109 protein-coding genes and 1 tRNA gene (2 of these 110 cut by a window edge) are annotated in these 111,242 nt (G+C 64.9%); 62 read left to right on the plus strand and 48 right to left on the minus strand.

The genetic code is table 11. The annotated features are described in order from the left end of the window. Positions 1 to 298, plus strand: partial view of a hypothetical protein gene (locus tag CIT37_RS06370; protein WP_095425161.1) — the end only. The gene continues 311 nt to the left of window position 1, outside the view; 298 of the gene's 609 nt are visible here — the last part of the coding sequence; its start codon lies beyond the left edge, outside the window; its stop codon occupies positions 296 to 298. A gap of 215 nt (positions 299 to 513) precedes the next feature. Here CIT37_RS06370 and CIT37_RS06375 read toward each other — a convergent pair whose 3' ends face one another. From CIT37_RS06375 to CIT37_RS06395, 5 genes are all read right to left on the minus strand, one after another. Then, entirely contained in the window at positions 514 to 1,602 is a 1,089-nt protein-coding gene (locus tag CIT37_RS06375) for a TRAP transporter substrate-binding protein (RefSeq protein ID WP_028139955.1), read from the minus strand. Positions 1,603 to 1,785: 183 nt separating this feature from the next. Beyond that, on the minus strand, positions 1,786 to 3,099 hold the full coding sequence (locus CIT37_RS06380) for an NAD(P)H-dependent oxidoreductase (protein ID WP_161966338.1): 1,314 nt from the start codon (positions 3,097 to 3,099) through the stop codon (positions 1,786 to 1,788). 162 nt (positions 3,100 to 3,261) lie between these two features. Further along, entirely contained in the window at positions 3,262 to 4,062 is an 801-nt protein-coding gene (locus CIT37_RS06385; protein WP_038950644.1) for a phytanoyl-CoA dioxygenase family protein, read from the minus strand. Positions 4,063 to 4,205: 143 nt separating this feature from the next. Continuing rightward, positions 4,206 to 4,883, minus strand: a complete 678-nt coding sequence (locus tag CIT37_RS06390) for a GntR family transcriptional regulator (RefSeq protein WP_038974671.1) — start codon at positions 4,881 to 4,883, stop codon at positions 4,206 to 4,208. Between the two features lie 179 nt (positions 4,884 to 5,062). Next, the gene (locus CIT37_RS06395; RefSeq protein ID WP_095425163.1) at positions 5,063 to 5,932 is read right to left on the minus strand and encodes a sigma-70 family RNA polymerase sigma factor; all 870 of its coding nucleotides are present in this window, start codon (positions 5,930 to 5,932) and stop codon (positions 5,063 to 5,065) included. 99 nt (positions 5,933 to 6,031) lie between these two features. On the opposite strand from CIT37_RS06395, the gene CIT37_RS06400 reads away from it, so the two are divergent. Next, positions 6,032 to 6,487: a carboxymuconolactone decarboxylase family protein gene (locus CIT37_RS06400; protein ID WP_038950641.1), complete on the plus strand. Its 456-nt coding sequence runs from the start codon at positions 6,032 to 6,034 to the stop codon at positions 6,485 to 6,487. Between the two features lie 40 nt (positions 6,488 to 6,527). On the opposite strand, the gene CIT37_RS06405 is transcribed toward CIT37_RS06400, so the two are convergent. Both CIT37_RS06405 and CIT37_RS06410 read right to left on the minus strand, forming a co-directional pair. Continuing rightward, positions 6,528 to 7,340, minus strand: a complete 813-nt coding sequence (locus CIT37_RS06405) for an alpha/beta fold hydrolase (protein ID WP_095425164.1) — start codon at positions 7,338 to 7,340, stop codon at positions 6,528 to 6,530. Between the two features lie 2 nt (positions 7,341 to 7,342). Then, the gene (locus CIT37_RS06410) at positions 7,343 to 8,161 is read right to left on the minus strand and encodes an alpha/beta fold hydrolase (protein ID WP_095425165.1); all 819 of its coding nucleotides are present in this window, start codon (positions 8,159 to 8,161) and stop codon (positions 7,343 to 7,345) included. Positions 8,162 to 8,296: 135 nt separating this feature from the next. Between CIT37_RS06410 and CIT37_RS06415 the strand changes: the two genes are divergently transcribed. After that, positions 8,297 to 8,839 carry a methylated-DNA--[protein]-cysteine S-methyltransferase gene (locus tag CIT37_RS06415; protein WP_038950638.1) on the plus strand — a complete coding sequence of 181 codons (543 nt, stop codon included), beginning with the start codon at positions 8,297 to 8,299 and terminating at the stop codon, positions 8,837 to 8,839. A gap of 110 nt (positions 8,840 to 8,949) precedes the next feature. On the opposite strand, the gene CIT37_RS06420 is transcribed toward CIT37_RS06415, so the two are convergent. Next, positions 8,950 to 10,494 carry an acyl-CoA synthetase gene (locus CIT37_RS06420; RefSeq protein WP_038950637.1) on the minus strand — a complete coding sequence of 515 codons (1,545 nt, stop codon included), beginning with the start codon at positions 10,492 to 10,494 and terminating at the stop codon, positions 8,950 to 8,952. A gap of 178 nt (positions 10,495 to 10,672) precedes the next feature. Further along, positions 10,673 to 11,845, minus strand: coding sequence for an acetyl-CoA C-acetyltransferase (locus CIT37_RS06425; RefSeq protein ID WP_038950636.1), 1,173 nt, complete (start codon positions 11,843 to 11,845; stop codon positions 10,673 to 10,675). A gap of 231 nt (positions 11,846 to 12,076) precedes the next feature. Between CIT37_RS06425 and CIT37_RS06430 the strand changes: the two genes are divergently transcribed. From CIT37_RS06430 to CIT37_RS06465, 8 genes are all read left to right on the plus strand, one after another. Then, complete coding sequence (locus CIT37_RS06430; protein ID WP_244429208.1) at positions 12,077 to 12,655, plus strand: TetR family transcriptional regulator; 579 nt, start codon at positions 12,077 to 12,079, stop codon at positions 12,653 to 12,655. Between the two features lie 55 nt (positions 12,656 to 12,710). Next, positions 12,711 to 13,469, plus strand: coding sequence for an SDR family NAD(P)-dependent oxidoreductase (locus CIT37_RS06435; RefSeq protein WP_028139958.1), 759 nt, complete (start codon positions 12,711 to 12,713; stop codon positions 13,467 to 13,469). A 161-nt stretch (positions 13,470 to 13,630) separates the two neighbouring features. Continuing rightward, positions 13,631 to 14,437: an enoyl-CoA hydratase/isomerase family protein gene (locus CIT37_RS06440; protein ID WP_038950634.1), complete on the plus strand. Its 807-nt coding sequence runs from the start codon at positions 13,631 to 13,633 to the stop codon at positions 14,435 to 14,437. Positions 14,438 to 14,480: 43 nt separating this feature from the next. Then, on the plus strand, positions 14,481 to 16,352 hold the full coding sequence (locus tag CIT37_RS06445; protein WP_095425166.1) for an AMP-binding protein: 1,872 nt from the start codon (positions 14,481 to 14,483) through the stop codon (positions 16,350 to 16,352). Positions 16,353 to 16,526: 174 nt separating this feature from the next. Beyond that, positions 16,527 to 17,654, plus strand: a complete 1,128-nt coding sequence (locus CIT37_RS06450; RefSeq protein WP_095425167.1) for an acyl-CoA dehydrogenase family protein — start codon at positions 16,527 to 16,529, stop codon at positions 17,652 to 17,654. A gap of 142 nt (positions 17,655 to 17,796) precedes the next feature. Continuing rightward, positions 17,797 to 19,038: an acyl-CoA dehydrogenase gene (locus CIT37_RS06455; protein ID WP_095425168.1), complete on the plus strand. Its 1,242-nt coding sequence runs from the start codon at positions 17,797 to 17,799 to the stop codon at positions 19,036 to 19,038. A gap of 127 nt (positions 19,039 to 19,165) precedes the next feature. Continuing rightward, entirely contained in the window at positions 19,166 to 20,410 is a 1,245-nt protein-coding gene (locus CIT37_RS06460) for an acyl-CoA dehydrogenase (protein ID WP_095425204.1), read from the plus strand. A 137-nt stretch (positions 20,411 to 20,547) separates the two neighbouring features. Beyond that, entirely contained in the window at positions 20,548 to 21,246 is a 699-nt protein-coding gene (locus tag CIT37_RS06465) for a nitroreductase (RefSeq protein WP_038973622.1), read from the plus strand. A gap of 100 nt (positions 21,247 to 21,346) precedes the next feature. Here CIT37_RS06465 and CIT37_RS06470 read toward each other — a convergent pair whose 3' ends face one another. Both CIT37_RS06470 and CIT37_RS06475 read right to left on the minus strand, forming a co-directional pair. Further along, entirely contained in the window at positions 21,347 to 21,895 is a 549-nt protein-coding gene (locus CIT37_RS06470; RefSeq protein WP_018316216.1) for a sigma-70 family RNA polymerase sigma factor, read from the minus strand. Next, positions 21,895 to 22,125 carry a NepR family anti-sigma factor gene (locus CIT37_RS06475; protein ID WP_028139965.1) on the minus strand — a complete coding sequence of 77 codons (231 nt, stop codon included), beginning with the start codon at positions 22,123 to 22,125 and terminating at the stop codon, positions 21,895 to 21,897. Before CIT37_RS06475 ends, CIT37_RS06470 begins: the two co-directional genes overlap by 1 nt. Positions 22,126 to 22,344: 219 nt before the next feature. Between CIT37_RS06475 and CIT37_RS06480 the strand changes: the two genes are divergently transcribed. The 11 genes from CIT37_RS06480 (at position 22,345) to CIT37_RS06530 (ending at position 32,104) form a co-directional block, all read left to right on the plus strand. After that, complete coding sequence (locus tag CIT37_RS06480) at positions 22,345 to 23,151, plus strand: response regulator (RefSeq protein WP_026201627.1); 807 nt, start codon at positions 22,345 to 22,347, stop codon at positions 23,149 to 23,151. A gap of 139 nt (positions 23,152 to 23,290) precedes the next feature. Then, complete coding sequence (locus CIT37_RS06485; protein ID WP_095425169.1) at positions 23,291 to 23,884, plus strand: nuclear transport factor 2 family protein; 594 nt, start codon at positions 23,291 to 23,293, stop codon at positions 23,882 to 23,884. Between the two features lie 251 nt (positions 23,885 to 24,135). Beyond that, on the plus strand, positions 24,136 to 24,543 hold the full coding sequence (locus CIT37_RS06490; RefSeq protein WP_028139967.1) for a hypothetical protein: 408 nt from the start codon (positions 24,136 to 24,138) through the stop codon (positions 24,541 to 24,543). Positions 24,544 to 24,666: 123 nt separating this feature from the next. Next, the gene (gene htpG, locus CIT37_RS06495) at positions 24,667 to 26,544 is read left to right on the plus strand and encodes a molecular chaperone HtpG (RefSeq protein ID WP_095425170.1); all 1,878 of its coding nucleotides are present in this window, start codon (positions 24,667 to 24,669) and stop codon (positions 26,542 to 26,544) included. Between the two features lie 128 nt (positions 26,545 to 26,672). Then, on the plus strand, positions 26,673 to 26,951 hold the full coding sequence (locus CIT37_RS06500) for a DUF3551 domain-containing protein (protein WP_028139969.1): 279 nt from the start codon (positions 26,673 to 26,675) through the stop codon (positions 26,949 to 26,951). Between the two features lie 33 nt (positions 26,952 to 26,984). Beyond that, positions 26,985 to 27,254, plus strand: coding sequence for a DUF3551 domain-containing protein (locus CIT37_RS06505; protein ID WP_095425171.1), 270 nt, complete (start codon positions 26,985 to 26,987; stop codon positions 27,252 to 27,254). Positions 27,255 to 27,482: 228 nt separating this feature from the next. Next, positions 27,483 to 29,297, plus strand: a complete 1,815-nt coding sequence (locus CIT37_RS06510; protein WP_095425205.1) for a long-chain-acyl-CoA synthetase — start codon at positions 27,483 to 27,485, stop codon at positions 29,295 to 29,297. A 141-nt stretch (positions 29,298 to 29,438) separates the two neighbouring features. Continuing rightward, on the plus strand, positions 29,439 to 29,684 hold the full coding sequence (locus CIT37_RS06515; RefSeq protein ID WP_008543699.1) for an acyl carrier protein: 246 nt from the start codon (positions 29,439 to 29,441) through the stop codon (positions 29,682 to 29,684). After that, complete coding sequence (locus CIT37_RS06520) at positions 29,671 to 31,053, plus strand: class I adenylate-forming enzyme family protein (protein ID WP_161966339.1); 1,383 nt, start codon at positions 29,671 to 29,673, stop codon at positions 31,051 to 31,053. The genes CIT37_RS06515 and CIT37_RS06520 overlap by 14 nt, the downstream gene beginning before the upstream one ends. After that, positions 31,046 to 31,768 (plus strand): SDR family NAD(P)-dependent oxidoreductase, encoded by a 723-nt coding sequence (locus tag CIT37_RS06525; protein WP_095425172.1) that lies wholly within the window; start codon positions 31,046 to 31,048, stop codon positions 31,766 to 31,768. The genes CIT37_RS06520 and CIT37_RS06525 overlap by 8 nt, the downstream gene beginning before the upstream one ends. Before the next feature lie 126 nt (positions 31,769 to 31,894). Then, on the plus strand, positions 31,895 to 32,104 hold the full coding sequence (locus CIT37_RS06530) for a hypothetical protein (RefSeq protein ID WP_028139975.1): 210 nt from the start codon (positions 31,895 to 31,897) through the stop codon (positions 32,102 to 32,104). A 4-nt stretch (positions 32,105 to 32,108) separates the two neighbouring features. Here CIT37_RS06530 and CIT37_RS06535 read toward each other — a convergent pair whose 3' ends face one another. Next, positions 32,109 to 32,495: a hypothetical protein gene (locus CIT37_RS06535; protein WP_095425207.1), complete on the minus strand. Its 387-nt coding sequence runs from the start codon at positions 32,493 to 32,495 to the stop codon at positions 32,109 to 32,111. A 240-nt stretch (positions 32,496 to 32,735) separates the two neighbouring features. Here CIT37_RS06535 and CIT37_RS06540 point away from each other — a divergent pair, with 240 nt between their 5' ends. Then, entirely contained in the window at positions 32,736 to 33,881 is a 1,146-nt protein-coding gene (locus CIT37_RS06540) for a DUF3095 domain-containing protein (RefSeq protein WP_095425173.1), read from the plus strand. A 149-nt stretch (positions 33,882 to 34,030) separates the two neighbouring features. On the opposite strand, the gene CIT37_RS06545 is transcribed toward CIT37_RS06540, so the two are convergent. The 3 genes from CIT37_RS06545 to CIT37_RS06555 form a co-directional block, all read right to left on the minus strand. Then, the gene (locus CIT37_RS06545) at positions 34,031 to 34,465 is read right to left on the minus strand and encodes a DUF2147 domain-containing protein (protein ID WP_028139978.1); all 435 of its coding nucleotides are present in this window, start codon (positions 34,463 to 34,465) and stop codon (positions 34,031 to 34,033) included. A gap of 107 nt (positions 34,466 to 34,572) precedes the next feature. Then, positions 34,573 to 35,958 carry an MATE family efflux transporter gene (locus CIT37_RS06550; RefSeq protein WP_038950615.1) on the minus strand — a complete coding sequence of 462 codons (1,386 nt, stop codon included), beginning with the start codon at positions 35,956 to 35,958 and terminating at the stop codon, positions 34,573 to 34,575. A gap of 82 nt (positions 35,959 to 36,040) precedes the next feature. Beyond that, positions 36,041 to 36,568, minus strand: a complete 528-nt coding sequence (locus CIT37_RS06555; RefSeq protein WP_038950614.1) for a GNAT family N-acetyltransferase — start codon at positions 36,566 to 36,568, stop codon at positions 36,041 to 36,043. Between the two features lie 241 nt (positions 36,569 to 36,809). Between CIT37_RS06555 and CIT37_RS06560 the strand changes: the two genes are divergently transcribed. The 11 genes from CIT37_RS06560 (at position 36,810) to CIT37_RS06610 (ending at position 44,956) form a co-directional block, all read left to right on the plus strand. Beyond that, positions 36,810 to 37,406 (plus strand): superoxide dismutase, encoded by a 597-nt coding sequence (locus CIT37_RS06560; protein ID WP_028139981.1) that lies wholly within the window; start codon positions 36,810 to 36,812, stop codon positions 37,404 to 37,406. Between the two features lie 231 nt (positions 37,407 to 37,637). Next, on the plus strand, positions 37,638 to 38,249 hold the full coding sequence (locus CIT37_RS06565) for a permease (RefSeq protein ID WP_038950613.1): 612 nt from the start codon (positions 37,638 to 37,640) through the stop codon (positions 38,247 to 38,249). Then, positions 38,246 to 38,746: a hypothetical protein gene (locus tag CIT37_RS06570; RefSeq protein ID WP_018316197.1), complete on the plus strand. Its 501-nt coding sequence runs from the start codon at positions 38,246 to 38,248 to the stop codon at positions 38,744 to 38,746. The genes CIT37_RS06565 and CIT37_RS06570 overlap by 4 nt, the downstream gene beginning before the upstream one ends. 46 nt (positions 38,747 to 38,792) lie before the next feature. After that, the gene (locus CIT37_RS06575; protein ID WP_038950612.1) at positions 38,793 to 39,041 is read left to right on the plus strand and encodes a hypothetical protein; all 249 of its coding nucleotides are present in this window, start codon (positions 38,793 to 38,795) and stop codon (positions 39,039 to 39,041) included. Between the two features lie 2 nt (positions 39,042 to 39,043). Further along, entirely contained in the window at positions 39,044 to 39,799 is a 756-nt protein-coding gene (locus tag CIT37_RS06580; RefSeq protein WP_028139984.1) for a metal ABC transporter ATP-binding protein, read from the plus strand. Between the two features lie 6 nt (positions 39,800 to 39,805). Further along, a complete protein-coding gene (locus CIT37_RS06585) occupies positions 39,806 to 40,675 on the plus strand; it encodes a metal ABC transporter permease (protein ID WP_038950611.1) in 870 nt (289 codons plus the stop codon). Between the two features lie 5 nt (positions 40,676 to 40,680). Further along, positions 40,681 to 41,544, plus strand: coding sequence for a metal ABC transporter solute-binding protein, Zn/Mn family (locus CIT37_RS06590; protein WP_038950610.1), 864 nt, complete (start codon positions 40,681 to 40,683; stop codon positions 41,542 to 41,544). 55 nt (positions 41,545 to 41,599) lie between these two features. Continuing rightward, positions 41,600 to 42,646 (plus strand): CobW family GTP-binding protein, encoded by a 1,047-nt coding sequence (locus tag CIT37_RS06595; protein ID WP_018316192.1) that lies wholly within the window; start codon positions 41,600 to 41,602, stop codon positions 42,644 to 42,646. Next, the gene (locus tag CIT37_RS06600) at positions 42,646 to 43,665 is read left to right on the plus strand and encodes a WD40 repeat domain-containing protein (protein ID WP_161966340.1); all 1,020 of its coding nucleotides are present in this window, start codon (positions 42,646 to 42,648) and stop codon (positions 43,663 to 43,665) included. Before CIT37_RS06595 ends, CIT37_RS06600 begins: the two co-directional genes overlap by 1 nt. 144 nt (positions 43,666 to 43,809) lie before the next feature. Next, positions 43,810 to 44,526, plus strand: a complete 717-nt coding sequence (locus tag CIT37_RS06605; protein ID WP_028139988.1) for an MgtC/SapB family protein — start codon at positions 43,810 to 43,812, stop codon at positions 44,524 to 44,526. A 100-nt stretch (positions 44,527 to 44,626) separates the two neighbouring features. Next, the gene (locus CIT37_RS06610) at positions 44,627 to 44,956 is read left to right on the plus strand and encodes a hypothetical protein (RefSeq protein ID WP_152036325.1); all 330 of its coding nucleotides are present in this window, start codon (positions 44,627 to 44,629) and stop codon (positions 44,954 to 44,956) included. Between the two features lie 124 nt (positions 44,957 to 45,080). Here the strand turns inward: CIT37_RS06610 and CIT37_RS06615 are convergent, their stop codons facing one another. From CIT37_RS06615 to CIT37_RS06635, 5 genes are all read right to left on the minus strand, one after another. After that, positions 45,081 to 46,523: a homospermidine synthase gene (locus tag CIT37_RS06615; protein WP_038950606.1), complete on the minus strand. Its 1,443-nt coding sequence runs from the start codon at positions 46,521 to 46,523 to the stop codon at positions 45,081 to 45,083. A 67-nt stretch (positions 46,524 to 46,590) separates the two neighbouring features. Next, positions 46,591 to 46,980, minus strand: coding sequence for a RidA family protein (locus CIT37_RS06620; protein WP_038950604.1), 390 nt, complete (start codon positions 46,978 to 46,980; stop codon positions 46,591 to 46,593). A 146-nt stretch (positions 46,981 to 47,126) separates the two neighbouring features. After that, a complete protein-coding gene (locus CIT37_RS06625) occupies positions 47,127 to 47,714 on the minus strand; it encodes a GNAT family N-acetyltransferase (protein ID WP_095425176.1) in 588 nt (195 codons plus the stop codon). A gap of 129 nt (positions 47,715 to 47,843) precedes the next feature. Then, a complete protein-coding gene (locus tag CIT37_RS06630; protein ID WP_028139993.1) occupies positions 47,844 to 48,986 on the minus strand; it encodes a type III PLP-dependent enzyme in 1,143 nt (380 codons plus the stop codon). A 687-nt stretch (positions 48,987 to 49,673) separates the two neighbouring features. Then, complete coding sequence (locus CIT37_RS06635; protein ID WP_018316184.1) at positions 49,674 to 49,928, minus strand: hypothetical protein; 255 nt, start codon at positions 49,926 to 49,928, stop codon at positions 49,674 to 49,676. A gap of 138 nt (positions 49,929 to 50,066) precedes the next feature. On the opposite strand from CIT37_RS06635, the gene CIT37_RS06640 reads away from it, so the two are divergent. The 3 genes from CIT37_RS06640 to CIT37_RS06650 are packed head-to-tail and all read left to right on the plus strand — an operon-like array spanning position 50,067 to position 53,913. Beyond that, positions 50,067 to 52,148, plus strand: coding sequence for a M3 family metallopeptidase (locus CIT37_RS06640; protein WP_038973460.1), 2,082 nt, complete (start codon positions 50,067 to 50,069; stop codon positions 52,146 to 52,148). Continuing rightward, positions 52,148 to 52,786 carry a DUF1007 family protein gene (locus CIT37_RS06645; protein ID WP_028139995.1) on the plus strand — a complete coding sequence of 213 codons (639 nt, stop codon included), beginning with the start codon at positions 52,148 to 52,150 and terminating at the stop codon, positions 52,784 to 52,786. Before CIT37_RS06640 ends, CIT37_RS06645 begins: the two co-directional genes overlap by 1 nt. After that, entirely contained in the window at positions 52,777 to 53,913 is a 1,137-nt protein-coding gene (locus CIT37_RS06650) for a nickel/cobalt transporter (protein ID WP_085967885.1), read from the plus strand. Before CIT37_RS06645 ends, CIT37_RS06650 begins: the two co-directional genes overlap by 10 nt. 110 nt (positions 53,914 to 54,023) lie before the next feature. Here CIT37_RS06650 and CIT37_RS06655 read toward each other — a convergent pair whose 3' ends face one another. Then, positions 54,024 to 54,422, minus strand: a complete 399-nt coding sequence (locus CIT37_RS06655) for an MAPEG family protein (RefSeq protein WP_095425177.1) — start codon at positions 54,420 to 54,422, stop codon at positions 54,024 to 54,026. Between the two features lie 83 nt (positions 54,423 to 54,505). Between CIT37_RS06655 and hemH the strand changes: the two genes are divergently transcribed. The 4 genes from hemH (at position 54,506) to CIT37_RS06675 (ending at position 58,256) form a co-directional block, all read left to right on the plus strand. Beyond that, on the plus strand, positions 54,506 to 55,543 hold the full coding sequence (hemH, locus tag CIT37_RS06660) for a ferrochelatase (RefSeq protein ID WP_038973462.1): 1,038 nt from the start codon (positions 54,506 to 54,508) through the stop codon (positions 55,541 to 55,543). A 10-nt stretch (positions 55,544 to 55,553) separates the two neighbouring features. Beyond that, positions 55,554 to 56,531 (plus strand): ABC transporter substrate-binding protein, encoded by a 978-nt coding sequence (locus CIT37_RS06665; RefSeq protein WP_028139998.1) that lies wholly within the window; start codon positions 55,554 to 55,556, stop codon positions 56,529 to 56,531. Positions 56,532 to 56,752: 221 nt separating this feature from the next. Then, the gene (locus CIT37_RS06670; RefSeq protein ID WP_095425178.1) at positions 56,753 to 57,757 is read left to right on the plus strand and encodes an SPFH domain-containing protein; all 1,005 of its coding nucleotides are present in this window, start codon (positions 56,753 to 56,755) and stop codon (positions 57,755 to 57,757) included. A 55-nt stretch (positions 57,758 to 57,812) separates the two neighbouring features. Then, positions 57,813 to 58,256, plus strand: coding sequence for an NfeD family protein (locus CIT37_RS06675; RefSeq protein ID WP_028140000.1), 444 nt, complete (start codon positions 57,813 to 57,815; stop codon positions 58,254 to 58,256). An 89-nt stretch (positions 58,257 to 58,345) separates the two neighbouring features. On the opposite strand, the gene CIT37_RS06680 is transcribed toward CIT37_RS06675, so the two are convergent. After that, entirely contained in the window at positions 58,346 to 58,729 is a 384-nt protein-coding gene (locus tag CIT37_RS06680; protein WP_095425179.1) for a winged helix-turn-helix transcriptional regulator, read from the minus strand. Between the two features lie 72 nt (positions 58,730 to 58,801). Here CIT37_RS06680 and CIT37_RS06685 point away from each other — a divergent pair, with 72 nt between their 5' ends. Next, on the plus strand, positions 58,802 to 59,353 hold the full coding sequence (locus CIT37_RS06685) for a carboxymuconolactone decarboxylase family protein (protein ID WP_095425180.1): 552 nt from the start codon (positions 58,802 to 58,804) through the stop codon (positions 59,351 to 59,353). Between the two features lie 128 nt (positions 59,354 to 59,481). Here CIT37_RS06685 and CIT37_RS06690 read toward each other — a convergent pair whose 3' ends face one another. Continuing rightward, on the minus strand, positions 59,482 to 60,489 hold the full coding sequence (locus CIT37_RS06690) for a KpsF/GutQ family sugar-phosphate isomerase (protein WP_095425181.1): 1,008 nt from the start codon (positions 60,487 to 60,489) through the stop codon (positions 59,482 to 59,484). 193 nt (positions 60,490 to 60,682) lie between these two features. Between CIT37_RS06690 and CIT37_RS06695 the strand changes: the two genes are divergently transcribed. After that, positions 60,683 to 62,440: an outer membrane beta-barrel protein gene (locus tag CIT37_RS06695; RefSeq protein ID WP_095425182.1), complete on the plus strand. Its 1,758-nt coding sequence runs from the start codon at positions 60,683 to 60,685 to the stop codon at positions 62,438 to 62,440. 166 nt (positions 62,441 to 62,606) lie between these two features. Here the strand turns inward: CIT37_RS06695 and CIT37_RS06700 are convergent, their stop codons facing one another. Next, the gene (locus CIT37_RS06700; protein ID WP_095425183.1) at positions 62,607 to 64,058 is read right to left on the minus strand and encodes a glutamate synthase subunit beta; all 1,452 of its coding nucleotides are present in this window, start codon (positions 64,056 to 64,058) and stop codon (positions 62,607 to 62,609) included. Between the two features lie 151 nt (positions 64,059 to 64,209). Further along, complete coding sequence (gene gltB, locus CIT37_RS06705) at positions 64,210 to 68,943, minus strand: glutamate synthase large subunit (RefSeq protein ID WP_095425184.1); 4,734 nt, start codon at positions 68,941 to 68,943, stop codon at positions 64,210 to 64,212. Positions 68,944 to 69,434: 491 nt separating this feature from the next. Here gltB and CIT37_RS06710 point away from each other — a divergent pair, with 491 nt between their 5' ends. Next, positions 69,435 to 70,226 carry a hypothetical protein gene (locus CIT37_RS06710; RefSeq protein WP_095425185.1) on the plus strand — a complete coding sequence of 264 codons (792 nt, stop codon included), beginning with the start codon at positions 69,435 to 69,437 and terminating at the stop codon, positions 70,224 to 70,226. A 232-nt stretch (positions 70,227 to 70,458) separates the two neighbouring features. Here the strand turns inward: CIT37_RS06710 and CIT37_RS06715 are convergent, their stop codons facing one another. Then, a complete protein-coding gene (locus CIT37_RS06715; RefSeq protein WP_038972876.1) occupies positions 70,459 to 71,229 on the minus strand; it encodes an alpha/beta fold hydrolase in 771 nt (256 codons plus the stop codon). Positions 71,230 to 71,577: 348 nt separating this feature from the next. Then, positions 71,578 to 72,039, minus strand: a complete 462-nt coding sequence (locus tag CIT37_RS06720) for an Hsp20 family protein (RefSeq protein WP_038972875.1) — start codon at positions 72,037 to 72,039, stop codon at positions 71,578 to 71,580. A 221-nt stretch (positions 72,040 to 72,260) separates the two neighbouring features. Between CIT37_RS06720 and CIT37_RS06725 the strand changes: the two genes are divergently transcribed. Continuing rightward, positions 72,261 to 73,208, plus strand: coding sequence for an alpha/beta fold hydrolase (locus tag CIT37_RS06725; RefSeq protein ID WP_028140009.1), 948 nt, complete (start codon positions 72,261 to 72,263; stop codon positions 73,206 to 73,208). Positions 73,209 to 73,346: 138 nt separating this feature from the next. On the opposite strand, the gene CIT37_RS06730 is transcribed toward CIT37_RS06725, so the two are convergent. Together CIT37_RS06730 and CIT37_RS06735 are read right to left on the minus strand one after the other, a co-directional pair. Continuing rightward, complete coding sequence (locus tag CIT37_RS06730) at positions 73,347 to 76,109, minus strand: di-heme-cytochrome C peroxidase (RefSeq protein WP_095425186.1); 2,763 nt, start codon at positions 76,107 to 76,109, stop codon at positions 73,347 to 73,349. 196 nt (positions 76,110 to 76,305) lie between these two features. Further along, the gene (locus tag CIT37_RS06735; protein ID WP_095425187.1) at positions 76,306 to 78,102 is read right to left on the minus strand and encodes an adenylate/guanylate cyclase domain-containing protein; all 1,797 of its coding nucleotides are present in this window, start codon (positions 78,100 to 78,102) and stop codon (positions 76,306 to 76,308) included. A gap of 249 nt (positions 78,103 to 78,351) precedes the next feature. Between CIT37_RS06735 and CIT37_RS06740 the strand changes: the two genes are divergently transcribed. Beyond that, on the plus strand, positions 78,352 to 78,984 hold the full coding sequence (locus CIT37_RS06740; protein WP_028140012.1) for a LysE family translocator: 633 nt from the start codon (positions 78,352 to 78,354) through the stop codon (positions 78,982 to 78,984). 44 nt (positions 78,985 to 79,028) lie between these two features. Here CIT37_RS06740 and CIT37_RS06745 read toward each other — a convergent pair whose 3' ends face one another. Continuing rightward, complete coding sequence (locus CIT37_RS06745) at positions 79,029 to 79,781, minus strand: sulfite exporter TauE/SafE family protein (RefSeq protein WP_038972869.1); 753 nt, start codon at positions 79,779 to 79,781, stop codon at positions 79,029 to 79,031. 88 nt (positions 79,782 to 79,869) lie between these two features. Between CIT37_RS06745 and CIT37_RS06750 the strand changes: the two genes are divergently transcribed. Further along, a complete protein-coding gene (locus CIT37_RS06750) occupies positions 79,870 to 80,760 on the plus strand; it encodes a LysR substrate-binding domain-containing protein (protein WP_028140014.1) in 891 nt (296 codons plus the stop codon). Between the two features lie 237 nt (positions 80,761 to 80,997). Here the strand turns inward: CIT37_RS06750 and CIT37_RS06755 are convergent, their stop codons facing one another. From CIT37_RS06755 to CIT37_RS06765, 3 genes are all read right to left on the minus strand, one after another. Beyond that, positions 80,998 to 81,963 (minus strand): Bug family tripartite tricarboxylate transporter substrate binding protein, encoded by a 966-nt coding sequence (locus tag CIT37_RS06755; RefSeq protein WP_038947571.1) that lies wholly within the window; start codon positions 81,961 to 81,963, stop codon positions 80,998 to 81,000. 19 nt (positions 81,964 to 81,982) lie between these two features. Next, the gene (gene hisN, locus CIT37_RS06760) at positions 81,983 to 82,765 is read right to left on the minus strand and encodes a histidinol-phosphatase (protein WP_028140016.1); all 783 of its coding nucleotides are present in this window, start codon (positions 82,763 to 82,765) and stop codon (positions 81,983 to 81,985) included. Positions 82,766 to 83,297: 532 nt separating this feature from the next. Then, positions 83,298 to 84,188: an N-formylglutamate amidohydrolase gene (locus CIT37_RS06765; protein ID WP_018316156.1), complete on the minus strand. Its 891-nt coding sequence runs from the start codon at positions 84,186 to 84,188 to the stop codon at positions 83,298 to 83,300. 326 nt (positions 84,189 to 84,514) lie between these two features. On the opposite strand from CIT37_RS06765, the gene cpdR reads away from it, so the two are divergent. Both cpdR and CIT37_RS06775 read left to right on the plus strand, forming a co-directional pair. After that, positions 84,515 to 84,874, plus strand: coding sequence for a cell cycle two-component system response regulator CpdR (gene cpdR, locus CIT37_RS06770; RefSeq protein ID WP_007597092.1), 360 nt, complete (start codon positions 84,515 to 84,517; stop codon positions 84,872 to 84,874). Positions 84,875 to 84,949: 75 nt separating this feature from the next. Beyond that, positions 84,950 to 85,024, plus strand: a tRNA-Val gene (locus CIT37_RS06775). Between the two features lie 233 nt (positions 85,025 to 85,257). Here CIT37_RS06775 and CIT37_RS06780 read toward each other — a convergent pair. Next, on the minus strand, positions 85,258 to 85,572 hold the full coding sequence (locus CIT37_RS06780; protein WP_244439186.1) for a hypothetical protein: 315 nt from the start codon (positions 85,570 to 85,572) through the stop codon (positions 85,258 to 85,260). 402 nt (positions 85,573 to 85,974) lie between these two features. On the opposite strand from CIT37_RS06780, the gene CIT37_RS06785 reads away from it, so the two are divergent. Beyond that, positions 85,975 to 86,211: a hypervirulence associated TUDOR domain-containing protein gene (locus CIT37_RS06785; protein WP_244611366.1), complete on the plus strand. Its 237-nt coding sequence runs from the start codon at positions 85,975 to 85,977 to the stop codon at positions 86,209 to 86,211. Positions 86,212 to 86,243: 32 nt separating this feature from the next. Continuing rightward, on the plus strand, positions 86,244 to 86,792 hold the full coding sequence (locus tag CIT37_RS06790) for a DUF488 domain-containing protein (RefSeq protein WP_028140018.1): 549 nt from the start codon (positions 86,244 to 86,246) through the stop codon (positions 86,790 to 86,792). A 28-nt stretch (positions 86,793 to 86,820) separates the two neighbouring features. Here CIT37_RS06790 and CIT37_RS06795 read toward each other — a convergent pair whose 3' ends face one another. Further along, a complete protein-coding gene (locus CIT37_RS06795; protein WP_028140019.1) occupies positions 86,821 to 87,288 on the minus strand; it encodes an NUDIX hydrolase in 468 nt (155 codons plus the stop codon). 85 nt (positions 87,289 to 87,373) lie between these two features. On the opposite strand from CIT37_RS06795, the gene CIT37_RS06800 reads away from it, so the two are divergent. Further along, a complete protein-coding gene (locus tag CIT37_RS06800; protein ID WP_244611368.1) occupies positions 87,374 to 87,916 on the plus strand; it encodes a RidA family protein in 543 nt (180 codons plus the stop codon). An 8-nt stretch (positions 87,917 to 87,924) separates the two neighbouring features. On the opposite strand, the gene CIT37_RS06805 is transcribed toward CIT37_RS06800, so the two are convergent. Together CIT37_RS06805 and CIT37_RS06810 are read right to left on the minus strand one after the other, a co-directional pair. Then, entirely contained in the window at positions 87,925 to 89,016 is a 1,092-nt protein-coding gene (locus CIT37_RS06805; RefSeq protein ID WP_028140020.1) for an enolase C-terminal domain-like protein, read from the minus strand. Between the two features lie 31 nt (positions 89,017 to 89,047). Beyond that, positions 89,048 to 89,674 (minus strand): LysE family translocator, encoded by a 627-nt coding sequence (locus CIT37_RS06810; protein ID WP_028140021.1) that lies wholly within the window; start codon positions 89,672 to 89,674, stop codon positions 89,048 to 89,050. A gap of 186 nt (positions 89,675 to 89,860) precedes the next feature. Here CIT37_RS06810 and CIT37_RS40345 point away from each other — a divergent pair, with 186 nt between their 5' ends. Beyond that, positions 89,861 to 90,247, plus strand: a complete 387-nt coding sequence (locus tag CIT37_RS40345; protein ID WP_488226037.1) for a hypothetical protein — start codon at positions 89,861 to 89,863, stop codon at positions 90,245 to 90,247. Here the strand turns inward: CIT37_RS40345 and CIT37_RS06815 are convergent. The 4 genes from CIT37_RS06815 to CIT37_RS06830 form a co-directional block, all read right to left on the minus strand. Continuing rightward, positions 90,142 to 91,365, minus strand: coding sequence for an ABC transporter substrate-binding protein (locus tag CIT37_RS06815; protein WP_038972873.1), 1,224 nt, complete (start codon positions 91,363 to 91,365; stop codon positions 90,142 to 90,144). The two genes, CIT37_RS40345 and CIT37_RS06815, sit on opposite strands and share 106 nt — an antisense overlap. 152 nt (positions 91,366 to 91,517) lie before the next feature. Beyond that, positions 91,518 to 92,447: an alpha/beta hydrolase gene (locus CIT37_RS06820; RefSeq protein ID WP_095425189.1), complete on the minus strand. Its 930-nt coding sequence runs from the start codon at positions 92,445 to 92,447 to the stop codon at positions 91,518 to 91,520. Positions 92,448 to 92,706: 259 nt separating this feature from the next. Continuing rightward, the gene (locus CIT37_RS06825; RefSeq protein WP_028140025.1) at positions 92,707 to 93,123 is read right to left on the minus strand and encodes a DUF3606 domain-containing protein; all 417 of its coding nucleotides are present in this window, start codon (positions 93,121 to 93,123) and stop codon (positions 92,707 to 92,709) included. Positions 93,124 to 93,327: 204 nt separating this feature from the next. Further along, positions 93,328 to 93,897, minus strand: a complete 570-nt coding sequence (locus tag CIT37_RS06830; protein ID WP_038972863.1) for an alpha-ketoglutarate-dependent dioxygenase AlkB — start codon at positions 93,895 to 93,897, stop codon at positions 93,328 to 93,330. Between the two features lie 79 nt (positions 93,898 to 93,976). On the opposite strand from CIT37_RS06830, the gene CIT37_RS06835 reads away from it, so the two are divergent. After that, positions 93,977 to 94,117 carry a hypothetical protein gene (locus tag CIT37_RS06835; RefSeq protein ID WP_018321489.1) on the plus strand — a complete coding sequence of 47 codons (141 nt, stop codon included), beginning with the start codon at positions 93,977 to 93,979 and terminating at the stop codon, positions 94,115 to 94,117. On the opposite strand, the gene CIT37_RS06840 is transcribed toward CIT37_RS06835, so the two are convergent. From CIT37_RS06840 to CIT37_RS06850, 3 genes are read right to left on the minus strand one after another with little or no spacing between them, the layout of a single operon-like run. After that, positions 94,114 to 95,700 carry an ATP-binding protein gene (locus CIT37_RS06840; RefSeq protein WP_095425190.1) on the minus strand — a complete coding sequence of 529 codons (1,587 nt, stop codon included), beginning with the start codon at positions 95,698 to 95,700 and terminating at the stop codon, positions 94,114 to 94,116. The two genes, CIT37_RS06835 and CIT37_RS06840, sit on opposite strands and share 4 nt — an antisense overlap. Then, positions 95,697 to 96,401, minus strand: coding sequence for a response regulator transcription factor (locus tag CIT37_RS06845; RefSeq protein WP_038947561.1), 705 nt, complete (start codon positions 96,399 to 96,401; stop codon positions 95,697 to 95,699). Before CIT37_RS06845 ends, CIT37_RS06840 begins: the two co-directional genes overlap by 4 nt. A 12-nt stretch (positions 96,402 to 96,413) precedes the next feature. Beyond that, positions 96,414 to 97,943, minus strand: a complete 1,530-nt coding sequence (locus CIT37_RS06850) for a DUF4153 domain-containing protein (protein WP_161966341.1) — start codon at positions 97,941 to 97,943, stop codon at positions 96,414 to 96,416. Positions 97,944 to 98,131: 188 nt separating this feature from the next. On the opposite strand from CIT37_RS06850, the gene CIT37_RS06855 reads away from it, so the two are divergent. Next, positions 98,132 to 99,475: a glycoside hydrolase family 3 N-terminal domain-containing protein gene (locus tag CIT37_RS06855; RefSeq protein ID WP_095425192.1), complete on the plus strand. Its 1,344-nt coding sequence runs from the start codon at positions 98,132 to 98,134 to the stop codon at positions 99,473 to 99,475. Positions 99,476 to 99,572: 97 nt separating this feature from the next. Here CIT37_RS06855 and CIT37_RS06860 read toward each other — a convergent pair whose 3' ends face one another. The 3 genes from CIT37_RS06860 to CIT37_RS06870 all read right to left on the minus strand — a co-directional run bounded on the left by CIT37_RS06860 (position 99,573) and on the right by CIT37_RS06870 (position 103,393). After that, positions 99,573 to 101,195 (minus strand): ABC transporter substrate-binding protein, encoded by a 1,623-nt coding sequence (locus CIT37_RS06860; protein ID WP_095425193.1) that lies wholly within the window; start codon positions 101,193 to 101,195, stop codon positions 99,573 to 99,575. A gap of 147 nt (positions 101,196 to 101,342) precedes the next feature. Then, positions 101,343 to 102,614, minus strand: coding sequence for a DUF892 family protein (locus CIT37_RS06865; protein ID WP_095425194.1), 1,272 nt, complete (start codon positions 102,612 to 102,614; stop codon positions 101,343 to 101,345). Positions 102,615 to 102,784: 170 nt separating this feature from the next. Then, positions 102,785 to 103,393, minus strand: coding sequence for a TetR/AcrR family transcriptional regulator (locus CIT37_RS06870; RefSeq protein WP_028140033.1), 609 nt, complete (start codon positions 103,391 to 103,393; stop codon positions 102,785 to 102,787). Positions 103,394 to 103,496: 103 nt separating this feature from the next. On the opposite strand from CIT37_RS06870, the gene CIT37_RS06875 reads away from it, so the two are divergent. The 3 genes from CIT37_RS06875 (at position 103,497) to CIT37_RS06885 (ending at position 104,897) form a co-directional block, all read left to right on the plus strand. Continuing rightward, positions 103,497 to 104,192 carry a PspA/IM30 family protein gene (locus CIT37_RS06875; RefSeq protein ID WP_095425195.1) on the plus strand — a complete coding sequence of 232 codons (696 nt, stop codon included), beginning with the start codon at positions 103,497 to 103,499 and terminating at the stop codon, positions 104,190 to 104,192. 40 nt (positions 104,193 to 104,232) lie between these two features. Then, entirely contained in the window at positions 104,233 to 104,508 is a 276-nt protein-coding gene (locus CIT37_RS06880; RefSeq protein WP_014491840.1) for a YiaA/YiaB family inner membrane protein, read from the plus strand. A 182-nt stretch (positions 104,509 to 104,690) separates the two neighbouring features. Then, complete coding sequence (locus CIT37_RS06885) at positions 104,691 to 104,897, plus strand: hypothetical protein (protein ID WP_008145196.1); 207 nt, start codon at positions 104,691 to 104,693, stop codon at positions 104,895 to 104,897. Positions 104,898 to 105,082: 185 nt separating this feature from the next. Here CIT37_RS06885 and CIT37_RS06890 read toward each other — a convergent pair whose 3' ends face one another. After that, the gene (locus CIT37_RS06890) at positions 105,083 to 105,928 is read right to left on the minus strand and encodes an SDR family NAD(P)-dependent oxidoreductase (RefSeq protein WP_038947555.1); all 846 of its coding nucleotides are present in this window, start codon (positions 105,926 to 105,928) and stop codon (positions 105,083 to 105,085) included. A 182-nt stretch (positions 105,929 to 106,110) separates the two neighbouring features. On the opposite strand from CIT37_RS06890, the gene CIT37_RS06895 reads away from it, so the two are divergent. From CIT37_RS06895 to CIT37_RS06910, 4 genes are all read left to right on the plus strand, one after another. Further along, complete coding sequence (locus CIT37_RS06895; RefSeq protein WP_028140036.1) at positions 106,111 to 107,607, plus strand: aldehyde dehydrogenase family protein; 1,497 nt, start codon at positions 106,111 to 106,113, stop codon at positions 107,605 to 107,607. A 119-nt stretch (positions 107,608 to 107,726) separates the two neighbouring features. Further along, positions 107,727 to 108,854 carry an alkene reductase gene (locus CIT37_RS06900; RefSeq protein ID WP_028140037.1) on the plus strand — a complete coding sequence of 376 codons (1,128 nt, stop codon included), beginning with the start codon at positions 107,727 to 107,729 and terminating at the stop codon, positions 108,852 to 108,854. A 149-nt stretch (positions 108,855 to 109,003) separates the two neighbouring features. After that, on the plus strand, positions 109,004 to 109,507 hold the full coding sequence (locus CIT37_RS06905; protein ID WP_038947554.1) for a GFA family protein: 504 nt from the start codon (positions 109,004 to 109,006) through the stop codon (positions 109,505 to 109,507). Positions 109,508 to 109,756: 249 nt separating this feature from the next. Beyond that, on the plus strand, positions 109,757 to 111,242 hold the 5' portion of the coding sequence (locus tag CIT37_RS06910; protein ID WP_095425196.1) for a thiamine pyrophosphate-binding protein. Its footprint extends 176 nt past the window's final position; 1,486 of the gene's 1,662 nt are visible here — the first part of the coding sequence; it begins with the start codon at positions 109,757 to 109,759; its stop codon lies beyond the right edge, outside the window.

A 111,242-nucleotide genomic window follows, 5' to 3' on the forward strand; every position in this document is an offset into this window, starting at 1 on the left:
GCACGGCTTTGCCGGCTATGACGACTACAACAACGTCGTCGACAACATCAGCCTGGTGATCGGCGGCTTCGATCCCGCGACCAAGAAATATGTCGGCCCCGAAGCCGTGATCAAGGCGCAGATCGCGCAGCTCCAGGCCGACAAGAAGATGCCGGCCAAGGACAAGAAGGAAGCGCTCGACGAGCTCAACGAGGCGCTGAAGACGCCGGCGCCTGCGGTCGAGAACAAGGCCAACATCGATCTCGTCGCCAAGTACTACGACAAGCTGGTCGCAGCGCTCGGCGATGACGAGAATTGAGCAAGGTCTGCGGCGCGATTGCTCGCGCCACGCAATCACTGCCGTAGGGTGGGCAAAGCGGAAGCGTGCCCACCATCCCTGTCCACATGCGTGAGATCGTGGGCACGGCGCTGTCGCGCCTCTGCCCACCCTACGATGTCTTCATCGACGCAACAGAAAAGCCCCGGGGACATCTCCGGGGCTTTTGTCGTTTCGCGCCTCGCAGCGCAGTGCGATTACGTCCGCGTCCGCATCCGCATCATGAAGCTGTCGAAGCTGAGCTCGGCGACCTGCATCCAGGCCAGCGAGTCGGCCCGGTAGGCGGTCAGGCTCGCATACATCTTGCCGAAATGCGGATTGCTCTTGGCGAGATCGGCGTAGATCTCGCCCGCCGCGCCATAGCAGGCCTCGAGCACCTCCTGGGGGAATGGCTTGAGGATCGCGCCGGCGGCGAGCAGCCGCTTGAGCGCGGGCGGATTGACCGAGTCGTACTTGCCGGTCACCCAGGTGAAGGTATCGAGCGAGGCCGCCGAAATCGCCGCCTGATAATGTTTCGGCAGCGCATTCCACTTCTCGAGATTCATGATGTTGTGGCCCTGGCCGGTGCCTTCCCACCAGCCCGGATAGTAGTAGTACTTCGCGACCTTCACAAAGCCGAGCTTCTCATCGTCATACGGGCCCACCCACTCGGCCGCGTCGATCGTGCCCTTCTCCAGCGCCGGATAGATGTCGCCGGCCGCGATCTGCTGCGGCACGCCGCCGAGCTTCGAGATGATGGTGCCGGCGAACCCGCCGACGCGGAATTTCAGGCCCTTGAGATCGTCGACGGTCTTGATCTCCTTGCGGAACCAGCCGCCCATCTGGGCACCGGTCGAGCCTGTCGGAACGCCGATCGCATTATGCTCCTTCAGCAGATCGTTGAGCATCTCCTGACCGCCATTCCACAACAGCCAGGAGATGTGCTGGCGGGTGTTGAGACCAAACGGCAGCGACGTGCCGAAGGTGAATGCCGGGTTCTTGCCCCAATAGTAATAGAGCGCAGTGTTGCCGATCTCGACGGTGCCGTTCGAGACGGCGTCGAGCACTTGCAGGCCCGGCACGATTTCGCCGGCGGCAAAGGGCTGGATCTGGAAGCGGTTGTCGGTGATCTCAGCGACGCGTTTGCAGAAATATTCGCAGCCGCCATAGAGCGTATCGAGTGATTTTGGCCAGCTCGCCGCCAGCCGCCATTTCACCTCGGGCATCGATTGTGCAACGGCCGGCGCGGCAACTGCACTCGCGGCCAGGCCCAGCCCGCCTGCCGTCAGAAACTTACGACGTTCCATGCGTCTCCCCTCTTCCTGTGATGTCGTGTCCTCGACGAGGGATCGCGATCTTGCGTCGCTTTATCTTCGCCGCTGGCCGACGTTTCTTGGCGTCCGAGATTTGGATGTCCCGGATCGCGGTCAGGATGACCAAAGGGGGAGCGCAAATCAAGCGCACTTTGGTTGCGCTATCGTCGCTGCCGTTCAATGCTGCGCTGCGAACGCGGCTTCCATGGCCTTTCGAACCTTCACCGTCTCATTGCCCGCGTCGAACTCGACGTCACTCCAGTGCACCACCGCGCCGTGTGCGACGTCGTGTTTCAGCTTCAGGCGATGCGCAAGTCCGATCGGCAAGGCGCCGGCCTTCAGGCTTGCTGCCGCCGGTACCAGCTTGCCCCACACCGTGTAGCCGCCTTCGCCGTCCAGCATCTCGCCCGCGCGCAGATTGCGCTTGGCGACCGCTGCGACGTCGCCCCGGAAGCCGCTGGCCTGACCGGTTGGCTCGCCGCGCAGCGCGGCCGACAGCACCGAGATATTCAGCTCGAGCCCGATCAGATGATAGGGCTTGTACATCGCAGCATAGCGTCCGCTGGCGTCGGTCTTGAGGCCGTATTGCCTGAAGCAGTCGGCGGCGTAGTCGTTCGGCGCCTCCAGCACGACATAGACGCCCCAGCGCAGGTCGCGGAACACCGGCCGTCCGTCGCGCTCGAGCGAGGACACGACCTCCACCAGACCCGCCCGATCCAGCACGCCGCCGCGCGAGCGCGGCCGCATGATGTGCGGGAGGTCGTCGACGCCGCAGGGCGGAAACAGCAGGCCATCCGCGGGCACGTCGAGGGCGCAGGCATTGGCGATCGCAGCCATCTCGATCGCCGATTTGGTGCCGTCGAGGAAGGAGTTGAACATCTGCGGATTCATGCCGGCCGATTGTGCCTCGCCCGCGGTGAGGCCGTAATGGTGCCAGACGCCGTCAGGCGTCACGTCGTGATAGGCCGGCAGGTATTTTGTCCCCTTGCCGGCGGCGACCACGCGGAAACCTGTGGCGCGGGCCCAGTCGACCATCTCCGCGGTCAATGCGGGCTGGTCGCCATAGGCGAGCGAATAGACCACGCCCGCCTTGCGCGCTTCCTCGGCGAGCAGCGGACCTGCCAGCACGTCGGCCTCGACATTCACCATTACGATATGCTTGCCCGCCGCGATCGCGGCGCGCGCATGCCTGATTCCGACGGCGGGATTTCCGGTCGCCTCCACCACCACGTCCATCGCGCCGCCGGCAATGGCGCGCGCGCCGTCATCGGTGAAGACCGTTGCGGCGATCCGCTCAGAGCTCCAGCCGACCGTGCGGCAGGCCTCGCGTGCGCGGTCGCGGTCGATGTCGACGATGATGGGCACTTCCAGCCCCGGCGTGTGGGGCACCTGCGCCAGAAACATCGAGCCGAACTTGCCCGCGCCGATCAGCGCGACACGAACGGGCTTGCCGGCGGAGGCGCGGGCCTGGAGGAGGCGGAAGAGGTTCATGGGAAATGTCCAGGATTGCAGTTGTGATCGGGGGACCACGCGAACTATCAACGTCGTCATTCCGGGGCGCGACGAAGTCGCGAGCCCGGAATCCATACTCCCGATGGTGGTTATGGATTCCGGGCTCGACGCTACGCGTCGCCCCGGAATGACAGTGAGAGACTACTCCGCCGCTTGCCTTGGTGCACGGGCAAGCCGCAGCAGCGCGTCGTCGTCCACCGTCTTGATCGGGGCGAAGTCGCGATGCGCGATGTAGTCCGGCCGCGTGGGATTGCGGATGTAGTTCGAGACGGCGTTCAGCGTCAGGTACACGATCTTGCGTGGGAAGGGCGTGATGTTGCCGGCCGAGCCGTGCACGAGATTGCCGTGGAACATCAGCATGCCCCCCGGCTTGCCGGTCGGCGCCACGATGCCGCCCTCCTTCACCAGCCGCGTCACCGTCGCCTCGTCCAGCGTCCACAGCGGATAGGAGGTGGTGGCGAGATCATGCGAGGCCTGGAGATCGCCGGCATTCTGGCTGCGCGGCACCAGCATCAGGGGGCCGTTGATCGGCATCACCTCGTCGAGGAAGATCGCAATGTTCATGGCGCGCGGCTCCGGCATGCCGTCGTCGCGCTTCCAGGTGCCGTAATCCTGGTGCCATTGCCAGACATCGCCGGTGAAGGCCGATTTCGCGTTGATCTTGAACTGGTGCATGTAGACGGGCTCGCCGAACAGCTGCTCGACCGGATCGATCATGCGCGGATGCGCGCCGAGGAGGCCGAACGCCTCATTGTAGAGATGCGCGGCAAAAGCCGTGCGCGGCGCGCCGCTCTTCTCGCGCCAGACTTCGGGACGGTTTGCGTCGTAGATGCCGACCGCCTCGCGCGCCAGCAGATCGACCTCTTCCTGGCTGAACAGCTCGGGCAGGAACAGCCAGCCCTCGCGGTGGAAGAACTCCAATTGCTCCTGAGACAGTTTCATGGGCCGTTTCCTCCTGTTTTGTTTGTTTTTGTCATTCCGGGGCGCGACGAAGTCGCGAGCCCGGAATCCATTTCTCCGCAGTTTCTGAGGCCCGATGGATTCCGGGTCGCGCTGTCGCGCGCCCGGAATGACGGCGTTTGTCGCTACGCCGCCGCCTCTTCGCTCGCCCTCAATCTTTCCTCAGTCATCCGTCCCGCCGTCTGCGCATGCGCCAGCGCGGCGGCTTCGGCCGCCTTCACGTCGCCCGCGAGAATGTGTCCGGCGATATCGGCATGTTCGGCCCAGGCGCTGCCGCGGTAGTCGAGCTCCGACAGCACCGTCGCCATCGAGCGGCGCATGTGCGGCCATTGCGGCGCAATGGTCTCCTCGATCACGGGGTTGCCGGCGAGCTGATAGATCGCGCGGTGAAAATCCACGTCGAGCACGATCAGTTCAGTGAGTGTCGTGTTGCGGTCGATGCCGCGCCCCGCGGCGAACGCAGCCTCCAGCCGTGCGCGTCCTGCCGCGTCGCTGGCGGCGCGCTTCGCCGCAAGCCGCGCGGCCAGCGCGTCGATCGCGCCGCGCACCTCGTAGAGTTGGCGGATGCGCGCGGGATCGAGCTGGGTGACCTCAAAGCCGCGCCGTCCGCTCTCGGCGACCAGACCCTGGCGGTGCAGCAGGTGCAGCGCATGCGAGACAGGCTGGCGCGACACGCCGAGCCTGTCGGCGAGCTCGTTCTGCCGGATGCGCTGGCCGGGCTGAAGCGTGCGGTCGGAGATCGCCTCCAGGATCCGGGCATAGACTTGGTCGATCAGGTTCGGGAGCGGGTCGAGAGGGATCACGCCGGCGGCTCCTACGAGGGAATACGGAATTCCGTATTCGACGGTATCGCGGGAGGGGAAGGGCGTCAAGACGGGCTCCGCGCCCACGCCATGGCGCCCCGTGCTGCTCCACTAAGTCATTGATATTACTGCGCCCGTCTACTGTGCATGGGGTTGTTTTCGCAAAAAAGGCGCCCGCCTCAGCCCTCCAGGACCTCCACCTCCAGCGCGGCGATCCCTTCCGCATCGGCCAGCGCCTCGATCCCGGCGATACGTTCGCCGTTGAACGTCACACGCAGCGCGATGCGCAGCTGTCCGCCGAGAATGACGGCAACGCCGATCTCGCCGTCGACCAGCGCCGTCCGCGCGGCCTGGGCGCGGCCCTTGTAGAGCTGCGCGACCGCGTCCGCGCCGCGGATCTCCGGCAGCGAGCCGAGCCGCACCGCGGCCATATCGGCGCGGAATACGACGTCGGGATCGAGCACGGCGAGCAGCCCCTCGAAATTGCCCTCGCGCGATGCCTTGAGGAAAGCATCGACGATTCCGCGCTGGCGCGACAGGTCGGTCTCGGGCACCGGTGCCCCCTGCACGCGCCGCCGCGCCCGGCTTGCAAGCTGTCGCGACGCGTCGACCGAGCGGCCGACGATCGGCGCGATCTCCTCGAAGGGCACTGCGAACATGTCGTGCAGCACGAAGGCGAGCCGCTCCGCCGGCTGCAAAGTCTCGAGCACGACGAGCAGCGCCGCGCCGACGGAATCGGCCATCTCCGCTTCGCGCTCCCGCGTTTCGTCGACCGGCTCCGGCACATGCGGGCCCATCGGCTCTTCCTTGCGCGACTTCCGCGCGCGCAGCATGTCGAGGCAGATGCGCGCGACCACGGTCGTCAGCCAGCCGCGCAAATTCGCGACATCGGACATGTCGTAGCGGCTGACCCGGAGCCAGGCCTCCTGCACGGCATCGTCGACCTCTGCGCCGGAGCCCAGCATCCGGTAGGCGACCGCGCGCAGATGGTCCCTGCTGGCCTCGAACTGGTGGCTGAGAAAATTGTCTTCGAAGTTTTTTTCGGTCATCGGTCACATTCCCTCGTCGCGATCCGTCATGCCCATGACGAAGCCAATCCGGCCGATGTGACCGGAACCTTCGCAATTCGAGCGATGGAGACGAAAAAGATGCACGCCCGCATGAATCACCCTGTCATGGTCCTCCCCGAGGCCATGAATGTCCTGCAGTCCCTCGGTAATCTGACCAAGCAGGGTCTGCCGGAAAAGCTCCTGGAACTGGTGCACCTGCGCGCCAGCCAGATCAACGGTTGCAGCGTCTGTGTCGACATGCATCCCAAGATCGCCCGCAAGCTGGGCGAGACCGACGAGCGCCTGTTCGCCGTGTCCGCCTGGCGCGATGCGCCCTATTTCACCGACGCCGAGCGCGCCGCGCTGGCGCTGACCGAGGCCGTCACGCGTCTCGCCGATCGCGAGGATCCGGTGCCCGACGCAATCTGGAACGAGGCCGACAAGCATTTCGACGAGCGCGAGCTCGCAACACTGGTCCTCTCGATTGCCACTATCAACGTCTGGAACCGGCTGAACGCGACGATCAAGATGCCGGTCGGCGTTTGGAAGGTGTGAGGTCTCTTTCCTTGCCTCTCCCCGCTTGCGGGGAGAGCTCCTATTCCGCCAGGAACCTGCTCACCACTTCGCCGAACTCCAGCGGGGCCTGCTCGAACATCCAGTGGCCGGCGTTCGGAATCATCGCCGTCCGGGCACCTGCGATATGCTCGGCAAGCACGCGCCACATCACCGAGAGGCTTCCCGTTGTCGCCCCGCCACCGATCAGCAGCGTGGGCGTCCGGATCGCCTGCGCATCGCTGAGCGTGTAGGGCCTGCGCTGCTCGTTGATCTGGCCGAGGAACGTCAGCGCGTTGTCGCGCAGCTGCTGCTTTGCCGCTGCCGGCACGCGCCGCCACGAGCCGTCACCCTCGATGCCCTCGTAGAAATTCTGCAGCGCGGCCTCGATATCGCCGGCGCGGATCATCTCGACCGATCGCGCGGTGCGCGCGGCCAGCGGCGGATGCGCGGGCGTGCCTTCCGGCACCGGCAGCGATGCGTCGAGATCGCCGCCCGGCTCGGCCAGCACCAGCTTTCGCACCAGATCAGGCCGCGCCTGCGCCACGCGAAACGCGATGTGTCCGCCGCGCGAATGACCCATCAGGTCGACGGGGCCGGGCCTCACTTGCTCGATGAAGGCGATCATATCGGCGACATGCTGCGCCATCTTGTAATCGTCGCCGACGGCGTCCCAATGTTCGGGGAAGAAATGCCGCAGGCTGACCGAGATCACCCGATGCGTCTTCGACAGCGGGCCGAGCACCGAATACCAGGTGCGGAAGTCGCCGAGCGTGCCGTGCACGCAGACCAGTGGATGGCCCTCTCCGACTTCGAGATAGGCCATGTCGTAACCGTTGACGCGAAATGTGTGCATGATCAGCTCGCCAGGAAGTCGAGAACCACTTCGGAGTATTTTTGCGGCGCCTGCTCGAACATCGGATGCGTTGCGCTCGGGATGATCGCGGTCTTCGAATAGGGCACATGCGCCGCGAGCGCATGCAGCACCTTCGGCAGCAGGCCCTTGGTCCGCGCCCCCAGGATGAACAGCGTTGGCATCTTGATCTGCTCCGCATCCGCCTTCGAGAACGGCGGGCGGTTGTCACGGACCTGCCCGATCAGGGTATAGGCATTATCGCGCAAATTCTGCTTCACCATCGCCGGCAGCCGCGGCCAGGTGCCGGCGCCTTCCAGCGTGTCCACGAACACGGCGAGGCCGCCGTCGACATCGCCGGCGGCGATCTTCTCGGCCGAGGCCACGAAGCGCGCCAGGAGCGGCGAGGGCCCGCCGGCATAATCGGGGTCGAGGCTCGCATCGAGTTCGCCGCCGGGCTCGGCCAGGATCAGCCGCCGCAACAGATCTGGCCGCCGCTGCGCCACGCGGAAACAGATGTGCCCGCCGCGGGAATGGCCCATCAGGTCGACTGGGCCGAGATCGAGCTTCTCGATGAAGGCGATGACGTCGTCGACATGCTGGGCGATCGAGTAGGTGTCGCCGATGCCGTCCCATCGCGCCGGGAAGAAGTGCCGCAGGCTGACAGCGATCACCCGGTGCCGTTGGGTCAGTGGGCCGAGCACGCAGCCCCAGGCCCGGAAGTCGTTGAGCGAGCCGTGCACGCAGACCAGCGGCGGCCGGCCGCTGTCCTCGCCCACATCGAGATAGGGCATGTCGTATCCGTTGACGTGGAGGCTCTGCATTCTTAGCTCGCGAAGGGGTTGGAACTCCTGTGCAAGATTCCCGGAAACCGGGTGGATCGCAACTATTTCCAAGCCTAGATTTGGCCCGAGATCACATTGGGGGCATGCGAGGCAACGCAAGCCAGGAACCAAGCCATGACCGACCAGCATTTCGCCCTGTTCGACACCAGGATCGGCCTCTGCGCCATCGCCTGGGGCCCGCGCGGCATCAACGGCACGCAATTGCCGATGGGCGGCGAAGGGAAGGTCCGCACCCGCATCAGCCAGCGGCACGCCGATGCCGTTGAGGCCGAGCCGACCCCTGAGGTGCGGCAGGCGATCGACCGCATGACAAAACTGCTCGCGGGCGAGCCGGATGACCTCACCGATATCGAGCTCGATCTCGACGGGGTGCCCGAGTTCAACCTCGGCGTCTATGCGATCGCCCGTGCCATCCCGCCCGGCAAGACCCTCACCTATGGCGACATCGCCAAGCAGCTCGGCGGCGTCCAGCTGTCGCGCGACGTCGGCCAGGCGCTCGGCCACAATCCGTGCCCGATCGTCGTGCCCTGCCATCGCGTGCTGGCTGCCGGCAACAAGCCCGGCGGCTTCTCGGCGAATGGCGGCGTGGTGACGAAGCTGAAGATGCTCGAGATCGAAGGCGCGCTGGTGAACCACACGCCGAGTTTGTTTGATTGAGACTACGGCAGCGTAGGGTGGGTTAGCCGAAGGCGTAACCCACCACCTTTGTCTCCGCAGAAGCAGAAGAGGTGGGTTACGCTTCGCTAACCCACCCTACGAACCGCGTGCTAAATCTTCGTCGCGGTCTTCGGCCAATATTTGTCGCGCAAATGCCGCTTCACCAGCTTGCCCGTCGGCGTGCGCGGCAGCTCCGCTTCGAAATCGATCGAACGCGGGCACTTGATGGCGGAGAGGCGGCCCTTGCAATAGGCGATCAAATCGGCCTCGAGCGCCTTGCCGGCGCGGCTCATGTCGTGCGGCTGCACCACCGCCTTCACCTCTTCACCCATCTCCTCGTTCGGCACGCCGAACACCGCAACGTCGGCGACGTCGGGGTGGGTGATCAGCACGTCCTCGGTCTCCTGCGGGTAGATGTTCACGCCGCCCGAGATGATCATGTAGGACTTGCGGTCGGTGAGATAGAGGAAGCCCTCCTTGTCGAGATAGCCGACATCGCCGAGCGTCGACCATCCTTTCGCGTTGTAGGCCTTCTTCGTCTTCTCGGGGTCGTTGTGATAGGTGAACGCTGGCGCGTCGGCGAAATAGACCGTGCCGATCTCGCCGAGCGGTTGCTCCTCGTCGTTCTCGTCCAGAATCTTGATCTTGCCGACCACGGCGCGGCCGACGCTGCCGCGATGCTCCAGCCATTGTTGCGAATTGCAGACGGTGACGCCGTTGCCTTCCGAGCCCGCGTAATACTCGATCAGGATCGGCCCCCACCATTCGATCATCTTCGCCTTGACGTCGATCGGGCAGGGAGCGGCGGCGTGGATCGCGCCCTTGAGCGTGGAGACGTTGTATCGGTTGCGAACCTCGTCCGGCAGCTTCAGCATGCGCACGAACATGGTCGGCACCAGCTGTGATTGGGTGACCTTGTATTTCTCGACGAGCTTGAGGAATTCCTCGGCGTCGAAATGCTCCATGATGATGGAGGTGCCGCCGAGCACGACCGCCATCATGTTGAAGCGCAAGGGAGCCGCGTGATAGAGCGGCGCAGGCGAGAGATAGGTGCTCTCTGCGTTCATGCCGCACATGTCGGCGCAGAGCACGCGCAGGAAGGCGTTCGGCACGTCGATCCTGTTGCCTTCGAACGCCTTCTTGATGCCTTTGGGCCGGCCGGTGGTGCCGGACGAATACAGCATGTCGTAGCCGGCGACCTCATCCGTAACAGGCGTGGTCGGCTGCGCCGCGGCCTCCTTGTCGTAGGAGCGAAAGCCGGGCTGTGGCTCGTCCATCATGTAGAAGACCGGCTCGCCGGGGGTGCCCTTGATCAGGCCTTTGATCTGGTCGGCGCATTTCGGCGTGGTGATCACGACCTTGGCGCCGCAATCAGCGATGATGTAGTCGATCTCGTCCTGCTTCAGATAGCGGCTGATCGCGGTGTAATAGAGCCCGCTCCGCTGCGCGGCCCAGCACAGCTCCATGAAGGCGAGGCGGTTCTCCATCAGCAGCGCGATGTGGTCGCCGGCCGTGAGGCCGAGCGAGCGGAACAGATGGGCGCCCTGGTTCGAAAGCTCGTCGAGCTCGCGATAGGTGATCGCCTTGCCGGTGCCGGCCATCCGGTAGGCGATCTTGTCGGGCGTGGTGCGGGCGTGGATGGAGGGGTGAGTCATGAGCGCAGGTCCCAAAGGCACACGAGATGTCGTCCCGGCGAAAGCCGGGACCCATAACCACAGGGCGTCGTTTGGCAGAGGATCGTCGTTCGGTACTGCGACCAACCACTATCGATAGATTTCGCGGTATGGGTCCCGGCTTTCGCCGGGACGACACCGTTAGTGTGGCGGCAGTAGCTTACAGGCGCTCCACGATCGTCACGTTGGCCATGCCGCCGCCTTCGCACATGGTCTGCAGGCCGTAGCGCTTGCCGCGCTGGTGCAGGGCGTGGACCAGCGTTGTCATCAGCTTGGTGCCGGAGCCGCCGAGCGGATGGCCGAGCGCGATGGCGCCGCCGTTGACGTTGAGCCTGTCAGGATCGGCGCCGGTCGTCTTGAGCCAGCCCGTGGGCACCGAGGCGAAGGCCTCGTTGACCTCGAACAGGTCGATGTCGCCGATCTTCATGCCGGCCTTTTCCAGCGCCTTCTTGGTGGCGTGCAGGGGGGCATCGAGCATGATGACGGGATCGCCGCCAGTCATGGTCATATGATGGATGCGAGCCAGCGGCTTCACGCCGAGCTGCTTGAGGCCGCGCTCGTTGACGACCATCACGCCGGAGGCGCCGTCGCAGATCTGGCTGGCGCTGGCCGCGGTCAGCTTGCCGTTCTCGGCGATCAGCTTGACGCCCTTGATGCCGTCGAGGGTGGCATCGAAGCGGATGCCCTCGTCGATGTGGTGGGTGTCCTTGCTGCCGTCGGCGCGGGTGATCTCGAGCGGCACGATCTCCTTCTTGAAGTGGCCGGCTTGCGTTGCCGCGATCGCGCGCTGATGGCTGTTATAGGAATATTCGTCCAGATCATCCTTCGACAGGCCGTACTTCTCGGCCATCATCTCCGCGCCGGTGAACTGGCTGAACACGATGTTGGGATAGCGCTGCTCGATGCCCGGGCTCTTGTAATTGCCAAAGCCATTCTTGGCGGGAAGCTGCGAGGACAGGCCCATCGGCACGCGCGTCATCGATTCCACGCCGGCAGCGATCACGACGTCCATGGTGCCGGACATCACCGCTTGCGCGGCGAAGTGCAGTGCCTGCTGCGAGGAGCCGCACTGGCGGTCGATCGAGGTGCCGGGCACGCTCTCCGGCAGCTTCGAGGCCATGATCGCGTTGCGCGCGACATTGTTGGACTGTTCGCCGACCTGCATGACGCAGCCCATGATCACGTCCTCGACTAGCGCAGGATCGACCTTGGTGCGGTCGACCAGCTCGTTCAGCACTTTTGCCGCGAGATCGGCCGGATGCCAGCCAGCGAGACGGCCCCCCTTGCGCCCGCCCGCGGTACGCGCAGCGGCGACGATGTAAGCCTCGGCCATGTCGGTTTCTCCCTGAATTCTTGATTGGGTCGGTTGTCGGGGCGGATTTAAGGGACGCAAGATGATTTAGTCAATCGATCAATTAATTCTTGTGATGAGGCGCTGCTTGGGCTTATCTGCGTGCCTCTCGAGGTGCATTCAGGGATCTCCGTGGCTACCAGCGTACCGAACAGGCTCCCCAGCGGAAAAAATTCCACGGCAGAGAAATTGCTCGTGGCCGCGAGCGAGTTGATGATCGAACGCTCCTCGATCGAGATCTCGCTCAGCGACATCGCCCAGAAGTCGGGCGCCAACGCCGCGCTGGTCAAATATCACTTCGGCAACAAGGACGGCCTGCTGCTGGCACTGCTCGCGCGGGACGCCGCGACCGAGATGTCCAATCTCGAATATCTGCTGGCGCAGCCGATCACGGCGACGGCGAAGCTCAAGCTGCATATCGGCGGCATCATCCGCGCCTATCACCGGTTCCCCTATATGAACCGGCTGATCCACTATCTCCTGCACGAGAGCGTCGCCGGCTCCGCGGACGAAGTTTCAAAATTCTTCGTGGCGCCGCTGCTCGACTTTCACCGCCGCCTGCTCGCCGAGGGCGTCAGCCAGGGCGAATTTCGCGCCACCGATCCCGTGCTGTTCTACACCAGCCTGATCGGCGCCTGCGATCATCTGTTCTTTGGCCGGCACGCGATGTCCCGCGCGACCGGCGTCGGCCCGGTCACCGACGACGTCTGCCGGCAATATATCAAGCACATGGAAACGCTGATCTGCGGCGGCATCCTCACGCAAGCCGGGGAAGCTGCCGCGGCCGGATGATCCGGCCGCAACTCTCAAGTCTAGAGAAGAAACGTCCAAGGAAAGGTAGCCTGTCATGGAATTGAAAGACGTAGCCGTTCTCATCACCGGCGGTGGTTCGGGCCTCGGCGAGGCGACCGCCCGCGCCATGGCGGCCAAGGGCGCCAGGATCGGCGTGATCGACCAGAACAAGGAGAATGCCGAGAAGGTCGCGGCCGAGGTGAAGGGCGTGGCGCTCCATGCCGACGTCACCAGCGAAGAGCAGATCAAGGCCGCGATCGCCAAGGCGGAAGCCGCGCATGGCGTTGCGCGGGTGCTGATGAACTGCGCCGGCATCGGCGGCTCGCAGCGCATCGTCGGCCGTGACGGCGTCTATCCCCTGGAGAAGTTCGCGCGCATCATCAACGTCAATCTGATCGGCACCTTCAACTGCCTGCGGCTGTTCGCCGAGCGCCTCGTCACGATCGAGCCAGTCGGTGAAGAGCGCGGCGTCATCATCAATACGGCCTCGGTTGCCGCTTACGAAGGACAGATCGGCCAGATCGCCTATTCGGCCTCGAAGGGCGGCGTCGTCGGTTTGACTTTGCCGGCCGCGCGCGATCTCGCCAGCCAGAAGATCCGAGTCAACACCATCGCGCCCGGCCTGTTCTTCACGCCGCTGCTGATGGGGCTGAACGAGGAGGCCCGCAAGAGCCTGGGCGCGCAGGTGCCGCATCCCTCGCGCCTTGGCGACGCCAAGGAATACGGCTCGCTCGCGGTGCATATCGTCGAGAACCCGATGCTGAACGGCGAGACCATCCGTCTCGACGGTGCCATCCGCATGGCGCCGAGGTAGCTGCAAACTCCGCTGTCGTCCCGGCGAAAGCCGGGACCCATACTCCGCGGCGTCTGTGGCGGGCACGCTGGCAGACGCGGTGCGCAAACAACAAACGCCTGTGGTTATGGGTCCCGGCTCGCGCTTCGCTTGGCCGGGACGACAGTGAGGAGGAGCGCCCCATGTCCCAACCGCTGCTGATCGAGCATGATGACGGCGTCGACCGGGTGACGCTCAATCGTCCTGACAGTCTCAACGCGCTCGATCCCGCGCTGATCGATGCGCTCAACGTTTATTTCCAGGGCCTCCAGCGCAACCGCGACACGCGTGTCGTGGTGCTGAAGGGGGCCGGCAAGAACTTTTGCGCGGGCCTCGATCTCAAGGCGGCCGTGGCCCGCCGGGCCGGGCAACAGGAGCCGCCTGGCGTCACGGAGTCGCTGGATTCGCAGCGCCGCATCGCCGACATCGTGATGCTGATGCGGCGCTGTCCGCAGCCAATCATCTCTCTCGTGCAAGGCGCGGCGGCCGGCGGCGGCTTTGCGCTGGCGCTTGCCTCCGACATCCGCATCGCGACGAAATCGGCGCGGATGAACTGCGCCTTCATCAAGCTCGGCCTGGGCGGCTGCGACATCGGCACCAGCTATTTCTTGCCGCGCCTCGTCGGCGTGTCCGTGGCGTCGGAGCTGATCCTCACCGGCCGGTTCATCGGCGCCGAGCGCGCGCTGGCGGTCGGGCTGGTCTCGGAGGTCGTCGAGGAAGACAAGCTCGATGCGGCGGCCGAACCCTATGTCGAGGCGATGATGACGGCGTCGCCCGTGGGCCTGCGTCTCTCCAAGGAATGCCTCAACATGAGCGTCGATGCGGGATCGCTGGAAGCAGTTATCGCTATGGAAGATCGCAACCAGGTCCTGTGCAGCCGTTCCGAGGAATTCTCGGAAGGCATCAGGGCCTTCCTTGAGAAGCGAAAGCCTGTCTATATCAAGCGCTGAACGAGAACGATCCGCAAAGGACGATAATTCCGGGAGACGCAAAATGAGTGGAAGCGCGGCGGCTGTGATGACGAAGCCCGCCTTTCGCAAGATCGAATGGCTCGCGCGCGACATCGACGTCGAGCGCCGCAGCGACGGCACAGTGGTGCTGAAGTCGCGCATTCCGCTGCAAGCTTACGAGAAGCACATTCCGGCATCGCTGGCGAAATGGGCGAAGGAAGCGCCCGAGCGCATCTGGCTGGCGCAGCGCGGCGGTCCGAACCGCGAATGGCGCAAGGTGTCCTATGGCGAAGCCAAGCGCACCGTGGATGCGCTGACGCAAGGGCTGCTCAACCTGGGACTCGATGGTCGGCCCGTTGCGATCCTCTCCGGCAATTCGATCGAGCATGCGCTGATGACGCAGGCCGCGATGCAGGCGCGTTCGCCAGCGGCGCCGGTGTCGCCGGCCTATTCCTTGATGAGCCACGATCACGTCAAGCTGAAGTATCTGTTCGACCTGATCAAGCCGGCCGTGGTGATGGTGCAGGACGGCCCGACCTTCGAGAAGGCACTGAAGGCGATCGATCTCACCGGCGTCACCGTGGTTCACGTCGCGCGGCCATGTGAGGGCATCAAGAGCGTCAGCTTTGCTGAGCTCGCGGCAACTCCGGTGACCAAGGACGTCGAGGAGTCGATCGCCAAGATCACGCCCGACACCGTCGGCAAGCTGCTGTTCACGTCAGGCTCGACCGGCATGCCCAAGGCCGTCATCAACACGCAGAAGATGATGTGCGCCAATGCGGCGATGATGATGCAGGTGCGGCCGCGCTCGCCTGATGGTCCTGTTGCGACCATGCTGGACTGGATGCCCTGGAATCACACCATGGGCGGCAACGCGGCGTTCCACCCGATCCTGGTCGATGGCGGCACGCTCTATATCGACGATGGCCGGCCGATGCCGGGCCAGTTCGAGGAGACGCTGCGAAACCTGCGCGAGATCTCGCCGACCTACTACGCCAATGTACCGGCCGGTTACGCGGCGCTCGCGGCCGCCATGGAAAAGGATGATGCGCTCTGCCGCTCGTTCTTCAAGAACCTGTCGATCATGGCCTATGGCGGCGCGCGGCTGCCTGATGATCTCTACGATCGCATGCAGGCTCTCGCCGTCAAGACCACCGGCGAACGCATCGTGTTCTACACCGGCTGGGGCTCGACCGAGACCGCGCCGACCTCGACCGGCACCTATTGGGACACCGAGCGCGTCGGCCTGATCGGCCTGCCATTCCCCGGCGTCGAGTTGAAGATGGTGCCGTGCGGCTCGAAATACGAATTGCGGCTGCGCGGCGTCAACGTTACGCCGGGCTATTTCGGCCAGTCTGAGCTGACAAAGAAGATGTTCGACGAGGAAGGCTTTTACTGCATCGGCGATGCCGGGATCTTCGTCGACGATGCCGATCCGGTGAAGGGCATCATCTTTGCAGGCCGCGTGGTCGAAGACTTCAAGCTCACCACCGGCACCTTCGTGCATGTCGGCTCGCTGCGGACCGATGCGATCGCGGCGGCCACGCCTGTCGTGCACGACGCGCCGGTCGCGGGGCAGGACCGCCCGTTCATCGGCCTGCTCGCCTGGCCCAATTTGCACGCCTGCCGGCAACTCGTCGGCAATCCCGAGCTGAGCTTCGAGGACGCAGTGAAGCACCCCGAGATCGTCGCCTGCTTCAAGCGCGGGCTGGAGGCGCACAACAGGGAGTGCGAAGGTGCCAGCAGCCGCATCATCGCGCGCGCCATGCTGATGGTCGAGCCGCCCTCGATCGACGGCAACGAACTCACCGACAAGGGCTACATCAACCAGCGCGCCGGCCTCGAACGCCGCGCGGCACTAGTCGAGCGGCTCTATGCCGACAAGCCTGATCAGGATGTGATCGTGCTGAAATGAAGACGACACTCGCTCACCTCGTCATTCCGGGATGGCCCGAAGGGCCAGGCCCGGAATCCATAACCCCGGCTCGTGGTTATGGATTCTCAGATGTGCAATTGCGCATCATAGCTCGCGACTTCGTCGCGCCCGGGAATGACGGTCTCAATGACAACGAATAAGAGGTAGCCCGCCATGAACTTCGATTTCTCCGACGACCAGAAGCAGCTCCGCGATCAGGCGCGCAAATTCCTCACCGAAAAATGCTCGCCGAAGGCGGTGCGTGTGGTGCTCGACGGCAAGGCGCCCTACGACAAGGAACTCTGGAAGGGCCTTGCCGAGATGGGTTTCCTCGGCGTCGCGATCCCCGAGGAGTTCGGTGGCGCGGGCGCCGGCCATCTCGAGCTCTGCGTGATCGCCGAGGAGATGGGCCGCGCGAACGCGCCGGTGCCGTTCTCGTCAACCGTGTATCTCGCCGCCGAAGCGCTGCTGATCGCAGGCAGCGAGGCGCAAAAGAAGAAATGGCTGCCGGCGATTGCCTCGGGCGAGGCGATCGGCACGCTGGCGCTGTTCGAGGGCAAGGGCAATCCGTCGCCGGAGAGCGTCAAGCTCACGGCCGCGAACGGTGTCCTGAACGGCGTGAAGAAGCCTGTCGCCGACGGTGCGGTCGCCGACTTCGCGGTGGTCGCGGCGCGCACAGGAGCGAGCGGGCGCGACGGTGATATCTCGCTGTTTCTCGTTGATCTCAAGGCCGGTGGCGTCGAGGTGAAGAGCCTCGCCAATCTCGATCCGACCCGCGGGCAGGCGGAGATCACCTTCAAGGACGCTAAGGCCGAGCCGCTCGGCGCTACCGGCGAAGGCTGGAGCATTTTGATCCAGGTGCTCGACCGCGCCGCGGTGCTCTGTGCGTTCGAGCAGGTCGGCGGCTCCGACCGTGCGCTGGAGATGGGCCGCGACTACGCACTCGACCGCATCGCCTTCGGCCGCCAGATCGGCTCGTTCCAGGCGGTTAAGCACATGCTGGCCGACATGTATGTCTCGGCCACGCTGGCGCGCTCCAACAGCTATTACGGTGCCTGGGCGCTTTCGACCAACGCGGCTGAATTGCCGGAAGCCGCCGCTGCCGCGCGCATCAGCGCGACGCAGGCGTTCCAGCACTGCGCCAAGAACAACATCCAGGTCCACGGCGGCATGGGCTTCACCTGGGAGTTCGACTGCCACATGTACTACCGCCGCGCCAACGCCATGGCGCTCGGGCTCGGCAGCCTGTCCTATTGGGAAGACCAGTTGATCGACCGCATGCGCAAGAAGAACGCGGCGTAATCCGCCGCTCGTATCCCGGACGCGATGCGGCACGTAATGCCGCTTCGCAGAGCCGGGACCCAGAGGCCGCAATGGACCCCGGCTCTGCAGCGCATCACTTCGTGCTGCGCAGCGTCCGGGGAACGAACCGAGAGATGAGACCATGAATTTCGACGACAACCCGCAGGAAGCCGAGTTCCGCGCCACCGCGCGCACCTGGATCGGTGCGAATGCGCCCAAGCAATACGAGGACGAGCTGCGCAAATCCTCGCTTGGCCGCACGCAGTTGAAAAACGCCAACATTCTCGAGGTCGCAAAAGCCTGGCAGAAAAGGAAAGCCGATGCCGGCTGGGCCTGCCTGCACTGGCCGAAGGAGTATGGCGGCCGCGGCTCATCGCCGATCGAGCGCGTGATCTGGCAGCAGGAGGAAGGGCCGTTCGGACTGCTGTCCCGCATGTTCATCATCGGCCACGGCATGTGCGGGCCGACCATGATGGCGTTCGCGCGCGAGGAGCATAAGCGCACCTATCTGCCGCCGTTGGCCTCCGGTGAAAAGATCTGGTGCCAGCTGTTCTCCGAACCGGCCGGCGGTTCTGACGTCGCGGGCTTGCGCACGCGCGCGGAGAAGGACGGCGACGACTGGATCATCAACGGCCAGAAGATCTGGACCTCGGGCGCGCATTATTCCGACTACGGCATCTTGCTCACGCGCACCGATCCGACCGTGCCCAAGCACAAGGGCCTCACCACGTTCTTCCTGGACATGAAGAGCCCGGGTGTCGAAGTGCGGCCGATCAAGCAGGCGAGCGGCGCTTCCGACTTCAACGAGGTCTATTTCACCAACGTCAGGATTCCTGATCATCAGCGCCTCGGCGAGGTCGGCGACGGCTGGAACGTCTCGCTGACCACGCTGATGAATGAGCGCAGCGCGATCGGCGCGGCCGTCGCGACCGGATTTCCGGAGCTGTTCGAGTACTGCTCCAGCCTGATGCTCGACGACGGCCCCGCGATCGAAGATCGCGCGGTACGCTCGAAGCTGGCGAACTGGGCGGTGAAGGCGAGCGGGCTGAAATACACCAGCATGCGCGCGATCTCGGCGCTGTCGAAAGGCGAACGGCCGGGGCCGGAAAATTCCATCGGCAAGCTGGTGGCGGGCTCGATGATCCAGGACGTTGCGACCTACGCGTTGGACCTGCAGGGTGCGGGCGGCGTCGTCAGCGGCGAGGATGGCGAGCTCGCCGGCCGTTTCCAGGCGATGCTGCTGCGCGCGCCCGGCACCCGCGTCGAAGGCGGCACCGACGAGATCATGCGCAACATCATCGCCGAGCGGGTGCTGGGCCTGCCCGGCGATATCAGGGTCGACAAGGACGTGCCGTTCAACAAGATCCCGACGAAGGGAAGATGAATGCGTGTCCCGGACGCGGCGCAACGCGCCGGCGAGCCGGGATCCAGAAACTACAATGGGCCCCGGCTCTGCAGCGCACCGCTCCGCGCTGCGCCGCGTCCGGGGCACGAGAGAGGAGAGCTCGAAGATGAATTTCGACGACACCCCGCAGGAAGCCGCGTTCCGCGCCTCCGCGCGCCAATGGGTCGACGCCAATGCGCCGAAGGAGTTGCATGCCGAGCTGTCAAAATCATCGCTCGGCCGCATTCGCCTTGCCAGCCACGACATCGTCGAGGTCGGCAAGGCCTGGCAGAAGAAGAAGTTCGAAGGCAATTGGGCCTGCCTGCACTGGCCGAAGGAATATGGCGGCCGTGGCGCGACGCCGATCGAGAAGGTGATCTGGCAGCAGGAAGAGGGTGTCTACGGCAAGCTGACGCAGCCGTTCCAGATCGGCGAGGGCATGTGCGGCCCGACCGTGATGGCCTTCGGCAGCGAGGACGCCAAGCGCCGCTATCTGCCGAAGCTGGCTTCGGGCGAGGAGATCTGGTGCCAGCTGTTCTCGGAGCCGTCCGCAGGTTCGGACGTTGCGGGCCTGCGCACCCGCGCGGAGAAGAAGGGCGATAACTGGATCGTCAACGGCCAGAAGATCTGGACCTCTGGCGCGCATTACTCCGACTACGGCCTTCTGATCGCGCGCACCGATCCGAACGTGCCCAAGCACAAGGGCCTCACCATGTTCTTCCTGGACATGAAGAGCCCCGGCGTCGAGGTGCGTCCGATCAGGCAGGCCAATGGCATGCAGGAGTTCAACGAGGTCTATTTCACCGACGTCGTGATCCCAGACAGCCAGCGGTTAGGGGCTGTCGGCGAGGGCTGGAGCGTCTCGCTGACCACGCTGATGAACGAGCGCATGTCGATCGGCTCGCGCCTTGCGACCGGCGTCCCGGAAATGTTCGAGTTCTGCTCCAATCTGATGCTGGAAGATGGCCTCGCGATCGACGATCCTGCGGTGCGTTCCAGGCTCGCGAGCTGGGCGGCCAAGTCGAGCGGGCTGAAATACACGAGCTACCGCACGATCTCGGCGCTGTCGAAGGGCGAGCGGCCAGGCCCGGAGAATTCGATCGGCAAGCTGGTGTCGGGCATGATGCTGCAGGACATCGCGACCTACGCCATGGACCTGCAAGGCGCGGCCGGTGTTCTCACGGGCAGCGACGAGGAAACCGTGCAGGGCCAGTTCCAGCAGATGCTGCTGTCCTCGCCCTCGATGCGCATCGCCGGCGGCACCGACGAGATCCTGCGCAACATCATCGCCGAGCGCGTGCTGGGACTGCCCGGCGACATCCGCGTCGACAAGGACGTGCCGTACAACAAGATCCCGACCAAGGGGCGGTGATATCACCTCTCGCTGCATCTCGTAGGGTGGGCAAAGCGAAGCGTGCCCACCATATGCAGATGCTCCGGAGCAAGTCTGTCGGTGGGCACGGCGCGATGCGCCTTTGCCCACCCTACGAGGAGAGCGCGAGCTGAACCATGGACGCTACCGTCAAACAAACCGATCGCATCGGCGTACTCGAAGAGCTGCTCAACGAGCGCTACTCCGTCCGGGCCTTCCTTCCCAAAGAGGTTGACCGCGCGACCATCGAGCATGTGCTGACCACCGCGCAGCGCACTGCGTCCTGGTGCAACAGCCAGCCCTGGCAGGTGATCATCGCCAGCGGCGAGGCCAAGGAGCGCTTCCGCAAGGCGATCTACGCGGAAGCCTCGGGCGGTCTCGGCGACGACTACGATTTCACGCCGCCGCGCGAGTATGTCGGTGTTTATCTGGAACGCCGACGCGAAAGCGGCTTTCAGCTCTACAACACGCTCGGCATCATCAGGGGCGACAGAAGCGCCTACGCCAGGCAGGCGCTGGAGAACTACAATTTCTTCGGCGCGCCGCATGTCGCCATCATTCACACCAACGAGCCGCTCGGCATTTACGGTGCGATCGATTGCGGCGCCTATGTCAGCAATTTCATGCTGGCCGCGCAGGCGCTCGGGCTGGGCACGATTCCGCAGGCGGCGCTCGCGCGGCATTCCGGATTCATCCGCCGCCACTTCAATCTGCCCGACGATCGCCGCGTCGTCTGCGGCATTTCGTTCGGCTATGCCGACGACGCCCACAAGGTCAACAGCTACCGCACCTCGCGCGCCAGCGTGGCCGAGACCGTGACCTTCGCGGACGAGTGATCAAGCGGCATAGCTCTGCGCTATCGCTGCCGGACGCACGCGAAGACGGCCGTGAGAACGGCCGTCTTCATCTCATCTGAGCTCGGGTTGACGCCGGCCGTCAGCCGCCGCTGCCGCCGATCACGGCCCGCACGGTCTCGTCCGGGCCAAAGTCCTCGGCGCCGTCGACATAAAGCAGCGCGGCGAGCTTCGACCGCGCGCGGTTGACGCGGCTCTTGATCGTGCCGACCGCGCAGCCGCAGATCGAGGCCGCGTCTTCGTAGGAGAAGCCGGAGGCGCCGACCAGAATCAGCGCTTCACGCTGGTCCTGTGGAAGCTTGTCGAGCGCCGTGCGAAACTCCTCGAACTCGAGATGCGCGTTCTGCGACGGCTGTGTCTTCAGCGTCTTGGCGTAGTTGCCTTCGGCGTCCTCGACCTCGCGCCGCCGCTTGCGATAATCGGAGCGGAAAAGGTTGCGCAGGATCGTGAACAGCCATGCCGGCAGATTGGAGCCGGGCTGGAACGAGTCGATGTTGGCGAGCGCGCGGAGCAGCGTCTCCTGGACCAAATCATCGGCGCGGTCCGCATTGCCGCTGAGCGAAATGGCGAACGCGCGCAGACTGGGCACGGCCGCCAGGATGTCATTACGCAGGGAGTCCGTGAGAGGCATTAATCCCTCCCATTGTTGTCGTTGGATCCGCCCTCATTTCCCACGTGGGGTGTCGCTCCCGGCGCATCAAGCTTCTTGATCAGCTCTGCGAACCGATCTGGAACCCCTTGTCGCACGACATCATCATACATGGCGCGCAACTGGTGCCCGATCCGGGATTGAATCTCCGGAGTGAGGCCTCCCTTGCCGGGGGTCGTGCTTCTGCTGGCTTGAGACTTGAGATCTTTCATGACCTGTTCCACGTTTCCCCGAGTTAAGTGACTGTAAAATCGAGAGGTTTTCTCAACCGGGAGCCGTTCCCTGGATAGGCTCAATTCGAGGTTCGAGAAAAAGTTCCCGCTCAGACGGAACTTTTCTTGGCCTGAGGCGTAATCAGCCCAGCAGGGGAACCCGGGCCCCCCTCGGATTGCCTGGACCTTAAGGTTGGCCCGAAGATGAATGGAGTGGGGATGTCCCGTTCACAGCTTGTTGCTGAACACTTGCCGTTGTTGCGCCGGTACGCACGCGCCCTGACGGGCAGCCAGGCCTCCGGTGACGCCTATGTCGCAGCCATGTTGGAAGCCATGCTGGGGGATCCCTCGGTGCTGGACGAGAGCCATGGGCCGCGCGCGGGCCTGTTCCGGCTGTTCACCCAGATCTGGAATTCGGTCTCCGTCAACGATGATTCCGAGGTGACGACCTTGCCGATGCCGCCGGAGCGGCGGCTGTCGAACATCACGCCGTTGCCGCGCCAGGCCTTCCTGCTGCTCTCGCTGGAGGGATTTTCGGAAGAGGAAGTCGGCTACATCCTCGGCACCGACGTCGCCGAGACGCGGCGGCTTGCGGATGCCGCCGGACGCGAGATGGCCGCCGAGATCGCCACCGACGTGCTGATCATCGAGGACGAGACCTTCATCGCCATGGACCTCGAGAGCCTGGTGAAGAATCTCGGCCACAATGTCGTCGGCGTCGCGCGCACGCATGCCGATGCGGTGGCGCTGGCCAAGAACAAGCGGCCCGGCCTGATCCTCGCCGACATCCAGCTCGCCGACGGCTCGTCTGGCCTCGACGCCGTCAACGAGCTGCTGCGCACGTTCGAGGTGCCCGTGGTGTTCATCACCGCGTATCCCGAGCGCTTCCTGACCGGCGAGCGCCCGGAGCCGGCGTTCCTGATCTCAAAACCGTTCCAGCCCGCGATGGTCTCGGCGGTGGCGAGCCAGGCGCTGTTCTTCCAGCGCAACTCGCGCAACCGCACACCGAAGGCGCCGGCGGCTTAATAGAGCTGGCCATTTGGCCAAACGATCCGATCCGGCGTGCTGCAAGGCACGCCGGATTTTTCGTTTCGCCTGCCGTGCTTGACGTGCGTCGGCTTCGCCGCTCATACCTCCTGCATTGATCCCAGCCGGAGATGTGCCCATGGACCAGCAACTCCTCGATCGCCTCGCCATCCGCGACCTCGTCGAGAACTGGGCGGTGTGGCGCGATGCCGGCGACTGGGAGCGCTTTGCCACGGTCTGGCACGAAGAGGGCTGGATGTCCGCCACCTGGTTTCAGGGGCCGGCGCGGGATTTCATGCGCGTCAGCCAGGAGGGATTTGCCAGGGGCGTTCGCATCCTGCATTTCCTCGGCGGCACCCGCATCGACCTCGCAGGCGAACGGGCCATCGCGCAGACCAAGATGACGATTTCGCAGCGTGCCCCGGTGCACGACGTCGTTTGCGACGTCGTCTGCACCGGGCGCTTCTACGATTTCCTGGAAAAGCGGCAGGGAAAATGGGGCATCGTCCGCCGCCAGCCGATTTATGAAAAGGATCGGATCGACCCGGTCGATCCCGCCGCGACGCTCCGTCTCGATCAGACAGCGCTCGCCGGGCTGCCCGAAGGCTATCGCCACCTCGCCTACATGCAGGAGCTGATCGGCTACAAGGTCAAGCGCGACATGCCGGGGCTGATCGGACCCGAGGTCGAGAAGCTCTATGGCGAAGGGCGGGAGTGGCTGGCGGGGAAGTGAACCCCAGAAAAAAAGTAAGGCGCGACTGGCATCACCACAGTCGCGCCCTACGTCGCCGGCTTATGGGGCAGGGGGGAATAGCCGGCTGTTGAGACGACTCCTGTCTGCGAAAGTCGTTCCACCCCTCGCGGAATATTTTGTGCACGTTGTCGCATTTGTCGCACACGGTTAAGTGATCGTAACCGCTGAGAACCCCTGATCCTTCCCCGGCGTTGTTCCCGTGATCGCCATGGGGCGAGGGACCGACAGCCATGTCACAGATTCATAAGGTATTTTTGAGTGCCGTCGCCGTGGCTGCGACGCTCGGTGCCGTGCAGCTGGCCTCGGGCCATGATCTGGCGGACCGCTGGCAGGCGGTCGCTGACAAGGCCGACAAGCCCGGCCACAACGTCAATCGTACCGGCAAGGCCGACCGGCTCGCCGAGATCAAGCAGGCAGCAGTTCCAACCCGCACCGTCTCGATGCGGCTGAACGACCTCGCCGACACCTCGGTGCTGCTGCGGGTCCCCGCCGTGATCGAAACCGGCAATGCCAAGCCGCCGGCGCTGCTCCAGAACCAGAAGAAGGTGCGCAACCGGCCGACGATCGCCTGCGAGCCGATGGTCAGCTCCCTGACCGAGGTCGCAAAGCTGCTCCAGCCCGGCCGCTGCGTGACCTGATCCGCCTAGGCACTGGACAGATCGTCCTCCCGCCCGGAGGGCGATTCTTCACGTCCACTTGATCCCCTCTACGCTCGCGTTATATCCCGGGTTTCTTCCCCTTCGTATTGACCGGGTAAACGCATGACGACGTCAGACACGGCTGTGCATACGCAGCCCTTCCAGGCCGAGGTTTCCGAGCTTCTGCACCTGATGGTGCACTCCGTCTATTCCGAGACCGATATCTTTCTGCGCGAGCTCGTCTCCAATGCCTCGGACGCTTGCGACAAGCTGCGCTATGAGGCGATCGCAAGTCCTTCGCTGCTCGGCGAGGGCGACGCGCTCAAGATCCGCATCATCCCGAACAAGGCGGCCGGGACGCTCACGATCGCCGACAACGGCATCGGCATGGAGCGGCAGGAGCTGATCGACCATCTCGGCACCATCGCCCGCTCCGGCACCAAGGCGTTCGTGTCGAAGCTGAAGGAGGCCAAGGACGGCCTCGGCCTGATTGGCCAGTTCGGCGTCGGCTTCTATTCCGCCTTCATGGTCGCCGACAAGATCGTCGTGGTCAGCCGCCGCGCCGGCGAGAGCGACGTCTGGACCTGGACGTCCTCCGGCGGCTCCGGTTTCGAGATCGCCCGTGCCGGCGACGAGGAGGCCGCCCGCGTGACGCGCGGCACCGAGATCGTCCTGCACCTGAAGGACGACGCCAAGAAATATCTCGAGAGCTTTGAGATCGAGCGCATCGTCGGTGCCTATTCCGACAACATCCTGTTCCCGATCGAGCTGGTGCCGGAAGAGGGCGAGCCGCGCCAGATCAATTCGGCCAGCGCGCTGTGGCAACGCTCGAAATCCGAGCTGACCGCCGACGACTACAAGAAGGCCTATCAGCAGATCGCCTCGGCTTTCGACGATCCCGCGATGACGCTGCATTACCGCGCCGAGGGCCGCTACTCCTACGCCGTGCTGCTGTTCGCGCCCTCGACCAAGCCGTTCGATTTGTTCGAGCCGAACCGCAAGGGCCGGGTGAAGCTCTACGTCCGCCGTGTCTTCATCACCGACGATGCCGATCTGTTGCCGGGCTATCTGCGCTTCATCCGCGGTGTCGTCGACAGCGAGGATCTCCCGCTCAACATCTCCCGCGAGATGCTGCAGAACAATCCACAGCTGGCGCAGATCCGGAAAGCGGTGGCGACCCGGGTCGTGTCGGAGCTCGAAAGCCTCGCCGAGAAGGATCCGGAGAACTTTGCCAGGATCTGGGACGCCTTCGGTGCGGTGCTCAAGGAAGGCATTTACGAGGATTTCGAGCGGCGCGAAAAGCTGCTGGCACTGTCGCGCTTCACCACGACGTCGGGCGAGAAGCGGTCGCTGAAGCAGGTCATCGCCGATTTCAAGCCGAACCAGACCGAAATCTATTATCTCGTCGGCGACAGCATCGAGCGACTGAAATCCAATCCGCGGCTGGAGGCTGCGACCGCGCGCGGCATCGAGGTGCTGCTGCTGTCCGATCCCGTCGATGCGTTCTGGACCTCGATGCCGTCGGAGTTCGAGGGCAAGCCGCTCAAGTCACTGAGCCAGGGCGATCTCAATCTCGACCTGATTCCGCGCGTCGATGACAAGGACGAGGCAAAGAAGGACGAGCCCGAGGCGGATGAAGCCGCCACCATCGCCGTGATCAAGGCCGCGCTCGGCGAGCGTGTCAGCGACGTCAAGGCCTCGACGCGCCTCACCAGCTCGGCCTCCTGCCTCGTCGCCGACAGCCAGGGCCCGAGCCGCGAGCTCGAGCGCATCCTGTCGCAGCAAAACCGCGGCATGAAGACCAAGCCGATCCTGGAGATCAATCTGCGCCATCCGATGGTGGGCGCGATCGCCAAGGCGCAAGCCGGCTCGAAGGCGGTCGACGATCTCAGCCTGCTCCTGCTCGAGCAGGCGCAGATCCTGGACGGTGAACTGCCGGAGGATCCCGCCGCGTTTGCGGCGAGGCTGAACCGGCTGGTGCTGCAGGGGCTCGGCGCCTAGCGCCGCAGCCCGCGGCGCTCACCTTGCCGTCATCTGTCCCTAGGAACAGTCGCCTCCGGCCTGGTGTTATGCCATACGAGGCCGTCGGCATCGGATCCGACGACGCCGTCGATTCGAGGACTAAGTCCATGCGCCTGTCGATTCTGACCCTCACCGCGATTGCCACGCTGTTCGTCGCGGCGGATGCCAGCGCCCAGACCTATGATCCGCGCTACCCGGTGTGCATGCACGTTTACACGCCCGGCGGCGGCTTCGGCGGTGGCGGCGGCGATTATTTCGACTGCTCTTTCACCTCGCTGCCGCAGTGCCGCGCGACCGCGTCGGGCCGCTCGGCCAGCTGCGACGTCAATCCCTACTACGCCTTCGACCAGCCGCCGCCGCGCCGGCGTCACAAGAAACAGCAATAGCGATCTGCGATGCAACGCACCGGAACACTGTTTATGCGCTTCTCGTTCGGCCTGATCATGACCGCCGGCGCACTGCTCACGCCCGCGTCAGCGAATGCGCAGACCTTTGATCCGCGCTATCCCGTCTGCATGCACGTTTATTCAGGTGCGAACGGGGGAGGCGGGGAGTGGTACGACTGCTCCTTCACCTCGTTGCCGCAGTGCCGCGCCACTGCTTATGGCCGATCCGCGATCTGCGATCTCAATCCGTATTATCCGGTTCACGCGCCGCCGCCGCACTTGCGCTACAGGCGTAGCGGCTAGCGTCGGCAGGTGCTGCGCGCTACTCCTTCCTGCCCCCACAGCTCGACCACCTTGGGCCAGTGCGATCGGTCTCGGCCGTCACCATGCCGCCGAACTCTCCGGCGTTGCCGTGCGGCGGCAAAGGATCACTAGAGTTAACCGCGCCCTAACAGAGTTTTACCTTGTCTCTTAACACCTGGGCAGGGCGCGGGGGCTAGATTGCCTGATGTCAGCAGGCGGCCCGAAAGAATCAACGGCATGACCACCGGTGTCATCGAACGACAAACCGTCGCGCGCGCGCCTTCGGCTTCAAAGATATGGCTGAAGGCCATCGAGCTCACCGCGCGGATCGAGACGCTGCCGGGACGTCTGTTCGCGGACGTCATCGACGATTGGGCGCAACGCCAGCCCGACCGCGTCGCGCTGGTCATGGACGACGCAAGTCTCGACTATGAAGGCCTGTCGAAGCGCATCAAGCGCTACGCGCGCTGGGCGCGCTCGGCCGGTGTGGCCAAGGGTGATAGGGTCGCGTTGATCATGCCGAACGGCATCGATTATGTCGCGGCCTGGCTCGGCATCAGCCGGATCGGCGGTGTGGCGGCGCTGCTCAATACCAAGCTGGTGGGGCAATCGCTCGCGCATTGCCTCGATGTGGCAAAGCCCTCGCATATCATCGTTGCGCATGAGCTGACGGAGATGCTGGAGAGCGCAACGCCGCATCTGAAGACGCAGGCCAAGGTCTGGACGCATGGCGATGCCCGCAGCGAGCGCGCCATCGACGTCGCCCTTGCGGCGCTGGACGATGCTCCTTTGTCGCCGGAGGAGCACGGCGAGGTCACCATCGATGATCGCGCGCTATTGATCTACACCTCAGGCACCACTGGCCTGCCGAAGGCTGCCAGCATCAGCCACCGCCGCATTCTCAATTGGGGCCTTTGGTTCGCCGGCCTCACCGGCGCGAGCCCGCAAGACCGGCTCTACGATTGCCTGCCGCTGTTTCACTCGGTCGGCGGCATCGTCGCGCCCTGCAGCATGCTCGCTGCCGGCGGCTCGGTGGTGATCGCGGAGAAATTCTCGGCCTCGCATTTCTGGTCCGACATCGTGCGCCATGACTGCACGTTGTTTCAATATATCGGCGAGCTCTGCCGTTATCTGCTCAAGGCGGCGCCGTCGGAATATGAGAACCGGCATCGTCTCCGCCTCGTCTGCGGCAACGGCCTGCGCGGTGACATCTGGGAAGACTTTCAGGCGCGCTTCGCCATTCCGCGCATCCTCGAATTCTATGCGGCGACGGAAGGCAATTTCTCGCTGTTCAACGTCGAGGGGCAGCCGGGCGCGATCGGTCGCATCCCGCCGCTGCTGGCGCATCGCTTCCCTGCCAATCTCGTCAAGCTCGATCCCGACAGCGGCGCGCCGCTGCGCAACGAAGAGGGGTTTTGCCTCGCCTGCGCCCGCGGCGAGGCCGGCGAAGCCATCGGCCGCATCGGCACCGCCGATGAAGGCGGCGGCCGGTTCGAGGGCTACACCGACCCCGGCGAGACCGAGAAGAAGGTTCTTCGCGATGTCTTTGCCAGGGGCGATGCCTGGTTCCGCACCGGCGATCTGATGCGGATCGATGACAAGGGCTTCTTCCATTTCGTCGATCGGATCGGGGACACGTTCCGCTGGAAGGGTGAGAACGTCGCGACCTCGGAGGTCAATGACGCAATGCGCGATTTCACCGGCGTGGTCGATGCCACCACCTACGGCGTCAGCGTCCCCGGCGCCGACGGCCGCGCCGGCATGAGCGTGATCGTCGTCAACGAGGGTTTTGACATTGCGGCATTGCCCGCACATCTCGCGCAGCGCCTGCCGGCCTACGCACGGCCCGTCTTCATTCGCGTCTCCAGCGAGATCGATGCGACCGAGACGTTCAAGCAGAAGAAGGGCGATCTGTCGCGGGAGGGCTTCGATCCCGCCGCGATCTCCGATCCGCTGTTCATGGCAGACCCGAAGTCCGGGGCCTATGTGGCGCTCGATACGGAGGCCTATGCGCGAATCGTGGACGGCTCGATCAGGCTGTAAATCGCGCCAAAATCCGCAGATAGGTCCAATTTTATCTGAATTGTCCAAGAAGCCATTTACTTCTGTCGGGTAAACAAGCGGCCATGGGGAGGCGGCCAGCAAGAGCCGCCGCAACGCCAACGATAACAAAGCGAGCCAGCCATGTCGGTAAGGTCTAAGGTCATTGACGCGATCCAGCAGATCGCCAAAGAGCAGCACGTCACGCTTCCCGCGCTCTCGGACGATCTGTCGCTGCACGAGACGGGTTTCGACTCGCTCGCCTTCGCCATCCTGGTCGCGCGCCTCGAGGACGAGACCGGCGTCGACCCCTTCACCATCTCCGAGGACGCAGCGTTTCCCGCCACGGTCGGCGATTTCGTGCGGGCCTACGAAAATGTCCCCGCGTGAGATCTTTGCGCTTCGCGACCATCTCGGCGCGGAGCTGACCGGCCGTACGCTGTCGGACGCGCACACCTGCGTGTCGCTGACCGATATCCTGTCGCAGACGGTCCTGGGCGGCCGCCTGCGCGAATTATCCGGCCGCTCCGTGCTGCTCAAATTGTCCGATCAGCTGCGGTCGGGCCTTGCCATGATCGAGCTCGACGGCATCGCGCGTCGCATGCTTCTGTGCCCGCCCGATCTCAATCCGGCGTATCTCGAGGCGCTGATCGCCGATGCCGGGATCGATGCCGTCGTGACCGACGAATCCGACCGCCGGGCCGGGACTGGCATCCCGCTCATCGTCACTGCGCAATTGCCGCCTGAAGCCACCGCGCCGGTCAAGACCGAACGCGGAACGGAATGGCTGATGCTCACCTCGGGTACCTCGGGCGTGCCGAAGATCGTCGGCCACACGCTGGAGGCGCTGACCGGCGCGATCGTTGCCGAAGGCCCCGCGCGGGGCGCGGCGCCGGTCTGGGCGACCTTCTATGACATTCGCCGCTATGGCGGCCTGCAAATCTTCCTGCGCGCCGTCCTTTCCGGCGGCTCGATGGTGCTGTCCGATCCCCATGAGGCGCTCGGCGATCACGTCGCGCGGCTGAAGGCGCGCGGCGTCTCGCACATCTCCGGCACGCCCTCGCACTGGCGCAAGCTCCTGATGAGCGGTTCGGCCGCGCAATTCGCTCCGGCTTACGTCCGCCTCTCCGGTGAAATCGCCGACCAGGCGGTGCTCGACGGGCTGAAGGCGGCATTCCCCAACTCCTCCGTCGGTCATGCCTATGCCTCGACCGAAGCCGGCGTCGGCTTTGCCGTCAACGACGGCCTGGAAGGCTTTCCGGCCGACTATCTCGGCAATCGCAATGGCGTCGAGATGAAGGTGGTGGACGGCTCGCTCCGTATCCGTTCGACGCGCACCGCGCATGCCTATGTCGGCCGCAATGCCGCCGCGCTCACCGATGACGACGGATTTGTCGACAGCGGCGACATCGTCGAGCTGCGCGGCGAGCGCTATTATTTCGTCGGCCGCCGCGGCGGCATCATCAATATCGGCGGGCTGAAGGTCCACCCCGAAGAGATCGAGGCGGTCATCAACCGCCATCCCGACGTGCGGATGTCGCGGGCCAAATCGCGCAAGAGCCCGATCACCGGCGGCATCGTGGTCTCCGACGTGATCCTCACCGAGGGTACCGATCCCGCGCGCGCGAAAGAGATCCGCGACCAGATCCTGGAGCGGTGCCGCGCGCAGCTCGCGTCCCACAAGGTGCCGGCGGTGATCCGCTTCGTCGAGGCGCTCGACGTCACCCCGGCCGGAAAACTGGCGCGCACCGATGCATAATGTCCTCGTCACCGGCGGCAGCCGCGGCATCGGCCTTGCGATCGGCAAGCGCCTCGCCGGCGCCGGCTACAACGTGGTCGCGGCCGCCCGACGCGAGAGCGAGGAGCTCAAGGCCGCGATTGCGGAGTCCGAAGGGCGCCTTCATTTCCGCGCCTGCGACCTTGCCGTGATCGACGCCATTCCGGCTTTTGCAAAACTCGTGCGCGACGAGTTCGGCCCGACCTACGGCCTCGTCAACAATGCCGGCCTCGGCACCGAAGGCCTGCTCGCCACCATGCATAATTCCGAGATCGAGGCATTGGTGCAGCTCAACGTGCTGTCGCCGATCATCCTCACCAAATATGTGGCACGGCAGATGATGGCCGACGGCGCCGGCCGCATCGTCAACATCTCCTCGATCATCGCGACCACCGGCTACAACGGCCTGTCCGTCTATGGCGCAACCAAGGCGGCCGCCACCGGCTTCACCCGCTCGCTCGCGCGCGAGGTCGGCAAGCTCGGCATCACCGTGAACGCGATCGCGCCGGGTTTCATCGACACCGAGCTCACGCACAACCTGTCCGACGAGGCGCGCAAGCGCATCGCCGGCCGCAGCGCGCTGCGCCGCCTGCCGGAGACGGACGACGTCGCCCGCATGGTGGAGTATCTGCTCGGCGAGGGTGGTCGCAACGTGACAGGTACGGTGTTCACCATCGATGCGGGAAACACGGCATAAGCGGAACTCCGCCGTCACAATTGAATTGATCCGGCACAATGACATGCAGCCGGATTTGGTCGTAAGATGCCCCGCAATCGATTGGGTTACGTCAATCGATCTGCCCTAATCGACAGGGAGCAGTCCATGACCATGCCCAACATGACCGCTTCAAATCAGGGCCGGGCCGAGCAATCCCGCGCGAAGCCGGACGATGCCCGTTGCCCGCCGATGACGCACCAGAATTCCGGCGGTCATGGCCACGAAATGTACCCGCAGCAATTCGTGCGCCTGGTCGGCTGCCACGATGCGTCTCCCGATAGTTTGCGCAAGCGTCAGGACGAGAAGCTGCATTAGCAGCTCAGGTCCGGTCTTTCGGCAGGTCAATTCGTTCGTGTGAAAATTCCGGCGGCCCTTCGGTGAGGCGGCGGATGCGGCGGTCGCGTTCGTCCACGGGCAATGCCGGATCGAGCAGCGTCTCGATCTCGTGGACCGCGATCTCTTCGATCCTGGCGGCGTCCGATGCGATCGGGTGCACCGGGGAGAGGACCGGAGGCGCGACCTTCAGGCCCAGCTCGATCAGCTTGCAGATTGCATCCGAGCGGGTCAGTTGATGGGCTTCAGCCCAGGCATCGACGGCTGCCGTCAGTCTTTCGGGCATCTTCACCGCGCTGATCGGGTCGATGCCCGTGTGCCGGCGGAGCGGAGAGGTGGAATCCTTGCTGCCGAAGTCGGACACCTCGATCATCCCATGCAACCCTTGGAGCTGAAGACGATAGCCGTTCTTCCCGACCGGCCGCTTGATGCCGATCAATGACACGCTGCGGCATTGCAGCGCGGCCTCGTGTTGTTGCTGCCGTATCTTGTTGTCGCCTTATCTTGTTGTCCTGGCCCGTTTCGGCCAAAGATTGAAAGGGGCCGCCGGCCGGCGAACCCGGATCGATCCTGCCACGTATTTGTTTCGCATTCCAACCATCCGGCATTCCCGATGATCTCAGGCGAATCCTTCTATGGCGGCATTCCCGTCTTCCGCGGCTTCACCAGCCTGATGGATCCTGCGCTCTATGCGCCGCTGCCGGACGATTGGAGCATCGGCGTTGCCGATATCGTCGATTCCACCAAGGCGATCGCGGCGCAGCGCTACAAGGCGGTGAACATGGCCGGCGCCGCCGTGATCGCGGCGGTGACGAACGCATTGGGAGGACGCGAATTCCCCTTCGTGTTCGGCGGCGACGGCGCCAGCTTTGCGGTTGCGCCAGGCGATCTCGAATCTGCCCGAGAGGCGCTGGCGGCAACCGCGACCTGGGTGCGGGAGGATCTCGATCTGACGATGAGGGTCGCGCTGGTGCCGGTCGGCGCCATCCGCGCGCAGGGCCTCGACGTGCGCGTCGCGCGGTTCGGTCCGTCGGCCAACCTGTCCTACGCGATGTTCTCGGGCGGCGGGCTCGCCTTCGCCGATGCCGCAATGAAGCGCGGGGAGTTTGCCGTCCCGGCCGCGCCGGCGGGCACGCAGCCCGATCTCTCGGGCCTGTCCTGCCGCTTCGAGGTGATACCGGCCTCACGTGGGCTGATCCTCTCGGTTCTGGTGATGCCGGCGCGCGGCGCCGATCCGCACGCCTTCCGCAAGGTGATCGAGGACATCATCCACCTCGTCGAGCGCAGCCCCGACGGCGCCCGTCCGGTGCCGCCGCAGGGGCCGCCGCTGAAATGGCCGCCACAGGGGCTGGAATACGAAGCCCGTACCAGGCGCGGTGGTCCGCTGCTCGCGCGCCGCGCCACCGTGCTGGCCTATACGCTGTTCGTCTATCTGATCATGCGCTTCGACCTCAACGTCGGCGGCTTCGTGCCAAACGTCTACAGGCGTCAGGTGGTCGAGAACTCGGACTTCAGGAAATTTGACGACGGCCTGCGCATGATCCTCGATTGCACGCCGCAGCTCGAGCGCGCGCTGAGCGACCGACTGGCGATCGCGGCCCGTGACGGCATCGTACGCTACGGCCTCTACCAGCAGGATGCCGCCATGATGACCTGCTTCACGCCGTCGGCGCTACGCAGCGATCACGTGCACTTCATTGATGGCGCGCGAGGCGGCTACGCCTCGGCGGCGACGGCGCTGAAGGCGATGATGGCGTAGGACGATCTCGTGCCCCGGACGCAGCGCAGCACGCAGTGATGCGCTGCTGAGCCGGGGCCCATGTCTCGATCGTACCGTGCTGCTTTCTGGGTCCCGGCTCTGCGAAGCAGCGTTGCACGCTGCATCGCGTCCGGGACACGAGAGCGGGGTTACCGTCCCGCCCGCGTCCAGGTCTCTCCGCCGCAGAGCGCGCCGACGCAGCCTTCGACCCGCAGCGAATCCGCTCCCGTCACGGAGATGCTGCTGGCATAAGTGCTGCCGTCGTCGGCGTTGTAGATCTGGCCGGACCATTTGTTCGGACCGGACGGCTGCATGCCGCTGAACAATGGCAAGCCGATCATCGGGCGCCTGGCGAGCTCGCGATTGGGGTTCTTGCTGTCGGTGGCGGGTTGGCCGGTCGCGGTGTCGTAGGGCTCGCGCAGCCAGGCGACGACGCCGCAGATGCCGCCGCTGCACTTGCTGATCTTGACGCGCGCATCGCCCGCCTGGGTGAGCCATGTCCCATCGGCGCTCTGCGCATGTGCGGCCGTCGCGCCGAGCAGCGCAGCGAGGAGGACGATGAGAGCAGCGAATCTGGAAGTCATGGAAGAGGCCCCGAAAATGGAGCGCCTCCATAGCAGCCCGGCGGGATAGTGCAACGCAGGCTGGAATCACATTCCTGCGTTCATTGCCTTCGTTCATTGTCCTGCGATCATTTGTCCCAGCGCGCGAAGGCGACCGCGGCCGCAGTCGACAGGCCGAACACCGCCATGGCACCGCCGACCAGCGCGAACAAGGTCCAGGCCGGCGCCTGCGTCATCATGAGGCCGACGCCGCCGATCGCGACGATCAACAGCCGCGCGGTGGAGGCGAGCACAGGGCCGCCGACGCGCGTCGCGCCTTGCGAGGAGAAGTAGAGCGACACGCCGATGCCGAAAAACACGAAGGTCGGGCCGGCCCAGTGGAAATAGCTGTGCGCGGCGGCGGTGACGCCGGAATCGCGCGTGAAGAGTGCGACCCACAGCGATGGAGCGAGCGCGACAGCGAGGCCGATCAGGCCGACCGTCAATCCGGAAGCTGCAGCGGCGGTCCAGGCCACACGCCGGGCGCGCTTCACCTGTCCGGCGCCCATCGCCATGCCGACCATCGGCACCGAGGCGATGCCGAAGGCAAACGTGATCGGGATCAACAAGAATTCCAGCCGCGAGCCGATGCCGTAGCCGGCCAGCATCTCGGTGCCGAACGTGGCCAGGATCTTCGTGAAGATCAAAATGGTGAGCACGGTCTGGAGCGGCGACAGGCAGGCCACCGCACCAACCTTGAGGATGTCCAGGAACATCGCGCGCTCGAAATGAAACGCGCGAATATTCAGCGGCAGCCGGCTGCGGCCGGACGCGAGATACCAGAGGAAGAAGATCGCGGCGCAGGTGAACGCGATCAATTGGCCGCTGGCGACGCCCGGCATGCCGAAGGGCTTCACGCCGAACAGGCCGAGCCCCAACGTGCCGCCGAGCGCGATCTGCAACACGCTCGCCCCGATCAGCGTCATCGACGGCAGGCGCATGTCGCCGGTGCCGCGGATCACCGAGGCCAGCGTGTTGACGAGCCAGATCGCGACCGCGCCGGAGAACAGCACCTGCGAATAGCCGCTGGCCTCCTCGAGCACGCGATCGCGCCCGCCGAGCAGCGTGAAGAAGGAACGGCCGAAGACGAGCATCATCACCGTGAAGAACAGCCCGCCGCAGAGGCCGATGATGGCGGCATGCAGCGCCAGCGTCGCGGCGCGGTCACGATCCCCGGCGCCGAGCGCGCGGCTGATCGCGGACGAAACGCCGCCGCCCATCGCGCCCGCGCTCATCATCTGCGTCAGCATCGCGAACGGAAACACCAGCGCGATCGCGGCGAGCGGAATGGTGCCGAGCCGGCCGATATAGGAGGTCTCGGCGATCGCAACCAAAGTGCTGCCGACCATCGCGATCATGTTGGGGATCGCGAGCCGCAGCAGCGTCGGCAGGATCGGGGCCGTCAGCAGGCTGGCGATGGGAGAGGCGACCGGCGCAAGCGGCGGGACGGCGTCTGCAGGGGCGTCGATCGTCATGTTCACCGGGCGGAATTTAGATGATGATCGACATATTATAGGATGGCCGAGCCCCTGCGGCAGCCCTCACGCCACGCAGGGGTCACCACGGCAGGCCGCATAGGTCGATGGTGCCCAGCGTCGGCGCGCGGACGATGTTGAAGACGTAGGGCGCCATCTCGGTGAAGCGGATCCGCCCCTCCGGCTGTTCGCAATAGACCTCGCCCTTGAAGGGCAGCCAGCTCCGGGTCTCGTAGAACGAAAAATTGTGTGGCTCGCAAAACAGCAGCGCGAACCGGACCGCTTCGTTAGCCCTGATGGTGTGCACGGCCGCGTCGATCGCCACGGTCGCGTAGCCGCGACCGCGCCGGTCCTCGCGGGTGCAGACCCCGCCGATTCCGCCGATATGGACCTTCTGTCCGTTCCAGATGACGGTGCGGAAGTAGATCCCGACATGGCAGACGAGGCCATCCTCGGGCGTCTCGATCAGCACGCGCAGGTCCGCATTGGCCCATTTGATGTGAGCCCAGGGCTTGTCCGCGACCAAGTGCGGTCCCCAGACCGCCTGATGCAGCGGCTCCGCGATCGGCCAGGAGGCGTCGCCGTTCAAAATGTCGATCTCGATGCTCATGGCTTTGTCTCTCGCAACACGCTGCGCGGTCCATTCGTTCTGTCATAACCGGTTCAAAGGCAATGATATTTTGCGGCGGACGGCCGCCCCGGATTGGATGTCCCTCGGTGCGGCGAAGTTGTGCAATCCGGCCAAGCCGTGGCATCGCGCCTTTTCGCAAATTGGCGGTATTTAACGGCGGTGGAACCTTCTATAAGAGTCCCCGTTAAGCCAGTTCCCCATCAGTCGCGGACAACATCCCATGACCTTTACGCTGCCCCCACTCCCTTACGCCTATGACGCCCTCGGCCAGTTCATGTCGAAGGAGACGCTGGAATTCCACCACGACAAGCATCATCAGGCCTACGTCACCAACGGCAACAACGCGCTCAAGGGGACCGAATGGGAAGGCAAGTCCCTTGAAGAGATCGTCAAGGGCTCGTTCGGCAAGAACCCCGCGGTGTTCAACAATGCCGGCCAGCACTACAACCACATCCACTTCTGGAGCTGGATGAAGCCCAATGGCGGCGGCACCAAGCTGCCGGGCAAGATCGAGAAGAAGATCAACGAGGACCTCGGCGGCTTCGAGAAGTTCAAGACCGACTTCCAGGCGGCCGGCGTCGGCCAGTTCGGCTCCGGCTGGTGCTGGCTCCAGGTCAAGAACGGCAAGCTCGAGATCTCCAAGACCCCGAACGGCGAGAATCCGCTGGTGCATGGCGCCACCCCGATCCTCGGCTGCGACGTCTGGGAGCACTCCTACTACATCGACTACCGCAATCGCCGCCCCGATTATCTCAAAGCGTTCGTCGAGAACCTCGTGAACTGGGAATACGTCGAGTCCCTGTTCGAGAAGGCCTGAGTTTTACTCCGTCATCCCGGGGCGATGCACAGCATCGAACCCGGGATCTCGAGATTCCGGGTTCGGCTTCGCTGCCCCGGGACGACAAGGGGCGGTCGCTCGCGCGGCCGCCTTTTTGCTGTGCGGAATTGCCCTGCGTGGCGCGCGCACGGGTCTGTCATCCTACTGTTTGCATCGTGTGGAGGCCGCCCTTAATCAGGACGGGCATCACCCTCGAGCCAACCGAGCCCGTTGTCAGAACCTTCCCCGAAAGACCCGGCGCCTGCCGAGGACGTCGAGTCCGAGCCGCGGCCGGGGCGAGTGCGCAAGCCGATCGGCTGGTCGACGATCATCATCGCCGCGCTGGTCGCGGTGAGCGCGGCGCTGGTCTTGCGGCGTGATGGCACCGACGGCGTTCTCGATATTCTCACCCACGATCTCTCGCTGTTCTCAGGCATCCTGCCGCGCGTGCTCGCCGGCTGCCTGCTCGGGGCCTTCATCTCGGAGATCCTGCCGCATGAAAAGGTCTCGCGCTCGCTCGGGCCGAAATCCGGCCTGACGGGCCTTCTGATCGGCACCGCCTTCGGCGCGATCCTGCCCGGCGGTCCCTTCACCGCCTATCCCGTGGCGAGTGCGCTGCTCGCGGTCGGCGCCGATTTCGGCGCAACCATCGCCATGGTCGTGAGCTGGACCCTGATCGGCTATGGCCGGGCAGTGGCCTGGGAAATCCCGATCATGGGCACCGACTTCACGCTGTGGCGGATTCTGATCTCGCTGCCGCTGCCGGTGCTCGCAGGGGCCCTGGGCCGCTTCGTCTATGTCCGGCTCTATCGGAAGCGCGAAAGCGACGAGGACCCGGCATGAGCGCCGCGCTTTTCATCGACATCCTGTTGTGGGGCTCGGTGTTCGGCGTCGGCCTGATCGCGTTTCGCCGCGGCCCTCCGGTGTTCAAGGCCTCGCTGCGCGAAGGCTCGATGGACTTCATCAACATCGTGCCGCGGATCGCGCTCGGGGTGATCGGCTCCGGCTACATCGCCGCCATCATCCCGCAGGAGGTGATCACCGGCTGGCTCGGCCCGGACAGCGGCTGGCTCGGAGTTGCGACCGCCGTGGTCGCCGGCGCCGCCACCCCCGGCGGCCCCGTGATCGGCTTCTCCATCGGCACGGTGGCGCTGAAGTCGGGCGGCGGTGTGCCGCAGGTGGTGGCCTATGTTGTCGCCTGGGCCCTGTTTGCCTTCCAGCGGGTGATCTTGTGGGAAATTCCCTTCATGCCCGCCCGCTTCGTCTGGTTCCGCTGTGCCGTGTCGGTGCCATTTCCATTCGTGGCAGCGGCCATTGCGATGGTGATCGGCAAGCCCTGACACCCCGGTCGTGGACAGGGGTAATGTTATAATATAACGTCTCTGCATGGTTCCCGCCACGTCCCACGCCCATCATCACGATCATGCTCACGGTCATTCCCATGACCATTCGCCTGCTCATGGCCATTCGCACGGGCACGACCACACCCACGCCCATGTCCACGACGCGGCCTCGCCGCATCCGGCCCAGGCCGCGCCCTGGTCGATCCTGCGCATGACCATGGCCGCGCGCCTCGGGGCCGCGCTCGCCGTCTGTGCCGTGCTCTGGGGCGTGGTCTTCCTGGCGATGAGGTGATGATGGCGGCGCTGCACTTTCACAACGTGACGCTCGGCTATGACCGGCATCCCGCGGTGCACCATCTCAACGGCGAGGTCGCGCGTGGCGCGCTGGTCGCCGTGATCGGCCCGAATGGCGCGGGCAAGTCGACCCTGCTGCGTGGCATCGTCGGCATCCTCCGGCCGCTCGACGGCAGCATCCATCTCGGCGGGCTCGACTCTCGCGATATCGCCTATCTGCCGCAGAGCGCGGAGATCGACCGCAGCTTCCCGATCTCGGTGTTCGACTTCGTCGGCACCGGGCTGTGGCGCAACGCCGGCCTGTTCGGCGGGATCGGCAAGGCCGCGCGCGGGAAGATCTTGCGCGCGATCGCCTCCGTCGGCCTCAACGGTTTCGAGAACCGTCCGATCGGCACGCTCTCGGGCGGCCAGATGCAGCGCGTGCTGTTTGCGCGCGTGCTGCTGCAGGACGCTTCGCTCATCGTGCTCGACGAGCCCTTCAACGCCATCGACAGCAAGACCACCGCCGACCTGCTCGCGCTGGTCAAGCACTGGCACGGCGAGGGCCGCACCGTGCTCGCCGCGCTGCACGACATGGAGATGGTGCGCAACCATTTCAGCGAGACGCTGGTGCTGGCGCGCGGCCCCGTGGCGTGGGGACCGACGGCGGAGGTGCTGACGCCGGAAAACCTGCTGGTGGCGATGCGGATGTGTGAGGCCTTTGACGACACCGCCGCGGCCTGCGCGGCCGATGACATCAACTCGCGGGCGGCGTGATCACCGATGCTCTATGACGCGCTGATCGGTCCCTTCACCGAATTCGAGTTCATGCGGCGGGCGCTGGCCGCCGTGATCGCATTGTCGCTGGCCGGCGCGCCGATCGGCGTCTTCCTGATGCTGCGGCGGATGAGCCTCGTCGGCGATGCGATGGCGCATGCGATTCTTCCCGGCGCGGCGGTGGGCTTCCTCCTCTCCGGCCTCAATTTGTTCGCGATGACGGCGGGCGGACTCATCGCCGGCTTTGCCGTCGCCATCCTCGCCGGAGTCGTCGCGCGCTCGACCGGGCTGAAAGAGGACGCCTCGCTCGCGACCTTCTACCTGGCCTCGCTTGCGCTCGGCGTCACCATCGTCTCGATCAAGGGCACCAATATCGACCTGCTCCATGTCCTGTTCGGCAACATCCTCGCGATGGACGACCAGACCCTGCTGGTGGTCGCCTTCAACGCCACGGTGACGCTGCTCGTGCTCGCGGTGATCTACCGGCCGCTGGTGATCGAGAGCGTCGATCCCTTGTTCTTGCGGACAGTCAGTCGCGCCGGCGGTCCCGCGCATCTCGCCTTCCTTGCGCTGGTCGTGATCAACCTCGTCAACGGCTTTCAGGCGCTCGGCACGTTGCTGGCGGTCGGCCTGATGATCCTGCCGGCTGGCATCGCGCGGTTCTGGTCACGCGACCTCACCGTCATGATCTGCATCGCCGTGATCGCCGCCGCGGCTTCCGGCTATGCCGGCCTCGTGCTGTCGTTCCAGACCCGCGTGCCGTCGGGCCCTGCGGTCATTCTCGTGGCGACGGTGCTCTACATCGTCTCCGTGCTGTTCGGCCGCGTCGGCGGCATCGTCCGGCAGCTGTTTCCCGGCCGGCATCTGGAAGCGTGACGGCGATGCGGCTCATCCTGCTTTGTCTGCTGTTGCTGACTGCCTCGCCGCTGCACGCCGCGGAACGGCTCAACGTCGTCGCGAGCTTCTCGATCCTCGGCGACTTCGTCCGTAACGTCGGGGGAGATCGGGTCAACGTGACGACGCTGGTCGGCCCCGATAGCGACGTCCACGTCTATACGCCCGCGCCAAGCGATGCCAAGCGGGTCGCGGAGGCAAGGCTCGTCATCGTCAATGGGCTCGGGCTGGAGGGCTGGCTGCCGCGGCTCGTGCAGTCTGCAGGTAGCAAGGCAGTGGTCGTCACCGCGAGCGCCGGCATCACGCCGCTGAAGCTCGGCTCGGCCGCAGACCCCCATGCCTGGCAGTCCGTCCCCAACGCCAAAGCCTACGCAACCGACATCGCCAATGCGCTGGCCGCGGCCGCCCCGGATGATGCGGACTTCTTCCGGGCCCAGGCAAAAGCCTATCTGGAAAAGCTCGAAACGCTCGACCGCGAGGTCCGCGAGGCCGTGGCGAAAATCCCGCCGGAGCGGCGCAAGGTGATCTCCACCCATGACGCCTTCGGCTATTTTTCCGCCGAATACGGTATCCAGTTCATCGCCCCCCTGGGGGTCTCCACCGAAACCGAGCCGAGCGCCCGGGACATCGCGGCCATCATCGGCCAGATCAAGGCCCAAAAAATACCGGCCGTGTTCCTGGAAAATATCAGCGATGACCGGTTGATCCGGCGGATCGCGGCGGAGACCGGCTCAAAAGTCGGCGGGACCCTGATTTCGGACGGTTTGACCGGCGAAAAGGGGCCTGCACCCACTTACATTGATATGGTCAGGCACAATATAAAGGCCCTGACCAGTGCGCTTGACCACTAGGGCAGGGGCCACCCCGCCTCGCGTCGCGCGAAAAAGCCCTATGTCCGGAGTTGTTATGTCTGAAGCGACCTCCCAGAAAATCCCCGTGACCGTCCTGACCGGCTATCTCGGTGCCGGCAAGACCACGCTCTTGAACCGCATCCTGTCCGAGAACCACGGCAAGAAATACGCCGTCATCGTCAACGAATTCGGCGAGATCGGCATCGACAACGACCTCATCATCGGCGCCGATGAGGAAGTGTTCGAGATGAACAATGGCTGCATCTGCTGCACCGTGCGCGGCGACCTCGTGCGCATCATGGACGGCCTGATGAAGCGCAAGGGCAAGTTCGACGCCATCATCGTCGAGACCACCGGCCTTGCCGATCCGGCGCCGGTCGCGCAGACTTTCTTCGTCGACGAGGACGTGCAGAAGAACGCCCGCCTCGATGCCGTCGTCACGGTGGCCGACGCCAAGTGGCTGTCCGACCGGCTCAAGGACGCGCCCGAGGCCAAGAACCAGATCGCCTTTGCCGACGTCATCGTGCTGAACAAGACCGATCTCGTCAGCAAGGGCGAGCTTGCCGAGGTCGAAGCCCGCATCCGCGGCATCAATCCCTATGCGAAACTCCACCGCACCGAGCGCTGCTCGGTGGCCCTGGCCGACGTGCTCGACCGCGGCGCCTTCGATCTCGACCGCATCCTCGATATCGAGCCGGATTTCCTGGAGGCCGACGATCATGACCACGACCATGATCACCACCATCACGGCCACGATCATCACCACCATGATCACGGCCACGGCCTGAAGCACTATCACGACGAGGACATGCAGTCGCTGTCGCTCAAGACCGACAAGCCGCTCGATCCGAACGTGTTCATGCCCTGGCTCCAGAATTTGGTGCAGGTCGAGGGCGGCAAGATCCTGCGCTCCAAGGGCATCCTCGCCTTCCACGACGACGACGACCGCTACGTCTTCCAGGGCGTCCACATGATGCTGGAGGGCGACCATCAGCGGAAGTGGAAGGAGGGCGAGCCGCGCGAGAGCCGCCTCGTCTTCATCGGCCGCGAATTGCCGGAAGAGGCCATCCGCAAGGGTTTTGAGAGCTGCATCGTCTCGTGATGAAAGAGTTTACGCCGGCCCCCGATACCGCCTCGATCGTCTCCGTCACCGATCGCGTCAAGCCTGTTACGCTCGGCATGGGCGTGACCTCGGTGCATTTCCTTGGCCCCCGCGCCGCCTTCGTCGGCGGCGAAGAGAACGTCGCGTTCGTGGACGCCCAAGGCGAAATCACGACGGTCGCCGTGCATGGCGGCGGCATTCTCTCGACGGCCTCCGACGGCAAGCGCCTCGTCATGGGCGGCGACGACGGCAAGGTCGTCTCGCTCGACGCCAAGGGCGAGGTGACGCTGCTCGCCACCGATCCCAAGCGACGCTGGATCGATGCGGTGGCGCTGCATGCGGACGGCTCCTACGCCTGGTCGGCCGGCAAGACGGCGTTCGTCAAGAGCGGCAAGACTGAGGAGAAGTCGCTCGAGGTGCCCTCGACCGTCGGCGGGCTTGCGTTCGCGCCGAAGGGCCTGCGGCTCGCGATTGCCCATTACAACGGCGCGACGCTGTGGTTTCCGAACATGGCGGGATCAGCCGAATTCCTGCCCTGGGCCGGCTCGCATCTCGGCGTCACCTTCAGCCCGGACAACAAGTTCCTGGTCACCACGATGCACGAGGCGGCGCTGCATGGCTGGCGGCTTGCCGACAACAGGCATATGCGCATGACCGGCTATCCCGGCCGCGTCCGCTCGATGTCCTGGAGCGCGGGCGGCAAGGCGCTGGCGACCTCGGGTGCCGACACCATCATCCTGTGGCCGTTCGCCAGCAAGGACGGCCCGATGGGCAAGGAGCCCGCGATGCTGGCGCCGCTGCAGGCGCGGGTCTCCGTGGTCGCCTGTCACCCCAAGAACGACATCCTCGCCGCCGGCTACAGCGACGGCACCGTGCTGATGGTGCGGCTGGAGGACGGCGCCGAGATCCTGGTTCGCCGCAACGGCACCCCGCCGGTGGCTGCGATCGCCTGGAACGCCAAGGGCACGCTGCTCGCCTTCGCCGATGAAAATGGGGACGGCGGTCTGCTGGAGCTTTAATCCGTCATGGTTCCGGCCGTAGGGTGGGCAAAGGCGCCCTTGCGCCGTGCCCACGATCTCTCCGCGAAACAATAGTGGTGGGCACGTCGCGCGAAGAGCGCGCCTTTGCCCACCCTACCGCATCCTCAATGGCGGCGCGAATAGATGCGATTTCTAACGACCTTCCAGATTGCTGATTTTGCCGACACGCTGGTCAGCCTGTTCACGGCCTTCGTACTGGGCACGCTGATCGGCGCCGAGCGGCAATATCGCCAGCGCACCGCGGGCCTGCGCACCAACGTGCTGGTCGCGGTCGGCGCCGCCGCGTTCGTCGATCTCGCCATGCATCTGACCGGCGCCGACGGCGCGGTGCGCGTGATCTCCTACGTCGTCTCCGGCATCGGCTTCTTGGGCGCCGGCGTCATCATGAAGCAGGGCATGGACGTCCGCGGGCTGAATACCGCGGCGACGCTGTGGGCCTCGGCCGCGGTCGGCTCCTGCGCCGGCGCCGACATGATCGCGCAGGCGGCCGCGCTGACTGTGTTCGTCATCGCCGGCAACACCATGCTGCGCCCGCTGGTCAATGCCATCAACCGCATCCCGCTGAACGAGAAGGCCTCCGAGGCGACCTACTATTTCAAGCTCGCGGTTGCGGCCGACGCCCTGCCCGAGATGCGCGACCGGCTCGTCGACAAGCTCGAAGCCGCGAAATATCCGGTGGCGGGTATCGAGGTCGTCGAGATCGGCGAGGACATGCTCGAGATTGTGGCGAAGCTGGTCGCGAGCGCGGTCGATCCGAACGAGTTGAACACCGTTGCGACCGATCTCCAGCACCTGCCGGGCGTGCGCCACGCGACCTGGGAAGTCAGCACGACGGAGTAAGCGCGGCGTTTTGGCGCGCAGGCGCGCAGTTCCACCTTGCCGGGAACGGAACCCTGGTCGGGCCATTTCGTTGATCCCGCGGACAAAGGCGGTGATCGACATGACGGTCAATGACAAGCGCAGACTGAAACTCGACCTTCTGATCGCCTGTTCGCTGTTCGCAGCAGGTGTCGTGATATCAGGCTTATCGATCGCGCAGATCCGCGCCGAGAGCCGGCTGCAGCTGGCGCAGGCAACGCCGCCGTTGCAGGGCACCCCATCTGACGAGCAGAGCAAGGTGCCCGCGGAAGCCAAGCCCGGCGGCGACCGGCCGACCACGCCCGCCCCCGAGCCTGCACGCCCCGAGCCGCAGACACAAGGCGCGGCGACCAAGCCGGCCCTGCCGCCGGCACCGGCGGAGAAGATCGCGCCGCCGATCGAGAAGAAGTAGGTCTCTTCGTCATTCCGGGGCGCGCATAGCGCGAACCCGGAATCCATTGATCCCTGCCGCCCGATGGATTCCGGGCACGACGCTACGCGCCGCCCCGGAATGACGGGCGGAGAGAGGCGCCGTTTCACCGCACCAGAATATTCCGGAACTGCCAGGGATCGCTGGTGTCGATGTCTTCCGGAAACAGTCCCGGGCGATCCGTCAGCGGCGTCCAGTCGGTGTAGAAACCCTTGACCGGGCCGAGATAGGGCAGCTGGATTTCCAGCAGGCGATCGAAATCCATCTCGTCGGCTTCGACGATGCCTTCGTTCGGGTTTTCCAGCGCCCACACCATGCCGCCGAGCACGGCGGAGGTCACCTGCAGGCCGGTGGCGTTCTGGTAGGGCGCGAGCTTGCGGGTCTCCTCGATCGAGAGCTGCGAGCCGTACCAGTAGGCATTGTTGTCGTGGCCGAACAGCAGCACGCCGAGCTCGTCGATGCCGTCCACGATCTCGTTCTCGTCGAGGATGTGGTGCTTCTCCTGCATCTTCGCGGCGCGGCCGAACATTTCATGCAGCGACAGCACGGCATCGTCGGCCGGATGATAGGCATAGTGGCAGGTCGGCCGATAGACCGCCGTGCCCGATGCGTCGCGCACGGTGAAGTAATCGGCGATCGAGATCGACTCGTTGTGGGTGACGAGGAAGCCATATTGTGCGCCGCGGGTCGGGCACCAGGTGCGAACGCGCGTGTTGGCGCCGGGCTGCATCAGATAGATCGCTGCGCCGCAGCCGGCTTCGTGGGTCCGCGCGTTCTCGGGCATCCATTTTTCATGGGTGCCCCAGCCGAGCTCGGACGGCTGCACGCCCTCCGACAGGAAACCTTCCACCGACCAGGTGTTGACGAAGACGTCGGGCTCTTTCGGCTTCTTGGAGCGCTGGGTGTCGCGCTCTGCGATGTGGATGCCCTTGATGCCGGCCTGCCGCATCAAATCCGCCCATTCGGCCTTGGTCTTGGGCTTGGGGGCATTGAGCTTGAGATCGGCGGCGACGTTGAGCAGCGCCTGCTTGACGAAAAAGGAGACCATGCCGGGATTGGCGCCGCAGCAGGAGACCGCCGTCGTCGATCCCGCCGGGCGCGCGCGCTTGGCGGCCAGCGTGGCTTCGCGCAGGGCGTAGTTGGAGCGCGCTTCCGGGCCCTTCGAGGAATCGAAATAGAAGCCGAGCCAGGGCTCGTTGACGGTGTCGATGTAGAGCGCGCCGAGCTCGTTGCAGAGCTCCATGATGTCGGTGGAGCCGGTATCGACCGAGAGATTGACGCAAAAGCCCTGGCCGCCGCCTTCGGTGAGCAGCGGGGTCAGCAATTCGCGATAATTGTCTTTTGTCACGGCCTTCTGGATGAAGCGCACATTCTGCTTCTCGCAATGCGCCCTGCGGCCCTCGTCCTTGGGATCGATCACGGTGACGCGCGACTTGTCGTAATCGAGATGCCGCTCGATCAGCGGCAGCGTGCCTTTGCCGATGGAGCCGAAGCCGACCATGACGATGGGACCGGTGATCTTCGCGTAGATCTGCGAGGCGGGGCTCATGGGATGGTTTCTCCGGAACGTGCTGGCAAACAAATGGTGAGGGGTGGATCAGGCGCTGCGGCGCTTGTCAGATGCTGCGGCGCTTGGCGGTGACTTCGATCTCGACCTTCATCTCGGGCTTGGCGAGTGCGCTGACGACCAGCAACGTCGCCGCCGGCCTGATGTCACCGAGAACCTCGCCGCAGACGGCGAAGTGGGCATCGATGGTGCTGGCGTCGGTGACGTAATAGGTCGCACGGACGATATCGGCCATCGCGAATCCGCCCTCTTTCAGGGCAGCTTCGATGGTCTTGAAGCAGTTGCGTGACTGGCTCGTGACATCGGCCGGCATCGTCATCGTGGTGTAGTCATAGCCCGTGGTTCCCGCGACGAAGGCGAACTCACCGTCGATCACGGCGCGGCTGTAGCCGACGGTCTTCTCGAGCGGAGAGCCGGTGGAGATGAGGCGACGGGACATGTTTCGGACCTCGACTGAAAGGCGTGTTTCGCGGGGTTAAAGGGCGTTTCTCGGGCCTGCGCAACCCCGAAAGAACAGGCGTCAGGACGGCGCAGCCGAGCGTTGCCGCTTTACGCGGCTTCGGTCGTCACCATCATGGCAATCCCTCAGGCCGCGTGCGCATGGAGGGCGCGAAGGACCCTGCGTTTGGACAGGGGCGCGCCGGTCGGAACGATCATCCCCTCGGCGCCATCGAGCGCACCCGCCTGGAATTCGATCGCGAGCAGCCGGTCGCGTTCGAACGGGCCGGGCAGCGCCAGCGCGCCGGTCTTCTCGCCCGAGAAGCCGAAGCGGGCATAATAGGGGGCATCGCCGAGCAGGATGACGGCTTGATGCCCGCGCGCCCGGGCGGCGGCCAGCGCTTGATGCATCAGCGCGGCGCCGATCCCGAGCTCGCGGCAGGCAGGGTCTACCGCCAGCGGTCCAAGGACCAAAGCGGGCCTGCCTCCGGCGCTGACGTGCCACAGCCGCACGGTTCCCACGAGCTTGCCCTCGCGCACCGCCGACAGGGCAAGGCCTGCGGCAGGCGCGCGTCCGTCGCGCAGGCGCTGGCAGGTGCGGCCGTGGCGGTTTTCGCCAAAGCAGGCATCGAGCAGCGCTTCACGCACCGCGACGTCGGCAGCACGCTCCGCGCGGATCACGAACGGAGCGGCTTTCGAGGTGAGGGCGATTTGTGGCTTCCGAAAAGCGGTCATGGCGCGTCAGTCCCCGCTTGAACCGGCGTGCGCGCAGCACGCCTGTCCAAGACGTCGTCAGATCGAAATGTCAGGGAGGAGCCGGCAAGCCGGCTCCCGGGTTCGTCAGGCCTCAGAGAAAGAGGCGGATCAGATGTGGTACGTCCTCAGCGGCGGGATGCCGTTGAACGCCACCGACGAGTAGGTCGACGTATAGGCCCCGGTGCCTTCGATCAGCACCTTGTCGCCGATCTCCAGCGTGACGGGAAGCGGATACGGGTTCTTCTCGTACAGCACGTCGGCGCTGTCGCAGGTGGGACCCGCGAGCACGCACGGCGTCATGTCCGCGCCGTCATGGGCAGTACGGATGGCGTAGCGGATCGACTCGTCCATCGTCTCGGCGAGACCGCCGAACTTGCCGATGTCCAGGTACACCCAGCGCACCTCGTCCTCGTCGCTCTTCTTCGAGATGAGCACGACCTCGGATTCGATGATGCCGGCGTTGCCCACCATGCCGCGGCCCGGCTCGATGATGGTCTCCGGAATCTGGTTGCCGAAGTGCTTGCGCAGCGCGCGGAAGATCGAGCGGCCGTAGGTCACGACCGGCGGCACGTCCTTCAGATACTTGGTCGGAAAGCCGCCGCCCATGTTGACCATGGACAGGTTGATGCCGCGCTCGGCGCAGTCGCGGAACACCTGCGAGGCCATCGCCAGCGCACGGTCCCACGCCTTCACCTTGCGCTGCTGCGAGCCGACATGGAACGAGATGCCGCACGGCTCCAGGCCCAGGCGCTTGGCAACGTCGAGCACCTCGACGGCCATTTCCGGGTCGCAGCCGAACTTGCGCGACAGCGGCCATTCGGCGCCGGCGCAGTCATAGAGGATGCGGCAGAACACCTTCGCGCCGGGAGCGGCACGGGCGACCTTCTCGACTTCGGCGGCGCAATCCACGGCGAAAAGCCGGATGCCGAGCGCGAAGGCGCGCGCGATGTCGCGCTCCTTCTTGATCGTGTTGCCGAAGGAGATGCGGTCCGGGGTTGCACCCGCGGCCAGCGCCATCTCGATCTCGGCGACCGTGGCGGTGTCGAAGCAGGAGCCCATGGACGCCAGCAGCGCGAGCACTTCCGGCGCCGGGTTCGCCTTGACGGCGTAGAACACGCGGCTGTCGGGCAGCGCCTTGGCAAACGTCTGGTAATTGTCGCGCACGACCTCGAGGTCGACGACGAGGCACGGCTCGGTGTCGAGGCCATCCTTGCGGCGGTTGCGCAGGAATTCCTGAATACGTTCGGTCATAGCACTCTCCCAAACGGCCCAGCGACGGGGATCCGTTCAAAAAATGTCGTCGGATAAGCGCCCCGGCCAGATCACGCGATGGAGGCGTGACGAGCCAAAGACTCAAATCAGACTGTGCTGCCGTGGATTGGTTGGGAATTTCCCGCCCGCACACCTGGCAATGAAGGACAAGCCTTTTCAGTAGCCCGCGCCGGCGTTGGACTGCCGGTAGAGACCAAAAAAGCCCGATCCGTCGTTGCTTTAAGTCGCGTCCCCCGTTGAGAGCGGGGTGCGCCGGTTCGCCTCCGGCTGCCAGTCACGGTTGCAAAGAGCGAAGTCACCTTCGACAAGGCATCTCTTTGAGAGAGATGCTGGACGCTCCGGGTTTGCTTCCTCGTCCGACCTTCAGGCCTTGCGACCTTCAGTCTTCTGACTTCCGCACTTCCGAAGAGCCCCTCGGCTTCTTCACCCCTTGGCGGCTGTCCGGCCTCTTGTCCGGATACCTACCGACTGACACACGACCACAGGCACGTGCGAAATTGGGCAAGAGCGCACATAAGCGTTTTGACTCTGCTTCGCAAGAATTTTTTTAGGCTGAGAACAGAATTGCCTAACATCTGCTTGCGCGGTGTTGCGCGAGCGCCGCGGAAGATGAACGGGCGTTAAGTCTTGAAGCCTCGTGCGCGCGTCTCTCGCGCACGCGAAGCGTCAGCGGCGCTTCGTGAAGGGCTCGACACGCTGGGCCGCGCGGATGAACGCGGTCATCACGAGCACACCGAGCGCGAACAGCACGGCCTGCAGGATGTGCGTGCCCTGGTCGCCGAGCCCGAACAGGATCGCGAGTGCCCAGCCACCGGCGAAGGCCGCGCCGAACACCTCCGCGCCGATCAGGATGGCGGCGCTGATGACGGTGATGACGCTTGGCCAAGCGATCTGACGGGAAGACGAGGAAGGCGCGTTCATGAGCTCAGGGATCCGTGGTCTGTCGAGGGCCGCAATCTCCCCGAAAAGGCGGCCGGGAGCAAGGGCAAATGGCCCAAAAAAGCCCCATCGCGTGCTATAGCTGGCCGCAACAATTGAGCCACGAAATCGGGACTTGTGATGTCAGAACCCCGCCAAATTACGGACTCCGAGACCAACCCGCTGCTGAAGGCCTGGGTGACGCCGTTTGCAACCCCGCCCTTCGACGAGATCAAGCCGGAGCATTTCCTGCCGGCCTTCGAACAGGCCTTCGCCGACCACTCGGCCGAGATCGCGGCGATCACCAACGATCCGGCCGCGCCCGACTTCGCCAACACCATCACCGCGCTGGAGCGCTCGGGCAAGCTGCTGAGCAAGGTGGCGGCCGTATTCTACGACCTCGTTTCGGCGCATTCCAACCCGGCCATCCTGGAGATCGACAAGGAGGTCTCTCTGCGGATGGCGCGGCACTGGAATCCGATCATGATGAACGCCGTGCTGTTCGGCCGCATCGCCCAGCTCCACGAGAACCGTGCCAATCTGGATCTGGCTCCGGAGCAGCTTCGCCTCTTGGAGCGGACCTACACCCGCTTCCACCGCGCCGGCGCCGGCCTCTCCGAGGAGGCCAAGACGCGGATGGCTGAGATCAACGAGCGGCTCGCCCAACTCGGCACCAGCTTCAGCCATCATCTGCTCGGCGACGAGCAGGACTGGGTCATGGAGCTCGGGGAGGCCGACCGCCAGGGCCTGCCGGAGAGCTTCGTCGCCAGCGCCAAGGCTGCGGCAGAAGAGCGCGGCATGGAAGGCAAGGCCATCGTCACGCTGTCGCGATCCTCGGTCGAACAGTTCCTGAAAAGCTCCGCCCGGCGTGATCTGCGCGAGAAGGTCTACAAGGCTTTCACCGCACGGGGCGACAACGGCAATGCCAACGACAACAACGGAACCATCGTCGAGGTCCTCAAGCTGCGCGAAGAGAGCGCCAAGCTGCTGGGCTATCCGACCTTCGCCGCTTACCGGCTGGAGGACTCCATGGCCAAGACGCCTGACGCGGTGCGCAGCCTCTTGGAGCGGGTCTGGAAGCCAGCCCGCGCCCGGGCGCTTGCCGACCGCGACGACATGCAGGCGCTGATCACGGAAGAGGGCGGCAATTTCAAGCTCGCCCCCTGGGACTGGCGCTTCTACGCCGAGAAGCTGCGCCTTCAGCGCGCCAATTTCGACGACGCCGCGATCAAGCCGTATCTTTCGCTCGACCACATGGTCGCCGCCGCCTTCGACTGCGCCACGCGCCTGTTCGGCATCACCTTCGAGGAGCGCAAGGACGTTCCGGTCTGGCACCCCGACGTCCGGGTCTGGGAGGTCAAGGGCCCCGATGGCAAGCACAAGGCGCTGTTCTATGGCGACTACTTCGCCCGGCCGTCGAAGCGCTCCGGCGCCTGGATGACCTCGCTGCGCGACCAGCAGAAGCTCGACGGCGATGTTGCGCCGCTGGTTCTCAATATCTGCAATTTTGCCAAGGGCGCCGGCGGCGAGCCTTCGCTGCTGTCGCCCGACGATGCCCGCACCCTGTTCCACGAGTTCGGCCACGGCCTGCACGGCATGCTCTCCAACGTGACCTATCCGTCGCTGTCGGGCACTTCCGTGTTCACCGATTTCGTCGAGCTTCCGTCGCAGCTCTACGAGCACTGGCAGGAGCGGCCAGAGGTGCTGCAGAAGTTCGCCCGTCACTACCAGACCGGCGAGCCGCTGCCCGACGAGCTGCTGCAACGGTTCCTTGCCGCGCGAAAATTCAACCAGGGCTTTGCCACGGTCGAGTTCGTCTCCTCCGCGCTGGTCGACCTCGAATTCCACACCCAGCCGGCCGAAGCGGCCAGCGACGTGCGCGCCTTCGAGAGACGCGAGCTGGAGAAGATCGGCATGCCCGAGGAGATCGCGCTGCGCCACCGTCCGACCCAGTTCGGTCACATCTTCACCGGCGATCATTATGCCGCCGGCTATTACAGCTATATGTGGTCGGAGGTGATGGACGCCGACGCCTTCGGCGCGTTCGAGGAGGCCGGCGATATCTTCGATCCCGCCGTCGCCAAGCGCCTGCACGACGACATCTACGCCTCGGGCGGATCGGTGGATCCGGAAGCCGCCTACGAGGCCTTCCGCGGCCGTCCTCCGGAACCCGACGCGCTGCTCCGCCGGCGCGGCCTGCTCGACGCCGCGAAGGCCGCCTGATGGGCATGCGCGCCTTGTTCGGATTGCTGCTCGCCGCCGGCCTGTCGCTCTCGGCGGGCACGGCGCGTGCGCATCCGCATGTCTGGATCACTGCGACCAGCGAATTGCTCTACGCCGCCGACGGCTCGATCACCGGCGTTCGCCACGCCTGGACCTTCGACGACATGTTCTCGGCCTATGCGGTGCAGGGGCTCGAGAGCAAGACCAAGGGCGCCTATACGCGCGAGGAGCTCGGGCCGCTGGCGCAGACCAACGTGGAGTCGCTGAAGGAATACGCTTACTTCACCTTTGCGCGAGCCGACGGCAAGAAGGAGCGATTCCAGGAGCCGGTCGACTATTTCCTCGACTACAAGGATACGGTGCTGACCCTGCACTTCACGCTGCCGCTGAAGAACCCGGTCAAGTCCAAGCAGCTGGTGCTCGAAGTGTTCGACCGCTCCTTCTTCATCGACTTCCAGATGGCCAAGGAAAGCCCGGTGAAACTGGTCGGCGCGCCCGCCGGCTGCCAGATGAAGCTGGAGCGCCCGAGCGACGGCACCGCGAGCGCGCAGAAGCTCAACGAGCAGACCTTCATGAACGGCGAGAACTCGAATTTCGGCATGATGTTCGCCAACAAGATCACGGTGGATTGTCCTTGATCGGTCGTCTTCAGTCGCCGATTGCCCGCGGGCTTCTTGTCTGCGCCGCCGTTGTCCTCGTCGTGGGTGTGGCCGATGCCGCGCTTCACGATGTCTTCGCGCAAAACCCCTTTGGCGCGCCGCGGCCGGCGCAGGCGGCCCAGCCCGAGACCGGCGGCCTCATCGGCTGGCTATTGGCCAAACAGTCGGAATTCTATCGGCAGATGTCGGCGACCATCCGCGCCGCCAAGTCCGACGGCTCGGCGGTGTGGACACTGCTCTTCATCTCGTTTGCCTACGGCATCTTCCACGCCGCCGGCCCCGGCCATGGCAAGGCAGTGATCGCCTCCTATCTCGTCGCCAACCACGAGACCGCGCGGCGCGGCATCGCGCTGTCGTTCGCCTCGGCGCTGATGCAGTCGCTGGTCGCGATCCTCATCGTCGGCATCTCGGCCTGGGTGCTGAACGCGACCGCCAAGACCATGTGCAAGGCGGAAGGGGCGATCGAGATCGCGAGTTACGCCCTGATCGCGTTGTTCGGGCTGCGTCTCGTCTGGGTCAAGGGCCGCATTTTCATCCGGGCGCTGCAGGCGGCCCAGCCGCTGCCGGCGATCGCCGGCGTGCCGCACGATCATGATCACGGTCATCACCATCATCATGATGCCCACGATCATCACGATCACGGACATGATCACCATCACCACGATCATGGTCATGCGCACGCCCCGGCCCACCACGGGCATGACCACGTTCATGACGAACATTGCGGCCATTCCCACGGCCCCACGCCGAGCGAGCTCGCCGGCCCCGGTGGCTGGCGGCGCGGCTTTGCGGCGATCCTGACCGTCGGCATCCGCCCCTGCTCGGGCGCGATCCTGGTGCTGGTGTTCGCGCTCGCCCAGGGCCTGTTCTGGGCCGGCATCGCAGCGACCTTCCTGATGGGATTGGGCACCGCGATCACGGTTGCGGCCATCGCGGTCGTCGCCGTCTCCGCCAAGGACATCGCCGCCCGCCTCAGTGCCGGGCGCGACGGCGGCGGCGCGCTGTTCATGCGCGGCATCGAATTCGCCGCCGCCGGCGTCGTGCTGCTGTTTGGCGCTGGCCTCTTGTTCGGCTACATCGCGGCCGAGCGGACGACGTGTTTCTAGGCCGAGTTTCTCGTGCCCCGGACGCAGCGCAGCGTCCCTTTGACGGTGCGCTGCAGAGCCGGGACCCATCTCTCGGTACGCTGCATCGCGTCCGGGACACAGGGTGCACCTCACACCGGCAGAAACCGCTTCAGCGCCGGCATGAAGAAGATCCCGAGATTGATCGCAAAGCCGATGCTCCAGAGGATCGAGCGCAGCGTCGGGCGGTTGCCGAGATAGGTCAGCACATAAGCGAGGCGGACGATGAGGAAGAGGGCCGCGAGCTCGTCGATCAGCCGCTGCGGCGAATCCCTGAATTCGGCGAGGAGCACCGCGAAGGCGAAAAACGGGAAGGTCTCGATGCCGTTCTGGTGCGCGCCGAGCGCGCGCTGCGAGAGCGCGTCCTCGTAGAAGGCGGGGTCGCGCGGCCGGGAATTGTCGAAGCGGCGAAACCTGATCCATTTGATCGAGCCGATCGTCAACAGATAGAGCAGCAGCGCTCCAAAGACGCACCATTCCGCGAGTGTCATCTTTGCCTCCCCCGCCTGGGTGCGACCCTAGCGAAACCCGCCTCATCTTGACAAGTTCGGACCAACGCGCGACCCACAGGGCCATGACCAGTGTCGTCCCCATCGAGGCCGCGAGACCGGCCGCCCAATCCGCCCTGCCGCGCGCTGGCGTGCTCCTGATCAATCTCGGAACGCCCGACACGGCCGATGCGCCGGGCGTGCGGGTGTATCTGAAGGAGTTCCTCTCGGACGCCCGCGTCATCGAGGATCAGGGCCTGGTCTGGAAGTTCGTGTTGAACGGGATCATTCTGCGCAGCCGCCCCCGTACCAAGGCGCTCGACTACCAGAAGATCTGGAACACCGAGCAGAACGAGTCGCCGCTGAAGACCATCACGCGGTCGCAGAGCGACAAGCTGGCCGCCGCCCTGTCGGACCGGACCCACGTCGTGGTGGACTGGGCGATGCGCTACGGCAATCCCTCGATCAAGTCGGGCATCGACGCACTGATCGCGAAAGGCTGCGAGCGCATCCTGGCGGTCCCGCTCTATCCGCAATATTCCGCCTCGACCTCGGCGACCGTCTGCGACGAAGTGTTCCGCGTGCTCGCCCGTTTGCGTAACCAGCCGACGCTGCGGGTAACACCGCCTTATTACGAGGACGCGGCCTATATCGAGGCGCTTGCCGTCTCGATCGAGACGCATCTGGCAACGCTGTCCTTCAAGCCGGAGCTGATCGTGGCGTCGTTCCACGGCATGCCGAAATCCTATGTCGACAAGGGCGATCCCTATCAGCAGCACTGCATCGCCACCACCGAGGCGCTGCGTCGCCGGCTCGGCATGGACGAGACGAAGCTGCTGCTGACCTTCCAGTCGCGCTTCGGCAATGCCGAGTGGCTCCAGCCCTACACCGACAAGACCATGGAGCGGCTCGCGAAGGAAGGCGTGCGCCGCCTCGCGGTGGTGACGCCGGGCTTTTCCGCGGACTGCCTGGAGACGCTGGAGGAGATCGCGCAGGAGAACGCCGAGATTTTCAAGCACAATGGCGGCGAGCAGTTTTCCGCGATCCCCTGCCTCAACGACAGTGACCCGGGCATGGACGTGATCCGCACCCTGGTGCTGCGCGAGCTTCAGGGCTGGATCTGATGGGCGTCCCATGAACCGCCGTGAGTGTCTGGCGTTTCTTGGGATGATCGCGGCGCTGCCGGTCCCGGTCCTGGCGCAACAGCCGAACGCGGCACGTCGGCTTGGCGTGCTCTCGGTCACGGCTGCCGATGATGCGATCGGCCAGACCCGCAGCATGGTCCTGGTCAAGGCGCTCGCCGGACATGGCCTGAAAGAGCGCGACAACCTCAAGATCGACTGGCGCAGCGGTGGCGGCGACCGCGCCCGCATCGCGCAGCTTGCCGACGAGCTGATCGCGCTCAGGCCCGACGTCCTGCTCGCGGTCGGCACGCCCTCGGTCGAGGAGCTGCGCCAGCGCACCACGACGATCCCGATCGTGTTCGCCGTCGTCACCGATCCCGTCAGCCAGGGCTTTGTCGAAAACCTCGCGCATCCCGGCGGCAACGTCACCGGCTTCACCGATTACGACGGCCCGCTGGCCGGCAAATGGCTGGAGATGCTGACGCAGGTCACGCCAAAGGTGTCCCGCGTTGTCGTCGTCTACAATCCCGCCACCGCGCCGTTCGCGCCGCTGATGCTGCGGACGATCGAGGACGCGGCACGGACCCTTCAGGTGGCGGTCGAGCCCGCGCCGGTGCATGACGCGGCCTCGATCGCGGCGCTGGGCTTGCGGAAAGACGGTGGGTTGCTGGTGTTGCCGGACTTCTTCACCATGGCCAACCGCGGCGGTCTTCTGGCGGCGATCGCGCAGGCGCGCGTGCCCGCGGTGTTCTGGAGCCGCACCTTCGTCGAGGAGGGCGGGCTGATGTCCTACAGCACCGACAGCGCCGAGCAGCTCCGCCGCGCCGCGGACTATATCGACCGCATTCTGAAGGGCGCGCGGCCAGCCGACCTGCCAGTGCAGAACCCCACCAAATTCGAGCTCGCGGTCAACCTCAAGGCCGCCAGGGAGTGTGGCGTCACACTTCACCCGGGCCTCATTGCCCTAGCGAATGACGTGATCGAATGAAGTCGTCCAATGCGCGCCTTCGGATTCGTTAATTTTTGCCGCTGGGTTTCCGCTGCACGCTTTCAAGGGCCCGCTACAAATACATATCTTGATCCTTCCCCGTTTGGATGTCTTGTGCAGAATTGGATCGATACCGACGTGAATTGCGACCGCTGAACCGGTAGGGTTGCGCTCCCGACCAATGACAGCGCGGGAAAGGGCTTTTCTGCCTTGGAGGAAATATGAGCGGTTTCGACATTTTCGCGATTGTTCTGGTTTTGCTCGTCATCGTCACGCTGGTCGCCGGCGTCAAGACGGTGCCGCAGGGCTATGACTGGACCATCGAGCGGTTCGGCAAATACACCCAGACGCTGAGCCCCGGGCTCAATCTGATCGTGCCCTATTTCGATCGCGTCGGGCGCAAGATCAACATGATGGAGCAGGTGATCGACATCCCCGAGCAGGAGGTGATCACCAAGGACAACGCCACCGTGACGGTCGACGGCGTTGCCTTCTACCAGGTGTTCGACGCCGCCAAGGCGAGCTACGAGGTCTCCAACCTGACCCAGGCGATCACGGTCCTGACCATGACCAACATCCGCTCGGTGATGGGTGCGATGGATCTCGACCAGGTGCTGTCGCATCGCGACGAGATCAACGAGCGCCTGCTCCGTGTCGTCGATGCCGCGGTCTCGCCGTGGGGCCTGAAGGTCAACCGCATCGAGATCAAGGACATCGTGCCGCCCGCCGATCTGGTCGAGGCCATGGGCCGGCAGATGAAGGCCGAACGCGTCAAGCGCGCCGACATTCTCGCCGCCGAAGGCCAGCGCCAGTCGGAAATCCTGCGCGCCGAGGGCGCCAAGCAGGGGCAGATCCTCCAGGCCGAGGGCCGCAAGGAAGCCGCGTTCCGCGATGCCGAAGCGCGCGAGCGGTCCGCCGAGGCCGAGGCCAAGGCGACGCAGATGGTCAGCGATGCGATTTCCAAGGGGGACGTCGCCGCGTTGAACTACTTCATCGCCGACAAATATATCAAGGCGTTCGGCCAGTTCGCGGACGCGCCGAACCAGAAGATCATCATGCTGCCGATGGAAGCAACCTCCATGCTGGGCTCGCTCGCCGGCATCGGCGAGATCGCGAAAGCAACGTTCGGCGAAAGCGCGGCGTCCGCCGCTGCCGCCGCCCGCCGTGGTGGCTCGGTGCCGACGACCGGCAGCACGCCGCCGACGGTGCCGCCGCGGCAGGGATAGTCCCCGGCGCATGTCCCTTCAGGCAGGGGCATGCACCATGATGGAAGGTCGTATCATGACCGACATGTTCGTATCGCTCGGCACCTGGAACTGGCTGATCTTCGGCTTCATCCTGATGGCGCTGGAGGTGCTGGCGCCGGGCATATTCCTGTTCTGGCTCGGGCTCGCCGCGCTGCTCGTCGGCCTGATTTCGTTCACCGTCGTCCTATCGTGGCAGATCCAGCTCGTGATGTTCGCGGTGTTCGCCGCAGCCGCCGTGCCGATATGGCGCCGCCTTGCGCGGCCGAAGCCGGATGCAAGCGCCAGTCCGTTCCTCAACAAGCGTACCGAGGCACTGCTCGGCCGCGAGTTCACGCTGGAGAAGCCGATTATCGACGGCAGCGGCACCGTGCGCATCGGTGACACGGTGTGGCGCGTCGCAGGTCCGGATACGCCGGCGGGGACGCGGGTGAAGGTGGTGCAGGTGGACGGTGCGAACCTGACAGTGGCCGCGGCGTGAGGATTCTTCGCCTCTCCCCGCTTGCGGGGAGAGGCGGGATTGCATCGCAGATTCAATCCGGGTGAGCGGACTCTCCGCGAGTCCGTCTCTCACCGTTTGCGCGGAGGCTCCCCCTCACCCCGACCCTCTCCCCGCAAGCGGGGAGAAGGGGAAGAGTCCTTCCACCTCTCCGCAAACCGGTGCAGCGGCATGAACGTCTCGCACAATTCCCGCCCGAGCGGCGTCAGCCCATAACCTCCGCCTTCGCCAAGCTCCACGAACCCCGCCTCGCGCAACTCCGTCAGGCGCGCTTGCAGCACTGTCGGCGAGGCGTCGTCGCAGGCGGTGCGCAGGGCGCGGGAGGTGAGGGGCTCGCCGCGCAACTCCCACAATATTCGCAGGCTCCAGCGCCGTCCGAGCAGGTCCAGCAGCGCCATGACCGGCCGGCCGGTGCGCGAGCCGCGGACGCTTCGTGATGCCGCCTGTTTTGCCATCGCCACCCTCTTGCGACATGCTACAGATAGTGTAGCATGTTGCTACAATAGATGTAGCAAAGGAAACGGCCGGTGTCCCAGTCCACGCCGCGCATTGCCCCGCTCACCCCGCCTTATCCCCCGGAGATCCAGGCGCAGTTCGATCGCATCATGCGCGGCGCGCCGCCGCTGATCCTGTTCCGGGTGATGGCGGGCCACAGCCGCGCCTGGGACAAATTTCGCGCCGGCGGCCTGCTCGACCCCGGCCCGCTCTCGCTGCGCCAGCGCGAGATCGTCATCGACCGCACCTGTGCGCTGAACAGATGCGAGTATGAATGGGGCGTGCATGTCGCGGTTTTCGCCGGGCCGGCGAAGCTCGCCGAAGACGAGGTGCGTGCCACAGTGCAGGGCGATGCGACGTCACCGTGCTGGTCGCCGGCCGAACAGGCGCTGATCGCAGCGGTCGACGCGCTGCATCACCGCGCGACGTTCAGCGATCAAGAGTTTGCCGAGCTGTCGGCGCATTACGACGAGGCGCAGATTCTGGAAATCATGCTGCTGTGCGGCTTCTACCGCACGGTATCGTATCTGGCGAACGGGCTGCGGTTGCCGCTGGAGGAGAACGCGGCGCGGTTTCCGGTGTAGCTGTCATTCCGGGGCGCGCGAAGCGTGAACCCGGAATCCATTGGGCAGCGAGCTCGGAGATGAATGGATTCCGGGCTCGCGCCGAATGGCGCGCCCCGGAATGACGGTGCGGAGAGAAAGCGCGTGCCCTAGGCCACGCCCGCCCGCAGCAGATCGTGCAGGTGCACGATGCCCACCACCTTGCCGGCCTCGGTCACCACCAGCGTGGTGATCTTGCGCGTGTTCAGCACCTCGATCATCTCGGTCGCGAGCATCGAGGGCGGCACCGTTTTCGGCTGCTTCGTCATGATCTCGTCGACCGACGCCGTCAGCAGGTCGGGGCGCATGTGGCGGCGCAGATCGCCGTCGGTGATGATGCCCGCGACCTCGTTTGCTTCGTTGACGATGCAGACGCAGCCGAGGCCCTTGGCCGACATCTCGACCACGGCCTCCGACATCTTGGTGCCCAGGGGCTTGACCGGGATCTCGGCGCCCGTGCGCATGTAGTCGCGGACGAATTTCAGCATCGCGCCCAGCTTGCCGCCGGGGTGGAAATGCGCGAATTCCAGCGCGGTGAAGCCGCGGCCTTCGAGCAGCGCGATCGCGAGGGCATCGCCGATCGCGGCCTGCATCAGGGTCGAGGTTGTCGGCGCCAGATTGTGCGGGCAGGCCTCGCGCGCCTTCGGCAGCTCGATCACGAGGTCGGCGGCCTGGCCCAGCGAGGAGGCCGCGTTCGACGTCACCGCGATCATGGGAATGGCGAAGCGCGCCGAGTAGTTCACGAGGTTCTTCATCTCCGGCTGTTCGCCGGACCAGGACAGCGCCATGATGACGTCGTCGGTGGTGATCATGCCGAGGTCGCCGTGGCCGGCCTCGGCGGCATGCACGAAGAAGGCCGGCGTGCCGGTCGAGGCCAGCGTCGCGGCGATCTTGCGCCCCATATGGCCTGACTTGCCGAGCCCGGTGACGATGACGCGGCCCTTGGCGTTGCGGATCAGGTCGACTGCTTTCGCGAATGTCGCGCCGAGCGGGCCGCGCAGGGCGGCTGCGAGCGCGTTGATGCCGCCGCTCTCCGTCTCCAGCGTGCGGAGCGCGGATTCGACGCTGTCGGGGATGGGGCCGGATGATGTGGTCATCAGCGGTTTCGAACTCGGCATGTACTGGTCCAGGGAGAAGGGGGCATTCGCACGGTCGGCGCCTCATTAGCACGCCGCGGCGGGGGAGGCGACGAGCGCGCCTAAGCCCTCAACCGGTCATTAACCATAATTGTTTTAACTCCATTAACGATGGTTCCCGCCAGCCGGCGGAGACCACCGTGAAAGTGTTTGATTTCGTTGGAGTTGTTCCATCGTGGGGTCGTCTCCAGGCACCGGCCGGAGCAAACGCGCGCAGTTCCTGCGCGCGGCTTTGCCGTGCCTTGTGCCGGGTCTTGCGCTGACGACCCTCACAAGCGTGCCCGCGGCCGCCCAGAGCCTCACGCCCGATCTGTTCAATCCCAACCGCGGCGGCTTCGCCGCGCCCGAGACGCTGCCGACGCGGCGCACGGCGGGCGTGCCGCAGGCGCCGTCGGATGCATTGCCGGCGTTGCCCGATCCCAGTGCTGATCCGCGCAAACGCCAGCAGGCGCCCGCGACCTCGCGCGTCGGTCAGGTCCCGACTTATGGCCTATCTGCCGCCACCGGCGCGAGCAGCTCCGGCTATGATTCGCTCAACCGAAAGAGACAGCAACCCAAGCTCTATCCGGGCCAGCCGAAGCCGAAGCGCGCGGCCGGTCCCGGCTCGCCGGCGCCGACCACGGTGCCGCCGCCATCGACGCTCGGCCTGCCCAGAATCGCGCCGCCGCCATCCGCCTCCGCCAACAAGGCGCCGGTGCCGGCGGCGATGGCGGGCACCGTGCCCGGCCAGCCGCTGCGCCGTCGCCTCAAGGCGGATGACGATGCGTTTGGGGCCGTCGGCGACTACGCCGGCAGTTTTCTGATCAAGGGCGGGCTTGAGCTCTCCACCGGCTACGACACCAATCCTGCGCGTCTCAACAAGCCGGTGGGATCGCCGGTCTACGTCGTCGCACCCGATCTGCTGGTGATGTCCGACTGGGAGCGCCACGCGCTGGTCGCCGATCTGCGCGGCTCGTTCTCCGGCTACACCAACAACATGCCGGCGACGATCGACGGCTTTGCCTCGCCTTCGCCGGTCGAGATCAATCGTCCCGACTTCACTGGCCATGTCGACGGCCGCCTCGACGTCGACCGCGACCTCAAGCTGACCTCGCAGCTGCGCCTGCGGCTCGCCACCGACAATCCCGGCAGCCCGAACGTGCAGGCGGGCCTGCAGAAATATCCGGTTTACGCCGCCTACGGCACCACGGTCGGCTTCGACCAGACCTTCAATCGTTTCCAGGTCGCCGCGGGCGCCACCGTCGATCGCACCGCCTACACGGACTCCAAGCTCACCGACGGCTCGACATTCACCAACAACGATCGCGACTTCAACCAGTATGGCGGCATCGGGCGCTTCTCCTACGACCTCAAGCCCGGCCTGAAGCCGTTCGTCGAGATCCAGGGCGACACCCGAATCCACGACCAGGCCGCCGACCGCAACGGCTACTTCCGCGATTCCAACGGCGGTTATGCCAAGGTCGGCTCGTCCTTCGAATTCTCGCGCATCCTCACCGGCGAAATCTCGGTCGGCTATTCCGCGCGCAACTATACCGACCCGCGCCTCAGCCAGCTTGCTGGCTTCCTCACCTCGGGCTCGCTGATCTGGAATGCGAGCGGCCTCACCACGGTGAAATTCTTCACGGACACGCAGATCGCGGAGACCACCATCCCCGGCTCCTCGGGCGTCCTGGTGCGCACCTATTCGGCCGAAGTCGATCACGACTTCCGCCGCTGGCTGACGGCCGTCGGCAAATTCACCTACGGCACGCTCGACTACCAGGGCCAGAACCGCAACGACAAGACCTACTCGCTCGAAGGCAATCTGATCTACAAGCTCAACCGCAACATCTGGGTCAAGGGCACGCTGCGTCACGACATCCTGGATTCGAACCAGGCGGGCTCGAGCTCGCAGGGGACGGTGGTGATGGTCGGGGTGAGGCTGCAGAATTAGTGCGCCTGTCGGCACACGTCGGAGTGAGATGCCGCGCGGGGGCGAGGCTCTCTCCGCTCGTCATTCCGGGGCGCGCGAAGCGCGAGCCCGGAATCCATTTATCCACTAAGCTTGCGGCCTGATGGATTCCGGGCTCGCGCCAAGTGGCGCGCCCCGGAATGACAGCTCAGCGCGGCAGATCCGTCTTCCCCATCAGGAACGTATCAATCGACCTTGCGCACAGCCGCCCTTCGCGGATCGCCCACACCACTAGCGACTGCCCACGCCGCATGTCGCCGGCGGTGAACACGTTCGGGCGGGAGGTCTGGTAGTCCAGCGTGTTGGCCTTGACGTTGCCGCGGGGGTCGAGCTCGACCGAGAGCAGCTTCAAGAGACCCTCGTGCACCGGATGCACGAAGCCCATCGCGAGCAGGACGAGCTCGGCGTCGAGTTCGAACTCGGTGCCGGCAATCGGCTTGAACTTGTCGTCGACGTGGACGCAGTGCAGCTTCTTGACCTGGCCGTTCTCGCCGGAGAACTTCTGGGTCAGCACGGCGTATTCGCGCACCGCGCCTTCGGCCTGGCTGGAGGACGTCCGCATCTTGAGCGGCCAGTTCGGCCAGGTGAGGCCCTTGTTCTCGCGCTCGGGAGGAGCGGGCATGATCTCGAGCTGGGTCACCGACAGCGCGCCCTGGCGCAGCGAGGTGCCGATGCAGTCCGATCCCGTGTCGCCGCCGCCGATGACGACGACGTGCTTGCCGCCGGCCAGGATCTCCTGGACGCCGTTCAGCGGCTCCTCAGAGACGCGGCGGTTCTGCTGCGGCAGGAAATCCATGGCGTAGTGGATGCCTGACAGCTCCCGGCCGGGGATCGGCAGGTCGCGCGGTGCTTCCGCGCCGCCGGTCAGCGCCACCGCGTCATACTCGTTGAGCATCTCGCGCGGATCGACATTGCCGTCGGCGCCGACATGGCTGTTGTAGTGGAAGGTGACGCCTTCGCCTTCCATCTGCTTGACGCGGCGGTCGATGACCCCCTTCTCCATCTTGAAGTCGGGGATGCCGTAACGCAGCAGGCCACCGGCCTTGGCGTGCTTCTCGAACAGATGCACGTCGTGACCGGCGCGCGCGAGCTGTTGCGCGCAGGCCATACCGGCCGGGCCCGAGCCGATCACGGCGACCTTCTTGCCGGTCTTGACGGACGCGACCTCAGGCTTGAGCCAGCCATTGTCCCAGGCGCGGTCGACGATCGCGCATTCGATGGTCTTGATGGTCACCGGATTGTCGTCGATGTTGAGCGTGCAGGAGGCCTCGCACGGCGCCGGGCAGATGCGGCCGGTGAACTCCGGGAAATTGTTGGTCGAGTGCAGATTGCGCGAGGCTTCTTCCCAATTGCCCTGGTAGACGAGGTCGTTCCAGTCGGGGATCTGGTTGTTGACCGGGCAGCCGGGCGTGCCGGGCGCGACCGAGCCGGTGCCGTGGCAATAGGGAATGCCGCAGTTCATGCAGCGCGCGGCCTGGTCGCGCGTTTCCTTCTCGGTCAAGGGAAGGACGAACTCGTTGTAATGCTTCACGCGCTCGGCGACCGGGGTGTACTTGCGGTCATGCCGTTCGATTTCGAGAAAACCCGTGATCTTGCCCATTAAACCCGAAGTCCCTGCCGCTTAGTCGTTTGTTCTCTCACTCCTCATCCTGAGGAGCGGCGCGCTCTTCGCGCCGCGTCTCGAAGGATAGAGGCCCGGATGATGGTCTCATGGTCCGAGGCGGCGCTTTCCGCGCCTCCTCAGCTTTCTCTTACGCCCCGATCGCGATTTTCGGCTCGGCGTCCGCGTTGGCGGCCATTTCGCGCAGTGCGCGCCGGTACTCGACCGGCATCACCTTGCGGAATTTCGGCAGCCATTCCTTCCAATTGGCAAGGATGTCGGCGGCGCGCTTGGAGCCGGTCGCTTTCGCGTGGCGCGTGATCAGGACGTGCAGGCGCTCGACGTCGGAGTCGAGCAAATTCTTGAACACGTCGACCCGGCCATGCGCCTCGAGGTCACCGGAGTGATTGTAGGTGCCGGCGTTGATCAGCTCTTCCGACAGCACCGGCTCGAGCTCGACCATCGCCAGGTTGCAGAGCTTGTCGAAGTCGCCGGTCTCGTCGAGGACATAGGCGATGCCGCCCGACATGCCGGCCGCGAAGTTTCGCCCGGTCTTGCCGAGCACGACCACGATGCCGCCGGTCATGTATTCGCAGCAATGATCGCCCGCGCCCTCGACCACCGCAACGGCGCCCGAATTGCGCACGGCGAAGCGCTCGCCGGCGATGCCGCGGAAGTAGCACTCGCCCTGGATCGCGCCGTACATCACGGTGTTGCCGACGATGATGCTCTCTTCCGGCACGATGCCGCTGTTGGCCGGCGGCTTGACGATGATCTTGCCGCCCGAGAGGCCCTTGCCGACATAGTCGTTGGCTTCACCCTCGAGCTCGAAGGTGACGCCCTGCGCCAGCCACGCGCCGAAGGCCTGACCCGCGGTGCCCTTGAGGCCGACATGGATCGTGTCGTGCGGCAGGCCGGCATGGCCGTAGATCTTGGCGACCGCACCCGACAGCATCGCACCGGCGGAACGGTTGGTGCTATTGATCGTGGCCTCGATCTTCACCGGCGCGCCGCGGTCGAGCGCAGGCTTTGCCTTCTCGATCAGCGTGCGGTCGAGCACCGCTTCCAGATGATGGTTCTGGCGCTCGGAGTGATAGATCTTCTGGCCCTTCTCTTCCTTCTGCTTGACGAACAGCTTGGAGAAGTCGAGGCCCTTGGCCTTCCAGTGCGCGACCAGCTTGGTCTGGTCGAGCAGCTGAACCTGGCCGACCATCTCGTTGAAGGTGCGGAAGCCGAGCGAAGCCATGATCTCGCGGACTTCCTCGGCGACGAAGAAGAAGTAGTTGATCACGTGCTCGGGCTGGCCGGTGAAGCGCTTGCGCAGGACGGGGTCCTGGGTCGCGACGCCGACCGGGCAGGTGTTGAGATGACACTTGCGCATCATGATGCAGCCGGCCGCAATCAGCGGCGCGGTGGCGAAGCCGAACTCGTCGGCGCCCAGCAGTGCGCCGATCACGACGTCACGGCCCGTGCGGAAGCCGCCGTCGACCTGGACCACGATGCGGCTGCGCAGCCGCTCGCGCACCAGCGTCTGGTGGGTTTCGGCAAGGCCGATCTCCCACGGCGAGCCGGCATGCTTGATCGAGGTCAGCGGCGAAGCGCCGGTGCCGCCTTCGAAGCCCGCGATGGTGACATGGTCGGCGCGCGCCTTGGCGACGCCCGCGGCGACCGTGCCGACGCCGATCTCGGAGACGAGCTTGACCGAGACGTCACCCGTCGGGTTGACGTTCTTGAGGTCGTAGATGAGCTGCGCCAGATCCTCGATCGAGTAGATGTCGTGGTGCGGCGGCGGCGAGATCAGGCCGACGCCCGGCGTCGAGTGCCGGACCTTGGCGATGGTCGCGTCGACCTTGTGGCCGGGCAGCTGACCGCCTTCGCCGGGCTTGGCGCCCTGCGCCATCTTGATCTGCATCATGTCGGAGTTGACGAGATACTCCGTGGTGACGCCGAAGCGGCCCGAGGCGACCTGCTTGATCGCCGAGCGCATGGAATCGCCGTTCGGCATTGGCTTGAAGCGGTCGGCTTCCTCGCCGCCTTCGCCGGTGTTCGACTTGCCGCCGATCCGGTTCATGGCGATCGCGAGCGTGGTGTGGGCCTCGCGCGAGATCGAGCCGAAGCTCATCGCGCCGGTGGCGAAGCGCCGGACGATGTCCTTGGCGGGCTCGACCTGGTCGAGCGGGATCGGCTTGCGCTTTTCTTCGTCCGCGTTCTTGATCCGGAACAGGCCGCGCAGCGTCAGCAGACGCTCCGACTGCTCGTTGAGGATCTTTGCGAAGGCGCGATAGCGCTCCTGCGAATTGCCGCGCGCGGCGTGCTGCAGCAGCGACACCGATTCGGCGGTCCAGGCATGGTCCTCGCCGCGGCTGCGATAGGCGTATTCGCCGCCGACATCGAGCGCGCCCTTGTAGACCAGCGCCTCGCCGAACGCGTCGGCATGACGGCGCACCGCCTCTTCGGCGATCTCGCCAAGGCCGACGCCCTCGACACGGGTATGCGTGCCCGCGAAGAACTTTGCGACGAAGTCGGCCTTGAGGCCGACGGCGTCGAAGATCTGCGCGCCGCAATAGGACTGGTAGGTCGAGATGCCCATCTTGGACATCACCTTCAAAAGGCCCTTGCCGATCGACTTGATGTAGCGCTTGACGATCTCGTAGTCGTCGAGCGAGCCGGGCAGGCGGTCCTTCATCGCGATGATGGTTTCGAACGCCAGGTAAGGATTGATCGCTTCGGCGCCGTAGCCGGCAAGGCAGGCGAAGTGATGCACTTCGCGCGGCTCGCCGGACTCGACGACGAGACCGACCGAGGTGCGCAGGCCGGTGCGGATAAGATGATGATGCACGGCGGCGCAGGCCAGCAGCGACGGGATCGGAACCCGGTCGGTGCCGACCATGCGGTCGGACAGGATGATGATGTTGACGCCTTCGCGCACCGCGCTTTCGGCGCGCGCGCAGAGCTCGTCGAGCACCTGGTCCATGCCTGCCGCGCCGAGACCGGCGTGGAAGGTGGTGTCGAGCGTGCGCGACTTGAAGTGCGACTCGGCAACATCCGAGATCGAGCGGATCTTTTCGAGATCCGCGTCGGTCAGGATCGGCTGGCGCGCTTCAAGGCGCTTGGTGGTGGCAAGCCCCTGCAGATCGAACAGGTTCGGCCGCGGTCCGATGATGGAGACCAGGCTCATCACCAGCTCCTCGCGGATCGGGTCGATCGGCGGGTTGGTGACCTGCGCAAAGTTCTGCTTGAAGTAGGTGAACAGCGGCTTGGCCTTGTCCGACAGCGCCGAGATCGGCGTGTCGTTGCCCATCGAGCCCGCGGCTTCCTCGCCCGTGGCCGCCATCGGCGTCATCAGGATGGCGATGTCTTCCTGGCTGTAGCCGAACGCCTGCTGGCGATCGAGCAGCGACAAATTGGAGCGCACGCCGGTGGTCGGCACCTTCGGCAGCTCTTCCAGCACGATCTGGGTCCGTTCCAGCCACTCCTTGTAGGGATGGCTCTTGGCGAGCTCGGCCTTGATCTCGTCGTCGGGAATAAGACGGCCCTGCTCGAGGTCGACCAGCAGCATCTTCCCGGGCTGCAGCCGCCACTTGGTGATGATCTGATCTTCGGGGATCGTCAGCACGCCCATCTCGGACGCCATCACGATGCGGTCGTCCTTGGTCACGAGATAGCGCGCGGGCCGCAGGCCGTTGCGGTCGAGCGTGGCGCCGATCTGGCGGCCGTCGGTGAAGGCGATCGCGGCGGGACCGTCCCACGGCTCCATCAGCGCTGCGTGATATTCGTAGAAGGCGCGGCGCTTCTCATCCATCAGGGGATTGCCGGCCCACGCCTCCGGAATCATCATCATGACGGCGTGCGGCAGCGAGTAGCCGCCCTGCACCAGGAATTCGAGCGCGTTGTCGAAGCAGGCGGTGTCCGACTGGCCTTCGTAGGAGATCGGCCAGAGCCGGTTGATGTCCTTGCCGTAGAGCTCGGAGCTCACCGAGGCCTGGCGCGCCGCCATCCAGTTGGTGTTGCCGCGCAGCGTGTTGATCTCGCCGTTATGCGCGATCATGCGATAGGGATGCGCCAGCGACCAGGCCGGGAAGGTGTTGGTCGAGAAGCGCTGATGCACCAGGGCGAGCGCGCTCTCGAAATCCTTCTCGTGCAGGTCGGGATAGTACTTGCCGAGCTGGTCGGCGAGAAACATGCCCTTGTAGATCACGGTGCGGCAGGACATCGAGCAGGGGTAATAGCCTGCAAGTCCGCGGTCGCGGCGCTGGTAGATCGCCTGTGAGATCGACTTGCGCAGGATGTAGAGCCGGCGCTCGAACTCGTCCTCGGTCTTGGCGGTGCCATTGCGGCCGATGAACACCTGCATGCAGGCCGGCTCGGTCGGCTTCACGGTGACGCCGAGCGAGGAATTGTCGGTCGGCACCTCGCGCCAACCAAGCAGGGTCAGGCCCTCTTCCTTGATCTGGTCGGCGATGATGCTCTTGATGACGTTGCGCCATGCGGTGTCGCGCGGCATGAACAGCGCGCCGATGGCGTATTCGCCGGGCGCCGGCAGCGCGAAGCCGAGCTCCCCGGCCTTGCGGCTGAAGAAGGCGTGCGGGATCTGCACCAGAATGCCGGCGCCGTCACCGGCGCGCGGGTCGGCGCCGACGGCACCGCGATGCTCGAGATTGCACAGGATGCTCAGCGCGTCCGCGACGATCTCGTGCGACTTCTTGCCCTTGATATTGGCGATGAAGCCGACGCCGCAGGAATCCTTTTCCAGGCTCGGATCGTAGAGGCCAACGGCTGGCGGGCGCGAATTGTGTTCCTGAATCGGATCGGTCGTTTTCGAGGCGACCGTCGCCGACAGTTCTTCTGCCACGATGTTTGCGCTCTCGAATTGCGACCCGTTCATTGTTCCAATCCTCTCCATGCGGCAAGCTGCCTCACCGCCATCTTCGGCGCACCTTGGGCGTTCCGCGGCACCCGCCTCTGGGTCACCGCTCGTCCGCTGCGAGCCGCATTTTCTTAAATTCAGGCCTAGGCGTTCTTCGTCCCCGAGAACGGCTTTGCCTGTTGCCTTATGGTGCTCGAAAGCACCGACTTTCGTTGCAATCCCTATGCCGGAACCGCAAGCAAAATTGAGACAGTCTTCCTGTCCTAACCGTCACCTTGCCAAATTTTTGTCTATCACACAAGCGCGTGGAAGTCCCGATTCCCGATATGTCAATCAATCGCTTTCCGAAAGTTGCGCGGCCCCGGTTTTGAAGCAAACGCGCCCCGATCCGGCCCTGTGGGCGCCGAAATCCCAAATGAAGCTTCGGATCAGCCCTTCGAAAGGCGCGCCACGCCGCAAGAGGCGAAAGAGCGCGAGGCATTCGGGGGCCTGACAGGAGCGTGTCGACGATGAAGTTTTTCACAGGATGTGTGGCTGCTGCCACGCTGGCGCTCGCCATGAGCGCCGGGCATGGGCAGGTTCTGGCGCAAGTTCCCGCGAAAGGTATCGCAGGAGGGGCGGCTATCGTGGTGTCGGATTTCGACGGACCCTATGCGTCCCCCGAAGCCGCCCCGCCACTGCCGCCGCGTTACGGCCAAGGCTACGGTCCCGGCTATGGCTACGAAGAGCGCGGTCCGGCGTTGCTGCCGTCGACCGAGGTCTACGCGGTCTTGCGCGAAAACGGCTTCTCGCCGCTCGGCATCCCGCGCCTGCGCGGCAGCGTCTACACCATCGCGGTGATCGACCGTCGCGGCGACGACGGCCGGCTCGTGATCGATGCCCGCGACGGGCGGATCATCCGTTTCATGCCGGCCGCGGACGCCTACGGCATGGCGCCCGCCTATGACGAGCGCGCGGCCTCGCCTTACGGTCCGCAAAGCGCGCTGCCGCCGCCGACCGTGATCCGCAGCGGCCCGCCGCGGCCGCCGGCCTCGATCCCGCACGTGGCGAGCCGCACCGTGCCGCTGCCCAGGGCCGCCCCGCCGCGCAGCGAGACGCCGGTCGCCGCCGCCAAGCCGGCCGAGCCTGTGACGCAGCAGGCTCAAGCGCCGCAGGCACCGGCACCGCAGCAGACCGCTGCCGCGCAGGCCAAGCCGGCGGAAGCGGCACCGCAAGCCCCGGCTCCAACCGTCGGTCAGGCCAAGCCGTTGGCGACGATTTTGCCGACGCAGGAGATGCCGGCGGCACAGGGACTGGATTAGCACTGCGAGTTTGATGCGATAGCGCCAGCCACACCCACGCTGTCGTCCTGCGAACGCAGGGACCCATACCGCGTGATCTATCGGTGGGGATGAGGTGCGAGTCCCGAACGACCAATCTTCGCCAAACTGCTCCCTGTGGTTATGGGTCCCTGCGTTCGCAGGGACGACGGCTGAGCAAAACAAAAAAAGGCGCCTGAGCAATTCAGGCGCCTTCCGCATTTCAGCGATCGCTTCAGCTCCGCGGATATCCCGCGGCTTCCAGGATCAAATTGGCGACCTCCTTCGGATGCGACACCAGCGAGAGGTGGCCGGCATCGAGCTCGACCGTGGTGGCGTTCATGCGCTTGGCGAGGAAGCGTTCGAGATCCGGATTGATGGTGTAGTCGTTCTTCGACACCGCGTACCAGCTCGGCTTCGAATGCCACGCAGCTTCCGTGGTGCGGCCGGCGAAGATCGACGCGGCGGTCGGCCATTGCACGGCATAAAGCTCCCTGGCCTGCTCCGGCTTCACGCCATTGGCGAAATATTTCAGGAAGGCGTCTTCCGAAAGTTTTGTGTCGCCGTCGCGCTCGACGATGCCGGCGCGCACCGGGCCGGTCGGGAATTGCTTCGACAGCGCGACGAAATCCTCGTTCGCATCGGGCGCACGTGCGGCGACATAAACGAGGCCGGTGACCTTCGGATCGGTGCCGACCTGGCTGATCACCGTGCCGCCCCAGGAATGCGCGACCAGCACGGTCGGTCCGTCCTGCTCGGCCAGCGCGCGCCTGGTCGCCTCGACCGAGTCCGCAAGCGACGACAGCGGATTCTGCACGGCCGTGACATGCAGGCCCGCGGCCTGGAGGATCGGGATCACCTCCGACCAGCTCGAGCCGTCGGCCCAGGCGCCGTGCACCAGCACGACGTTCTTTGCTTTCACCGTCTGCGGTGTCTGCGCGTGAGCGAGGCTGAGGGGGGCCGCCAACAGGCTCGCGGCGACGAAAAGGCTGCGCCAAAGTGACATGATCGTGCTCCGTCTCGTTTTGTGTTCGATGTCCAAAGGACGGAGCGTGGGGCAGCGGCGTTACGCTCAGTCACCTACCTGTGAGCAGCGTCTTGGTCGGGCGTGTACGGGACGCGTGGGCGAGCTTGCAGTGGGGGTAACGTAGAACGACAGGCCCAACCTGTATTTCCATTTCAACCGAAAACTGCCGCTGGATTCTGCGGCACTGACAAACAGGCCGGTACGAAATATATCGACGCAGGAGTCGCTGCGGGGCTACTCGCGGCGTTTCGCGATACAACTGGACAAGTAAAAAAACGCCCCGGGGCACCGGGGCGTTTTCTCAAACCTGGAAGTGGCGTGCCGTGGTTAGGCGGCGACCGAGTTCTCGATCACCTGCGCCTTCGGTGCGCTGGTATTGATCGCGATCTGGCGCGGTTTCTTCGCCTCGGGAATCTCACGGACGAGGTCGACGTGAAGCAGCCCGTTTTCCAGCGAGGCGTCCTTCACCTGCACGAAGTCGGCGAGCTGGAAGGCGCGCTCGAATGCACGCGCGGCGATGCCGCGGTAGAGCACTTCGTTCTTGCTGTTCTCGCCTGCGACCTTCTCGCCCTTGATCGTCAGCGTATTTTCCTTCGCGACGATGGAGAGCTCATCCCTGGCGAAGCCCGAGACCGCAACGGTGATGCGGTAGGCATTCTCGCCGGTACGCTCGATGTTGTAGGGGGGATAACCGGGGCTGCCGTCCGAGCTGGCCTGGTCGAGCAGGCTAAAGAGGCGGTCGAAGCCGACGGTGGAACGGTAGAAGGGGGTGAGATCGTAGCTACGCATGGTCTAGTCCTCCATTGAGCGACTGTTGGGTAACCCGCCCGCCAATCGGGCCGGGCTTTAGTCTGTGTGCAGCCTGATGTTCCGGGTCCGAAACACTGGTAGCGGCCTGCACGAAGATGATATGGGTGGAACGAGACGGCGTTCAAGAGGGCGGCAATCAGCGCCTTTTCGGCGCTCCCGCCCCTTGATTTGCAGCACTTCGCGCCCAAGCACTTCCAATCATGACGCTGGTCTCGATCCCGTCCAATCCCGTCCCCGAAGACGTCGTCAGCGGTACCATCAAGACGCCCGATGGCGCCGAGCTGCGCTTTGCGCGCTGGGCGCCGCCGGCGAACCGCAAGGGCACCGTCTGCGTCTTCACCGGACGCAGCGAGCAGATCGAGAAATATTTCGAGACCGTGCGCGATTTGCGCGACCGCGGCTTTGCAGTGGCAATGATCGATTGGCGCGGGCAGGGCCATTCCTCGCGCCGCCTGCGCGACCCGCGCAAGGGCTATGTGCGCGACTTCTCCGATTTCGAGGTCGACGTGGAGGCGTTCGTGCAGCAGGTCGTGCTGCCGGATTGCCCGCCGCCGTTCTTCGCGCTGGCCCATTCCATGGGCGGCACGGTGATGCTGCGGGTGGCGCATGCGGGCAAGCGCTGGTTCGACCGCATGGTGTTGTCGGCGCCGATGATCGACCTGCCCGGCCGCACCACCTCGCTTCCGGTGCGTGCGCTGCTCAAGACCATGCGCCTGCTCGGGCAGGGGGGCCGTTATGTCCCCGGCGGCAGCGACCGTCTCACCGGGCTCGATCCCTTCATCAACAATCCCGTGACCAGCGATCCGGTACGCTATGCGCGCAATGCCGCGATCCTGGAGGAGGACCCGACGCTCGGGCTGGCATCACCGACCGTGGCCTGGGCCGATACCGCCTTCCGCGCCATGAACACCTTCAAGGGCAAGAACTACCCCTCGCAGATCCGCCAGCCGATCCTGATGCTGGCGGCCTCCAACGACGCGGTGGTCTCGACCGCGGCGATCGAGGAGTTCGCCTATCACTTGCGCGCCGGCTCCCACCTCGTGATCGCCGGCGCCAAGCACGAGATCCTCCAGGAGCAGGACCGCTACCGCTCCCAGTTCTGGGCCGCCTTCGACGCCTTCGTGCCGGGCACGCCGTTGTTCAAGTGAGGAAAGAGCGCGTCATCGCGCTACAAACTTGTCATGCCCGGGCTTGTCCCGGGCATCCACGGACTTCGGTTCGGCGAGACAAGAACGTGGGTGGCCGGGACAAGCCCGGCCATGACGAGACGAAGAACTCTGGTCGCGTTAAAGCGTCTTCAGATACTCGATCAGATCGTAGCGCTCGTTATCGTCCTTGAACATGCGGCCGATGACGCCATCGCGCTTCGGTTCGCCTTCCTTGCGCTCGAAGGAATGGCCGAGCACGCTGTTGCCCTGGATCGGGTCCTTCTCCGATCCCGCCGAGAACTGCGTTTCGCCCGTCTTGCATTTCTCATCCGCGGTCACCGCAAAGCCGACGGTCACGGGATCATAGTCGCGGCGGCCCATGCAGAATTTGGTCGGGCGCTCGTTCGCCGGCTTCAGCAACCAGAACAGCGAGGGCACCGAACCGTTGTGCAGGTAAGGTGCGGTAGCCCAGATGCCGTTCAATGGCCGCGCCCGATAGCGCGGGTCCGGCGCCGGATTGAGACAGTTCTTGCGGGCGAGATTCCACATTTTCGCCCGTTCGCCCTCCGGGACCTTCTCGTCGTCCATCCATTTGCGGGCGACGAGGTCGACCACCGTCATGAGGCCGAGCGCATAGACCATCTCATTGGGCGATTTGCTCGCGGTGGGGATGTCGCATTGCCACCATGTCTGGAGGTCGGCCGTATTCACCTTCAGGAAGCCGGGCACATCGACGATCCTGTTGCTGAGAACAAGGGACTGTTCGGGATCCGTCTTGATCTCCTTGAGGGGAATCGTGACCGCGTTCAGCACCTTGCTGTCGCCGCTCGGCTCCCAATGCTTCGATGACCAGAAGGCGGGCGTGTCGATGGCCGGAAGGTGGCACCCGGAGCACATCTCGGCATAGATGGCGCGGCCGCGCTCGACGCGATCGGGCTTCAGCCGCCATGCATCGCCGAGGATTTGCGAGGGCCATTGCGGCGCCAGCAGGCCGCCGAATTTCGGATCGGCGGAGGGATCGGCCGGCTTGAACGGATCGGGGCCTCTCAGCATGTCCTCGATCCAGCCGAGTGTCCTGATGTTCACCGAGGACCGCCACAGCCGGTCCTCCGGATAGGCGTCGGACAGGTTGAGCAGTGCGGTCACGCCGAGCGCTTCGCCGGCATTGCGAATTAACGGCTGCTCGATCGATGCGTCGTACTGGGCGAATTTGAACCAGGGCACGGTCCAGATCGCGGGGTAGCTGACCGGGGCATCCTGGGCATGCAGGTTCTTCTCGAAGCCCTTGACCCCGCTCAGCGCGAGATCCTGCGAGAAGACCTGGTTGCCGATGCGATTGAGAGCGTCGAGGCGGCCGAACCCTTCCTCCGTGTCCTGCTGCTGCCTGCCGTTCCAGGTCTTCTTGCTTTCAACCGTCTTTTGCTGGGTTTTCGCCCAGTCGATCAGGAACGTGCCGATCGCGCTGAGCTTCTGCTTGAGCGCGGCGCGGTCCGTCTTGCTGGCATCGGGGCCCAGCACGCGGTCGGCAAAGCGCTGGAAGCGGAACGGGACATACAGGGTGTAGGCGATCGACAGGCCGGTCGAGAGCTCCAGCTTCTTCAGGTCGGTCATGGCCGGGCCGCCGTCGAAGCGCACGTCCACGCCCTGGTAATGGATCTGCCCGGTATGGCAGGCCGCGCAGGTCAACCCGATCTTGTCTTCCTCGCGACGGCCGGTCGCGGGATCGACGACGCCGGTCATCCGCGCGAAGCCGACCGGCAGGCCGTCGACGTTCTCCACTGGCGTCCATCTGGTCGACCAGTCCGGCACCTGCGTCGTCTCATAGACATTGGCGTAACCGAAGCGGCGCAACGTCGTCGTGTCGGTCTGGATCGACTGCGGGCTCGGGATGAAGCCGAAGCCTTCGAGATAGGCGCTCTCCTTCATCATGCCGGGTTTCGAGAACAGATGAAGGCGTGGCTGCTCCAGCGCCATGAACCATTCATAGGGCACGGGGAAGGTCGCGGTGCCCTGGCTGGCATGATGGAACCAGTGCCGGTCCTTCAGCGACCAGTTCTGCTCGAGCCAGAAGGCCGCCTTCGTCTCCGGGACCGCAGGCAAGGGCGGCGGCAAGAGATTTACGAGAATTCCCTTCTGCGGCAGCATGGCGCGAACCTGATTGGGGAATTCGGCGACCGCGACGAGGGCAACGAGGCCGACGGCGATCAGCAAGGCCGCAAGCTTGAGGGCGCCCCGCACCACGCGCTGGCAGGTCGATAGCACCGGCGGGACCAGCCGCTGGTTGATGCGCGCAGGAAATTGGCGCTCGTTGAACAGCGTGCGCACGTCGGCAACGCTGAGATAGCGATCCTCGCCCGTGCCCTTGCCGATGATCTTCAGGAGGATCGGCCATTCGAACTTCATCAGCAGCGGGTAGTACCAGCGCGCCGCGCTGCCGGCGCGTTTGAGGTTGTCGCGCATGAAGATGTCGATTTCCGAGGCGTTGAGGCCCAGCTCGGAGCCGCCGTTCGGATCGGTGTAAGTCCGGCCGAAACTCGCGAACCGCGCGATCTCGTCCTCGTTGACCTTGCCGTCGACGCCGAGGATGCGCGAGCCGGCACCGCGCTTGTCCAGCGGGCCGCCGCGCAGCGCATCGAGCTGCGCGCCCGAAAAGATGCTCTTGAGGATGTGACCGAGACCGTTGGCGATGAGCGCCACGCCGCGGACCTGGAGCCTAGCAGACGCCTTCTTCAGCCCGGTTTCGCCGGTCGCGTTCGCGATCGTCTCCGACAGCTTGCCGAGCGGGACAGTGCCGCCCTCGACAAAGCCCTCGCCGACGAGGCCGCGCAGGAATGGGCAGGGATTGTTCGGCGAGACCTGGATCGAGGGGGCGAACGGCGGTTTCGAAGCGGGGTCATGCATGGCCCAAAATCCTGAAAACAGCGAATCGTGAAATGAGGCGCCGATCAAGCGCGGAAAGTCCTAACAAACCGACAGCAGACTATACTACTTCAGCGTGTGGCGAAGTGTGGCCGAATTCACTGTCCTGTCAACAAGTGCAGGCGGGGTCTCGCCAAAGACCTAAGGGAACGGCTGCGGGGGGACCGTGGCCTGCCGGTCAGGACTCGGCGGCGCGTTTGACGTCGCTCTGAACCAGGGTCAGCTTGCCGAGCGGCACGCCGGCCTTCAGCAGTCCCTCGCGATAGTGGGCGAGGTCCTCGGGCCGCTTCCAGTGGAAGTTGCGCAAGTGACGATCGACATTGAGCGTCGGGTAATTGCCCATCAGCACGGAGGTCGCTTCGCTCGCCTCGGCGGTCCGGCCCAATTGTGCCAGGGCCGCGGCGCGGATTGCCAGCGCCTGCATGTGGTTGGGATTGATGTAGAGCTGCTCGCGCGCCCATGACAGGGTCGCGTCATATTGGCGCAACAGATAATGACTGAAGGCGTTCAGCGCCGCCCATTGGTAGCGCGGGTCGCTGTTGTCGCGCTGCGCGGCCATCGAAAACATCTCGATCGCCTCCCGGTGCTCGCCGATGACGAAATGGCAGATGCCGAGCACGCCGCGCGCGCCCATGTCGTAGGGATTGAGCGCGACCGCGCGCTTGGCCGCGTCCATCGCCGCCTCGTAATGCCCTTCCATGGCGTGCGCCCAGGACAGGATCGAGAACGCAAAGGACGAGCGCGGGTCGAGCCGAACGCTGGTTTCGGCGAGGTTCATCGCCTCGGCCCACATCTCGCGCGTGCCCTTGACCCAGCCGAACTGGATGCTCTGGATCTGGATCGTGGCGAGATAGGCGTGCGCGATCGACAGCTTGGGATCGACCCTGATGGCTTCCCGGAACAGATCGACGGCGGCAGTCAGGTCCTCCTCGGTCTGTCGGTAGTAATGCGACAGCCCCTTGAGGAAGCGATCCCAGGCGGTGACGTCCGTCGAGAGCCGCGCGGGCGCCGAGGCTTCGGCGCGGACGATCTCGGTGGCGATGGCGGCGGACAAATTGGTCGTGATCTCGTCCTGCATCGCGAAGAAGTCGCCGATGTCGCGGTCGTAACGGCCGGTCCAGAGCTGCTCGCCGGTCTCCGGGGCGATCAGCTCGGCGGTGACGCGGATCTTGGCGCCGGCACGCCGCACCGAACCCTGGATCAAATAGGTGGCGTCGATCTCGCGCGCGATCAGGCGGGTGCTGGTGTTCCTGCCCTTGAAGGCGAAGGTCGAGTTGCGGCTCAGCACGCGATAGAAGGATTGCAGCGAAAGTGCGTGGATCAGATCCTCGGTGAGGCCGTCGGAGAAATACTCGTCCTGGGCATCGCTGAGATTGGCGAACGGCAGCACGCCGACGATCGCGGTGCGGTACTGTTGCGAGAGGGCGGACGCCTCCCGGAGCTCGGGGGCGAGCGCCGGTGCACCCTCGGGCGTCCAGGTCCAGACCCCGATTGCATCCTTGATGTTCTTGAAGCGATGATTGCCGGCATCGACCAGCGGCACGCTGAGATGCTTGCTCGCCTCCTTGTAGGCCTTGGCCGAGATCGCAAAGCCGCCGGGACTCGCGACCGACTCCAGGCGGACGGCGATGTTGACATCGTCACCGAATACCTCGTCCTCATCGGCGATGACGTCGCCCATGTGGATGCCGAGGCGGAACTGCATGGCGCGGTCGGCCGGCAGATGGTGGTTGCGCTCCGCCATCAGCGTCTGCATCGCGATCGCGGCCTCGGTGGCGCCGACGATCGAAGGGAACTCCAGCAGGAAGCCATCGCCGGTGTTCTTCACGACGCGGCCGCCGTGATTGAGGATGATCGGGTGGATCGCGCTGCGATGGGCCTTGAAGGCGGCATGGGTGCCGGCCTCGTCGCTGCCCATCATGCGCGAATAGCCGGCGACATCGGCGCAGACGATGGCGGCCAGACGTCTTTCCATATCCCGGAAGCTCCAAGGGATCGTGAAGGGATCGAGAAGGGATCTGGGACTGGCCACGGCGTGGCAAGTCGACGCGAATCCCGCATTTCAAGAACCTTGCCTTTATAAAGCAGATGTGGCCGAGCGGAAGCATGATCCGCATTGCAAATTCGAGGTAAATCCTCCGCAATCCCGGCGGTGGACGGCGGCCGCCGAACCGACTAAGCGGAATTGCGACCGCCGGAACGGGCGGCAGGGGGGCACCTTTGCATGCTGGGCATTCACGAAATCGGGCTCTTCATCCTCTCGGGCGTGCTGCTCAACATCACGCCGGGGCCTGACTCCGTCTACGTCATCGGCCGCAGCATGCAGATGGGCTGGCGGGGCGGCGCCGCGGCCGCATTCGGCATCAGTTGCGGCTGTTTCGTCCATGTCGCGGCCGCCGCGATCGGGCTTTCGGCCCTGCTGATGGCCTCGTCGACCGCCTTCTCGATCCTGAAGCTGGTCGGGGCGGCCTATCTCGTGTTCACCGGGCTTCAGATGCTGTGGTCGCGCCCGGTGCTGGCGGCGGCGATCGACGAGCCGGTGCGGAGCTCGCTTCGGCGGGTCTTCCTCCAGGGGGTCTTCACCAACGCGCTCAATCCCAAGGTCGCGCTGTTCTTCCTGGCTTTCCTGCCGCAATTCGTCGCGGCCGATTCACCGCACAAGCCGCTCGCCTTCCTGACGCTCGGCCTGATCTTCATCTCTACGGGCACGCTGTGGTGCCTGGTGCTGGCCGCGTTCGCGGCCAAAGCCGCCCACCGCCTGCGCGAGTCCGAAGGCGTGATCGCCTGGGTCAACCGCGCGCTCGGCGGCCTCTTCATCTATCTCGGCATCCGCGTCGCCATGCTGGAGACGCGATAGGCTCATTCGAACGAATGATGCGGGCAGCGTAGGGCGATCTTCCCTCAAACGAATTCCTTCGCCAGCGCACTGCCCGCGAGATAAAGGCCGAGCAGGATCATCGCGATCAGGAACCAGCGGCGGAACGCTTCGGCCGGCATCCGTGCTCGCACCGACTGTCCCACGAACATGCCGGCAAAAGCCATCGCCATGCCCACCGCGCCCGGCACGACATTGGCTGGCGTCAACAGCCCAACGGCCGTCAGGTTGAAGGCGAGCGCCAGTGTCGCCGTCGTGAAGAACACGCCGAGCGCCTGCACCAGCTCGTCCTTCTCCATGCCGATTGCCTGCATGAACGGCATCGAGGGGATCACCTGCACGCCGGTCGAGGCCGAGATCACGCCGGTGACGACACCGACCACGCCGCCGACCCATTTCTCGTTCTGCGGCGCCACGCGGAATTGGAACTTGTTCAGACCGATCACGGCATAGATGACGAGCAGGACGCCGAGCACGATCGTGCCGTAGCGCGCATGCGGCCCGGTCAGCGCGCCGGCATTGAGCCAGCATCCGATCACGGTGCCGATCATCAGCGGCCACAGCCGCTTCAGGATGTCACGCAGATACGGGCCGACGAAGGTCTGCCAGATGTTGGTGACGATGGCTGGCACGATGACGATGGCGATCGCGCGGCTGGGCGTCATGCTCACCGCGAGCAGGCCCATGGACACCGTCGGCAGGCCGAGCCCGACCACGCCCTTGACGAATCCGGCGATCAGGAACACGGCGGCGATGACAATGAGAAGCGGGTCGATCATGTCGGCACATTGACCGAAGCCGCGCGGGCGCACAATCTGGAGGTTACGGAGTAAGCCTTCGCTCTGAACGAAGGCTGGGAGATCTGCCATGCGTTTTGACCTCGTCGACCTCCAGCTCTTCATCGCGGTCGCCGACCAGCGCAGCATCACCCGCGGCGCAGAGCGGTCGCACCTGGCCCTGGCCTCGGCCAGCGCGCGCATCAAGGGGCTCGAGGACGCGCTCGGCGTCGCGCTGCTCAAGCGCGGGCGGCGCGGCGTCGAGCTGACCGCGGCCGGCGAGAGCCTGCTCGATCATGCCAGGCTCGTGATCCACCAGATCGATGCCATGCGCGGCGATCTCGCCGGTTTTGCCAGCGGCGTGCGCGCCAGCGTGCATTTCCTCGTCAACACCTCGGGCCTGTCGGAACATCTGCCGAAGGCGCTGGCCGGTTTCCTGCGCGAGCACCGCGACGTCGCCATCGACATCGAGGAGCGCGAGAGCACCGACATCGCGGCGGCGATCACCGCAGGCGCCGCCGATCTCGGTTTCGCCGCCGAGCACGCGCTGCCCGACCATATCGAGCGCTTCGTGTTCAGCGAGGACCACCTGACATTGGTGACGTCGCGGCGCGGCCCGTTCGCGGGTCGCCGCCAGATCGATTTTCAGGAAGCCGGCAGTTGCGACTTCGTCGGGCTCACCAGCGCCACCGCGCTCCAGATGCACATTTCGAAGCACGCCGCCCGGCTCGGCATGCGCCCGCATTACCGCGCGCGCCTGCGCGACTTCGATGCGATCTGCCAGATGGTCGCCGCCGACGTCGGGATCGCGCTGGTGCCGATATCCGCCGCCCGCCGCTGCGCAAAACTGATGCCGCTCGCCATGGTCCGGCTACGCGATGCCTGGGCCAACCGCAAGCTCGTGATCTGCGCGCGCAGCTTCAAGACGCTGCCAAGGCCTGCGAAGATGCTGGTGGAGCATCTGCGGGCAGAGGCGGTGTGAGCAGTTGGTTGCTGCGCTAGTGTGAGGCACGCCCCCGCAGCGAGCAAACTGCGCTCCCTCCCCCCTTGTGGGGGAGGGCGGGGGAGAGGGGTAGTCCAGGAACAGGTGCCTCTGTCGTGAAGAAGAGAGATCGATGGGGTCCCCGTGTGGCCCCCTCTCCCTAACCCTCCCCCGCAAGGGGGGAGGGAACGCACCTGTCGCGTTGTGAAGGTGGTGCTTACCCAGCGAAAACGCGAACTACTTCGCCGTCTCCACCCCGGCGTCCTTGATCACCTTCGCCCACTTCCTAGTCTCGTCCGCGATGAATGACCGAAAGTGCTCCGGCTCGTCGCCGACCAGCGTCGCGCCTTGCGCGGCGAGCTTCTCCTTCACCGCGGGATCGGCCATCGCCTTCGTCGCCAGGGCGTGCAGCGCCGTGACAATCTCCTTCGGCGTGCCCTTGGGCGCCACCATGCCGTACCAGTTCTCGACGCGCAGATCGGGAAAACCCGCTTCCGAAAGAGTCGGCACGTCAGGTGCGGTCGGGGCGCGCTCTGCCGAGCCCATCGCGATCGGCCGCAGCGCGCCGGCCTTGACCTGCGGCAGCAGCACGGGGAGATCGAGAAACGTCATCTGCACCTGCTGGCCCAAGAGATCGTTCACCGCGGGGGCTGCGCCGCGATAGGGCACGTGGACGATGTCGATCTTCCCCGTCAGCTTGAACAGCTCGCCGGCGAGATGTGGCAGGCTGCCGGGGCCGGACGAGGCGAAGTTGAGCTTTCCCGGCTGCGCCTTGGCCAGAGCGATCAATTCGCCCATGTCCTTGGCGGGCACGTTGGTGGCGACCACGAGCATCTCCGGCACCGTCGCAACCAGCGTCACCGGTGTGAGGTCGCTCAAGGTGTCGTAGGCGACTTTCTCCATGCTCGGGCTGATCGCGAGCGCGCCGGCTGAGGAGATCGCTATGGTGTAGCCGTCGGGGGCGGCCTTGGAGACCGCATCGGTGCCGAGCACGCCGCCCTGGCCGCCGCGATTGTCGATCAGCACCGGCTGCCCTGACAGCTCCGACATGCGCTGGCCGATGACCCGCGCGATGATGTCGTTGGGCCCGCCGGCCGGAAACGGCACGATCAGCTTGATCGGCTTGGCCGGGAAATTCTGAGCGGACGCCACTGATGGCAGCAGCAGCAATAATCCAAGAAGAAGCCTGCGTGAGATGGTCATGCAAGCCTCCGCTCGCGTGTTATTGGTTGAGCAGCTTCAGTGCTTCTTCGTGAACCCTGGCATCCCCGGCCGCGACGATGCGGCCGCCGCCCTGGGCCGGCTTGCCTTCCCAGGTGGTGACGACGCCGCCGGCGCCGGTCACGATCGGGATCAGCGCGGCGATGTCGTAAGGCTTCAGCTCGGTCTCGACCACGAGATCGACGTGGCCGGCCGCCAGCATGCAATAGGAGTAGCAGTCGCCGCCATAACGCGACAGACGCGCGCCCTTCTCGATGCGGCTGAAAATGGCGCGGTCGCGCTCGTTCATCAGGAGCGGGCTGGTGGTGTAGGTCGTGGCTTCCGAAAGCGAGGCGCAGCGGCGAACCTGGAGCCGGCGCTCGCCGGACGGGCCCTTGTAGTTGGCCGAACCGTTGTCGCCGGAGAAGCGCTCGCCGATGAAGGGCTGGTGCATCATGCCGTAGACCGGCGCGCCCTTGTGCAGCAGTGCGATCAGCGTCCCCCAGATCGGAAAGCCGCCGATGAAGGATTTGGTGCCGTCGATGGGGTCGAGCACCCAGACATAGTCGGCCTCCTCGCGCTCATTGCCGAATTCCTCGCCGACGATGCCGTGCTGAGGGAAGTTGGCCTTGATCAGCCGCCGCATCACCGCCTCCGCGGCGCGGTCGGCCTCCGTGACGGGGTCGAAATCCTTGGTCTTGCTCTTGTCGTCGATCGACAGCGAGGTGCGGAAGAACGGCAGGATGGTTTCGCCGGAGGCGGTGGCGAGCCGTCCGATGAAGGCGGAAAAGTCGATCACCGTCACAGGCCGAATCCTCAAAGCGAAGGTTGGAGGGAGCTCCCTCTTGCCTAGCTCAATTCGCCTCCCGCGTGCAGCGCTGTCTTGATCTTGCACCCTGGTATTTTGGATGCCGAAGGCCGCTGCCCCATCCAAGTCATCTGCTGGCCAAATATCGATCACAGAGTTGAAAACTTAGTTCCGAATATGCCTTGTTCGTATGCAAATGGCTATCAACCCATTGAAATTCCTTATCAAAGAAACTGAATCTGGGTTTCCATAGAAGCAATTGAGCCATGTGCGTATTGCATGGGAAATGGCTCAAAAGCCCTTGCACTTTGTGCGGCGCGGTCGCATATTGTTGCGGTGCGGTAGCGCTTGGCGTTACCGCTGCCCTCCTTGGGCGTTTCCTCCCTAGACTTGGGCCGCTTGCGTCATTCGCGAGCGGCCCTTTTTTCTTTGGGCCTGTCGTTTTCGTTTCAAGGTGCGCAGCGAAAGCGGAGCGAAGACGCGTTCGCCCGATCACAGACAATACGATTTGACGAAGAAAAGCCGGCGCCTATTCTGCCGCGGCCTGGAACGGGCCGAGATCGCCGAACGGAATCGTGGTCGCCAGCACGTCGGCGAGAACGCCGAAGTCGGACGCCACTTGCGCAAAGCGTGCACTCCGCTCGCGCCGCCGCTCGTCCATGTAGATCGCGCGGTTGAGCTCGAGCTGCACCGCGTGCAGGCCGCTCGCGGGATTGCCGTAATGCTCGGTGATGAAGCCGCCGGCATAGGGCTTGTTGCGGCCGATCGAATAGCCGAGCCCGGTCATGGTCTCCTCGACCCGGTCGGGCAGAAGCGGGGTGCAGCTTGTGCCGTAGCGGTCGCCGATCACGACGTCGGGCCGGCGCGGCTCGTCCCTGCTGACGCCGACCGAGGGCATCGAATGGCAGTCGACCAGCACCACGGTGCCGAACATCTGGTGCACCTTGTTGATCAGCCGGCGCAGCGCGCGGTGGTAGGGCTTGTATAGCGTCTCGATCCGCCCCAGCGCATCGTCGACCAGGATGCGGTCGCGATAGATCTCCTGGCCGTCGCCGACCACGCGCGGAATGGTGCCGAGGCCGCCGGCGACCCGCATCGAGCGGGTATTGGCAAAGCTCGGCAGCCGTCCGCTGAACATGCGGGGATCGAGCTCATAGGGCTCGCGGTTGACGTCGACATAGGAGCGGGGAAAGTTGACCCGCACGGTCGGAAAGCCGCGCTCGCTCAAGTGGCCGATCAGCTCGTCCATGAAGGAATCTTCGGACCGCCGCAGCGTCGGCAGGTCGATCCTGGACGCCGCGAGGAATTCGTCCGGATAGGTCGAGCCGGAATGGGGCGAGTTGAAGATGACAGGCGCGCGCCATTGCGCGGGCTCAACGATCTCGAAGGCTGGCGACACCTCGCCGTCAAACCGGGTCATCTTCTCAGGCTTCGTCCCTTAGCGGCAGGATCCGGGCCTCGGATCGAATTGATTCGGCCGATCGATGCGGCTCTTATGTGTCGTCATTGTCCGGAATCGCAACCATTCTGCCAAGCGAAAAGATGTGATTGGCGCTGGAACATGTCTTAACCGTGTGGGCAGGGAAGCGGGGATGCGCCGGCGGCTCGATTGATTCGAGCGGCATTCCGGTTCACAAGGAGCCGGCAGTGCAGCCGGCTTGGGGTTAAGATTTTCACCCCAAATTTACCCTCTGTCCGGCTTAGTAAGCTCTGCTGATATCCTCTGGGGATTCGACGTTTCCTGCCATGCCAAAAATCCTGCTCGCCGAAGACGACAACGACATGCGCCGTTTCCTGGTCAAGGCGCTGGAAAACGCCGGTTTTCAGGTCTCGTCCCATGACAACGGCATGGCCGCCTATCAGCGGTTGCGGGAAGAGCCGTTCGAGATGCTGCTCACCGACATCGTGATGCCGGAGATGGACGGCATCGAGCTCGCCCGCCGGGCCTCGGAACTCGACCCCGACATCAAGATCATGTTCATCACCGGCTTCGCTGCGGTCGCCCTGAACTCGGATTCGGACGCCCCCAAGAACGCCAAGGTGCTGTCCAAGCCCGTGCATCTGCGCGAATTGGTCAGCGAAGTGAACAAGATGCTGGCGGCCTAAATCGGCCCCGTTCCGTCCTTGCACAGGGTCCCCTCGTCCGTTATAGGGACCCCACCCGATGCAAGTGGACTTTTAGGGCACGTAGCTCAGCGGGAGAGCACTACCTTGACATGGTAGGGGTCACAGGTTCGATCCCTGTCGTGCCCACCATCCTTCGATCGCGATAGCGAGAGAAGGATGCCGCGCCGAAGCCCAAAGGGCGCAGGCGGGCTGCCGCCGCGAGCTTCGGCTCGGCAAGCCACGATCTCCGTGCGAAGCGTGTCCGGCGTAGCTCGAAGAGCGGAGACGGACTGGCGCGTCTTGCTCGGTTTCCCTGGACAGCCCGTAGCCGGGATGGAGCGAAGCGCAATCAGGGATGCCCCTCCAGAGGCCCATCCCGGCCATCACTTCAGTTCCGTGTTCGCCACCGGCAGGATGGAGGCGACGTGCCAGCCGGTCGCATCCTGAACGTAGGTCTGGCTGATCAGAAACGTATTTTGTTGCGACGGCTTGCCCGGAAGGCCGCGTGTGAAAACGATGGGAACGAGGATCTGCATCACCTCGTTCGAGATCACCGCAACGTGGAATTCCGACATGTTGGGCTCGAGGTGCCAGGTGCCCTCGTAATACGCCTTGAATTGGGTGGCGACCGCATCGCGGCCTCTCGTCTCGATGCCCCTCGCAAACAACAGTGTGCCGGGCGAATTCCAGAGCATCATCTTCACATCGTCCGCATCATGCGCATTCTGCGCGGCGATGAATTTTTCGAAGATGTTTCTTGCCTCCGCGTCATTTGCGGCAGCTTGCGCGCCTCCTGCTGGCCAGAACGCTGCGGCGAGGAGCAGCGCTGCGGTCGCTGCCGCAGCACGACGACGACATCGCGCAAAGGGCCGCGGCCTGATGGAGCCTCGAGACATCTCGGAAGGGGGCATGGTCACCTCTCGTTTGAATGTTGGTCGTAATATCATCAATCGCCTCGCCGGCCTTTCAGGATCGCGCGATCCGCGGTCGCCGCTGCATCACGTCTTCGTTGCCCACGCCTTGGTGGATTGCCGCAGGGATTTAGCCTGCCCTCGCGCGGTCGGGGGCTGCCCCCTGGAACAGGCCGGTGCTGCCGCGCATTGATCGGCCATGTCCAAGACCCCCGGAAAAAGGTTTGCGTCGGCGACCACGTCAGCTGGAATTCCGAGGCCGGCCGGGTGCGCGGCCATATCCTGCGCGTGCACACCGCCGACGTCGATTACAAGGGCTACGTCCATCACGCTACGCCCGACGATCCGCAGTACGAGATCAGGAGCGACAAGACCGATCACGTCGCCCTGCACAAGGGCCGCGCATTGCGGTCGTTGAAAAGCTGACGGCCCGCGAGCCGGGCGGTCGAGGTGTCACCATGGCTCATCCGTTCTTCACCATCGGCCACGCCACACGATCGATCGAGGAATTCGTCGAATTGTTGCAGGGCAGCGCGGTCACCTTCGTGGCTGACGTTCGGACCGTGCCCCGCTCCCGTACCAACCCGCAGTACAATCGCGAGACCCTGCCGCAATCGCTCGCGGCTGCTTCGATCGGCTACGAGCACATTGCCTCGCTCGGCGGCCTGCGCAGCCGCAAGCGCGAGGTGCCGCGCGAGACCAACGCCTTCTGGCAGAACGTCAGCTTTCACAATTACGCCGACCACGCGATGGGCGCGGCCTTTCACGAAGGGCTCGCACATTTGCGCGCCGTCGGGCAGGTGCAGCGCTGCGCCATCATGTGCGCGGAAACATTGTGGTGGCGATGTCACCGTCGGATCATCACCGATTACTTGCTCGCGGCGGGCGAGACGGTGTTCCACATTCTGGGGCCGGGGCAGGTCAAAGAGGCCGAGATGAATCCGGCTGCGCGGGGCGTTCCCGAAGAGCGTCTGGTCTACCCGGCGGAAAATCAGCCAATCGCGTAAATCCCCGGCGTGGAGCTAGCCAACGCCGTCAATCGGGCTGGCTCGCCGGTTGGAGCAGCACATCCTTCAACCCGGCCGGATAAAGGCTCGGTCCGCCGTCCACGTCGAGGTCGGCAAGGTCGAACCAGCGCGCGACGATCTGCTCTCCATTGTCCTCGAGGAAGTCGAGGCGATCCCGGTCGGCGAAGGCGCCGTCGGGAAACTCCACCTCGCAGATGAACATCACCTCGTGCCCGGTTGCGTCCTCGTGCATGAAAATGTTCTCCAGCACCAACGGCTCGCTTGTGATGGTGACGTCGATGCCGAGCTCCTCGTTGAACTCGCGCATCAGCGCAGTGCGCCAGCTTTCGCCGAATTCGATCTCGCCGCCGAGCGGCCGAACACCCTTGATCCGCCCGGCATCGTCGCGAATTTCGGCCGCCAGCAGGCGCCCGTCCCGCCAGTGCAGGCCGATCGCGACGACGCGGATGTGGGGATGCGGGCGCCAAATGGTCATAGCGGATCGTTATCGCGCGCGCCGCCGTGGTGCAATGCGTGGGGCGAGCTCCGTCGGGCCGGATGAGGCTTCGCAGCCTTGATCCATGACTCGCCGCCTGCCATTGTCCGGTTATCCACCACGGCAACGAGCCGGTGCGATCGAGTTATGGCGTGCGGCGAAATGCGTCGCTTCGCCGGATGTGAAGCAAAGGCAGGCTATTGAGATGAGCAGCGTGAACAAGCCCGGCGGCAACTATTTGCCGGTGATCATCCATGGTGGACTTGCCTATGTCAGTGGCCAGCTGCCGCGTCGCGGCGAAGACCTGCTGTATGTGGGCAAGGTGGGAGCAGGCGTCGATATCGCGGCCGCACAAGAAGCTGCCGCCCTTTGCGCTGATCTCTGCATTTCCGCCATCAATCACGCCACAGGCGGAGAGGACCGGATCGTCCAGGTCCTGCAGCTCGTTGGATACGTCGCTTCGGCACCTGGATTTACCCAGCAGTCGCAAGTCATGAACGGTGCCTCCGATCGGCTGATCGAACGCCTCGGCCAGCGCGGTCGTCATACGCGGACGTCCGTCGGTGTCGCCGAGTTGCCGCGAGGGGCGCCGGTCGAGCTGAACATGATTGCCGCTGTTCGGTCATAGCAAGCAGCCTATCCAACGAGATATTTGGCAACTGCCGCCTCGTCCCACGCAATCCCGTTGCCGGGCTCCTCGCTCGGCAGCGCAAAGCCGTCCTTGATCTTCAGTCGCGTCGAAAGCACCGCGTCGGCCCAATCGACATATTCCAGCCAGTGCGCGGTCGGCGTCACGCAGAGCAGATGCGCGCTGACTTCCGAGAACAGATGCGTCGACATCTCGATGCCGGCGGCATGGGCGAGCGAGGCGGCGCGCAGCCAGCCGGTGACGCCGCCGATGCGCTGCACGTCGGGCATCACGTAGTCGCAGGCCTCCGCCGAGAACGCTGTTTGCATCGAAAAGGCGCTGTCAAAATTCTCGCCGATCTGGACCGGCGTATGCAGTGCGTCGGCAATGCGGGCGCAGCCGGCATAATCGTCGTGGCGGATCGGCTCCTCGATCCAGCTCAAGCCCTCGTCGTCGAGCATCTCGCCGCGGCGGATGGCTTCGGTCACCGTCAGTGCCTGGTTGTAGTCGCACATCAGCGTCACCTCGTCGCCGACGGCCTTTCTCACCGCGCGGACGACGGCGAGATCCTCCCGCGCATCGGGCCGGCCGACGCGGATCTTGGCGGCCTGAAACCCCTCGGCCAGCAGCTTGTGCGCCTCCTCGACGGCGGCGCCCGCCGGCATGATGCCGAGCCCCTTCGAATTGTAGGCCTTGACCGGCTTCGGCGCGCCGCCGAGAAGCCGTGCCAGCGGCAGGCCCTTGCTGCGGGCGAGCGCGTCCCAGGCCGCCATGTCGATGCCGGATTGCGCCAGCCGCTGCAGGCCGGCGAGGCCAAGCAGGGTGAAGCGCTGGGTCAGCTTGCGCTCGATCTCGACCGGCAGCAGCTCGTCGCCGGCAAGCAAGTCTGACATTTCCGTGACCATCGCCGTCAGCGGCTTCAAGGCCGATGGCGTGATCGAGAACAGATAGGCGTGCCCGCGAGCGCCCTGGTCGGTCTCGCAGTCGATCAGCACCAGCGGGGCCCTGGCGACAGCGCCGGTCGAGGTCTGCAGCGGCAGGCTCATCGGCACGATCACGGGCCGCGCATGGAAGCGTTTGATGCGGATGGTCTCGGTCATGAATCTCTCCGGGCGGGATGGAACGATCGGGCTACTTTTGCTGCAAGGCCATGCGAACGCCAAGACCCAGGTAGATCGCCCCGATGACGCGGCCCTGCCAGCGGCCGATGCTGCGATGACGGGTGAGCCAGCCAGCGACTTGTCCGGCAACAAGTGCGATCAACGCGGTGTAGATCGCGCTCATGATGACGAAGATGAGGCCAAGAATTGCAAGCTGGGCAACGACGGAGCCCTTCTCGGAATGTACGAACTGTGGGAGAAAGGCCAGGAAGAAGAGCGCCGTCTTCGGGTTGAGCAGTTCGGCCAGCACGGCCTGCCGGAAGGCGAGCGACGCGTCGACCAAACGCGACTGCGCCAACTTGATATCCTCGCCTCTTTCCATAAACGCGCGGATGCCAAGATATATGAGGTAGGCAGCGCCGGCGTACTTCACCAGGCTGAAGGCGAGAGCCGAGGTCATCAGCACCGCCGACAATCCGAGCGTAGCCATCGCGGTGTGAAGCAGGTCTCCAGTAGCGATGCCAAGACCGGTGGCAATTCCGACGCGATGCCCGCCCACAGACGCGCGCCCGAGCACCAAGAGGACGGCGGGACCCGGAATGAGAAAGAGGCCGAGAACCACCGCGATATAAGTCAGCAACGTGTCGAACTGGATCATGGTGAGTTCCGGTCTGATTGTCAGGAGCTCAAACCAGCCAGACCCGGTCTCTCAATGCAAGTCCTCGATGCGGCATAGGCTCCTGGTTCTCAGAGCTGTCTCCATCAGCCGCGAGGTGATTCCCTATTCGGTCGACGACGCTGAACGACGCGGCTTCCCGAGCCGGATTATCCGGCCGAAGCCGCGGTGCGCCAGGTTCGCTCCAACGGCGAGATCAAATGGCGAGGCGAGCTCATTCACATTTGCAGCGCTCTCGTTGGTGAAGCCGTTGCCGTCGAGGAGACCGAAGACGGATCCTGGCAAGTGCGGTTCTCGACGTACCGATCGGCATCATCGACCAGAAAACGCGCAAGCTGCGGCGCAGCGCCAGCGCCGCGCCGCAGCCGACCAGATCATGAACGACTGTTACCCATCCATCCGGTCTGTTTTGTTACCTATCCATCCGCTGGACGGCGTTCAGGTGGGCCTCACCTCGCCGCCCCCTCCGTGAACGCCGTCTCGATCACCTCACCAAAGGGCTGCCACGAGCGGCCGTCGAACTGCACGAGCCGCATCTGCCTGATCGGCAGATAGTTGTTCGGCGAGGTATTCATCCTGATGTTGGGCAGCGCGACGGAGGGGTTGTAACCCCTCAGCGAAGCCGCCTGACGCATGATGTTCTCGCGTGACAGGTCGTCGCCGCATTGCTTCAGCACCTGCGTCAACGCCTCGGCCGCGGCGTAGCCGTAGACCGCTGCGCTGTTGTTGGTGCTTTCGACCTGATGGTACTTGTCCATGAAGGCGAACCATTCCCTCATGGCAGGATCGTCTTTCCAGGCGGGGTCGCTCGGGTCCTTCAGGAAGGCGGCCGAGATCACGCCGGCCGAATTCTCCAGGCCCGCGGGCGCCATCGCATTGGCGATCGAGGCGGAGGTATCGTTGACGATGAAGACCGGGCGCCAGTTGAGCGAAGCCGCGAGCCTGATCACCTTGGATGCCGTCGACGGCACGCCCAGAAAGACGAAGATATCGGCACCCGCGCGTTTGAGGATCGAGACGTGCCCGTCGAGGTGCTCGTCGCCGATGTCGAAGGCGATGTCGACGAGGACATGGCGGTTCAGATCGCCAAGTCCGTCCTGGATTCCCTTGTAGAGCATGCGTCCGAACTGGTCGTTCTGCCAGAGCACGACGATCTTCTTCCTGGGATAATAGGCCTGAATGTAGTTGGCGTAGATGCGCCCCTCCGACCGGATCGACGGCTGCCAGCCCATGGTCCAGGGGAAAGCCCTGGCCTGGCTCAGCTCCTCGTCGCCGGAGGCGACGAAAAGCTGCGGCACCTTCTTCTCGTTCAGATACCAGCGGGTGGCGAGATTGCCGGGCGTGCCGAACGATCCGAACATCAGGTGCACGTCGTCCTTCTCGACCAGATTGCGCGTCAGCTCCAGTGCGGTCGACGGATCGGAATTGTCATCGCGCGTGATGAAGCGGATCTTGCGGCCATTGATGCCGCCGCGCGCGTTGACCATGTCGAAATAGGCGGCCTCCGCCTGACCGATCGCGCCGAATTCAGAGAGCGCTCCCGAATACGGCATGACATTGCCGATGCGGATTTCCTTGTCGCTTGTGGGTTGGTCTGGGCGTTGCTCGGACATCGCGCCAAGCGACGCGAGTGCGGCGATCAAAACGAACAGCAGTCTGCCGGTGACGCGCATGCTCGACACCTTGTCGTTGGCCCCCAACGAGGTCGGCTCAGTCCGCACCAAGGCGAGTTGATCTAGATCAGGCGTTTGGCAATCGTGTGGCCTGGCAGCCCGCTTCAATACAGCGCAGGCCCGTACGAAGTGGCAGGCGTGCTGACACGCCGCTACGGCAGCCCCCGCGCTTCCAGCTGATGCACCAGCAGCAGGGTCGGTTCGGCGAGGCTGTCGCCGGAGCCATCCAATCCGAAGGCGGAGGCGATGCCGTCGCGACTGCGCAGCAGCGCGCTGCGCGGACAGTGGCCGGCGCCGCAGAGCGTCTTCTTTAAGGTCTCGCCCTGCGTCACGAGGCCAGGGGAATCGTCCGCGGCCCAGGCCAGCACGATCGGCACATCGACATTGAGGATGCCGGGGAATACCGAGCGCGCGTTGTACTGGCTGGCGTCACCGCCGAGATAGGCCTTCTCGCTGTCGCTGGCGTCCTTGCCGGCCCGGTAGATGCCGGACACCAGCACGACGGCCGCGACATCGGCGCGGTCGGCCTGGAGCTCGGGATGCGCCAGCAGGGTTGCGACATGGAATGCGCCGGCGCCGTAGCCGACCGCGACGATCTCGCGTGCGTCGCCGTTGAACAGGTCGATATTGCCGTGGACCCAGGACAGCGCCGCCGCCACATCGGTCGCTCCCATCGGCCAGGTTGCTGCGGGTGCCAAGCGATAATTGACGCGCACCCCGATCATGTCGTTGCGGGCGGCAAAGCACATGACCTGGTCCTGGATCTGGCGCGACAGCTCGGGCGCGGCGCGGTCGCCGGTGAAACTGTCGCCGGCCACGAACAGCAGTACCGGCCGCGGCGTATCCGCCTTGGTCGTGCTGGCGGCAACGTCGAGCACATTGGCCTCGTTTTCGCCGTAGCGCAGGCCCCGCGAGAAGGTGACCTGCTCGCACAGCCGCGCGGTGCCGCCGGCGGTGGTGTCGGAATCGGTCAGGCCTGTCAGGATGAGGTCGGAGGGCGGCGTCAGCCGCGCCGGCAACGGGCCATGCGCGGATGCTGTCGTGATGGTCAGAAACAGGAAAAAAGCGAGATAATTCTTCATTTGGTGCCGGCCTTTGCGCCCCCCATATTGGTTCGCCGGTTTGGCCTGTCTTTTCAATTCGCCTTATTCGTCCGCCTTGAGGCGATTTCACGGCACCTTTGTTCGGCGACAGCAAGGCGACCATCCCGAAAGCCCCACCGTCGTCGTGTGCGAGATTTTCGGCTGGCGCCCGGCCGCCAGCGGCCCCCGGTCGCACTGGCGACGACGTGGCCCATGTGAGGACAGGTTGCGGCCCCCCGCATCCCTGGCTTCCGAGGTCTCAGGCGGCGCTCTTGCGCCTGGCTGCCTTCTTCGTCGTCTTCCTTGTCGTCTTCCTGGCCGATTTCTTCTTTGCCGTCTTCCGGGCGGCGAGATAGGCCTCGACCTTCCTGGAAGAATGGCCGGCCGCGGCGACGGCAGCCTTCAGCTTGGCCGGGGTGATCTTGAATCTCTTCGACCAGTAACGGACCTCATAGGCCTCGCTCAGCGCGATCCGGCTCTTGTCGGAGGCGCGGTGCTTCTGGAGCTTGATATACGCCTCGACCTTCTTGGCGGAACGGCCGACCTTCTTGACGGCGTATTTCAGCTTGGCCGGGGTCACCTTGAACTTCTTCGACCAGTAGGCGACTTCATATTTTTCCGTGAGCGCAATCAGCGCCCGATCGGCCCCGCCGCGCTTTGCCTTGTTGTCGGCCATGCTTCCCTCCTGCCGCGGAATGCGTGCCGCCAATCTAGCATGCAACCGGATTCGGAAGGCAAGACGCAAGCCGTGCGGTGATTGCGCAAGGCGGCGGTTTTGCACCGATGTGTCAAACCCTTGTGCGGCGCCGCCGCGCCTCGGGCGGAACGGGCGTTTTACTTTGCATGGGGTTGTTTCGCATTTTTTGTCTGGCCGGCCGCGTTACGCCCGCTTCATCGTCCGGAACGTGATGGAGTAACGGCGCGCCTCGACCGGCGGGATACTGTGCTCCCATTGCGAGCGCGCCTCGCCTTCCATCATGTACAGCGAGCGCGGCTGGGCCTCGCGCGTGTGGCGCTGCCATTTGTCGCCGCTGCGGCGGCGGAAGCGGAAGTTGCAGGCCGAGCCGAGCGACAGGCCGAGGATCTTGTCGAAATGCGGCTTGTCGCGGTGCCAGCCGATGCCGACGCCGGCCTCATACTCGGTGCAGAGCACCTGCCGGACGCTGGCCTCCGGCAGCTTCGCCCAGGCCTCGGCCTGACGCGCGACGGGCAACAGCCAGTCCGGAATCGGCTCCGCCTCGGCCAGCCGCTGCAGCGTGTAGTCATAGCGATAGCCGAACGACGCCACCCGGCGGTTGCCCTCGAACGCCCCGAACTGGAAACGCTCGAGCGGCAATGCTGCGATGCGGCCGATCAAGGCCTGCTCGACGGCGGCTTCGATAAAATTGTCCATGTAGCGAAGGCCGGTCGGGCCTTCGTCAGGGACGGCGAACAAGCCAAGCTGCGTCATTCCTCGCATTTCCGTGATGGAACCTAATGGCGGCTGATGCGACTTACATATGACGCGGGAAGAAACGTGCGAGGCTGTCATGGCACACAAACATACCGCCGATCCGGCAGAGATCATGCGGGCGACCGGTCATCCTGAGCTGGAATATGCCGCCGGTTGGACCATCGCTGGTCTCGTCACCATCGGCACCATCGTCGCCGCCTGGGTGTTCGCGATCTAGACCGCAGGGAATTGCAGCTCGAAGGCCGCGCCCTCGTCGGTCGGCTTGAGCCTGATCGAGCCGCCATGGCTCGCCATCACCGCGCGCGCGATCGCAAGCCCCATCCCGGTGCCCCCCTGGTCGCGGCGGGTGGTGAAGAACGCATCAAAGATCCTGTCGCGGTTCGGTGCCGAGATCGGCTCGCCGTCATTGCTCACCGTCAGACGCAAGGTCGTGCGTTCGTCCACAGCCTCCAGCCTGATTGTCCCAGCCTTGTGCCGCATCGCGTTGTCGGCGAGATGCGACAGCACGATCAGTGCCTTTTCACCGGACATGCCGATGGGGCGGTCGAGGCTGCCGCTGGCCTCGATGGAGCTGGCCGGAAACCTGTTCCTGAGGTCGGCGATCACGGGCGCCAGCTCCGTGCGCTCGTTCTGCGGCAGGCTCTCGGCGCGCGCCAGATCGCGCAGCCGCTGCGCCATCGCTTCCAGCCGCTGAGTGTCGGACAGGATGTTGGCGATGAATGTCTTCTGCTCGGCCGGCGTCAGTCCGTCTGACCTGCCTTGATAGGAATCCTGCAGCAGCTCGGCCGCGCCCTTGATCGAGGTCAGCGGCGATTTCAGCTCGTGGGTGAGATGGGCCGAGAACGTCGCGATATAGTCGGAACGTCGCGCCAGCTGCTCGGCCATGCCGAGGAAGCTGTGCGAGAGCTGGGCGAACTCACGCGTGCCGTAATGCCGAAGCGGCTGGAAGGCCTCGCGGTCGCCGCGGCCGATCCGCGCGGCGCGGTCGATCAGCTCGCGCATCGGCAGGGTGATGGTGCGCGAGAACACGAGGCCGATCGCGATCGTGCCGAGGATCACGGCGAGCCCCGCCAGCACGAACTTTGCCCGCTCCTGGTAGAGATGGTCGAAGATGTTGCTCGGCGTCCGCGTGGTGTAGATCACGCCCGCGACGCGGTTGTTGACGATCACCGGCATTGCCGAGAACACGTGCACGCCGAGGCCGCGGCTGAAGGAATAGATCGGGGGCGGCGGCTTGTCCGGCACGCGGTTGCGCAAGGTGGCCCGATACTGCCCGTGCAGCGCGTCGGCGACCTCCTCGATATGGGCGAGCGATTGGCCGACCTCCTGCCGCCCGGCGATAACGACGCCTTGCGGATCGAGGATACGAAAGCCCGCCAGCGTCACCTTCTGGGTCTCGCGGATGATCGGCGACAGTCTTGCGCCGATCTCGATATAGGCCGCCTGCGCCGGATGAGGCGCGGCCTGCGCATCCGGTCGCCGCCGCAGCAGATCGTTGGCGGTGAGGTCGAGCGCGGGGCGGATCGGGGTGACCTGGTCGCCGGGGTCGGGCAGCACGTTCGGCGGCACCTCGGCGCCGAGCGTCAGGCCGCTGTCGAGCCTGGCCGTGACCTCCTGCGCATAGATCGTCGCCAGCACGCGGCTTTGCGCGATCAGCTCGGCCTGGGTCTGACGGATCAGCTGGTTGTCGTAAAGGCGGAAGAAGAACAGGCCGACCAGCGGCAGCACGCCAACGGTGGTCAGCACCGTGAAGATCACGAGGGCGAGCGAGGGCCGCCATTTGTCGGGCGCCGCGCTCATGCCGCTTTCTCGCAGCGGCCGAGCTTGAAGCCGACGCCGTGGATGGTCTCGATCACGTTGTCGCAGGCCAGCACTGCGAGCTTGGCGCGGATGTTGCGGATGTGGCTGTCGATGGTGCGGTCGGAGACCTGGATGTTGAGCTGATAGGCCGCCCGCATCAGCTGCTCCCGGTTGAACACCGAAGTTGGCCGGGTCAGGAACGCGCGGAGGATGCCGAACTCGATCGCGGTCAGCTTCAGCGGCGTGCCGGCGAAGGTCGCGACATGCTGCTCGGGATCGATCAGCAGGCCGCCTTGCGACAGCGCGGCCGGGCCCGCCTTGGCCTCGCCATTGCGCGGGCTGAGCCGGCGCAGGATGACGTTGACCCGCGCCACCAACTCGCGTGGGCTGAACGGCTTCGTCACGTAGTCGTCGCCGCCGATCTCGAGACCGAGGATGCGATCGATCTCCTCGTCGCGCGCCGACAGGAACAGGATCGGCACGTCGGACGCCTTGCGGATCTCGCGGCAGACATCGAGGCCGTCGAACTCGGGCATGCCGATGTCGAGCACGATCAGATCGGGCCTGTCGGCGGCAAAGCGGCTGAGCGCCTCCTTGCCGTCGCGGGCCTCGATCACGTCCATGCCGGCCTTCTTCAGCGCAACGCGGATGACCTCGCGGATATGGCCTTCGTCGTCGACGATGAGAATGCGATGCGCCAAGAAAGTCTCCGCTCACCCTGCCGGCCGGCTGCCGGACTGATCTTTCGCCTGCGCGTCCAGCCTGCGCTGCAGCCGCCAGCTCCGAAAGCCCCAACTCCGCCAGGCCAGATCCTGGCGCTGCAGTTCTACAAGGCGGTCGCGTCGGGACACAAGACAGTAGCCTCGTGCCGAAAGATCGCTGCCCTTCGCGTTCGCCAGGAGTTCAATGGCCTTGTCGATCGCAGGCAGCGCCTGCGGCCCGAGCGAGAGGAGATAATTGGTGTCGAGCTGCACGCCTTTACCTGAAGCTTCCTTGCTGTGCGCCACATTATAGTCGGCAATGAAGGCGTCGAAGTTCACCAGCGCGCAGCCATACAGCACGATCGCGAGCGCGGTCAGATTGACGCCCACGAGCCAGCCGTTGGACCGGCCGAGCGCGATGCGGGCGACGATCAGGAGCAATCCGAGCGCCACCAGCCCCATCCAGATGAAGGCCGCGATCCGCCAGTAAGTCAGCATGTAGATATCGACATACAGGTCGAGGCGAAGGATGGAGGAGGCGACGAGAAGGACGTTCTGGCCGACCCAGAGATAGACCAGCGGCCGGATCACCGACGATTTCTCGGCCGGCCCGCCCGGGCGCATCGCCACCAGCACGAACGCCGCGGCGAGCAGGGCGGTTACGATCAGCGGATAGGCGCCGCGATGCGCATAGCCCGCATAGGTCAGATTGTCCGGCAGCGCCATATGGCCCCAGAGATAGATGCCGTCGAGAATGGACTGCGCCGCGAACAGCAGGTTGAACAGGATCAGCGAGCGCAGGATGGTGGAGGGACCAAGAAACTCCGCCGAGACCAGAGGCGGGAGCGGCGGCGGCACAGGTCCGTCCGCGACGGCGGTGGTGACGATCGTCTTGCGCCGCCAGCGCACATGGATGAACGGCCAGACCAGCGCCAGCATCAAGGCCCAGAAAAGTACGCGCGGGATGCTGATATATTGGAGGATGAGTTTCGGATTGAGCATAAACACCCATTGCTCGATCACCGGATTGGCCGCGGCGAACAGCGCGACGAAGACCGTGCTGAGTGCTGCAGGGAGCAGCCAGCGCGCGATGCCGCGGGTCAGCGCCGACGCGTTGAACACCTGGGGCGCATCGAGGAAGAACCTGATGGGCCCGAGCAGGACGAAATTGCGCAGCGCGCGGACGCGGTCGGCGAGCCCGGTCGCTTCCGGATTGGTCGCCAGCAGCAGGGCGATAAGCAGCGCCGCGCCGAGGATCAGCAACGAGAGCGCGTTGAGCTCCTCGACGGCCGGTGCGAGGCCGGCGATGAGAATGGCTGTGCCGATCAGGGCGCGCCGCAGGTTTAGGGCCGCGTGATTGAAGAGCACCGACACGCCGGCGAGCGCGATCGCAAAGAGCGTCAGCGACAGCCCGATTCGCTGGCCGTAGAACAGCCAGTCGGCGAGTGCGGCCAGCACCAGCGCGAGACCGAGCTTGGCCGGGATCGAGGAATGACCGATCGGCTTGATTTCCTCTACGATCGTCGAAGCCAGGCTCGTCATGTCCAGAAGACCTTTCGTGATGGGTGGCATCACGAAGTCTGAACGGTGCTTGTGCAGAAGCCGGGATCATCGTCTGCACGGTTTCAGGAGTCTTTTGCAGATTTCGTGCAGGCACGCGTTTGCCTCTCGCGGAGCGCAAATCGCTTTGATAGGTGCGAAGCATCGCCACTCCCAGCGCGTGATGCATCATGCAATTCCTCCGCCGTATCGGTCTCATTCTGCTCTGGCTTGCCGCACCCCTGGTCGCATTCGTGGCCGCGAACAAGAACGATCCCTATCTGGTCGCGCTCCGGGGCGCCGGAAACGTCGCGCTTGTCGTCGCAAGCCTTGTGATCGTCATCCTCCTGCTGCGCGGAGAACGGTGGCGCACTATCGCGGGCAAGCTGCTCGTCACGCTCTGGTGCCTGCCGCCGCTCCTGATGTCCGCCGCGCATCTGAAGTTCGAGCTGCGCAAGCACGACGTTCTCGGCGCAAGCGCCGCCGAGGCGCGACAGCTCGGGCCTCATTTCATGGTCGGCTATTCCTCGTTTTCCGAGGTCGCGCGGCTGGCCGAGCAGGGATTGATCGGCGGCGTCTATGTGACCCGGCACAACATCCGGGGCCGGACGATTGCGGCGCTACGTGCCGAAATCTCGGCGCTTCAGGATATCAGGCGCGCGGCGGGCCTGCCGCCGCTGGTCGTGGCCGCCGACCAGGAAGGCGGCATCGTCGGGCACCTTGCCCCGCCGCTCACCAAGGTGCCGGCGCTGGCGACGCTCACCGGGCTGGCTCCCGACGACCAGCAGGCCAAAGCGGAAGAATTCGGCCGCATCCACGGACACGAGCTCGGCGCGCTTGGCGTCAACCTCAATCTCGCGCCGGTGCTCGACCTCAAGCCGCCGGCGAGGCGCAACCGTCTCGATTTCCACACGCTGATCGGCCAGCGCGCAATTGCAACCGATCCTGCTGTCGTCGGCACGATCGCAAGCGCTTATGTCCGCGGGCTGGAAGAATCCGGCGTCGGTGCCACGCTCAAGCATTTTCCGGGCATCGGCCGCGTCCGCACCGACATGCATCATTTCAGCGCCAATCTCGATACGCCAGTCGGGGAATTGGAAGCCTCCGACTGGCTTCCGTTCCGCGAGGTGCTGTCGCATTCGCGCAGCGCGCTGATGGTCGGGCATGTCACGCTGACCGCGGTCGATCCCGACCGCGCCGCCTCGCATTCCAAGCGCGTCGTCGATGGCATTCTCCGGGACAAATGGGGCTACCAGGGCATGGTGATGACCGACGACCTCGTGATGGGTGCGATCTACCAGAACGACGTCTGCAAGGCCGTGGTCGAGGCGATCAATGCCGGCGTCGACCTGCTGCTGGTCGCCTATGACGGCGCGCAGTTCTATCGCGTCTTCGCCTGCGCTCTGGACGGGTTGCGGCACGGCAGGCTCGATGCGGCGATGCTGCGCGCAAGCGCGACGCGTCTGGAAAGAGGATTTCCGATCGAGCAGGCCCGAGGGGGTTCTGGCGCGATCAGCCTCGCCCGTCAGGACTAAAGCATGATCCGGAAAAGTGCGCAGCGGTTTTCCGAAAAGATCATGCTTAAACAAAAAGCCAAAGCGCGATGACGATTCGTCCTGATCGTATCGCGGTTTAGCCTTTCGCATACTGACGGTAGTCCGGCTCCCGGTGAAACCAGAATTCGTAGCCGGTGACGGCCTTCTGCATGGCGACGTCGTGGATCGGCTGGTTGAGCGGAACGACCGGGACGTCGCGGATGCAGAGCGCAATGAAATCCTTCACGGCCTGGTCGTACTCGGCCGTATCAGCGGTGAAGCGGGCCTTGTCGATGAGCACGTCCATCTCCTTGTTCTGGTAGGAGGAGATGTTGAAGATCGAGTTGTTGCCGTGGAAATTCCAGTAGAAGTAATATTCGGGATAATCCAGCCAGCCGCTGAAGCGGTTGAGCGCGAGCGGCAGCTCCTTCTTGTTCAGCGTCGTCCGCCAGTTCGCGCCGGGGATCTTTTCGATTGCCGCCTTGATGCCGATCTTGGCGAGGCTCTCCTGGATAAGGATCGCCGTCGGTTCGCCGACGGTCGCGGTGCCTGTGTCGAGTGACAAGGTCGTCTCCACGCCGGAGGCGAAGCCGGCTTCCTTCATCAACGCCTTGGCCTTTTCGAGATCGGTGACATAGGGAAACGGCTGCGGCCAGACCGGCTTTGAAATGTCGGCGGCGCCGCCGTACATGGGAACGGCACGGCCGAAGAACGCGCTGCTCTGGATCTGCTCATATGGCGTCGCCCAGGCGATGGCCTGGCGCAGCTTGACGTTGTCGAACGGCGGCTTTGCGGTGTTCAGAGCAACGTACCAGAGCGCATTGGGGATCGGCACGCCCGACACCTTGACCTTGCCTTCCCTGATGAGCTGGTCGAAATCCCGCGGCGCAAAGCCGCTCGACAAGTCCGCATCGCCTCGCTCCAGCATGGCGCGGCGGGTCCCGCCGGAGGGGACGTCGCGTGCGATCACGCGCCTGATCTTCGGCAACGGTCCGCTCTTCCAGTCGTCGAAGCGTGCCAGCACGGTCTCGCTGCCGGGCTTCCAGCTCTCGATCCTGTAGGCGCCGCCGCCGGCCTCGTTGTTCTTCAGCCACGCCAGCGCCCACGGGTCTTCGGCCGTCGCATTTTTCTTCGCCAGCTCGGAATTGATGATGAACGGCACCACGACGGCGACGTTGAACAGCAGCATCTTGTCCTTGCGGACATAGTCGATGCGGAAGGTGTGATCGTCGACGACCACGAACTGCTCGGGCTTTTCCAGCGATCCCGCGGACATCTGGAAGGTCGGAAAGCCGCCGACCTTCACCGCGCGGTCGAACGACCATTTGACGTCCTTGGCCGTGACCGGCGACCCGTCGTGGAACTTCGCATCTTTTCGGAGGCGGAAGGTGCAGGACATGCCGTCGGCCGCGACCTCCCAGCTCTCGGCGAGTTCGGGCGCGAGCCTCTCGCGATCATACGACAGCGTTCCGTCCGGCAGCGTCTTGGAGGCGTAGGAGAGCAGGCGGTCGTAGCAATTCCACGATAGCCCGTTCACGGTCTGGTTGGAGCCGACGCCCTGCATGTCCAGCGAGTTCGGACCCAGCTCCTGCACCACCAGCAGCGTTTCGCTCCGGCCCTGCGCCCAGGCGAAGGGAGGGGCGACGGCACTGATGCCGGCGGCACCCACGCCGCCGAGCAGCACGCTGCGGCGGCTCATATGGAAGGGTGAACTGCTCATGGGTGCCTCCTGTCCGGCAATTGTCCGGCATCGAGAGGCAAGGTGTGTGCCACCGGCACGAATGATCGTACCGTGTCCGGGGCCGGCCGCCCCGCGCGACGGCGCGAGGCGGTTTCATTCGGTGCGTCTGCGCGCGCCAGGCGCTTCCTATTCGGCCTGCTCCAGTGCGGCAGGCATCTTCGCAACCGACATCAGCGATCGCGCGACCTGATTGAGCAGGAGATCGGCGTTTTCTTCTTCGGCGAGGGATTTGGAGAGCAGGGCGACCACTGCGCTATGCCGGAGCTGCTGCGCCAGGTTGCGCGCGGTGGTGTAGCCGGACATCTCGTAATGTTCGACGCGTTGAGCCGCAGAAATCAGTGCGAGGTCGGCGGCCGCGTCCTCCTTTTCCTCGCCTTCCTTCATGACCTCCTGGCCTTCCTCGATGAGGCCCATCATGCCCTTGCAGGGCTTGGCGCGTGCGTTCTCGCCGAGCAGCTCGAAGCACTCGTTGATGCGCTCGATCTGATTCTCGGTCTCGGTCAGATGCTGCTCGAATAATTCCCGCAGCTGGTCGAAGCGGGCGGCCTGCGCCATCTTGGGAAGCGCCTTGGTCAACTGCTTCTCGGCATGGAGAATGTCGCGCAGTTCATGGAGCAGGAGATCGGTCAGGCCGGCTTCGTCGACGGGCGGTGAGCTTTCCGTGACGATCGGCGTGCCGGCGCCGGGATCGGCGGACTGCAGCGCAGGCGATTCCGTGAACACCCAATCCTCGCCCTCGTTCCAGGGACCGCGGGTGTCGATTTCGCCGTGGTCACCGCTGCCGGTGGAGTCGTTGAAGTACTGGTTCACGAGGCCGGGCGACGGCGCGAGCCTGCCGACGCTGAAGGCCGGCTTCGACAGGCTTTCGAGCGCTCGCGCGAACGCCTTCATATGAGTGATCTCCCGCGTCATCAGGAACTGGAGCGCGTCCTTGCTGCCGGCGTCGTCGCAGAAATTGATCAGCCGTTCATAGACGATCTTGGCGCGCGCCTCGGCGGCGATGTTGCTGCGGAGATCGACGTCGAGCTCGCCGGTGATCTTGAGATAGTCGGCGGTCCAGGGATTGCCTTGCGAATTGAACAGGTTGACACCGCCGCCGCCGGCGATCGCAATCAGCGGATCGGCTTCCGCCGCCTGGCGGTCATTCTTCGAAGGCGCAAGATGCATTCGCGCGAGACAGCCGACGACTTCGAGATGGCTGAGCTCCTCGGTGCCGATATCCATCAGGAGATCCTTGCGGTCGGGGTCCTCGCAATTCAAACCTTGAATCGAATATTGCATCGCGGCCGCGAGTTCCCCGTTGGCGCCGCCGAACTGCTCCAGCAGCATATTGCCGAAGCGGGGATCGGGTTCGTCGACACGCACGGTGAACATCAGTTTCTTGACGTGGTGATACATGGGAAGGCTCGCGCTCTGAGGGAAACTATGCGCGTCAACCGACCCTCGGAATGTTCGTTCCTAGCTCTCGCCGAGATTCAGATCCGGTGCTGCGCGAAGGAGTGAAGCGGAGCGCATATGCACGTTCGTTGGTGCCGGCGAGATCTCTACGGTCCCGCTGCTGCGCGGCCCTATGCTGCCCGCGCGATCAGTCCGTCAATCATCGCGCGCACGAGGCCAGCGATTTCCTTGCGCAGCGCCGGCAGCGGCACGGCGACCAGCTTCTGCTCCAACCCCAGCGCCACCATGCCATGGACCGCCGAGAACAGGCTGCGTGCGGTGATGCCGAGCTCCTCCGGGCCGCGCTTTGGAAACAGCGCGGCCAGCGGCTTGTAGATGTGGCGGAACAGCCGCATCTGGTCGTCGACGGACCAGTCGGGGACGACCTTGTCGGCCTCCATGCGGTGCTCGAACAGCGCGCGCCAGAGCTGGAGATTTTCCGCCGCGAAATCGCAATAGGCGATGGCGATGCGGACCAGGGTCTCCTGCGGCGAGGGGGCGCCCGCGCCTTCCGCCACGCTCAGCGCCTCGTCGAGCCGGAGCAACGTGCGCGACCCCACACGCAGGATCAGCTCATCCATATCGGCCACGAGATTATAGACCGCACCATTGGCGCAGCCGATCTCGCGGGCGAGATCGCGAGTTTTCAGCCCTGACAATCCACGGTCCGCGATCATCCGTTCCGCCGCCTGAATGAGCGCGGATCGAAGTTTCTCTCGACGTTCCAAGGCCTTAGACATGCATCGGTCATATTCTTGAGCGTTGCTCAAAATTCTCTTGAACAATGTTCAAGGTTGTTGCTACAAAGTATCTGTGAGCAACGCTCATAACAGGGAGCAACAGATGTTCAAGACCGTCGTGACACTTTTCCGCGGCAGCGTGGCCGCCGCGGGCGAAGAGCTGGAGGACCGCACGGCCCTCCTCATTCTCGACCAGCAGATGCGCGATGCGGCCGCGGCCGTCGAGCGCAGCAAGCGGACGCTGGCGCTGGCGATCGCGCAGGATCAGCAGGAAGGCCGCAAGCTCGAGGCGACGATCGCCCGCATTGCCGATCTCGAGGCGCGCGCGGTTGCGGCGCTCGACGGCGGCCGCGAGGATCTCGCCAGGGACGCTGCCCAAGCCATCGTAGGCTTGGAGGCCGACCGCGATGCGGCAATGACGGCCCGCGCCTTGTTCGCGACCGAGATCGCCCGGTTGAAGCGGCACGTCGCGACCGCGCAGGCCCGCATCACCGAGCTCGATCGCGGTCGCCGCGTCGCCCGAGCCTCGGAGGCGGTACGCTCGCTTCGGCGCAGCGGCATCGAGGCGGCACGCCCTTACGAATCCACGCTGCCGGAGGCGGAGAGCACCCTGCGGCGCCTGCGCGAACGGCAGATGGAAACCCAGGCCGCCGATGATGCGCTGGTCGAGCTCGACGCGGCCACCGGTCCGCTCGCCACCGCCGAGAGATTAGCCGAGCAGGGTTTTGGCCCACGGTTGAAGACGACTGCGGACGACGTGCTGGTCCGGTTGAAGTCCAAGCGCGCGCCGACTGCCTGATCCCCAACCCCATCATCATTCGAACCAACAGGAGACCGTCATGAACCAGAACGGCCAACCCCATAGCAGCGCCTGGGTGACCTTCACCTACGCGTCCTTCGCAGCCTCCGCATTTCTCGTCGCCATTGGCATCTTCTTCCTGCCGATCGACCTCTGGATGAAGGGCTATCTCACCATGGGCATCGTCATGCTGATCCAGACCTGCATCACCCTGACCAAGACTGTGCGCGACAATCACGAGAGCAGCCGGCTGGTGAACCGCATCGAGGATGCCAAGGCCGAGCGTTTGCTGATGGAGGTTTCCAAGGCGGCTTGAAAAATGTGCCTCGCGCCAATCGGACGACGAGCAAGAGAGCCGCGGAGCGACGCGCCGCGGCTCTCGCGTCCAGGCCCACCCGGAAATGACGTCTTGATCGTGCCTCGCGGTCCGCATCTCGCATTGTACTTCGAACGCAGGTGCGATATGGCTCTCGCGCTTTCCAGAGGCGGAGACGAGCTTTGTCGAAACAATCGCTGCGTGAGGAGGCCGAGCGCCTGATCCGCGAATCGATGGAAAAGAAGACCATCGTCGTCAAGCAGGGCGCGACCCGCATCGAGGCCGTCTGCGGCAAGTGCGGCGCGCCGAACCGGGTCCAGGCGGAGAAAGGCCAGACCCGGGTCAAGTTCGCTTGCAAGAATTGCGGGCACCAGCAAGAGACGCTGTAGGGCGGTTGCGCGAACTGCCGCGCCGCGAACACTCCAACCCTCATCCTGAGGAGCCCGCTGAAAGCGGGCGTCTCGAAGGATCGAGGCCGGGCTGCTGCAGCCGGGCCTGCATGGTTCTCGCGGCGATGCGCAGCATCGTCCGCCTCGCGCGCAAGGGCGCGCTCCTCACCATGAGGGTCTGACAGTTACTTCCCCTCCACGAACCTCGTGAACGCATCCGCGTAATCCGGGTGCCAGCGCGACAGCGGCGGCCGGTTCTCGACGATGTCGCCGGCGGCCCATTGCATGCGCTTCTCGTCGAGCGCGCGCGGCACGTCGTTGTCCGGGCACAGGATGTAGAAATCGCCCACCTCCAGCCGCGCCAGCATGAAATCGACCGTCTGCTCCGGCGTCCAGGCGCCGGCCGGCTTCTCGGTGCGTCCTTTCGCGGTGAGGCCCGTGAAGACGAAGCCGGGGATCAGCAAATGTGCCGTGACGCGACAGTCTCTCGTGTTGCGCAGTTCGTGCTGGAGCGCTTCGGTAAATGCCTTCACGCCGGCCTTGGAGACATTGTAGGCGGGATCGCCCGGCGGCGTGGTGATGCCCTGCTTCGAGCCCGTGTTGATGATGAGGCCGCACCTGCCGCGTGCGATCATGTTGGGCGCGAAGATGCGCGAGCCGTTGATGATGCCCCACATGTTGACGGCGATAACGCGCTGCCAATTGTCGGGTTCGCCGAACAGCGTGCTGCCCGGCTGGATGCCGGCATTGTTCATGAGCAGGTCCGTTCCGCCGAACTGCGCGGCCACGGCGCGTTCCAGTTCCCTCACGCTCTCCGCGCTGCTGACATCGACGGCGAAGGTCATCACGTTTGTGGCAGACGTGACGGATGAGAGTCTTGTTGCGGCGTCCGCCAGACGTTGCCGGTCCACGTCCGCGATACACACTTTCATGCCCGCGCGCGCGAAGGCCGCAGCGGCGGCAAACCCGATTCCGGATGCGCCACCTGTAATCACGGCGACATTGTCTTTGACGATGGCGGGATGTGGCATGGATCATCTCCGGGGAGGACTCTTCATCGAGCTATAACATGGCAGCAGTCCGACCCTGCACAAGTTGGCATGGGAGGTCTTCGTTCAGCGCTGCCTTTACGCCTTTCCGGCACGGCTGTATCCTTCACCCTAACGATCCCGCCCAGATCGAACCAATCAATCACCTGACAGGGAGTGCAGCCATGGCTGTGTCGCAGGCTATTCCGATCACGCGCCATCCGTTCGCGAATGGGTCCTACAAGCAGATGCTGATCGACGGGAAGTGGGTCGATGCAGCCTCAGGCAAGCGCTTCGAGACTCATAATCCTGCCACCGGCGAATTGCTCGCAACCGTCGCCGAGGGCGACAAGGAAGACATCGATCGTGCGGTTGCCGCCGCCCGCCGCGCCTTCGAGGGGCCCTGGAGCAAGGTGAAACCGTTCGAGCGGCAGAATCTGCTGCTCAAGCTTGCCGACCTCGTCGAGAAGAATTTCGACGAATTGTCGCAGCTTGATACCCTGGACATGGGTGCGCCGCTCAGCCGCACCCGCGCCTATCGCCTGCGCGCCGTCGGCATGCTGCGTTATTACGCCGGTCAGACCACGGCGATCCACGGCGAGACCATCGAGAACTCGCTGCCCGGCGAGATCTTCTCCTACACGCTGAAGGAGCCGATCGGTGTCGTCGGCGCCATCATTCCCTGGAACGGCCCGCTCACGGCGACGATCTGGAAGATCGGCCCGGCGATCGCGACCGGCTGCACCGTGGTGCTCAAGCCCGCCGAAGAGGCGCCGCTGACCTCGCTGCGCATCGCCGAGCTGGCGATGGAGGCGGGCATTCCCCCCGGCGTCATCAACGTCGTGCCCGGCTATGGCGAGACCGCGGGCGCCGCGCTCGCCTCGCATCATGACGTCGACAAGGTCGCCTTCACCGGCTCGCACGTCACGGGTCAGTCGATCATCCGCGCCTCCGCCGGCAATTTGAAGCGTGTCTCGCTCGAGCTCGGCGGCAAGTCGCCGGACATCGTGTTCGCTGACGCCGATCTCGACGCCGCCGTGCCGGGCGCGGCGATGGCGGTGTTCGCCAATTCGGGCCAGATCTGCAGCGCCGGCACGCGCCTGTTCGTCGAGCAGTCGATCTACGAGGAGTTCGTCGGCCGCGTCGCCGAGTTCGGCAAGAAGCTGCAGGTCGGCAACGGTCTCGATCCCAATGTGCAGATCGGCCCGCTGGTGTCAGAGCAGCAGCTCGAGCGCGTCACCGGCTATCTCGACATTGGCCAGAAGGAAGGCGCAAGGGCGCTCGCCGGCGGCGGCCGCGTCACCGAGGGCGCGCTGTCGAAGGGCTTCTTCGTCTCGCCGACCGTGTTCGCGGGCGTTCAGGACAACATGCGCATCGCGCAGGAGGAGATTTTTGGCCCCGTCATCTCCGCGATCGCATTCAAGGACATGGACGAGCTGGTCAAGCGCGCCAACAACACCACCTTCGGCCTCGGTTCGGGCCTGTGGACGCGCGACGTCAGCAAGGCGCATGCGGTTGCAAAGTCGCTGCGCGCCGGCTCGGTGTGGGTGAACTGCTACCAGGCGATGGACCCGGCCGTGCCCTTCGGCGGCTACAAGATGAGCGGCTATGGCCGCGAGTCCGGCAAGCAGCATGTCGAGGAATATCTCAACGTGAAGTCCGTCTGGATCAAGACGGCCTAGCACTTGTTCTCTCCCGCCTTCCGCGGGAGGGAATATCTGCTTTTATGGGGGCGGCGCCTTTTCCGGGTGCCGCCCCTCGCGATATGATCCGCATCCTTCCAAAGAAACTCGGGGTCAGCATGAAATTCGAGGCGTTGTTTAGACCGTTGCAGGTCGGTCCGTACAAGCTTGCGCATCGCGTCGCGATGGCACCGCTGACACGCATGCGGGCCGAGCGCGAGAGCTTTTCACCGCGCCCGCTCAACGCCGAATATTACGGCCAGCGTGCGACGCCGGGCGGCCTGCTCATCGCCGAGGCCTCGCCGGTGCTCTCGCACGGCCGCGGCAATCCGGCGACGCCCGGCATCTATTCGGAGGCGCAGATCGCCGGCTGGCGCAAGGTGGTCGATGCCGTGCACGCCAAGGGCGGCATCATCTTCCTCCAGCTCTGGCATGTCGGCCGCGTCTCGCATTCCTCCTTCCACGGCGGCGAGCTGCCGGTTTCGGCCTCGGCGATCCCGATCAAGGCGGAAGGCATGAAGGCGATGACGGCCGACGGCAAGATCTCGGACTATGAGACGCCGCGCGCGCTGGAGACCGGGGAAGTCAAGGGTATCGTCGAGGCCTTCAGGCAAGGCGCGAAGAATGCACTCGCGGCCGGTTTCGACGGTGTCGAGATCCACGGTGCCAACGGCTATCTGCTCGAGCAATTCCTGCAATCACGCAGCAACCAGCGCACCGATCAATATGGTGGATCGATCGAGAACCGCGCCCGGCTGCTGCTCGAGGTGACGCAGGCCGCGATCGACGTTTGGGGTGCGAACCGCGTCGCCGTGCGGCTGTCGCCGCATGGCATCGCCAACGATTCCGGCGAGCCCGATCCGATGCCGCTATACACCCACGTGGTGAAGGCGCTCGACAAGCTCGGCCTCGCCTATCTGCACTTCATCGAGCCGCGATCGAGCGGCTCGGGTCGCGCCGAGGTCAACTGGCAGAATGTGCCGTCGGCGATGCTGCTGTTTCGTCCGCTCTACAGCGGCGTGCTGATGACCGCCGGCGGCTTCACCGGCGAGACTGCGAATGCGGCGATCGCCGACGGCCATGCCGACATCATCGCCTTCGGCCGCATCTTCATCTCCAATCCCGATCTGCCGCGCCGCCTGCAGCACGACTACCCGATCACGCCGTACAATCGTGCGACGTTCTATGGCGGCGAGGAGAAGGGGTACACGGATTATCCTGTTTATGACGAGCTGACGCCGGCGTAGTTAGGCTGTCATTCCGGGGCGATGCGTAGCATCGAACCCGGAATCCATCTCTCCGTCTGAACAAGCCGCCTGATGGATTCCGGGCTCGCGACTTTGTCGCGCCCCGGAATGACGATCGTATTGTCTGCAATGACAACGGAAAGACGTCCATGGCCAAAGCCGCAGTCGCCGCAGGGATCGCCACCGGCCAATGCCTCTGCGGCAAGGTCACCTTCGAGATCGATGTCCCCGCGCGCTGGGCCTGGCACGATCACTCCGCCGCCAGCCGCCGCGCCCATGGCGCGGCCTATGCGACCTATGTCGGAAGCTGGAAGAAGCGGTTTCGCATTACGTCGGGCAAGACGGCGCTCACGCGCTACGAGGACAAGGCCACCAGGACCACGCGCAGCTTCTGCTCGCAATGCGGCACGCCGATTGCCTATGAACGACCGCGTGGTCCGCACATGGTCAACATCCCGCGTGCGCTCTTCAGGGAGCGCACCGGCCGCCAGCCGCTCTATCACATCGCGATCGAGGAGCTGCAGGAATGGGCCTATACCGGCGAGCCGCTGGTGCCGCTCAAGGGCTTTCCGGGCGTGGTCTGCCAGCGCTCGAAAAAGAAGAAGCGCGCGGGCGGCGAGGACCCGTTCGAGCTGGGCCGGGAGGAAATTTAGCTCCACTCTCATGCCCCGGACGCGGTGCGGCACGAAGTGCCGCGCCGCCGAGCCGGGGCCCATGCAGCGGAGAATGCGGTGAGCAACTGGGTCCCGGCTCTGCGCCGCAACGCTTCGCCGCGTCGCGTCCGGGACACGAGAGCGGGGCTTCCACGCAACGCAGCCATGAGCACGCTTCCTTGCGCGCCTCCCGCGACTTCGGCCATCATGCCGCCGTCCTTGCGGCAACGTCCGCTCCCTGGAGGAAACATGAAGAACAAGATCACCGGCCGCTCCGCCTTTCTCGCGCTGCTCAAGGACGAGGGCGTCACGCATCTGTTCGGCAATCCCGGCACCACCGAGCTGCCGATCATGCATGCGCTGAAGGACCATCCCGACCTCACCTATGTGATGGCGATGCAGGAGAGCCTGGTGGTGGCGATCGCCGATGGCTATAGCCGCGCCTCCGGAAAACTCGTCGCCTGCAATGTTCATGTCGCGCCCGGCCTCGGCAACGCGATGGGCTCGCTCTACAACGCCCAGTTCACGGGCACGCCGATGATCCTCACGGCCGGCCAGCAGGAGCAGGGGCACGGCCTGATGGAGCCGGTGCTGTATGGGCCGCTGGTGCGGATGGCCGAACCGCTGGTGAAATGGGCGGTGGAGGTGACGCGGCTGGAGGATTTGCCGCGCATCGTGCGCCGTGCCGCCAAGATTGCGACGACGCCGCCGACCGGTCCGGTGTTCATCTCACTGCCCGGCGACATCCTGAACAGCGAAGCGGGGATCGATCTCGGTCGCTCCACCCGCATCGACGCGCGGACAAGGCCGTCGGACGAAGCGCTCACGGCCTTTGCCGCGCGGCTGCTGAGGGCGGAGCGCCCCGTCATCGTCACCATGGACGAGGTGGTCAAGAGCGATGCGCTGAAGGAGGCTGCCCAACTTGCCGAGCTGCTCGGCGCGGCGGCTTACCAGTCCTCGACGCCCTATGGCTCGCACTTCCTGTCGGAGAGCCCGAGCTTTGTCGGCACGCTGGCACGCGTGCAGAAGGTCGCGCGCGATACGCTCGCGCCGTACGATCTCCTGATTGCGCTCGGCGGCGATCCCTTGCGGATGTCTGTCTATAGCGAGGTCGATGCGCTGCCTGACGGACTCGGCATCGTCCAGATCGGCCTCGTCGATTGGGAGATCGCCAAGAATTACGGCGCCGAGATCGCGCTCAAGGCGGATCTGAAGGAAACGCTGCGCGCGTTGATCCCGGTGCTGAAGGAGATGGGTGGCGCGACACTTGCGAGCCGCGCCAAGCAGCGCCTCGCCGAGATCGCGCCGAAGAACTGGACCGCGCGGCGTGCCGCGCTGGTCGAGCAGATCGGCAAGAGCGCCGGCCGCGCGCCCATTGATCCGGACTTCCTCGTGCTGCAGATGGTCGAGGCGATGCCCGATAACGCCATTCTCGTCGACGAAGGCCTCACCTCCAGCCGCCAGGTGACGGCGCTGCGACCGCATCGCGATCGCTACGGCTATCACGGCCTTGCCTCAGGCGGCATCGGCTGGGGCCTGCCGGCCTCGGTCGGCGCCAGCATCGCCAATCCGGACCGCCCGGTCGTGTGCTTCTCGGGCGATGGCAGTGCGATGTATTCGATCCAGTCGCTGTGGACCGCGGCGCATCACAAGCTGCCGCTCAACGTCGTCATGGCCAACAATGGCGGCTACCGTATCATCAAGCAGCGCCTGCTCGCTTTCCATGACGACGACA

The organism is Bradyrhizobium ottawaense (assembly GCF_002278135.3).
Lineage (GTDB): Bacteria > Pseudomonadota > Alphaproteobacteria > Rhizobiales > Xanthobacteraceae > Bradyrhizobium > Bradyrhizobium ottawaense.

Bases quoted from the DNA above. Each gene is read 5' to 3' on its own strand.
- CIT37_RS06550 (WP_038950615.1), bottom strand. From the start codon at position 35,958: ATGACGATCGACGCCCCTGCAGACGCCGTCCCGCCGCTTGCGCCGGTC.
- CIT37_RS06610 (WP_152036325.1), top strand. From the start codon at position 44,627: ATGACGGTCAATGACAAGCGCAGACTGAAACTCGACCTTCTGATCGCC.
- CIT37_RS06445 (WP_095425166.1), top strand. From the start codon at position 14,481: ATGAGTGGAAGCGCGGCGGCTGTGATGACGAAGCCCGCCTTTCGCAAG.
- CIT37_RS06750 (WP_028140014.1), top strand. From the start codon at position 79,870: ATGCGTTTTGACCTCGTCGACCTCCAGCTCTTCATCGCGGTCGCCGAC.
- CIT37_RS06520 (WP_161966339.1), top strand. From the start codon at position 29,671: ATGTCCCCGCGTGAGATCTTTGCGCTTCGCGACCATCTCGGCGCGGAG.
- CIT37_RS06585 (WP_038950611.1), top strand. From the start codon at position 39,806: ATGCTCTATGACGCGCTGATCGGTCCCTTCACCGAATTCGAGTTCATG.
- CIT37_RS06540 (WP_095425173.1), top strand. From the start codon at position 32,736: ATGATCTCAGGCGAATCCTTCTATGGCGGCATTCCCGTCTTCCGCGGC.
- CIT37_RS06800 (WP_244611368.1), top strand. From the start codon at position 87,374: ATGACTCGCCGCCTGCCATTGTCCGGTTATCCACCACGGCAACGAGCC.
- CIT37_RS06890 (WP_038947555.1), bottom strand. From the start codon at position 105,928: ATGCCACATCCCGCCATCGTCAAAGACAATGTCGCCGTGATTACAGGT.
- CIT37_RS06855 (WP_095425192.1), top strand. From the start codon at position 98,132: ATGCAATTCCTCCGCCGTATCGGTCTCATTCTGCTCTGGCTTGCCGCA.
- CIT37_RS06440 (WP_038950634.1), top strand. From the start codon at position 13,631: ATGTCCCAACCGCTGCTGATCGAGCATGATGACGGCGTCGACCGGGTG.
- cpdR (WP_007597092.1), top strand. From the start codon at position 84,515: ATGCCAAAAATCCTGCTCGCCGAAGACGACAACGACATGCGCCGTTTC.
- CIT37_RS06395 (WP_095425163.1), bottom strand. From the start codon at position 5,932: ATGACCGAAAAAAACTTCGAAGACAATTTTCTCAGCCACCAGTTCGAG.
- CIT37_RS06380 (WP_161966338.1), bottom strand. From the start codon at position 3,099: ATGAACCTCTTCCGCCTCCTCCAGGCCCGCGCCTCCGCCGGCAAGCCC.
- CIT37_RS06690 (WP_095425181.1), bottom strand. From the start codon at position 60,489: ATGCCGAGTTCGAAACCGCTGATGACCACATCATCCGGCCCCATCCCC.
- CIT37_RS06880 (WP_014491840.1), top strand. From the start codon at position 104,233: ATGAACCAGAACGGCCAACCCCATAGCAGCGCCTGGGTGACCTTCACC.
- CIT37_RS06765 (WP_018316156.1), bottom strand. From the start codon at position 84,188: ATGACCCGGTTTGACGGCGAGGTGTCGCCAGCCTTCGAGATCGTTGAG.
- CIT37_RS06485 (WP_095425169.1), top strand. From the start codon at position 23,291: ATGGACCAGCAACTCCTCGATCGCCTCGCCATCCGCGACCTCGTCGAG.
- CIT37_RS06460 (WP_095425204.1), top strand. From the start codon at position 19,166: ATGAATTTCGACGACACCCCGCAGGAAGCCGCGTTCCGCGCCTCCGCG.
- CIT37_RS06740 (WP_028140012.1), top strand. From the start codon at position 78,352: ATGCTGGGCATTCACGAAATCGGGCTCTTCATCCTCTCGGGCGTGCTG.
- CIT37_RS06480 (WP_026201627.1), top strand. From the start codon at position 22,345: ATGTCCCGTTCACAGCTTGTTGCTGAACACTTGCCGTTGTTGCGCCGG.
- CIT37_RS06700 (WP_095425183.1), bottom strand. From the start codon at position 64,058: ATGGGCAAGATCACGGGTTTTCTCGAAATCGAACGGCATGACCGCAAG.
- CIT37_RS06755 (WP_038947571.1), bottom strand. From the start codon at position 81,963: ATGACCATCTCACGCAGGCTTCTTCTTGGATTATTGCTGCTGCTGCCA.
- hemH (WP_038973462.1), top strand. From the start codon at position 54,506: ATGACCAGTGTCGTCCCCATCGAGGCCGCGAGACCGGCCGCCCAATCC.
- CIT37_RS06810 (WP_028140021.1), bottom strand. From the start codon at position 89,674: ATGATCCAGTTCGACACGTTGCTGACTTATATCGCGGTGGTTCTCGGC.
- htpG (WP_095425170.1), top strand. From the start codon at position 24,667: ATGACGACGTCAGACACGGCTGTGCATACGCAGCCCTTCCAGGCCGAG.
- CIT37_RS06570 (WP_018316197.1), top strand. From the start codon at position 38,246: ATGAGCGCCGCGCTTTTCATCGACATCCTGTTGTGGGGCTCGGTGTTC.
- CIT37_RS06470 (WP_018316216.1), bottom strand. From the start codon at position 21,895: ATGCCTCTCACGGACTCCCTGCGTAATGACATCCTGGCGGCCGTGCCC.
- CIT37_RS06820 (WP_095425189.1), bottom strand. From the start codon at position 92,447: ATGAAGAATTATCTCGCTTTTTTCCTGTTTCTGACCATCACGACAGCA.
- CIT37_RS06515 (WP_008543699.1), top strand. From the start codon at position 29,439: ATGTCGGTAAGGTCTAAGGTCATTGACGCGATCCAGCAGATCGCCAAA.
- CIT37_RS06895 (WP_028140036.1), top strand. From the start codon at position 106,111: ATGGCTGTGTCGCAGGCTATTCCGATCACGCGCCATCCGTTCGCGAAT.
- CIT37_RS06465 (WP_038973622.1), top strand. From the start codon at position 20,548: ATGGACGCTACCGTCAAACAAACCGATCGCATCGGCGTACTCGAAGAG.
- CIT37_RS06405 (WP_095425164.1), bottom strand. From the start codon at position 7,340: ATGCACACATTTCGCGTCAACGGTTACGACATGGCCTATCTCGAAGTC.
- CIT37_RS06735 (WP_095425187.1), bottom strand. From the start codon at position 78,102: ATGGAAAGACGTCTGGCCGCCATCGTCTGCGCCGATGTCGCCGGCTAT.
- CIT37_RS06620 (WP_038950604.1), bottom strand. From the start codon at position 46,980: ATGTCCCGTCGCCTCATCTCCACCGGCTCTCCGCTCGAGAAGACCGTC.
- CIT37_RS06475 (WP_028139965.1), bottom strand. From the start codon at position 22,125: ATGAAAGATCTCAAGTCTCAAGCCAGCAGAAGCACGACCCCCGGCAAG.
- CIT37_RS06545 (WP_028139978.1), bottom strand. From the start codon at position 34,465: ATGACTTCCAGATTCGCTGCTCTCATCGTCCTCCTCGCTGCGCTGCTC.
- CIT37_RS06420 (WP_038950637.1), bottom strand. From the start codon at position 10,494: ATGACTCACCCCTCCATCCACGCCCGCACCACGCCCGACAAGATCGCC.
- CIT37_RS06630 (WP_028139993.1), bottom strand. From the start codon at position 48,986: ATGACCGAACGTATTCAGGAATTCCTGCGCAACCGCCGCAAGGATGGC.
- CIT37_RS06865 (WP_095425194.1), bottom strand. From the start codon at position 102,614: ATGTATCACCACGTCAAGAAACTGATGTTCACCGTGCGTGTCGACGAA.
- CIT37_RS06615 (WP_038950606.1), bottom strand. From the start codon at position 46,523: ATGAGCCCCGCCTCGCAGATCTACGCGAAGATCACCGGTCCCATCGTC.
- CIT37_RS06725 (WP_028140009.1), top strand. From the start codon at position 72,261: ATGACGCTGGTCTCGATCCCGTCCAATCCCGTCCCCGAAGACGTCGTC.
- CIT37_RS06500 (WP_028139969.1), top strand. From the start codon at position 26,673: ATGCGCCTGTCGATTCTGACCCTCACCGCGATTGCCACGCTGTTCGTC.
- CIT37_RS06815 (WP_038972873.1), bottom strand. From the start codon at position 91,365: ATGCGCGTCACCGGCAGACTGCTGTTCGTTTTGATCGCCGCACTCGCG.
- CIT37_RS06860 (WP_095425193.1), bottom strand. From the start codon at position 101,195: ATGAGCAGTTCACCCTTCCATATGAGCCGCCGCAGCGTGCTGCTCGGC.
- CIT37_RS06665 (WP_028139998.1), top strand. From the start codon at position 55,554: ATGAACCGCCGTGAGTGTCTGGCGTTTCTTGGGATGATCGCGGCGCTG.
- CIT37_RS06525 (WP_095425172.1), top strand. From the start codon at position 31,046: ATGCATAATGTCCTCGTCACCGGCGGCAGCCGCGGCATCGGCCTTGCG.
- CIT37_RS06640 (WP_038973460.1), top strand. From the start codon at position 50,067: ATGTCAGAACCCCGCCAAATTACGGACTCCGAGACCAACCCGCTGCTG.
- CIT37_RS06435 (WP_028139958.1), top strand. From the start codon at position 12,711: ATGGAATTGAAAGACGTAGCCGTTCTCATCACCGGCGGTGGTTCGGGC.
- CIT37_RS06790 (WP_028140018.1), top strand. From the start codon at position 86,244: ATGGCTCATCCGTTCTTCACCATCGGCCACGCCACACGATCGATCGAG.
- CIT37_RS06400 (WP_038950641.1), top strand. From the start codon at position 6,032: ATGCACGCCCGCATGAATCACCCTGTCATGGTCCTCCCCGAGGCCATG.
- CIT37_RS06780 (WP_244439186.1), bottom strand. From the start codon at position 85,572: ATGATGCTCTGGAATTCGCCCGGCACACTGTTGTTTGCGAGGGGCATC.
- CIT37_RS06875 (WP_095425195.1), top strand. From the start codon at position 103,497: ATGTTCAAGACCGTCGTGACACTTTTCCGCGGCAGCGTGGCCGCCGCG.
- CIT37_RS06505 (WP_095425171.1), top strand. From the start codon at position 26,985: ATGCGCTTCTCGTTCGGCCTGATCATGACCGCCGGCGCACTGCTCACG.
- CIT37_RS06455 (WP_095425168.1), top strand. From the start codon at position 17,797: ATGAATTTCGACGACAACCCGCAGGAAGCCGAGTTCCGCGCCACCGCG.
- CIT37_RS06710 (WP_095425185.1), top strand. From the start codon at position 69,435: ATGAAGTTTTTCACAGGATGTGTGGCTGCTGCCACGCTGGCGCTCGCC.
- CIT37_RS06730 (WP_095425186.1), bottom strand. From the start codon at position 76,109: ATGCATGACCCCGCTTCGAAACCGCCGTTCGCCCCCTCGATCCAGGTC.
- CIT37_RS06870 (WP_028140033.1), bottom strand. From the start codon at position 103,393: ATGTCTAAGGCCTTGGAACGTCGAGAGAAACTTCGATCCGCGCTCATT.
- gltB (WP_095425184.1), bottom strand. From the start codon at position 68,943: ATGAACGGGTCGCAATTCGAGAGCGCAAACATCGTGGCAGAAGAACTG.
- CIT37_RS06590 (WP_038950610.1), top strand. From the start codon at position 40,681: ATGCGGCTCATCCTGCTTTGTCTGCTGTTGCTGACTGCCTCGCCGCTG.
- CIT37_RS06530 (WP_028139975.1), top strand. From the start codon at position 31,895: ATGACCATGCCCAACATGACCGCTTCAAATCAGGGCCGGGCCGAGCAA.
- CIT37_RS06905 (WP_038947554.1), top strand. From the start codon at position 109,004: ATGGCCAAAGCCGCAGTCGCCGCAGGGATCGCCACCGGCCAATGCCTC.
- CIT37_RS06720 (WP_038972875.1), bottom strand. From the start codon at position 72,039: ATGCGTAGCTACGATCTCACCCCCTTCTACCGTTCCACCGTCGGCTTC.
- CIT37_RS06375 (WP_028139955.1), bottom strand. From the start codon at position 1,602: ATGGAACGTCGTAAGTTTCTGACGGCAGGCGGGCTGGGCCTGGCCGCG.
- CIT37_RS06425 (WP_038950636.1), bottom strand. From the start codon at position 11,845: ATGGCCGAGGCTTACATCGTCGCCGCTGCGCGTACCGCGGGCGGGCGC.
- CIT37_RS06830 (WP_038972863.1), bottom strand. From the start codon at position 93,897: ATGACGCAGCTTGGCTTGTTCGCCGTCCCTGACGAAGGCCCGACCGGC.
- CIT37_RS06645 (WP_028139995.1), top strand. From the start codon at position 52,148: ATGGGCATGCGCGCCTTGTTCGGATTGCTGCTCGCCGCCGGCCTGTCG.
- CIT37_RS06825 (WP_028140025.1), bottom strand. From the start codon at position 93,123: ATGGCCGACAACAAGGCAAAGCGCGGCGGGGCCGATCGGGCGCTGATT.
- CIT37_RS06600 (WP_161966340.1), top strand. From the start codon at position 42,646: ATGAAAGAGTTTACGCCGGCCCCCGATACCGCCTCGATCGTCTCCGTC.
- CIT37_RS06840 (WP_095425190.1), bottom strand. From the start codon at position 95,700: ATGAGCGCGGCGCCCGACAAATGGCGGCCCTCGCTCGCCCTCGTGATC.
- CIT37_RS06715 (WP_038972876.1), bottom strand. From the start codon at position 71,229: ATGTCACTTTGGCGCAGCCTTTTCGTCGCCGCGAGCCTGTTGGCGGCC.
- CIT37_RS06410 (WP_095425165.1), bottom strand. From the start codon at position 8,161: ATGCAGAGCCTCCACGTCAACGGATACGACATGCCCTATCTCGATGTG.
- CIT37_RS06635 (WP_018316184.1), bottom strand. From the start codon at position 49,928: ATGAACGCGCCTTCCTCGTCTTCCCGTCAGATCGCTTGGCCAAGCGTC.
- CIT37_RS06850 (WP_161966341.1), bottom strand. From the start codon at position 97,943: ATGACGAGCCTGGCTTCGACGATCGTAGAGGAAATCAAGCCGATCGGT.
- CIT37_RS06655 (WP_095425177.1), bottom strand. From the start codon at position 54,422: ATGACACTCGCGGAATGGTGCGTCTTTGGAGCGCTGCTGCTCTATCTG.
- CIT37_RS06675 (WP_028140000.1), top strand. From the start codon at position 57,813: ATGACCGACATGTTCGTATCGCTCGGCACCTGGAACTGGCTGATCTTC.
- CIT37_RS06900 (WP_028140037.1), top strand. From the start codon at position 107,727: ATGAAATTCGAGGCGTTGTTTAGACCGTTGCAGGTCGGTCCGTACAAG.
- CIT37_RS06415 (WP_038950638.1), top strand. From the start codon at position 8,297: ATGACCGACCAGCATTTCGCCCTGTTCGACACCAGGATCGGCCTCTGC.
- CIT37_RS06575 (WP_038950612.1), top strand. From the start codon at position 38,793: ATGGTTCCCGCCACGTCCCACGCCCATCATCACGATCATGCTCACGGT.
- CIT37_RS06805 (WP_028140020.1), bottom strand. From the start codon at position 89,016: ATGACCGAGACCATCCGCATCAAACGCTTCCATGCGCGGCCCGTGATC.
- CIT37_RS06555 (WP_038950614.1), bottom strand. From the start codon at position 36,568: ATGAGCATCGAGATCGACATTTTGAACGGCGACGCCTCCTGGCCGATC.
- CIT37_RS06595 (WP_018316192.1), top strand. From the start codon at position 41,600: ATGTCTGAAGCGACCTCCCAGAAAATCCCCGTGACCGTCCTGACCGGC.
- CIT37_RS06430 (WP_244429208.1), top strand. From the start codon at position 12,077: ATGATCGAACGCTCCTCGATCGAGATCTCGCTCAGCGACATCGCCCAG.
- CIT37_RS06560 (WP_028139981.1), top strand. From the start codon at position 36,810: ATGACCTTTACGCTGCCCCCACTCCCTTACGCCTATGACGCCCTCGGC.
- CIT37_RS06745 (WP_038972869.1), bottom strand. From the start codon at position 79,781: ATGATCGACCCGCTTCTCATTGTCATCGCCGCCGTGTTCCTGATCGCC.
- CIT37_RS06580 (WP_028139984.1), top strand. From the start codon at position 39,044: ATGGCGGCGCTGCACTTTCACAACGTGACGCTCGGCTATGACCGGCAT.
- CIT37_RS06625 (WP_095425176.1), bottom strand. From the start codon at position 47,714: ATGACCGCTTTTCGGAAGCCACAAATCGCCCTCACCTCGAAAGCCGCT.
- CIT37_RS06670 (WP_095425178.1), top strand. From the start codon at position 56,753: ATGAGCGGTTTCGACATTTTCGCGATTGTTCTGGTTTTGCTCGTCATC.
- CIT37_RS06490 (WP_028139967.1), top strand. From the start codon at position 24,136: ATGTCACAGATTCATAAGGTATTTTTGAGTGCCGTCGCCGTGGCTGCG.
- CIT37_RS06680 (WP_095425179.1), bottom strand. From the start codon at position 58,729: ATGGCAAAACAGGCGGCATCACGAAGCGTCCGCGGCTCGCGCACCGGC.
- CIT37_RS06835 (WP_018321489.1), top strand. From the start codon at position 93,977: ATGGCACACAAACATACCGCCGATCCGGCAGAGATCATGCGGGCGACC.
- CIT37_RS06535 (WP_095425207.1), bottom strand. From the start codon at position 32,495: ATGATCGAGGTGTCCGACTTCGGCAGCAAGGATTCCACCTCTCCGCTC.
- CIT37_RS06450 (WP_095425167.1), top strand. From the start codon at position 16,527: ATGAACTTCGATTTCTCCGACGACCAGAAGCAGCTCCGCGATCAGGCG.
- CIT37_RS06605 (WP_028139988.1), top strand. From the start codon at position 43,810: ATGCGATTTCTAACGACCTTCCAGATTGCTGATTTTGCCGACACGCTG.
- CIT37_RS06795 (WP_028140019.1), bottom strand. From the start codon at position 87,288: ATGACCATTTGGCGCCCGCATCCCCACATCCGCGTCGTCGCGATCGGC.
- CIT37_RS06385 (WP_038950644.1), bottom strand. From the start codon at position 4,062: ATGAAACTGTCTCAGGAGCAATTGGAGTTCTTCCACCGCGAGGGCTGG.